This is a genomic window from Pseudomonas sp. DW-iso17, assembly GCF_058725345.1.
In genome coordinates this window covers 1-112,247 of the sequence record NZ_JBZXEA010000001.1, presented here as the reverse complement: position 1 = coordinate 112,247, position 112,247 = coordinate 1, and the positions used below count along the sequence as shown (strand labels likewise).

At 56.5% G+C, this 112,247-nt stretch carries 104 protein-coding genes, 4 tRNA genes and 1 pseudogene (1 of these 109 running past the window's edge); 38 read left to right on the top strand and 71 right to left on the bottom strand.

Features of this window, described 5'->3' with window-relative positions; all coding sequences use genetic code 11:
* Window positions 1-300: the 3' portion of a DUF305 domain-containing protein gene (locus tag AC4PS6_RS00545; RefSeq protein WP_003098996.1), read on the top strand. 201 nt of this gene lie to the left of the window's left edge; the window shows 300 of its 501 coding nt (coding positions 202-501); its start codon lies beyond the left edge, outside the window; its stop codon occupies window positions 298-300.
* 484 nt (window positions 301-784) lie between these two features.
* Here AC4PS6_RS00545 and AC4PS6_RS00540 read toward each other — a convergent pair whose 3' ends face one another.
* On the bottom strand, window positions 785-1,576 hold the full coding sequence (locus tag AC4PS6_RS00540; RefSeq protein ID WP_014717763.1) for a helix-turn-helix transcriptional regulator: 792 nt from the start codon (window positions 1,574-1,576) through the stop codon (window positions 785-787).
* 137 nt (window positions 1,577-1,713) lie between these two features.
* Between AC4PS6_RS00540 and AC4PS6_RS00535 the strand changes: the two genes are divergently transcribed.
* The 3 genes from AC4PS6_RS00535 to gltS all read left to right on the top strand — a co-directional run bounded on the left by AC4PS6_RS00535 (window position 1,714) and on the right by gltS (window position 4,509).
* Window positions 1,714-2,817: a polyamine ABC transporter substrate-binding protein gene (locus tag AC4PS6_RS00535; protein ID WP_014717764.1), complete on the top strand. Its 1,104-nt coding sequence runs from the start codon at window positions 1,714-1,716 to the stop codon at window positions 2,815-2,817.
* A gap of 28 nt (window positions 2,818-2,845) precedes the next feature.
* Window positions 2,846-3,133 carry a hypothetical protein gene (locus AC4PS6_RS00530; protein ID WP_014717765.1) on the top strand — a complete coding sequence of 96 codons (288 nt, stop codon included), beginning with the start codon at window positions 2,846-2,848 and terminating at the stop codon, window positions 3,131-3,133.
* 164 nt (window positions 3,134-3,297) lie between these two features.
* Entirely contained in the window at window positions 3,298-4,509 is a 1,212-nt protein-coding gene (gene gltS / locus AC4PS6_RS00525; protein WP_014717766.1) for a sodium/glutamate symporter, read from the top strand.
* Window positions 4,510-4,514: 5 nt separating this feature from the next.
* Here gltS and pdxR read toward each other — a convergent pair whose 3' ends face one another.
* On the bottom strand, window positions 4,515-6,005 hold the full coding sequence (gene pdxR / locus AC4PS6_RS00520) for a MocR-like pyridoxine biosynthesis transcription factor PdxR (RefSeq protein ID WP_336827083.1): 1,491 nt from the start codon (window positions 6,003-6,005) through the stop codon (window positions 4,515-4,517).
* A gap of 77 nt (window positions 6,006-6,082) precedes the next feature.
* Between pdxR and AC4PS6_RS00515 the strand changes: the two genes are divergently transcribed.
* Window positions 6,083-7,744, top strand: coding sequence for a M24 family metallopeptidase (locus AC4PS6_RS00515; protein WP_336827084.1), 1,662 nt, complete (start codon window positions 6,083-6,085; stop codon window positions 7,742-7,744).
* A 171-nt stretch (window positions 7,745-7,915) separates the two neighbouring features.
* On the opposite strand, the gene AC4PS6_RS00510 is transcribed toward AC4PS6_RS00515, so the two are convergent.
* From AC4PS6_RS00510 to AC4PS6_RS00485, 6 genes are all read right to left on the bottom strand, one after another.
* Window positions 7,916-9,655, bottom strand: coding sequence for a dipeptidase (locus AC4PS6_RS00510; protein ID WP_032901953.1), 1,740 nt, complete (start codon window positions 9,653-9,655; stop codon window positions 7,916-7,918).
* A 95-nt stretch (window positions 9,656-9,750) separates the two neighbouring features.
* Window positions 9,751-10,968, bottom strand: coding sequence for a phospholipase D-like domain-containing protein (locus AC4PS6_RS00505; protein WP_014717770.1), 1,218 nt, complete (start codon window positions 10,966-10,968; stop codon window positions 9,751-9,753).
* A 56-nt stretch (window positions 10,969-11,024) separates the two neighbouring features.
* Complete coding sequence (locus AC4PS6_RS00500) at window positions 11,025-11,672, bottom strand: MotA/TolQ/ExbB proton channel family protein (RefSeq protein WP_003190096.1); 648 nt, start codon at window positions 11,670-11,672, stop codon at window positions 11,025-11,027.
* Window positions 11,673-11,697: 25 nt separating this feature from the next.
* Complete coding sequence (locus tag AC4PS6_RS00495) at window positions 11,698-13,983, bottom strand: TonB-dependent receptor (RefSeq protein WP_014717772.1); 2,286 nt, start codon at window positions 13,981-13,983, stop codon at window positions 11,698-11,700.
* A gap of 24 nt (window positions 13,984-14,007) precedes the next feature.
* On the bottom strand, window positions 14,008-14,736 hold the full coding sequence (locus tag AC4PS6_RS00490) for an energy transducer TonB (RefSeq protein ID WP_198833734.1): 729 nt from the start codon (window positions 14,734-14,736) through the stop codon (window positions 14,008-14,010).
* A gap of 2 nt (window positions 14,737-14,738) precedes the next feature.
* Window positions 14,739-15,146 carry an ExbD/TolR family protein gene (locus AC4PS6_RS00485; protein WP_014717774.1) on the bottom strand — a complete coding sequence of 136 codons (408 nt, stop codon included), beginning with the start codon at window positions 15,144-15,146 and terminating at the stop codon, window positions 14,739-14,741.
* 190 nt (window positions 15,147-15,336) lie between these two features.
* Between AC4PS6_RS00485 and AC4PS6_RS00480 the strand changes: the two genes are divergently transcribed.
* The gene (locus AC4PS6_RS00480) at window positions 15,337-15,891 is read left to right on the top strand and encodes a GNAT family N-acetyltransferase (RefSeq protein WP_032901948.1); all 555 of its coding nucleotides are present in this window, start codon (window positions 15,337-15,339) and stop codon (window positions 15,889-15,891) included.
* Entirely contained in the window at window positions 15,888-17,462 is a 1,575-nt protein-coding gene (locus AC4PS6_RS00475) for an alkaline phosphatase D family protein (protein ID WP_198833735.1), read from the top strand. Before AC4PS6_RS00480 ends, AC4PS6_RS00475 begins: the two co-directional genes overlap by 4 nt.
* Before the next feature lie 138 nt (window positions 17,463-17,600).
* On the opposite strand, the gene AC4PS6_RS00470 is transcribed toward AC4PS6_RS00475, so the two are convergent.
* Window positions 17,601-18,245 (bottom strand): alanyl-tRNA editing protein, encoded by a 645-nt coding sequence (locus AC4PS6_RS00470; RefSeq protein ID WP_198833736.1) that lies wholly within the window; start codon window positions 18,243-18,245, stop codon window positions 17,601-17,603.
* Between the two features lie 89 nt (window positions 18,246-18,334).
* On the opposite strand from AC4PS6_RS00470, the gene AC4PS6_RS00465 reads away from it, so the two are divergent.
* A complete protein-coding gene (locus tag AC4PS6_RS00465; protein ID WP_122300755.1) occupies window positions 18,335-19,267 on the top strand; it encodes a LysR substrate-binding domain-containing protein in 933 nt (310 codons plus the stop codon).
* Window positions 19,268-19,406: 139 nt separating this feature from the next.
* Here the strand turns inward: AC4PS6_RS00465 and AC4PS6_RS00460 are convergent, their stop codons facing one another.
* Complete coding sequence (locus AC4PS6_RS00460; protein WP_003190109.1) at window positions 19,407-19,814, bottom strand: PA2817 family protein; 408 nt, start codon at window positions 19,812-19,814, stop codon at window positions 19,407-19,409.
* A 75-nt stretch (window positions 19,815-19,889) separates the two neighbouring features.
* Window positions 19,890-22,337 (bottom strand): acyl-CoA dehydrogenase, encoded by a 2,448-nt coding sequence (locus AC4PS6_RS00455; RefSeq protein ID WP_014717779.1) that lies wholly within the window; start codon window positions 22,335-22,337, stop codon window positions 19,890-19,892.
* Between the two features lie 190 nt (window positions 22,338-22,527).
* Between AC4PS6_RS00455 and AC4PS6_RS00450 the strand changes: the two genes are divergently transcribed.
* The 4 genes from AC4PS6_RS00450 (at window position 22,528) to AC4PS6_RS00435 (ending at window position 25,705) form a co-directional block, all read left to right on the top strand.
* A complete protein-coding gene (locus AC4PS6_RS00450) occupies window positions 22,528-23,187 on the top strand; it encodes a transglutaminase-like domain-containing protein (RefSeq protein ID WP_019817270.1) in 660 nt (219 codons plus the stop codon).
* A 56-nt stretch (window positions 23,188-23,243) separates the two neighbouring features.
* Window positions 23,244-23,861 (top strand): glutathione S-transferase family protein, encoded by a 618-nt coding sequence (locus AC4PS6_RS00445; protein WP_003190113.1) that lies wholly within the window; start codon window positions 23,244-23,246, stop codon window positions 23,859-23,861.
* Between the two features lie 135 nt (window positions 23,862-23,996).
* Window positions 23,997-24,929: an ABC transporter ATP-binding protein gene (locus AC4PS6_RS00440; protein ID WP_014717781.1), complete on the top strand. Its 933-nt coding sequence runs from the start codon at window positions 23,997-23,999 to the stop codon at window positions 24,927-24,929.
* Complete coding sequence (locus AC4PS6_RS00435) at window positions 24,926-25,705, top strand: ABC transporter permease (RefSeq protein WP_005786689.1); 780 nt, start codon at window positions 24,926-24,928, stop codon at window positions 25,703-25,705. Before AC4PS6_RS00440 ends, AC4PS6_RS00435 begins: the two co-directional genes overlap by 4 nt.
* Window positions 25,706-25,880: 175 nt before the next feature.
* Here the strand turns inward: AC4PS6_RS00435 and AC4PS6_RS00430 are convergent, their stop codons facing one another.
* Window positions 25,881-26,420, bottom strand: a complete 540-nt coding sequence (locus tag AC4PS6_RS00430) for a TetR/AcrR family transcriptional regulator (protein WP_014717782.1) — start codon at window positions 26,418-26,420, stop codon at window positions 25,881-25,883.
* Window positions 26,421-26,511: 91 nt separating this feature from the next.
* On the opposite strand from AC4PS6_RS00430, the gene AC4PS6_RS00425 reads away from it, so the two are divergent.
* From AC4PS6_RS00425 to AC4PS6_RS00405, 5 genes are all read left to right on the top strand, one after another.
* Window positions 26,512-27,699 carry an MFS transporter gene (locus AC4PS6_RS00425; RefSeq protein WP_336827085.1) on the top strand — a complete coding sequence of 396 codons (1,188 nt, stop codon included), beginning with the start codon at window positions 26,512-26,514 and terminating at the stop codon, window positions 27,697-27,699.
* Between the two features lie 111 nt (window positions 27,700-27,810).
* On the top strand, window positions 27,811-28,959 hold the full coding sequence (locus tag AC4PS6_RS00420) for a TDT family transporter (protein WP_014717784.1): 1,149 nt from the start codon (window positions 27,811-27,813) through the stop codon (window positions 28,957-28,959).
* A 59-nt stretch (window positions 28,960-29,018) separates the two neighbouring features.
* Window positions 29,019-30,893, top strand: coding sequence for an MFS transporter (locus AC4PS6_RS00415; protein WP_014717785.1), 1,875 nt, complete (start codon window positions 29,019-29,021; stop codon window positions 30,891-30,893).
* 171 nt (window positions 30,894-31,064) lie between these two features.
* Window positions 31,065-32,783, top strand: coding sequence for a M91 family zinc metallopeptidase (locus AC4PS6_RS00410; protein ID WP_336827086.1), 1,719 nt, complete (start codon window positions 31,065-31,067; stop codon window positions 32,781-32,783).
* Window positions 32,784-32,983: 200 nt separating this feature from the next.
* Window positions 32,984-34,483 carry a M91 family zinc metallopeptidase gene (locus AC4PS6_RS00405; protein ID WP_336827087.1) on the top strand — a complete coding sequence of 500 codons (1,500 nt, stop codon included), beginning with the start codon at window positions 32,984-32,986 and terminating at the stop codon, window positions 34,481-34,483.
* 40 nt (window positions 34,484-34,523) lie between these two features.
* Here AC4PS6_RS00405 and sugE read toward each other — a convergent pair whose 3' ends face one another.
* Window positions 34,524-34,838, bottom strand: coding sequence for a quaternary ammonium compound efflux SMR transporter SugE (sugE, locus tag AC4PS6_RS00400; protein ID WP_003190128.1), 315 nt, complete (start codon window positions 34,836-34,838; stop codon window positions 34,524-34,526).
* Window positions 34,839-35,173: 335 nt separating this feature from the next.
* On the opposite strand from sugE, the gene AC4PS6_RS00395 reads away from it, so the two are divergent.
* Complete coding sequence (locus AC4PS6_RS00395) at window positions 35,174-36,901, top strand: M91 family zinc metallopeptidase (protein ID WP_336827088.1); 1,728 nt, start codon at window positions 35,174-35,176, stop codon at window positions 36,899-36,901.
* Between the two features lie 141 nt (window positions 36,902-37,042).
* Here AC4PS6_RS00395 and AC4PS6_RS00390 read toward each other — a convergent pair whose 3' ends face one another.
* Both AC4PS6_RS00390 and rdgC read right to left on the bottom strand, forming a co-directional pair.
* Window positions 37,043-37,999 carry a bile acid:sodium symporter family protein gene (locus AC4PS6_RS00390; protein ID WP_020301079.1) on the bottom strand — a complete coding sequence of 319 codons (957 nt, stop codon included), beginning with the start codon at window positions 37,997-37,999 and terminating at the stop codon, window positions 37,043-37,045.
* A 166-nt stretch (window positions 38,000-38,165) separates the two neighbouring features.
* On the bottom strand, window positions 38,166-39,086 hold the full coding sequence (rdgC, locus tag AC4PS6_RS00385; RefSeq protein ID WP_020301078.1) for a recombination-associated protein RdgC: 921 nt from the start codon (window positions 39,084-39,086) through the stop codon (window positions 38,166-38,168).
* 159 nt (window positions 39,087-39,245) lie between these two features.
* On the opposite strand from rdgC, the gene AC4PS6_RS00380 reads away from it, so the two are divergent.
* The 6 genes from AC4PS6_RS00380 (at window position 39,246) to AC4PS6_RS00355 (ending at window position 45,733) form a co-directional block, all read left to right on the top strand.
* Window positions 39,246-39,321: transfer RNA gene (locus AC4PS6_RS00380), tRNA-Val, on the top strand.
* A gap of 18 nt (window positions 39,322-39,339) precedes the next feature.
* Window positions 39,340-39,416: transfer RNA gene (locus tag AC4PS6_RS00375), tRNA-Asp, on the top strand.
* Window positions 39,417-39,649: 233 nt separating this feature from the next.
* On the top strand, window positions 39,650-40,978 hold the full coding sequence (locus tag AC4PS6_RS00370) for a tyrosine-type recombinase/integrase (RefSeq protein ID WP_042558340.1): 1,329 nt from the start codon (window positions 39,650-39,652) through the stop codon (window positions 40,976-40,978).
* Between the two features lie 509 nt (window positions 40,979-41,487).
* Window positions 41,488-41,943 carry a hypothetical protein gene (locus tag AC4PS6_RS00365; protein WP_042561996.1) on the top strand — a complete coding sequence of 152 codons (456 nt, stop codon included), beginning with the start codon at window positions 41,488-41,490 and terminating at the stop codon, window positions 41,941-41,943.
* A 47-nt stretch (window positions 41,944-41,990) separates the two neighbouring features.
* A complete protein-coding gene (locus AC4PS6_RS00360; RefSeq protein ID WP_042558341.1) occupies window positions 41,991-45,056 on the top strand; it encodes an HsdM family class I SAM-dependent methyltransferase in 3,066 nt (1,021 codons plus the stop codon).
* A gap of 2 nt (window positions 45,057-45,058) precedes the next feature.
* Window positions 45,059-45,733: a hypothetical protein gene (locus AC4PS6_RS00355; protein ID WP_131672193.1), complete on the top strand. Its 675-nt coding sequence runs from the start codon at window positions 45,059-45,061 to the stop codon at window positions 45,731-45,733.
* Between the two features lie 107 nt (window positions 45,734-45,840).
* Here AC4PS6_RS00355 and mobH read toward each other — a convergent pair whose 3' ends face one another.
* Window positions 45,841-47,580 (bottom strand): MobH family relaxase, encoded by a 1,740-nt coding sequence (gene mobH, locus AC4PS6_RS00350; protein ID WP_042558342.1) that lies wholly within the window; start codon window positions 47,578-47,580, stop codon window positions 45,841-45,843.
* A gap of 221 nt (window positions 47,581-47,801) precedes the next feature.
* Here mobH and AC4PS6_RS00345 point away from each other — a divergent pair, with 221 nt between their 5' ends.
* Window positions 47,802-47,999, top strand: coding sequence for a DUF7740 domain-containing protein (locus AC4PS6_RS00345; RefSeq protein ID WP_007901093.1), 198 nt, complete (start codon window positions 47,802-47,804; stop codon window positions 47,997-47,999).
* 129 nt (window positions 48,000-48,128) lie between these two features.
* Here AC4PS6_RS00345 and AC4PS6_RS00340 read toward each other — a convergent pair whose 3' ends face one another.
* Both AC4PS6_RS00340 and AC4PS6_RS00335 read right to left on the bottom strand, forming a co-directional pair.
* Complete coding sequence (locus AC4PS6_RS00340) at window positions 48,129-49,088, bottom strand: ArdC family protein (RefSeq protein WP_042558343.1); 960 nt, start codon at window positions 49,086-49,088, stop codon at window positions 48,129-48,131.
* A gap of 130 nt (window positions 49,089-49,218) precedes the next feature.
* Window positions 49,219-49,548 carry a hypothetical protein gene (locus AC4PS6_RS00335; protein ID WP_042558344.1) on the bottom strand — a complete coding sequence of 110 codons (330 nt, stop codon included), beginning with the start codon at window positions 49,546-49,548 and terminating at the stop codon, window positions 49,219-49,221.
* Between the two features lie 455 nt (window positions 49,549-50,003).
* On the opposite strand from AC4PS6_RS00335, the gene AC4PS6_RS00330 reads away from it, so the two are divergent.
* A complete protein-coding gene (locus AC4PS6_RS00330) occupies window positions 50,004-50,369 on the top strand; it encodes a DUF3742 family protein (protein ID WP_080896003.1) in 366 nt (121 codons plus the stop codon).
* Window positions 50,370-50,377: 8 nt separating this feature from the next.
* Here the strand turns inward: AC4PS6_RS00330 and AC4PS6_RS00325 are convergent, their stop codons facing one another.
* From AC4PS6_RS00325 to AC4PS6_RS00305, 5 genes are all read right to left on the bottom strand, one after another.
* Complete coding sequence (locus tag AC4PS6_RS00325; RefSeq protein ID WP_042558345.1) at window positions 50,378-51,934, bottom strand: conjugal transfer protein TraG N-terminal domain-containing protein; 1,557 nt, start codon at window positions 51,932-51,934, stop codon at window positions 50,378-50,380.
* Between the two features lie 10 nt (window positions 51,935-51,944).
* Window positions 51,945-52,253 (bottom strand): hypothetical protein, encoded by a 309-nt coding sequence (locus AC4PS6_RS00320; RefSeq protein ID WP_042558346.1) that lies wholly within the window; start codon window positions 52,251-52,253, stop codon window positions 51,945-51,947.
* 3 nt (window positions 52,254-52,256) lie between these two features.
* Window positions 52,257-53,639, bottom strand: a complete 1,383-nt coding sequence (locus AC4PS6_RS00315; RefSeq protein ID WP_492180627.1) for an integrating conjugative element protein — start codon at window positions 53,637-53,639, stop codon at window positions 52,257-52,259.
* Window positions 53,636-54,592: a TIGR03756 family integrating conjugative element protein gene (locus tag AC4PS6_RS00310; protein WP_042558348.1), complete on the bottom strand. Its 957-nt coding sequence runs from the start codon at window positions 54,590-54,592 to the stop codon at window positions 53,636-53,638. Before AC4PS6_RS00310 ends, AC4PS6_RS00315 begins: the two co-directional genes overlap by 4 nt.
* Window positions 54,593-54,697: 105 nt before the next feature.
* Window positions 54,698-54,952 carry a helix-turn-helix domain-containing protein gene (locus AC4PS6_RS00305; protein ID WP_042558349.1) on the bottom strand — a complete coding sequence of 85 codons (255 nt, stop codon included), beginning with the start codon at window positions 54,950-54,952 and terminating at the stop codon, window positions 54,698-54,700.
* Between the two features lie 158 nt (window positions 54,953-55,110).
* Here AC4PS6_RS00305 and AC4PS6_RS00300 point away from each other — a divergent pair, with 158 nt between their 5' ends.
* Complete coding sequence (locus tag AC4PS6_RS00300; protein ID WP_042558350.1) at window positions 55,111-55,368, top strand: LasR-specific antiactivator QslA; 258 nt, start codon at window positions 55,111-55,113, stop codon at window positions 55,366-55,368.
* A gap of 35 nt (window positions 55,369-55,403) precedes the next feature.
* On the opposite strand, the gene AC4PS6_RS00295 is transcribed toward AC4PS6_RS00300, so the two are convergent.
* The 9 genes from AC4PS6_RS00295 to AC4PS6_RS00255 are packed head-to-tail and all read right to left on the bottom strand — an operon-like array spanning window position 55,404 to window position 62,838.
* A complete protein-coding gene (locus AC4PS6_RS00295; protein WP_042558351.1) occupies window positions 55,404-58,157 on the bottom strand; it encodes a conjugative transfer ATPase in 2,754 nt (917 codons plus the stop codon).
* Window positions 58,157-58,573, bottom strand: coding sequence for a TIGR03751 family conjugal transfer lipoprotein (locus AC4PS6_RS00290; protein ID WP_042558352.1), 417 nt, complete (start codon window positions 58,571-58,573; stop codon window positions 58,157-58,159). Before AC4PS6_RS00290 ends, AC4PS6_RS00295 begins: the two co-directional genes overlap by 1 nt.
* Window positions 58,536-60,053, bottom strand: a complete 1,518-nt coding sequence (locus tag AC4PS6_RS00285; protein ID WP_042558353.1) for a TIGR03752 family integrating conjugative element protein — start codon at window positions 60,051-60,053, stop codon at window positions 58,536-58,538. The genes AC4PS6_RS00290 and AC4PS6_RS00285 overlap by 38 nt, the downstream gene beginning before the upstream one ends.
* On the bottom strand, window positions 60,043-60,855 hold the full coding sequence (locus AC4PS6_RS00280; protein WP_042558354.1) for a TIGR03749 family integrating conjugative element protein: 813 nt from the start codon (window positions 60,853-60,855) through the stop codon (window positions 60,043-60,045). Before AC4PS6_RS00280 ends, AC4PS6_RS00285 begins: the two co-directional genes overlap by 11 nt.
* Window positions 60,852-61,493 carry a PFL_4703 family integrating conjugative element protein gene (locus AC4PS6_RS00275; RefSeq protein WP_042558355.1) on the bottom strand — a complete coding sequence of 214 codons (642 nt, stop codon included), beginning with the start codon at window positions 61,491-61,493 and terminating at the stop codon, window positions 60,852-60,854. The genes AC4PS6_RS00280 and AC4PS6_RS00275 overlap by 4 nt, the downstream gene beginning before the upstream one ends.
* Window positions 61,490-61,903, bottom strand: coding sequence for a TIGR03750 family conjugal transfer protein (locus AC4PS6_RS00270; RefSeq protein WP_492180626.1), 414 nt, complete (start codon window positions 61,901-61,903; stop codon window positions 61,490-61,492). Before AC4PS6_RS00270 ends, AC4PS6_RS00275 begins: the two co-directional genes overlap by 4 nt.
* A 7-nt stretch (window positions 61,904-61,910) precedes the next feature.
* A complete protein-coding gene (locus tag AC4PS6_RS00265; protein WP_042558357.1) occupies window positions 61,911-62,282 on the bottom strand; it encodes a TIGR03745 family integrating conjugative element membrane protein in 372 nt (123 codons plus the stop codon).
* Window positions 62,283-62,299: 17 nt separating this feature from the next.
* Complete coding sequence (locus AC4PS6_RS00260; RefSeq protein ID WP_042558358.1) at window positions 62,300-62,539, bottom strand: TIGR03758 family integrating conjugative element protein; 240 nt, start codon at window positions 62,537-62,539, stop codon at window positions 62,300-62,302.
* Window positions 62,536-62,838 (bottom strand): integrative conjugative element protein, RAQPRD family, encoded by a 303-nt coding sequence (locus AC4PS6_RS00255; RefSeq protein ID WP_373459353.1) that lies wholly within the window; start codon window positions 62,836-62,838, stop codon window positions 62,536-62,538. The genes AC4PS6_RS00260 and AC4PS6_RS00255 overlap by 4 nt, the downstream gene beginning before the upstream one ends.
* Window positions 62,839-62,982: 144 nt before the next feature.
* On the opposite strand from AC4PS6_RS00255, the gene AC4PS6_RS00250 reads away from it, so the two are divergent.
* Window positions 62,983-64,065: a hypothetical protein gene (locus AC4PS6_RS00250; RefSeq protein ID WP_169864285.1), complete on the top strand. Its 1,083-nt coding sequence runs from the start codon at window positions 62,983-62,985 to the stop codon at window positions 64,063-64,065.
* A gap of 27 nt (window positions 64,066-64,092) precedes the next feature.
* Here the strand turns inward: AC4PS6_RS00250 and AC4PS6_RS00245 are convergent, their stop codons facing one another.
* The 24 genes and pseudogenes from AC4PS6_RS00245 to AC4PS6_RS00130 all read right to left on the bottom strand — a co-directional run bounded on the left by AC4PS6_RS00245 (window position 64,093) and on the right by AC4PS6_RS00130 (window position 85,650).
* Window positions 64,093-64,824 carry a TIGR03747 family integrating conjugative element membrane protein gene (locus tag AC4PS6_RS00245; RefSeq protein WP_042558361.1) on the bottom strand — a complete coding sequence of 244 codons (732 nt, stop codon included), beginning with the start codon at window positions 64,822-64,824 and terminating at the stop codon, window positions 64,093-64,095.
* Between the two features lie 91 nt (window positions 64,825-64,915).
* The gene (gene traD, locus AC4PS6_RS00240) at window positions 64,916-67,021 is read right to left on the bottom strand and encodes a type IV conjugative transfer system coupling protein TraD (protein ID WP_042558362.1); all 2,106 of its coding nucleotides are present in this window, start codon (window positions 67,019-67,021) and stop codon (window positions 64,916-64,918) included.
* Window positions 67,022-67,029: 8 nt separating this feature from the next.
* The gene (locus AC4PS6_RS00235; protein ID WP_042558363.1) at window positions 67,030-67,545 is read right to left on the bottom strand and encodes an integrating conjugative element protein; all 516 of its coding nucleotides are present in this window, start codon (window positions 67,543-67,545) and stop codon (window positions 67,030-67,032) included.
* Window positions 67,542-68,090 carry a lysozyme family protein gene (locus AC4PS6_RS00230; protein WP_042558364.1) on the bottom strand — a complete coding sequence of 183 codons (549 nt, stop codon included), beginning with the start codon at window positions 68,088-68,090 and terminating at the stop codon, window positions 67,542-67,544. Before AC4PS6_RS00230 ends, AC4PS6_RS00235 begins: the two co-directional genes overlap by 4 nt.
* On the bottom strand, window positions 68,072-68,791 hold the full coding sequence (locus tag AC4PS6_RS00225; RefSeq protein WP_042558365.1) for a TIGR03759 family integrating conjugative element protein: 720 nt from the start codon (window positions 68,789-68,791) through the stop codon (window positions 68,072-68,074). Before AC4PS6_RS00225 ends, AC4PS6_RS00230 begins: the two co-directional genes overlap by 19 nt.
* 9 nt (window positions 68,792-68,800) lie before the next feature.
* Complete coding sequence (locus tag AC4PS6_RS00220; RefSeq protein WP_042558366.1) at window positions 68,801-69,472, bottom strand: tropomyosin; 672 nt, start codon at window positions 69,470-69,472, stop codon at window positions 68,801-68,803.
* Window positions 69,469-70,011, bottom strand: coding sequence for a PFGI-1 class ICE element type IV pilus protein PilL2 (pilL2, locus tag AC4PS6_RS00215; protein ID WP_042558367.1), 543 nt, complete (start codon window positions 70,009-70,011; stop codon window positions 69,469-69,471). The genes AC4PS6_RS00220 and pilL2 overlap by 4 nt, the downstream gene beginning before the upstream one ends.
* Before the next feature lie 93 nt (window positions 70,012-70,104).
* Window positions 70,105-70,864, bottom strand: a pseudogene (locus AC4PS6_RS00210) (DUF5983 family protein).
* 52 nt (window positions 70,865-70,916) lie between these two features.
* A complete protein-coding gene (gene radC, locus AC4PS6_RS00205) occupies window positions 70,917-71,411 on the bottom strand; it encodes a RadC family protein (RefSeq protein ID WP_042558368.1) in 495 nt (164 codons plus the stop codon).
* A 100-nt stretch (window positions 71,412-71,511) separates the two neighbouring features.
* On the bottom strand, window positions 71,512-71,769 hold the full coding sequence (locus AC4PS6_RS00200; RefSeq protein ID WP_080896004.1) for a hypothetical protein: 258 nt from the start codon (window positions 71,767-71,769) through the stop codon (window positions 71,512-71,514).
* A 71-nt stretch (window positions 71,770-71,840) separates the two neighbouring features.
* On the bottom strand, window positions 71,841-72,422 hold the full coding sequence (locus AC4PS6_RS00195) for an STY4534 family ICE replication protein (protein ID WP_042558369.1): 582 nt from the start codon (window positions 72,420-72,422) through the stop codon (window positions 71,841-71,843).
* An 897-nt stretch (window positions 72,423-73,319) separates the two neighbouring features.
* Window positions 73,320-75,287: a DNA topoisomerase III gene (locus AC4PS6_RS00190; protein WP_042558370.1), complete on the bottom strand. Its 1,968-nt coding sequence runs from the start codon at window positions 75,285-75,287 to the stop codon at window positions 73,320-73,322.
* Window positions 75,288-75,515: 228 nt separating this feature from the next.
* Complete coding sequence (locus tag AC4PS6_RS00185) at window positions 75,516-75,971, bottom strand: single-stranded DNA-binding protein (RefSeq protein WP_042558371.1); 456 nt, start codon at window positions 75,969-75,971, stop codon at window positions 75,516-75,518.
* Entirely contained in the window at window positions 75,968-76,486 is a 519-nt protein-coding gene (locus AC4PS6_RS00180) for a DUF3158 family protein (RefSeq protein ID WP_042558372.1), read from the bottom strand. The genes AC4PS6_RS00185 and AC4PS6_RS00180 overlap by 4 nt, the downstream gene beginning before the upstream one ends.
* Window positions 76,483-77,238, bottom strand: coding sequence for a PFL_4669 family integrating conjugative element protein (locus AC4PS6_RS00175; RefSeq protein WP_169864288.1), 756 nt, complete (start codon window positions 77,236-77,238; stop codon window positions 76,483-76,485). Before AC4PS6_RS00175 ends, AC4PS6_RS00180 begins: the two co-directional genes overlap by 4 nt.
* A 264-nt stretch (window positions 77,239-77,502) precedes the next feature.
* Entirely contained in the window at window positions 77,503-78,693 is a 1,191-nt protein-coding gene (locus AC4PS6_RS00170) for an STY4528 family pathogenicity island replication protein (RefSeq protein WP_131672194.1), read from the bottom strand.
* On the bottom strand, window positions 78,690-79,238 hold the full coding sequence (locus AC4PS6_RS00165) for a DUF2857 domain-containing protein (RefSeq protein ID WP_169864290.1): 549 nt from the start codon (window positions 79,236-79,238) through the stop codon (window positions 78,690-78,692). Before AC4PS6_RS00165 ends, AC4PS6_RS00170 begins: the two co-directional genes overlap by 4 nt.
* The gene (locus AC4PS6_RS00160) at window positions 79,235-80,824 is read right to left on the bottom strand and encodes a ParB family protein (RefSeq protein ID WP_042558374.1); all 1,590 of its coding nucleotides are present in this window, start codon (window positions 80,822-80,824) and stop codon (window positions 79,235-79,237) included. Before AC4PS6_RS00160 ends, AC4PS6_RS00165 begins: the two co-directional genes overlap by 4 nt.
* A 14-nt stretch (window positions 80,825-80,838) precedes the next feature.
* Window positions 80,839-81,048: a hypothetical protein gene (locus AC4PS6_RS00155; RefSeq protein ID WP_042558375.1), complete on the bottom strand. Its 210-nt coding sequence runs from the start codon at window positions 81,046-81,048 to the stop codon at window positions 80,839-80,841.
* 85 nt (window positions 81,049-81,133) lie between these two features.
* Window positions 81,134-81,979: a ParA family protein gene (locus AC4PS6_RS00150; protein ID WP_169864291.1), complete on the bottom strand. Its 846-nt coding sequence runs from the start codon at window positions 81,977-81,979 to the stop codon at window positions 81,134-81,136.
* A 5-nt stretch (window positions 81,980-81,984) separates the two neighbouring features.
* The gene (locus tag AC4PS6_RS00145; RefSeq protein WP_042558377.1) at window positions 81,985-82,209 is read right to left on the bottom strand and encodes an AlpA family transcriptional regulator; all 225 of its coding nucleotides are present in this window, start codon (window positions 82,207-82,209) and stop codon (window positions 81,985-81,987) included.
* Window positions 82,210-82,324: 115 nt separating this feature from the next.
* The gene (locus AC4PS6_RS00140) at window positions 82,325-83,074 is read right to left on the bottom strand and encodes a caspase family protein (protein ID WP_042558378.1); all 750 of its coding nucleotides are present in this window, start codon (window positions 83,072-83,074) and stop codon (window positions 82,325-82,327) included.
* 320 nt (window positions 83,075-83,394) lie between these two features.
* Complete coding sequence (locus tag AC4PS6_RS00135) at window positions 83,395-84,609, bottom strand: aminopeptidase P family protein (RefSeq protein WP_042558379.1); 1,215 nt, start codon at window positions 84,607-84,609, stop codon at window positions 83,395-83,397.
* Window positions 84,610-84,723: 114 nt separating this feature from the next.
* Window positions 84,724-85,650, bottom strand: coding sequence for a LysR substrate-binding domain-containing protein (locus AC4PS6_RS00130; protein ID WP_042558380.1), 927 nt, complete (start codon window positions 85,648-85,650; stop codon window positions 84,724-84,726).
* 178 nt (window positions 85,651-85,828) lie between these two features.
* Here AC4PS6_RS00130 and AC4PS6_RS00125 point away from each other — a divergent pair, with 178 nt between their 5' ends.
* From AC4PS6_RS00125 to AC4PS6_RS00095, 7 genes are all read left to right on the top strand, one after another.
* Window positions 85,829-86,680: a transporter substrate-binding domain-containing protein gene (locus AC4PS6_RS00125; protein WP_042558381.1), complete on the top strand. Its 852-nt coding sequence runs from the start codon at window positions 85,829-85,831 to the stop codon at window positions 86,678-86,680.
* Window positions 86,681-86,710: 30 nt separating this feature from the next.
* Entirely contained in the window at window positions 86,711-87,361 is a 651-nt protein-coding gene (locus tag AC4PS6_RS00120) for an amino acid ABC transporter permease (protein WP_042558382.1), read from the top strand.
* Between the two features lie 9 nt (window positions 87,362-87,370).
* Window positions 87,371-88,030, top strand: coding sequence for an amino acid ABC transporter permease (locus AC4PS6_RS00115; RefSeq protein WP_042558383.1), 660 nt, complete (start codon window positions 87,371-87,373; stop codon window positions 88,028-88,030).
* Between the two features lie 8 nt (window positions 88,031-88,038).
* The gene (locus AC4PS6_RS00110; RefSeq protein WP_042558384.1) at window positions 88,039-88,836 is read left to right on the top strand and encodes an amino acid ABC transporter ATP-binding protein; all 798 of its coding nucleotides are present in this window, start codon (window positions 88,039-88,041) and stop codon (window positions 88,834-88,836) included.
* 151 nt (window positions 88,837-88,987) lie between these two features.
* Window positions 88,988-89,596, top strand: a complete 609-nt coding sequence (locus tag AC4PS6_RS00105; RefSeq protein ID WP_052491505.1) for a type 1 glutamine amidotransferase family protein — start codon at window positions 88,988-88,990, stop codon at window positions 89,594-89,596.
* Window positions 89,597-90,595: 999 nt separating this feature from the next.
* Window positions 90,596-91,807 carry a creatinase gene (gene creA, locus AC4PS6_RS00100; RefSeq protein WP_042558385.1) on the top strand — a complete coding sequence of 404 codons (1,212 nt, stop codon included), beginning with the start codon at window positions 90,596-90,598 and terminating at the stop codon, window positions 91,805-91,807.
* Between the two features lie 297 nt (window positions 91,808-92,104).
* Window positions 92,105-93,445: an MFS transporter gene (locus tag AC4PS6_RS00095; RefSeq protein WP_042558386.1), complete on the top strand. Its 1,341-nt coding sequence runs from the start codon at window positions 92,105-92,107 to the stop codon at window positions 93,443-93,445.
* A gap of 89 nt (window positions 93,446-93,534) precedes the next feature.
* Here AC4PS6_RS00095 and cahR read toward each other — a convergent pair whose 3' ends face one another.
* The 13 genes from cahR to AC4PS6_RS00030 form a co-directional block, all read right to left on the bottom strand.
* Window positions 93,535-94,554: a transcriptional regulator CahA gene (gene cahR / locus AC4PS6_RS00090; protein WP_169864294.1), complete on the bottom strand. Its 1,020-nt coding sequence runs from the start codon at window positions 94,552-94,554 to the stop codon at window positions 93,535-93,537.
* Window positions 94,555-95,040: 486 nt separating this feature from the next.
* On the bottom strand, window positions 95,041-95,955 hold the full coding sequence (locus AC4PS6_RS00085; protein WP_223816864.1) for a polysaccharide deacetylase family protein: 915 nt from the start codon (window positions 95,953-95,955) through the stop codon (window positions 95,041-95,043).
* A gap of 38 nt (window positions 95,956-95,993) precedes the next feature.
* A complete protein-coding gene (locus AC4PS6_RS00080) occupies window positions 95,994-96,920 on the bottom strand; it encodes an ABC transporter permease (protein ID WP_042558387.1) in 927 nt (308 codons plus the stop codon).
* Window positions 96,910-97,974 carry an ABC transporter permease gene (locus tag AC4PS6_RS00075; protein ID WP_235378390.1) on the bottom strand — a complete coding sequence of 355 codons (1,065 nt, stop codon included), beginning with the start codon at window positions 97,972-97,974 and terminating at the stop codon, window positions 96,910-96,912. The genes AC4PS6_RS00080 and AC4PS6_RS00075 overlap by 11 nt, the downstream gene beginning before the upstream one ends.
* Before the next feature lie 32 nt (window positions 97,975-98,006).
* Window positions 98,007-99,524: an ABC transporter ATP-binding protein gene (locus tag AC4PS6_RS00070; protein ID WP_169864296.1), complete on the bottom strand. Its 1,518-nt coding sequence runs from the start codon at window positions 99,522-99,524 to the stop codon at window positions 98,007-98,009.
* Window positions 99,524-100,531, bottom strand: a complete 1,008-nt coding sequence (locus tag AC4PS6_RS00065) for a BMP family protein (protein ID WP_162184574.1) — start codon at window positions 100,529-100,531, stop codon at window positions 99,524-99,526. Before AC4PS6_RS00065 ends, AC4PS6_RS00070 begins: the two co-directional genes overlap by 1 nt.
* A gap of 496 nt (window positions 100,532-101,027) precedes the next feature.
* On the bottom strand, window positions 101,028-101,633 hold the full coding sequence (locus AC4PS6_RS00060; RefSeq protein WP_042558390.1) for a cupin domain-containing protein: 606 nt from the start codon (window positions 101,631-101,633) through the stop codon (window positions 101,028-101,030).
* 82 nt (window positions 101,634-101,715) lie between these two features.
* Window positions 101,716-102,426, bottom strand: coding sequence for a DUF1989 domain-containing protein (locus AC4PS6_RS00055; RefSeq protein WP_042558391.1), 711 nt, complete (start codon window positions 102,424-102,426; stop codon window positions 101,716-101,718).
* A 16-nt stretch (window positions 102,427-102,442) separates the two neighbouring features.
* Window positions 102,443-103,675 (bottom strand): M20 family metallo-hydrolase, encoded by a 1,233-nt coding sequence (locus tag AC4PS6_RS00050; RefSeq protein ID WP_042558392.1) that lies wholly within the window; start codon window positions 103,673-103,675, stop codon window positions 102,443-102,445.
* The gene (locus AC4PS6_RS00045) at window positions 103,672-104,478 is read right to left on the bottom strand and encodes an amino acid ABC transporter ATP-binding protein (protein ID WP_042558393.1); all 807 of its coding nucleotides are present in this window, start codon (window positions 104,476-104,478) and stop codon (window positions 103,672-103,674) included. The genes AC4PS6_RS00050 and AC4PS6_RS00045 overlap by 4 nt, the downstream gene beginning before the upstream one ends.
* Before the next feature lie 4 nt (window positions 104,479-104,482).
* Window positions 104,483-105,130: an amino acid ABC transporter permease gene (locus AC4PS6_RS00040; RefSeq protein ID WP_042558394.1), complete on the bottom strand. Its 648-nt coding sequence runs from the start codon at window positions 105,128-105,130 to the stop codon at window positions 104,483-104,485.
* Window positions 105,130-105,789, bottom strand: a complete 660-nt coding sequence (locus tag AC4PS6_RS00035; protein WP_131672230.1) for an amino acid ABC transporter permease — start codon at window positions 105,787-105,789, stop codon at window positions 105,130-105,132. The genes AC4PS6_RS00040 and AC4PS6_RS00035 overlap by 1 nt, the downstream gene beginning before the upstream one ends.
* Before the next feature lie 7 nt (window positions 105,790-105,796).
* Window positions 105,797-106,645, bottom strand: coding sequence for a transporter substrate-binding domain-containing protein (locus AC4PS6_RS00030; RefSeq protein ID WP_042558395.1), 849 nt, complete (start codon window positions 106,643-106,645; stop codon window positions 105,797-105,799).
* Window positions 106,646-107,624: 979 nt separating this feature from the next.
* On the opposite strand from AC4PS6_RS00030, the gene AC4PS6_RS00025 reads away from it, so the two are divergent.
* Window positions 107,625-107,700: transfer RNA gene (locus AC4PS6_RS00025), tRNA-Val, on the top strand.
* Between the two features lie 18 nt (window positions 107,701-107,718).
* Window positions 107,719-107,795, top strand: a tRNA-Asp gene (locus tag AC4PS6_RS00020).
* 89 nt (window positions 107,796-107,884) lie between these two features.
* Here the strand turns inward: AC4PS6_RS00020 and AC4PS6_RS00015 are convergent.
* Window positions 107,885-109,018: a catalase family protein gene (locus AC4PS6_RS00015; RefSeq protein ID WP_014717791.1), complete on the bottom strand. Its 1,134-nt coding sequence runs from the start codon at window positions 109,016-109,018 to the stop codon at window positions 107,885-107,887.
* Between the two features lie 29 nt (window positions 109,019-109,047).
* Window positions 109,048-110,856, bottom strand: coding sequence for a di-heme-cytochrome C peroxidase (locus AC4PS6_RS00010; RefSeq protein WP_020301076.1), 1,809 nt, complete (start codon window positions 110,854-110,856; stop codon window positions 109,048-109,050).
* Between the two features lie 247 nt (window positions 110,857-111,103).
* On the opposite strand from AC4PS6_RS00010, the gene bamJ reads away from it, so the two are divergent.
* On the top strand, window positions 111,104-111,844 hold the full coding sequence (bamJ, locus tag AC4PS6_RS00005) for a BamJ family beta-barrel-assembly machinery protein (RefSeq protein ID WP_003190133.1): 741 nt from the start codon (window positions 111,104-111,106) through the stop codon (window positions 111,842-111,844).
* The last annotated feature ends 403 nt before the right edge of the window (window positions 111,845-112,247 follow it).

Below are 112,247 nucleotides of genomic sequence, written 5' to 3'. Positions count from 1 at the left end.
ATGGGCATCTTCATGCTAGCGACAATGCCCGGCATGTTTCCAAACCGGCGGCTCAATCTCGTGCTGTACGGCTTGTTTGCCGTTCTCACACTCGGTTCTTTTGCCGCTACCCGTGCTCAAACCGGAATCGGCGATCGACAGTTCATCGCGTCTATGGTCCCGCACCATTCGGGAGCGATCCTCATGTGCCGCGAGGCGCAGCTCTCAGATCCGGAACTCGTCAACCTATGCCAAGCGATTTCCGATGGCCAGCGCGCGGAGATCGAGCAGATGAACCGGATTGCTGCACGCCTTCGTTGAGGCTGGCTGCCACTACACTGGCGCCGCGTTGCGCTCCGGCGAAGTTAGCCGCAGCGATGTAAAGATGAGTACTTGCGGTGTTCCGATGCCGGCGGTTGTGTCCTACAGCCGTCCAGGTGCCAGGTAGTCCACGCGACACCACCCCGCGCTGCCTGCGGAGCGAGCGCAAGTCATGATCGTCGCAAGTTGGAGTTCGATAGCGAACCCGCTCAGCAGCTGGACGCATCAGGCGTAACGACGGGTGGATGGATCATCCTTGGACGCTGGTGGAAGTGGTTGGATGAACTTTGTTGCCGAGGGCGAAAAACAAGGCTATAATTGAGTTCTTCGCTGATCACCACAGTGGAGAAAGTGATTGGGAAACAGAGACTTAGCGCTCTAGTGCATGACTCGTTTCCCGCTCCATATTTAACGAAAACGCCGATCAGTGATGATCGGCGTTTTTGTTTGTGCGCAATTTACTTCGCCAGCGCACCGCCCCCGTTCAAAGCGTCGAAGGAATCTCCTGCCGTGGCATAAAAAACCGCGCAAACAGTTCGGACTGCGATTTGATATTCAGCTTGCTGTAGATGTTGCGGCGGTGAACCTTGATGGTTTCCGTCGACAGCGACAGCTTGCCGGCGATCTCTTTGTTGGAGAACCCACTGAGCAGTAACTTGAGTACGTCCTTTTCACGTGCCGTTACTTGTGCTTCCAACTGAGTAAGTGCCTCAGCCCATGGGGCCGGCTCGGCAAGATTTTTTGCCGGGTCAGTTTCAAAGCCCATGCGTTGATGCATCATTGCCGTTACCCACGGCTTGATCATGTCCAATACCGTTATCTGCGCCTGGGTGAATCGCAGGTTGCTGCCAAACGACATGCACAGCGTTGTACCGGCATCGAGCCTTACATTGTATTGCGCCTCATCGACCGAGATGTATTGCGCGAAATATTGCTGGTAGTACTCGGTTTCCCGGAAGTGTTCCGGCGCAATGTCGAGCAGATGGAAGAACCCGCTCTGTGGGTTTTCTCGATCAGCGATATAAAACGGGTCCAGCAGATACAGGCCTTTCACATAGCGGTGAATAAAGGCGTCGATTTCTTCGCTGTCTGCTACTTCGGGCAGGCTGATCACACGCACTGCGTGGTCGCCAAAAACCAGCACCACCCAATTGTCTATCTGCACATATTCATTCAATACGCGAATCAACGAACTCCAGAACTCAGGGCGATTGAGCTGCATGATCAGTTTTCCAACCGATCGGTGCCAAGCCAGGCTATGAAGGTCAAGCGACATGTTCTACCCCTTTAGGGTTAGGGCTTTGCAGGCCAGAGCTAAGTACTTGTAGGTATTTACTATTCGTCGAGGCTCGGTATATTCACCCCGAGCTTACGATAGCCATGAGGGCGCGTCGTGTGGACAGGGATAGTCATATGAGTCGAGCACACTTGCGAGCTATTTTTTTAGCTTCGCTTATGGGCGCTGCAATCAGCACGCCCGCAGCCGCCGCTGAATCTTCGGTGTATCTGTATAACTGGTTCGGGTTTCTTGAACCGCAGACGCCCAAGCAATTCCAGCAGGAGACCGGCATCAAGCTGCATATGGATGCTTTCGACAGCGCCGAAATCATGCAGAGCAAGGTCATGGCTGGGCGCACCGGCTATGACCTGGTGGTGGCCACCTCCAATGTATTGCCGGGCTTGATCAAGGCCGGGGTGCTGCAGCCGCTGGATCGCGCGCAGTTGAGTAACCTTTCGCACATCGACCCTGACATCCTCTCCCTGCTGGCGGTCAATGACCCCGGTAACCGCTACGCCGTGCCCTATGTCTGGGGCACCACCGGCATTGGCTACGACGTGGATAAAGTCAAGGCGGCGCTGGGCGATGACGCCCCGGTGGACAGCTGGGACCTGATCTTCAAAGAAGAAAACATCAGCAAGCTCAAGTCTTGTGGCGTGGCCATGCTCGACTCCCCCAGCGAGATCATTTCCATTGCCTTGCACTACCTGGGGCTGCCCAGCAACAGCACTGATCCCGAGGATTACCAGAAGGCCCAGGCGCTGCTGTTGAAAATCCGCCCCTATGTGCTCTATTTCGATTCGTCCAGAATCGACACCGACCTGGCGGACGGCAATATCTGTGCAGTCGTCGGCTGGGCCAATGGTGCCCTGGCGGCGCAGGCGATTAATGAAAAGTCCAACAGTGGCCGCAAGATTGCCTACAGCCTGCCGCGCGAAGGCGCCTTGGTCTGGTCTGAAAACTGGGTGTTGCTCAAGGACGCTCGCCACCCAAAGGCCGCTCTGGCGTTCATCAACTACATGCTGCGGCCACAGGTGATAGCCAAGACATCCAACTACATGCTCTATCCCAACGCCAATAAAGACGCCACTGAGTTCGTCGAACAAAAGTTGCGGGATAACCCTTGGATCTATCCCGATAAAAAGACCATGGCCACACTGGTTCCGCTTGAGCCCTTGCCGCTGAAGGCGGAGCGCATTCGCACACGGGTCTGGACCAAGGTCAAAAGCGGTACGTGACGGGGACGAGGTCTGGGAGGGAGACAGCATGCGCCAGGGTGGTGATCAGCGCTATTTAGAGTCGGACGACTACAAGGCCTACAAAGAGATTGAAGAGCAGATCGGCCTGTGTACGCCAGAACAGGCCTGGGCCATGTACTACGTTTCGACGGGCATGGTGCGGGAAAATATTACCCTGGCGGTGATGGAGCACATTGGCCGGGGTAATCGTGCCCTGTTGCTTGAGTTTCCAGATCTGGTGCGAGTCGCAGGGCGTGACGCTGAGCCGGGTGAGATCGCCTCAAACTGGCCTCTGCTGCGAAGGCGTCGTCGATAAGTCTACTGTGCGTATCTCTGGATGGGCGAGGTGCAGGCGGTTGTAGGTTATTATTGTGAAGCTTGTAGGGAAAGTCTGTGTTTTTTGTAGGGTGGATGCCTTTTCGCCCTGTGCTCTCTACTCTGGCCACCCATTCTCCTTGTCCACTTCAGAGAACTGACCGGATGCTTCAACTCGATTTCTATTCAACCCTCGTTGCCGCTTCACTGGTGCTATTGCTGGGGCGCGGGCTTGTGGCTCGCATCGGCTTCTTACGTACCTACAACATTCCGGAACCCGTAGCCGGTGGCCTGTTGGTCGCCATGCTGCTCCTGGCGTTGCGCGGGTTTGCCGATATCGAAGTACGCTTCGATCCTTCATTGCAAACCCCCTTGATGCTGGCGTTCTTTGCCACCATCGGTTTGAACGCCGATTTTGCCAGCCTGAAGAAAGGCGGGCGGATCCTGGCGGTGTTTCTGCTGGTGGTAACGGGCTTGCTGGTGGTGCAAAACGCCATGGGTATCGCGCTGGCCTCGGCGCTCGGGCTTGACCCATTGATGGGCCTGCTTGCGGGTTCGGTGACTCTGTCCGGTGGGCATGGCACCGGTGCGGCCTGGGGCGCGGTGTTCAGTGAGCAGTATGGCGTGGCGTCTGCGTCTGAACTGGCGATTGCCTCGGCGACCTTTGGCCTGGTGCTCGGTGGCCTGATCGGCGGGCCCGTGGCGCGTTTTCTGATCAAGCGGGTCGAGGTGCCAGGTATTGGGCAACCGCAGTCGAGCCTGGCCAAGGGGTTCGAACAACCGAATGAAGAGCGCCTGATCACCGCGTTTTCGTTTATCGAGACCCTGGCGCTGGTGGCGATCAGTCTGCAGGGCGGCAACTTGTTGAATGCCGCCATCCAAGGCACCGCGTTCGAATTGCCGACGTTCGTGTGCGTATTGTTCGTCGGTGTGGTGCTGCGCAATGGGCTGTCGATGCTCGGCTGGCATCAGGTGTTCGAGCGCGAAGTCTCGGTGCTGGGCAATGTCAGTTTGTCGTTGTTCCTGGCGATGGCGCTGATGTCACTCAAGCTCTGGGACTTGGCGGCACTGGCTTTGCCGATTGTCATTCTGCTGGCCGCACAGGCATTGCTGATGGCGCTGTTCGCGATTTTCGTGACGTTCCGGGTGATGGGCCGCAACTACGATGCGGCGGTGCTGGCGGCAGGCCATTGCGGCTTCGGGCTTGGCGCAACGCCCACGGCGATTGCCAATATGCAGGCGGTAACGCAGCGCTTCGGGCCCTCGCAGATCGCGTTTCTGGTGGTGCCGATGGTGGGCGCGTTCTTCATCGATATCGCCAATGCGGTGGTGATCAAATTGTATCTGGCGCTGCCGTTCCTGGGGGCCGCTGGGTAAGTTTTTCAACGCCTGCCTACGGCGTTCATCGCCTGGGCCAGGCGCCGCGTGGCTTGCTGGATTTCATCCCGGTCGAGGGAGGCAAAGCCCAGGCGCAGCGCGTTTACCGGCTGGTCGTTGGGTGAAAACTGACGACCGCTGCGCACCACGACGCCGTGGTCCAATGCGGCGCTTGCCAACTTATCGACGTCTATTTCTTCCTCGAAACGTACCCATAGCGCCAAGCCCCCCTCGGGTTCGCGCACCTGTATGCGAGCGCCAAACGCCTGGTCCAGGCAGTCCTGCAGCACGGATCGGCGCGCCCGATATTCTTTCGACACGCGGCGCACATGCTTCTTCAACTCCCCGTCATTGATCAGGTCTGCCAGCATGGCTTGAGCGACCGCGTCGGCATCGCCCAACATCAGCGCGGCATTGCGCTGCAGGGCTTCAATCACAGAGGTGGGCGCGACGATATAGCTGCAGCGGAACGTCGAGCCCAGCACTTTGGACAACGAGCCGATATACAGCACATGGCGTTGGGCGCGGTCACTGGCCAGCGGTAGGTAAGGGCGGCCACTGAAATGATATTCGTGGTCGTAGTCCTCTTCGATAATGCACAAGTCATGCAGCGCGGCCAACGCCAGCAAGTGTTGCCGGCGGGCGGCATGCAGGCTCACGGTGGTGGGGAACTGGTGATGGGGCGTGAGGTAAATCATGCGCACCTTGTGCTCACGGCATAAGCGCTCGACCTGGTCGGTGCGGCAACCTTCATCGTCGATGTCGACCGTGACCAACTGAGCCCCGAGCTGACGGAAAATTTCCCAGGCCGGTGGGTAGCTCAAGCGTTCCACCAGTACCACGTCGCCGGGCTTGAGCAGCAGGCTGGCGCTCAGGTACAGGGACATCTGGGTGCCCTGGGTCAGGCAGATATTTTCGGCAGTGACCGTCAGCCCACGGTTGTTACGCAGCATCTCGGCCAGGGCACAGCGCAAATGATAGCCGGTGCCCTCACTCCCGTAACGCACGGTATTGGAGGCGAAACTGTTGCGCAATGCATGGCGATAGTAACGGTGCAAAACGGCCTGGGGCAGCAGGCGGTGGTCGCTGGTGCCGTTGTCGAAAAACAGCGCGCCGTGTCGATGCTCAAGCGCGACCACTTGGGCGTTATGGGTGAAATAGGGTACCGCTGGTTGGTCCAGTAACTGCGGTGCGAAAGACGGTTGTGTAACGCTGGACAGTTGCGTGGGTGTCAACTGCGCATTGACGAAGGTGCCACGGCGCGGCTCGCTGATCAGCCAGCCCTTGGTCATGGCTTCTTCGTAGGCCAGGATCACCGTCTTGCGGTTGACGTCGAGCAAGTGTGCCATTTCCCGCGTGCCCGGCAGTAACGTCCCGGGCGGCAGGCGGCCTTCGAGGATGGCATTGACCAAGCCTTCGGCGATCTTGCGGTAAGTCGCCTGGCTTGCACCTTCTTCAAGCCGGAGCAGTGGACGCCATTTACGCATCTGGACCATCTGAAATATCCAAATCTGGAGGTTTTAATGGGCCTAGTCTAGCGCAACAATCAAGCCTTACTTATCCCGAGGTCTTTATGAATAAACGTCATGTCATCGAACTGTCGCCCTCGGGGAAAACCTTTGAAGCGGGCGATGAACTCTTGCTCGACGCCATGCTCGCCAGCGGCTTGGCCGTGCCGTTCTCCTGCCGCCGTGGCGCCTGCGGTTCGTGCAAGGTGGTGGTCGCCGAAGGTGCGTACCGGGCCAAGCGCCTTGCGCCGGGTGCGCCGGCGCCTTCTTATCCTCTGGCAGCCAATGAAATGTTGTTATGCCAGAGCCACGCCTGCGGCGACATGCGCCTGCGTATTCCCGGCTGGTCGCTGGATACGCCCGCGCTGGTAGTGGCGGCGCAAGTGCATAGCAAGCGTGCGCTGGGCCCCGATGTGATCGAGTTGGTATTGATACCCGAAAGCCCAGTGGCGGTGCGGCCTGGTCAATACCTCAAGTTCCGCCTGGCGGACGGTGACACGCGCTGCTTTTCGGTTGCCAACCTGCCCGCCGATGATGAAGGGCGGTTGATCTTCCAGATTCGAAGGGTGAGTGGCGGGTACTTTTCCGAGGGTATCCTGGGTGATCTCGGCGCGGGTGAGCGTCTTCACGTGGAAGGGCCGTTTGGTGCCTGTACCTGGCAGGACGATGAGGCGGCGCCCGTGGTCCTATTTGCCACGGGCACTGGTTACGCGGGCATCAAGCCTATCCTGCTGACCGCGCTCAAGCGCGATGTCGAAGTGACGTTGTATTGGGGTGGCGCGCAATCGGCGGACTTTTATGACAGCGCCTTCCTCGACCACGCGATGCTTGAGCATCCCCGTTTTCGCTGGCATCCCGTGCGGTCATCAGAGGGCAGGGTGCAGGAGGTTGCATCGGGTCACGGGCATCGCTGGGAGCAGGTCCAGGTGTATGCGTGCGGTAATGGTGCAATGCTCAGCCAGGTGCGCACCCATTGCCTTGAAGCGGGGTTGGCTAGCCACCGGTTTATCGCGGAGGCGTTTGTTGCCAGTGGTCGGTCAAGTGCGGAAACGGTTTCCCTGTCGTTCGACCCGGTCTGGGAGAAAGTCGGCCCGCGTTATTCCTTGGACGGCATGTTGGCTGCGCGGGAAAAATCCATGCGTGCCCTGGGGGCCATTGCCAGCCAGTTGAAGATCGGCATGACCACCGGCGAGGCCCTTGAGGTGGCCGCAAGGCAACTGCAGGCCATGGGCGCTTCGCACACCTGGCATCCGACCTACATTCGTTTTGGCGCCGACACTGTGCGCCCACCGCGCGAGGGTGTTGATCGTCAGCGCAGGCTGCGCGCTAATGACATTGCCGTGGTCGATCTTGGCCCGGTGTGGGATGGCTACGAAGGGGACTATGGCGATACGTTTGTGTTCGGCGATGCGCCGTTGCACCAGGCCTGCAAAACGGCCGTGCACGAAGTGTTTGATGAAACACGCCAGGCGTGGCTGCGTGGCCTGACTGGGCGTGAACTCTACGACTTCGCCGAGCAGAGCGCCCTGTCCAAAGGCTGGAGATTGGCACGCAACCTGGCAGGGCACCGCCTTGCAGATTTCCCCCATGCGTTGTTCGAGAGCAAAGTGTTGGCTGACCTGGAGATCCCACCGAGTGAAATGGCCTGGGTGCTGGAAATACAGCTGTGCCATCCCACTGAGTCGGTCGGTGGTTTCTTTGAAGACATGCTGATGTTGCAAGGCTGATGTTGCCAAGTTGTGCTTGGCGCGATAGCCCTGCAAAGCGAGATCTCACCCACACCGCCGATCTCCTGTGGGAGCTGTCGAGCTTTAGCGAGGCTGCGAAAGCGGTGGTTCAGGCGCTGAAGAGGGTGCCTGTGCCGCCGCCATCGCAGCCTCGCTGGGGCTTCAACTGGCTCAGAGCTTCGGCAATTGCCCGACGCGGCCCATCATTTCGGTGACGATCTGCAGGTCCAGCAAGAACTGTTCAACCGTCTTGAACTCACTGTCAGTGTGCCCGGTGTACTTCTCTTCCGGGCGGGCCAGGCCGAATTGCACGCCGTTGGGCAGGTCGTGCACCGAGGTTGCGCCGGCCGAGGTGCCGAACTTGTGCGCCATGCCCAGGTTTTCAGTGGCCACTGCCAGCAAGGCTTTTACCCATTCCCCTTCAGGGTTGCGGTACATCGGCGTGTCCAGCGAGTAAGTGAAGCTCACGTTGACCTTGGCGTTCTTGTCCCAGGTGTTCAGCTTCTGCTCGATTTGCGCCTTGAGCGCCTCCGGGGTTTTACCTTTCGGTGCGCGCAGGTTCACGGCCAGTTTGAAGGCTTTGTCATCCTGCCCCACAAACGTCAGCGAGGTGGTCAACGGCCCCATGAAATCATCCGCGTAGCCCACACCCAATTTGCCGCCCAGGTAATCCAGGCCCCAGTTGTCGGCGGCATACCGCGCGGCATCGGTGATGTGGTTGTGCTGGAGGGCGACCTTGCCGTCGAGGCTGTGGATCAGGTCCAGCATACGCGCCACCGGGTTGACCCCGGTTTCAGGCTCGGAGGAGTGAGCGGATACGCCGGTAACCGTGAGTTTGACGTCCTTGCCATCGACCTTGGCCGTCACCTGGAAATTGCCACCATTGCGCTTGGCATAGTCGTCACCGGCCTGTTGCAAGCTGGCGGCCAATTCGGCTGGCGTATCGCTGACCAGCGTGGCCACCGAGGCCGATGGAATCTGGTTGTTCGCCTTGCCGCCGGTCATCGCGATGATTTGCGCGCCTTTGCCTTCGCCCTTGCGCACCGGGAAGGTGGCCATGACCGTACCCGAGCCTTTCTCGGCGATCACCACCGGGTAACCGCCATCCAGCGCCAGGTTGTATTGCGGCACGGGATTGCGTTCGAAGTAGTAAGGAATGGCATCACCGGCGGTTTCTTCAGTGGTGTCCACCAGCAGCTTGAACGTGCGCGCCAATGGCAGTTTTTCTTCCTTGATGACTTTCATGGCGTACATCGTCACCACGATGCCGTTCTTGTCATCCTCGGTACCGCGGCCATACATGCGGTCGCCAATCAGCGTGACCTTGAACGGGTCGAGTTTGGTACCGTCTTGCAGCACCCAGTTTTCCGGGGTCACGGGCACCACATCGGCATGGGCATGCACACCCACGACGTCATCACCGCTGCCCTCCAGGGAAATTTCGTACACGCGGTTATCGACGTTACGGAAGTTCAGGTTGAAGGACTTGGCCAAGGCCTCGATCTTCGCCGCGATCTTGAGGAATTCCGGGTTTTTATACTGTGGCAGGCCGTCCACGTTGAACGTCGGGATTTCCACGAGTTCGCGCAGGGTTTCGAGCGCGGCTTTGCCGTACTTCACGCGGGTATAAATGCCCAGCAGGCGATTGATCTCGTTCTGCTGCTCGGCGCTCAGGGGTTTGTTGCCCAGAAACGCGCTGATAGCAGGGCCGGTGTCAGCCGATTTGCCCAGTTCGCTCTTGGCCAGGGTGCCGAGGAAACTGCGAAAATCGGTGGCCGAGTTCTCGCTGAAATGCTTCAGGATGGCTGCGCTTTGGTCTGCGGTGATGTTAGCGGATGCGGGAGTGGCAACTGCCGACAGGCTCGCGGCGAACAAGGTGGCAGCCACCAGTTTTTTCAGTGGAAAGTGCATGGTTAAAGGCATTCCTTTGCAGGTAGTGAGTAGGAGGTTTCTGACGGAAGAGTCAGAAACATTTCCACACACTACCATTACTCAGGTGCCCAAGGTCAATGCTGGCCAGGATGGGCCGCGGGATACTCCTCCGTCACGCTCAAGGCTCTAGCGTAAGGCCCATCCCACAGTTGTTCATGCAATTGGCCTACGCGCTTGGCCATCGCCTCACTGCGCATCACCACTTCCAGATTGCGCGAATTATCCAAGTAGCCGCCCAACCAATTGCTGGTGCCGACCCACGCCACTTGGCCGTCGATCTCCATGGTTTTGCTGTGGATCACCCGCGCATAAGGGATGAAGCCTTGCTTGGCTTCGGGCAGGGTGACGATCTTGATCTCGACATTGGGCAGTACCGCCAGGCTCTTGAGATAAGGCAGTTCCAGCGGGTCGGTGTTCCAGTTGGATACCATCAGCTTGATCAACACGCCACGGGCAGCAGCAGCGCGCACGGCGTTGTCGATCACCGCGTAGTACGGCCGGGTTCGATCCGGTCCGTAGGACAGCGGCGCGTAGTCGAGCAATTGCACGCGTACTTCTTTTTTGGCTTCGCCCAGCAGGCGCGGCAGTTCCAACTGTGAGTCGCCCACGCCGGGCGGGTTGTAGCGTTGCGGGCTGGCCACCAAGTAGTTGCCGGTACGTGCGGGTGCCGGGCCACTGGCGGGTAGCGGCACCGGTTGTTTACCCGCCAGCGCGGCCTGGGCTTGCCAGTCTTGCTCGAAGATCGCCTGCACCTGGCCCACCACCGTTTCGTCAGTGATGCGCAGCCCGGTTTCGTGGATATGCTCCAGGGCGCGCCAGTCGAAATTCTGACTGCCGACAAACGCCTGCTTGCCATCCACCAGCAGGTACTTGGCGTGGATGATGCCGCCGCTCAGTTGCCCGTAGGGCAGCACGCGCAAGGTCAGGTTGGGAATGGCGCGCAAGCGTTCCAGGGTGGCGGCATCCGACAGCTTGATGCCTTTTTCTTCGAGCAGGAAACGAATCTTCACGCCGCGTTTGCCGGCGGCTTCCAGGTGTTCAAGCACCGTGTTCATCACCGAACCAGGGTGGTCCGCGGCGTAGAACTGGCCGATATCAATGCGGCTTTTGGCGCCGTCGAACAGCTCGATCCATACCGGGCCGGGCTGGCGCAGATCGTCGGTGCCCAGGGCGGTGTCCACGGGTACGGTATGCACCAGTTCAAAGCCTGGAATGGAAAAGTCCGCCTGGGCCAGCGGACTGAGGAGCAAGCCGGTGAGGCCGGCGATACGCAACTTCATCGAAAGGGACATAAGCGTCTCATCGCACCAAAGGAAAAGGCGAGCGCCCAAGGCGCCCGCCCTGTAGGTCAAGCCGTGCGGCTGTGCAGCGGGGTGGGCACGCGATGGGGCACTTCATCCTGTGCGCGGGCACCGGTGGCGGCGCGGATCAACAGGATCTTCAACTGGTCGTTGATGCGCTCCAGGCTGTCTTGGAAGAAGTTGTGAAACACCACGCAAAACAGTGCGATGGCGATACCTAATCCCGTGGCGAACAACGCCGTCCCGATACCCCCGGAAATCTGCCCTGGGTCCGACACGCCCGCGGTGGCCAGTGCCTTGAAGGTGTCGATGATGCCGAGAATGGTGCCCAGCAGGCCCAGCAGCGGGGCGGCGGTGGTGATGGTCTCGATGATCCACAGGCTGCGGGCCAGTGGGGCGCGGGTCTTCAGGTACTGGGTATCGATTTCGTCGTCCAGGTCTTTGCGCGAACCGTGGGTTGCCTTCTGGGCCAGCACCGGCAAGATCATGTTCAGCGGCAGGCTGTCGCGACGGGTCAGGTTTTCCGGCAGGTCACGCTCGCTGTGCACATTGGCGCCCAGGGCGTCGATCAATGCGCGTGCCTGGCGGCGTACGTAGGCGAAGTAGATACCGCGTTCGATGGCGATGAAGATCGCAATGGCCATCGCCGCGTACATCACATAGAAGGTGACGTCGTGGAGCAGGTTCATATCCATGATGGTGTTCCTCTTGGGGTGAGTCTTAGAAATTCGCTTCCAGCGAAACCGTGACGGTACGGTCCAGGCCGACGATGTACGCCGGGTCGCCATCGCGGAAGCCGCTGTAGCTGGCCGCGTTGGTCTTGGTGGTGTACACGCCGTCCAGGTATTTCTTGTCGAACAGGTTGTCGACGTTCAGGCGCAGGGTCGCGTCCTTGACCACCTTCTTGTCCACCGGCAGGTAAATACCGGCGCCGAGGTTGAACACGGTGCGACCGGAAATCGCCTCGTCGTTGGTCAGGTCGCCGTAGAGCTTGCTGGTGTACTTGCCGCCGAAGGTGCCGTAGAAGCGCCCGTCGTCATAACCGATGTTGGCCGCCAGCATGTTCTTGGGCACGTTGGCGAACTGCTTGCCGCTGGTGGGCAGCACGATGGGTTTGCCGGCGTTGTAGACGGTCAGGTCATCCTGCTGCTCGGCCTTGGTGTAGGTGTAGGAGGTGTAGTAATTGAAGTGGTGGGGCAACTGGCCGCTCCACTCCAGCTCCAGGCCTTTGTTGACCACGGAGCCGGCGTTGATGTCGGCAAAGTCGCCGTTGATGTCCCGGGACGACACCTGGCGGTTCTTGAAGTCCATGTAGAACAGGGTGGCGGCCAGGCTCATGTCGTCGCCGCTGTAGCGCCAGCCCAGTTCATGGTTCCAGCTGGTTTCCGGCTCGGCGTCGATCGAGCCGGCGCCTTTGTCGTAGAGCACGTAGTTCTGCGGCACGCGCATGTTGCGCGACACGCTGTAGAACAACTGGTCACGCTCGTCCAGCTGGTATTTCAGGCCGGCGTTGGGCAGCAGTTTGTTGTAGGTCTGGTTACGTTTTTCCGGGCGTTCGTTGAGGCTGCCGTGGTTGGTGCCTTCACGCTCGACGTTCATGTAGGCCAGGCCTGCGATGAAGGTCCAGTCCGGGTTGATGTACCAGGTGTCCTGGGCCCAGACCTTTTGCGCTGGCGTCACGGTGAAACGGTCGCGGCCCTGCACGGTGTTGCCGTTGGCATCGACGATGGCGCTGTTGGAGTCCGGCCAGGTGTCCACTGGCTTGCCGTTGCTCTTGAGCGGAATGAACGGCTGGGTTTGACTCTGGCGTGCGCGCTCGTACCAGTAGCCGAATTGCAGGCTGTGGTCGCCAAGGTCCCAGGTCAGCTTGGTGGTGATACCCGGACGCCAGGTTTGCGTGCGTGAAGGGCGGTAGTACACGCCGCTGTTGGGTGTGCCGTCGGCGTTGTATTGGGCGGCCGTGGGCAGGTTGCCGAGGTCGAACACACCGCCCTGGTTGGAGCCACGGTTGAGGGCATAGCTGGATGAACCGACGCCGCTGCCATTGCCCCAGTAGTAATACGGGATCACGGACAGCGCGAGGTTATCGGCCAGTTTGAACTGGGTGTTGAGCACGGCGGTGAAGGTCTGGAACGGGTTCTGCGCCAGGGCGTAATAGCTGTTGTATTTGCCGTTGCTGCCCACGCTGGGGGTGGCAGGGTAAGGGTCGTACTTGCGGCCATATTGCTGGAACTGCGCCTTGGTCAACTGGCTGTAACTGTTGTTGTCCTGCTCGTGGTATTTGAGGATCAGGTTGGCGGTGTTGCCATTGCCGGCGTCGAAAAAACTGTTCCACTCCACCTTGTCCGCGCGTACCGCGCCCGAGCCGCGCCACATTTCACCTTCTGTGTGGGACACCGACAGCCAGTTGCTCAGGCCGTTGATTTCGCCGGTGTTGAGGCGGGCAAAAGTCTTGCGCGTGGCGTTGCTGCCGACGACCTGTTTGACGAAGGCACCGGTTTCCTTGGTCGGGCGAATCGTGACGATGCCAATGTTGCCGCCGCTGGAACCAATGTGCGGGCCGTCGGATTCCGCAGCGCCCTGGGTGACGAAGATCTGGTCGATGTTTTCCGGATCGCCCAGCAGGTTGGAATACAGCGCGTAGTTGCCCGAATCATTGATCGGCATGCCGTCCACCGACATGCCCACCTGGTCGGAGTTCATGCCGCGCATGGTGAAGCGAAAGCCCGACAGGCCAGTGTTGTCTTCACTGGAGATGTTCAAGCCGGGGGTGTACTTGAGCTTGTCGATGGCATTGCCGGTGGCCGCCTGTTTATCCAGTGCTTCCTTGGTTACCGTGGAGCGGCCCTTGATGCTTTCCTCCGGCACCATGTAACCGCCTCCTGCGGTCGCCTTGCCTTGTACCCCAATGGTGCCGACGTCACTGTCGCTGGTCTCTGCCATGACCATTCCCTGGGTCATGCTGGTCGCGGCCACTAGTGCCAGATGAATACGGGTGAACTTCATCACTGTCGTCCTGGTGTCGGGTGCTTATTGCACGCTGTAGTTGAAGGTGGCGGTGAAGCGCTGCTCATTGCGCCCCCCGAAGGCTTGCTCGGGGAACGGTTTGACTTGCTTGATGCGACGCAAGCTATTGGTGGCGGCCCGGTTGAGCAGCATGCTCGAGGCCTGGGTTTGTAAACCCGAGTCGAGGACACGGCCTTGACGGTCTACCAGCAACCACACCACCACCTCGCCGCTCGGGCGTTCGAGGGACGCCTGGCGCCCGGTGGGGTACTGCTTGTAGGTGTCCAGTTCGTTGCGCAAGCCTTTGAGGTAACCGCTTTCCAGGGCCTGGCCATCGACCTTCGGTGGCGCCGGTGGGGCAGGCGTCGGTGCCGCTTGGGTGACGACGGCCGGGGCTGGCTTGGCGGCCACCGGTGGCGGCGTCGGCACGGGCTTGGCGACCACGGGGGCAGGCTTGGGCACAGGTTTTGGCTTGGGTTCAGGTTTGGGTTTGGGCAGCGGCTTGGGCGGTGGCGGCGGGGGCGCCGGCTCGGCCTCTTCCTCTTCGATCACTGGCGGTGGCGGTTCTTGCTCCACCACCGGTTCCGGTATGACTTGCGGTTCCGGCTCGACCAAGGCCAATTCGACCGCCGACTCGTCATACACCGGCTCGACCTTCAACGTCTGGGACTGGATACCCAGTGCAATCAGCACCAAGGCGATCAGGGCCGGCACGCCGCCCAGCAGCTGACGCACGCGAAACAGAACGTACATGGTCAGGACTTACGCGTAGCAATGGACACGGAGGTGAAGCCACCCAGGCGCAGGGTGTCCATCACTTCCACCAGGCGCGAAACCTCCACGCCTTTATCGCTGTTGACGATGATCGTCGACTTGGTATCGGGCTTTTCGGCAGCCTTCAGCGCCGGCACCAGGGCCTCCACCGTCAGGTCCTTACCGTCCAGTTGCAACTGGCCTTCCAGGCCCAGGGTGAGGATGAATTTGTTTTGCGGCTTGAGCTGCTGCGAACTGCTGGCGCTGGGCAATTGGGTCTTCATGCCGAGCGCGGGAATCACGTTCAGGCTCACCAGTACGAAAAACACCAGCAGGAACATCATCACGTCGATCATCGGGATCAGCTCGATGTGCGCCTTGCGTTTCTTGGGTTCGTCCCAGGTTCTCATTCCGTTACCCCGTCATTGAATTAGGGGCAAAACGCTAACAGCCAAAAATGACCGATTGGTTAACTTTAATTGACCGTTTAGAGGCTCTAGGACGCGTCTTTCAGAAAACTTACCGGTCAGTTTTCGGGCGTAATGAAACTGACACTCGGGGCCTCCATGCTTGAGAAATTTATCTTGAGAGCCGGCTCCCATGCCCACTGCACTGCCTCAATTGACGACCCCGCGACTGCTGTTACGCGCCCTGCATATGCACCAGGCGCAGGTGCTTTTCACGCTTGCCAACGGGCCGAAAATTGCCGACAACACGGCGAACATTCCATCGCCCTACACCTTGGAAACCGCGCAGGATTTTATTGCGGGGATCGCTGACAAGTACCGCACCGGTGAGCTGCTGAACCTGGGGATGCATGTGCGCGGCACCGACGAATTGGTCGGCATGGTCAGCCTGCGCATTAATGCTCGCCATCACTATGGGCATTTGGGTGGCTGGGTGGCAGCGCACTGCCGTAACCAGGGGTATGCGGCTGAAGCGGCGAGTGCGGTGATGGACTTCGGCTTCGAGGCGCTAGGGTTGCAGCGCGTGGGCAGCCAGTGTTTCGCGCGCAACAAGGAATCGGCGCGGGTCATGGAGAAGATCGGCCTGCGCTATGAAGGCTGCATGCACCAGGCGTTCCTGAAGAACGGCGTGTATGAGGACTTGCTCGGGTTTGCCAGCGTGCGTGATGACTGGGAGCGCTGCTTGTGAGCGGCGACGTCGACCACGGCCGACGCCGGGTCCTCGGCGGGTTGGTGGTCGCTACCGCCTTTTCCATCCTCAGCCCGTTTGCGCGCAGTGCCGGGGTGGATTATCCGTTCACCCTCGGCGTGGCTTCCGGCGACCCGTTGCCAGATGGCTTTGTGATCTGGACGCGCCTGGCGCCGTTGTTCAACGCCGCGGATGGCCGTGTCGGCCTCAGTCGCTCGGTGCCGCTGCGTTGGCGGGTAGCCAGCGATGCGGCGATGACGCGCATTGTGAAGCAGGGCGAAGTATTGGCGACGCCGCGTTTCGCTCATGCGGTGCATGTCGAGGTGGCGGGGCTGGCGGCAGATCGGCCGTATTGGTACCAGTTTGAAGGGCTCGGTGCGCAGAGCCCGGTGGGCCAGTCGCGCACGATGCCGCCGTTGCAGGCCATGGCCTCGGCCCGGCTGGGGTTTGTGTCCTGCTCGCATTGGGAGCGCGGTTACTTCAGCGCCTACCGACACCTTGCCGCCGAGCAGCCGGACCTGGTGTTTTTCCTCGGTGATTACATCTACGACAGCTCCTATGCGGCGGAGTCGGGCAAGGTGTTTCGTTCTCACGGCAGCGGCAACGCGCAAAGCCTGAGTGATTACCGCAACCGCTACGCACTCTACAAGACTGATCCAGACCTGCAGGCCCTGCACGCCGCAGCCCCTAGCATCGTTACCTGGGACGACCACGAAGTACAGAATGACTACGCCAACCGCTGGTCCCAGGACCCGAAAGTGGCGGTGGCGCAGTTTCTCAAACAACGCGCGGCGGCTTATCAGGCGTTTTACGAACACATGCCCCTGCGTGCCAGCAGCGTGCCGAAGGGGCCGGACATGCGCATTTACCGGCGCCTGGATTACGGCCGGCTTGCGCGTTTCCATGTGCTCGACGGTCGCCAGTACCGTTCCGAGCAACCGTGCATCGCGGCCAATGGCAGCCACCAGGGGCATATTGTCACCGCCCCCTGCAGCGACCTGCGTGACCCTGGCCGCACGTTGCTCGGCTGGCAGCAGGAAGCCTGGCTGGACCAGGGCTTTGCCCAGTCTGGAGCGCAGTGGAATGTGATCGCACAAGACCTGCTGGTGGCGCCGCTGATGCAGCGTGACCTCACCAACCATAAGCTTGGCCGCTGGACCGATGGCTGGGATGGCTACATGGCGAACCGCTCACGGATGCTGGCGTCGATCGTGCGCAATCGCGTGAAGAACCCGGTGTTCTGGGGAGGGGATATTCATTCGTTCTGGGCCACCGACCTGCATGCCGACGCAGAAAGGCCGGACTCGGCGGTGGTCGCCACCGAGTTTGTTGGCTCGTCGGTGACCTCCGACGGCCCGCCCTATGACGCGTTCATGAAGATCATGCCGCTCAACCCCCATGTGAAGTTTTTCGACAGTCGCCAGCGTGGGTATGTGTCGGTGGAGTTGGTGGCCAATAGCATGTTGACGAATTTTCGTGCGATCAGTGATCCGCGTGACCCGGCGGCGACGGTGTCGACGTTGAAGTCGTTCGTGGTTGAGCCGAGCAGGGCGGGGGCGATTGCCGTGTAGCCTGTTTCTTTGGGGCGATCCAATGTGGGAGGGGGCTTGCCCCCGATAGCGGTGTGTCAGTCACTGCATCTGCTACTGCACTAACGCTTTCGCAGGCAAGCCAGCTCCCACAGGGGAACTGAGCTTAACTGAATGGCATTAAGGCAAGCCTCCCCCCACATTGATTTCATAGCGCACCGAGAGTGCGCCTTTTTTCTCCGACAACGCCAGGATCGTTACCTGGCCCAGTTCGCTCAACGCTTGAACATGCGTACCGCCACAGGCGTAAGCCGGTAATTCGCCGAAGCCGACTTCGCGGGTGCCATCTTCCAGCGTCATATAGCGGGGATAGTCGGCGGCGATCCATGTGTTGACCCACTGCTGGAGCGTCTGCGCATCCATGTCTTGCGCGGTCTGGCCACGGATAAAGGTGATCTTGCCTTCGCCGGGCCAGTGGTGAGCCTTGATCGGCATCCAGCCCAGGCGTTCGCCGGCATTGCCAATTAAGTGCCCCGCCGAATGCAGACGAGTGTGCAAGGCGCGCCGCTGTGCGTCGACTCGTGCAATGGCGGGTCCTGGTTCCAGGGGCTGGTCGACGTAGTGCACCACCTGTTCGGCTTCCTGCACGACCCGCAGTACCTGGCTATCGCCGAGCCAGCCGGTGTCGAACGGCTGGCCTCCGCCTTGGGGATGGAAAATGGTCGACTGCACAATCACGGCGAATTGCTCTTCGTACGGGGTGCAACTGAGCACTTCCAGCTCGGCCGTCAGGTGGTCGTGGGTAAAAAACAGGCGCTCGGTCATCATCTACATCCGCATCAGGGTTCTGTGGGCAGTATAAATAGTGCGCAGATGGGTGATAATCCGCTCAATTATCAATGGACCTGTGCGTCATGAGCATCAATCTTCCTTTACCGTTATTGGGTGAAATGGCGATTTTCGTCAAGGTCGTGGAAACCGGCAGCTTCTCCGAAGCGGCGCGGCAACTCAGCGTTTCACCTTCGGCGGTGAGCCGCAGCATCTCGCGCCTGGAACAAGCCCTGGCCACGCGCCTGCTGCAACGCACCACGCGCAAGCTGCGCCTGAGCGAGGGCGGCGAGGAGGTGTTCAAGCGTTGCCAGGAGATGGTCAATGCGGCGCGCTCGGTGATGGAAATCAGTGGGCAATTTACCCATGAAGCCGAGGGGCTGGTGCGGGTCAGTGTGCCCAAGGCGGTGGGGCGATTTGTGGTGCACCCGCATATGCCGGAATTTTTGCGGCGCTATCCCAAGGTGGATGTGCAATTGATCCTGGAAGATAGGCATGTGGATTTGATCGACGACAACGTCGACTTGAGCATCCGCATCACCGACAGCCCACCGCCAGGCTTGGTCGGGCGCCAGCTGTTGCCCATCGAACATTTGTTGTGCGCGACGCCGCAATATCTGGCCGAGCACGGTACACCGAGCCATCCCCATGATCTGCTTGGGCACAGTTGCATTTATCTGGGTGAAACACCGGGAGATTCACGCTGGAAGTTTCGCCAGGCTGGCAAGGCGGTAACGGTCGGCGTACGCGGCCGGTATGCGGCGAACCACACCGGGGTGCGGCTGGAGGCGGCGTTGCAGCATGTCGGGATTGCCAGCTTGCCGTATTTCACCGCGCGGCGTGCATTGGAAGCGGGGGAGTTGGTGCAGGTGTTGCCGGGGTGGGATTTTATTGCCTCGTACCATGGCGAGGCGTGGCTGCTGCATTCGCCCACACGGTACCTGCCGCCGAAGTTGCGGGTGTTTATCGATTATCTGGTGGAGTGCATGGCCAAGGAGCCCACGCTGCGGCGGCGGTAGGAGCGCGGTTGCTCGTTCCCACGCTCTGCGTGGGAATGCCACCTTGGACGCTCCGCGTCCTGCCTTTATGCCTGTGCACGGGTGACGCAGAGCGTCACAGGATAGGTTCCCACGCAGAGCGTAGGAACGAGCATAGTCGTCAGTGTTTGCTCTGGTCCTGAGGCATCGCCAGCAGCTGTTTTTCCTGGTTCCAGTCGAACGGTTCGTCGTTCTGTTCGGCTTCATAGCGACGTTCTTCCAGGGCCTGGTACAGGTCCAGTTCTTCGTCGGGCATGAAGTGCAGGCAGTCGCCGCCAAAGAACCACAGCAGGTCGCGGGGCACCAGGTGGGCGATTTGCGGGTAGCGCAGGATGACCTGGCTCATCAGGTCCTGGCCCAGGTACTGGCTTTCGATCGGGTCGATTGGCAACAGGGCGCGCAGTTCGTCGAAACGCTCCAGGAACAGCGAGTGGCTTTCCTCGGGTACCTGTTCGGCTTCGCCGACGGCAACCAGGATGCTGCGCAAGTGGTCGAGCAAGACGAGATGATCGGCAACGACGTTGGACACGAGATAAGGCCTCTAAAGCAAAAACGGGCGCGAGAGTATAAGCCTCTCGCGCCCGTTTTTATATGACCGCTCGACTCAGCGGACTTTACCTTCTGCCTGCATCAGCTCTTCCTTGCTGAAATCATCCACGTCGATCACCTTGCGTCGCGCCGCCTCGGCATCGCGCAGGGTTTGCGCCTCGGCCGGTTGCAGCACGCCGGCCTGCAGGGCCGCGTCGATGGCATGCTCGCCGGCAGCCGGCTTGACCTGGCCGCTTTTGAGCGCGCTGTGGAGTTTTTTCTGCAAGGGGTGGCTGGCACCGAGCAGGTCGTAGGCATGTTGCAGGGCGCCCACGGGATCTTCTGCTGATTGCGGGCGATAACAGCCGGCCAGCAATTCTTCCAGGGTCGGGTCGCCCTTGGCGCGGCCGATCACGGCTGCCACTTCGGCATCCAGCGCATCGGACGGGCCGGTATGACGACGCCCGAATGGGAACACGATCACCCGCAGCAGGCAGCCCAGCACCTTGTTCGGGAAGTTGCTCAGCAGCTCATCCAGTGCGCGTTCCGATTCGCCCAGGCTTTCTTCCATGGCCCACGCAAACAGCGGCTCCAGATGGTCCGGCGAGTCCAGGTCGTGATAACGCTTGAGCGCCGCCGAGGCCAGGTACATGTGGCTCAGCACATCACCCAGGCGGGCGGACAGGCGTTCGCGGCGCTTGAGTTCGCCACCCAGCAACATCATGCTCAGGTCGGCCAGCAGGGCAAACGCAGCCGCCTGGCGGTTCAGGGCACGGAAGTAGCCCTGGCTCAACCGGTTGCCCGGGGCTTTTTCGAAGTGCCCGAAGCCCAGGTTCAGCACCAGGGTGCTGGCGGCGTTGCTGACGGCAAAGCCGATGTGTTGCATCAGCAGGCCGTCGAATTCCTTCAACGCCTGGTCATGGTCTTCGCGGCCGGCCAGGGCCATTTCCTTGAGCACGAAGGGGTGGCAGCGAATGGCGCCCTGGCCGAAGATCATCAGGTTACGCGAGAGGATATTGGCGCCTTCCACGGTGATGAAAATCGGTGCGCCCTGCCAGTTGCGGCCCAGGTAGTTGTTGGGGCCCATGATGATGCCCTTGCCGCCGTGCACGTCCATGGCGTGGCTGATGCACTCACGGCCACGCTCGGTCAGGTGGTACTTGAGGATCGCCGACAACACTGACGGCTTCTCGCCCAGGTCCACGGCGTTGGCGGTGAGCATGCGCGCACTGTCCATCAGCCAGGCGTTGCCACCGATGCGTGCCAGGGCTTCCTGGATCCCTTCGAAGGCCGACAGCGGTACGTTGAACTGTTCGCGCACCTGGGCGTATTGGCCGGTCACCAGGCTGGTGAACTTGGCAGCGCCAGTGCCGACGGCGGGCAGCGAGATCGAACGGCCGACCGACAGGCAGTTCATCAGCATCATCCAGCCCTTGCCGAGCATCTCCTGGCCACCGATCAGGTATTCCAGAGGGATAAACACATCCTTGCCGGAGTTGGGGCCGTTCATGAAGGCGGCGCCAAGCGGCAGGTGACGACGGCCGATTTCCACGCCAGGGGTGTCGGTAGGAATCAACGCGAGGCTGATGCCCAGGTCCTCTTCCTCACCCAGCAGGTGGTCTGGGTCATAAGCCTTGAAGGCCAGACCGAGCAAGGTCGCGACCGGGCCGAGGGTGATGTAGCGCTTTTCCCAGTTCAGGCGCAGGCCGAGGGTTTCCTTGCCTTCCCATTCCCCTTTGCAGATCACCCCGGTGTCGGGCATGGCGCCCGCATCGGAGCCGGCCAGCGGGCCGGTGAGGGCGAAGCACGGAATGTCGTCGCCGCGGGCCAGGCGCGGCAGGTAGTGGTTACGTTGTTCGTCGGTGCCGTAGTGCAGCAGCAGTTCGGCGGGGCCGAGGGAGTTGGGGACCATCACGGTGGAGGCCAGGTCACCGCTGCGGGTCGCGAGCTTCATGGCAACCTGGGAGTGGGCATAGGCGGAGAAGCCCTTGCCACCGTACTCCTTGGGAATGATCAGGGCGAAGAAACCATGGGTCTTGATGTGTTCCCAGGCTTGCGGCGGCAGGTCCATGGCCTGGCCGATTTCCCAGTCGCTGACCATGGCGCAGAGTTCTTCGGTGGGACCGTCGATGAACGCCTGCTCTTCCTCGGTCAATTGCGCCTTGGGGTAGGCCAGCAATTTGTCCCAGTCGGGGCGGCCACTGAACAGTTCGCCATCCCACCATACGGTACCGGCATCGATCGCATCGCGCTCGGTCTCGGACATCGGCGGCAGCACTTTCTGGAACCAGCTGAACAGCGGCTTGGTGAAGTATTGGCGGCGCAGGTCGGGCAGCAACAAAGGCGCGGCCACCACGGCCAGGAGCACCCAGAAGATCAGCAGCAGCCAACCCGGTGCGTGGCTCCAGGCGCCCATCGCCAGTAGGTAGACGGCGACCACGCCCAGGGCGGGCAGGGGGGCAGTACGGCGGTGTGCCAGGTAGGCAATGCCGACCACCAGCACCAGTATCCACAACAACAGCATATTCAATCCTCCGTGAACCAGGGGCGAAACCACCAGGGAGCTTAGTCGGCATCCGAACAAGCCGGGTGATCAGGGTGTAACAAGGTGTACTGGGCAACCCATCAGCCGGCGCCGGCATTTGGCCGAATCGTCGTTATCTCTCTGGCAGGCCTGGTGGTTAAACTCCAGGCTCCCCTCGGAGATCAAGCTCATGAATACGTACTTGAGTCCCAGCCGCTTCATCGATAGTGACCACCCTGTGGTGGTGGAGTTCGCCGAGAAACATCGCGGAACCCGCCCGGATTTAAGTGACCAGGCAGTCAGTCTTTACTACGCGGTGCGTGAGGCCATTCGCTACAACCCCTATACCTTCAGCCGTGACCCCAACACCTTGAGCGCCAGCTTCGCCCTGGCGGCCGGCGAAAGCTACTGTGTGCCCAAAGCTACGTTGCTCGCCGCTTGCGCGCGCCACTGCGGCATTCCCGCACGCATTGGCCTGGCGGACGTGCGCAACCACTTGTCCACACCGCGGCTGCTCGCGCTGCTCAAGAGTGACGTGTTCGCCATGCACGGTTATACCGAGCTTTACCTGAACGGCCGCTGGGTCAAGGCCACTCCGGCGTTCAACCAGCAACTGTGCGAGGTGTTCGACGTGCCGCCGCTGGAATTCGATGGCCTGCACGACAGCGTGTTCCACGCGTTCAATCGCCAGGGTCAGCGTTCGATGGAGTACGTGGTGGACCACGGGCAATTTGCTGACGTGCCTGAAGCATTTTTCTTCGGGCATATCCGTCAGTGCTACCCGCACCTGTTTGCCGACGATGCGCCCACCCTGCTCGGCGATATGCAGAGCGATTTAAGCCGCGGCTGAACCGGCGTATGCTGCTGCCTTCATCCAGCCAAGTTCATCCACAATAAGGCGCGGTCATGCTGAAGATCTGGGGTCGTAAAAATTCATCAAACGTCAGGAAAGCACTGTGGTGCGCCGAGGAACTCGGCCTGGACTATGAAGCAATTGATGCGGGCGGGGCTTTTGGTGTGGTCGATACCCCCCAATACCGGGCCATGAACCCCAATGGCCGGGTGCCGGTGATCGAAGATGGCGACTTTGTGCTGTGGGAGTCCAACACCATCGTGCGTTACCTGTGCGCCAAGCAGGCATCGGACTTTTACCCCAGCGACTTGCAAGCCCGGGCCAACGCCGAAAAGTGGATGGACTGGACCACTTCCACGCTCGCCGACCCGTTCAAGGCGGTGTTCTGGGGCATCGTGCGCACCCCGGCTGACCAGCAAAACTGGGACAGCATCAATGCCGGGCGCCAAGCCTGTATCGACGCGCTCAAAACCGTCGAACAAGCCCTCGCCGAGCAACCCTACCTGTCCGGCCAGGCGTTCGGCATGGGCGATATTCCCTTGGGCTGCTTCATCTACGCCTGGTTCGAGATGCCCATCGAACGCCCGGCAATGCCGAATCTGGAGGCCTGGTACCAGCGCTTGCAACAGCGCCCGGCCTACCGCAAGGCGGTGATGACCGCGTTGACTTAATACACACTATTAATACGGGTGACTGTACTTGTGCGGCATGGGCAAGCACCATGCCCGCATTGCATCGCCGGTTGAACTACCTGCGGTGTGCCCTCATCTATTCTTTCTATTCCCTTCTTTGGTGCGTATTCCGATATGAGTTCCGCTCTGTCCATCCGGCAGCTAACCAAAACCTACGGCAACGGTTTCCAGGCCCTGAGTGGTATCGATCTGGACGTTGCCGAAGGTGACTTCTTCGCCTTGCTGGGCCCCAACGGTGCCGGCAAATCCACCACCATCGGTATTCTCTCCACCCTGGTCAACAAGACCAGCGGCACGGTGAATATCTTCGGGCATGACCTGGACAAATCCCCGGCGGCGCTCAAGCGCTCCATTGGCGTGGTGCCCCAGGAATTCAATTTCAACCAGTTCGAAAAGACCTTCGACATTGTCGTGACCCAGGCTGGCTACTACGGCATTCCGGCGAAAGTCGCCAAGGAACGCGCCGAGCAGTACCTCACCCAACTGGGCCTGTGGGACAAGCGTGACGTGCCTTCGCGCTCGCTGTCCGGTGGCATGAAGCGACGCCTGATGATCGCCCGTGCCCTGGTGCATGAGCCGCGCCTGTTGATCCTCGACGAACCTACCGCCGGCGTGGACATCGAACTGCGCCGCTCGATGTGGACCTTCCTCACCGAACTGAACGAGAAGGGCATCACCATCATCCTCACCACCCACTACCTGGAGGAGGCTGAGCAGTTGTGCCGCAACATCGGCATCATCGACCACGGCACCATTGTCGAGAACACCAGCATGCGCAACCTGCTGGGCCAGTTGCATGTGGAAACCTTCCTGCTCGACTTGAAAAACAATCTCTCGGTGGCGCCGCAGTTGCTCGGCTACCCAAGCCGGCTGGTGGACAGCCACACCCTGGAGGTGCAGGTGGATAAGGCCATGGGCATCACCGCGCTGTTCACCCAGCTGGCGACTCAGAACATCGAAGTGTTGAGCCTGCGTAACAAAACCAATCGCCTTGAGGAGTTGTTCGTGTCCCTGGTGGAGAAAAATCTGGCGAAGGTGGCGGTATGAGTTCCGAACTGCAACCCAACCTTGTCGCGCTGCAAACCATTGTCTATCGCGAAGTGAAGCGCTTTACCCGGATCTGGCCGCAGACCCTGCTGCCGCCGGCGATCACCATGGTCCTGTACTTTGTGATCTTCGGTAACCTGATCGGCCGGCAAATCGGCGACATGGGTGGTTTCACCTACATGGAGTACATCGTGCCGGGCCTGATCATGATGTCGGTGATCACCAACTCCTACGGCAACGTGGTGTCGAGTTTCTTTGGCAGCAAGTTCCAGCGCTCCATCGAAGAGCTGATGGTCTCGCCGGTGTCACCGCACACCATCCTCATCGGCTACACCCTGGGCGGCGTGTTGCGTGGCCTGATGGTGGGGGTGATCGTGACGCTGCTGTCGCTGTTCTTTACCCACCTGCAGGTGCATCACCTGGGGGTCACCATTCTGGTGGTCGTGCTGACGGCGACGATCTTCTCGCTGCTGGGCTTTATCAACGCCGTGTTCGCACGCAACTTCGATGATATTTCCATTATCCCGACCTTCGTGCTGACGCCGCTGACCTACCTGGGCGGGGTGTTTTACTCCATCACCTTGCTGCCGCCGTTCTGGCAGACGGTATCCCTGGCCAACCCGGTGCTGCACATGGTCAACGCCTTCCGCTACGGCATTCTGGGCGTGTCGGATATCAAGATCAGTGTGGCGATCACCTTTATGATCGTTGCGACCGTGGTGCTGTATATCGGTTGTGCGCGGTTGCTGGTGAGTGGGCGTGGGATGCGTACATGATGTGGGATTGGAAATAACAAAACGGCCTCATCAGAGGCCGTTTTTTATTGGATGCACACCGAACAAATGTGGGAGCTGGCTTGCCTGCGATGGTATCGACTTCGCTTGACGGGTGTACCGAGGTGTCTGCATCGCAGGCAAGCCAGCTCCCACATTTTGTGTCGGCGCACGCGCTTCAGTTTTTTAGTGCCAGCTCGATCAGGGCATGCAGTTCTTCTACCGCCAAAGGCTCTGCCGAAAACAGAATACGAAACACCGTCGGTGCGGCGAGCAGGTTGATCAGATGGTCAACGCTCGGTGGCTGTTCCTGCGGGTAGCGGTCAACAATCACCTGCAACTGCCCACTCAGGATGCTCACGCAATACCCTGGCGTCGGGCTGCTTTGCACGTCGCGCATCATGTTGCGGCCTACGTCCGAACTCATCTCATCCAGGTATTGCTCGGCCCAGGCTTGCAGGTCGCCACGCAGGCTGCCGGTGTTGGCCGGTTCGGTATCGGGACGCATTCGGGCCAGGGCGACGTCGGCGAGCAGTACTGACAGATCGCCCCAGCGCCGGTAAATGGTCGACGGCGTGACGCCTGCACATGCCGCAATCATCGGCACGGTGACACTGGAACGCTCATGGGCTTCCAGCAATTCGCGCACCGCTCTGTGGACGGATTCTTGTACCCGGGCACTGCGGCCCCCCGGGCGGAGGCCTTCTTTGATCGCCATGGGCAAGACCTTAACACAAAGAATTTGCTTTAAGCGCCAGCGAATAGCACACTGCACAAAAGCAAAATATTAGCTTTAGCGGAGCGTGCCCATGTCCAGTGTCATCTCTCAGCGGTCCAGCCTGGCGTTTCTAGTGATCATGGTGCTGACCTTTCTCGCCGCCTCCAGCGCGCCGACGCCCTTGTACCAGGTGTATCAAGACCACCTGCATTTTTCGGCGGCCATGCTCACGGCCATCTTTGGTGTCTATGCCGTGAGCCTGCTGGCGGCCCTGCTGACGGTGGGGTCGCTCTCGGATTACCTGGGACGCAAGCCGGTGATCTTCGCCGCGCTGCTGCTCAATAGTGTGGCGATGCTGCTGTTTATCCACGCTGACAGCACCGCCTGCCTGCTGGCCGCCCGCGCGTTACAGGGCTTCGCGACTGGCACTGCCACAGCGGTATTGAGTGCGATGCTGCTCGATACCGACCGCGTCCGCGGCCCGATGCTCAACAGCCTTGCACCGATGCTCGGCATGGCCAGTGGTGGCCTGGGCAGCGGGTTACTGGTGGAGTACGCGCCATGGCCAACCCAATTGATCTATTACACCCTGCTGGGCTTGATGGTGTTGCAGGCTCTCTATGTATGGCGCCTGCCTGAAACGGTCAGTCGTATACCCGGCGCCTTGCAGTCCCTGGCGCCAACCCTGCATGTGCCGCCGCAGGCGCGCCGCGCCTTGTGGCTGGCGATGCCATTGAATGTGGCCGTGTGGGCGCTGGGTGGGTTCTTTTCCTCGTTGGCGCCGTCGTTGGTGCGCGTCGCCACCGGGTCGACCTCGCACTTGATCGGCGGCGGGCTGGTGGCGGTGGTGACCTTGAGCGGCGCGGTGATGATCTACAGCCTGCGCAATCACGCGGCTGACAAGGTGATGCGCTTGTCGGCTGCACTGCTGGCCGTGGGCGTGGGGTTGCTGCTGGTTGCCGTAAACACCGCCAGCCTGTGGCTGTTCTTTGTCGCCAGTGTGATCGCAGGCCTGGGCTTCGGCGGCGGTTTCATGGGCAGTGTGCGCAGTATCGTGGGCCTGGCGTTGCCCCATGAGCGGGCGGGCCTGATGTCGGCGTTCTATGTATTGAGCTACCTGGCGTTCTGCGTGCCGGCGCTGTTGGCGGGTAACCTGAGCCGCGTCTTTGGCCTGATCGCGACCACGGACGGCTACGGTGCGGTGCTTATCTTGCTGTCTCTCGGCGCGCTTGTTGGGTTGTTGTGGCGGGACACGGCGCAGGCAAGGGCCAGCGCATGATTACGATTAATATAGGTGAAATAGATAACAGTTAGAGATATTACCCGTTATATAGATATTCGATCAGGTTCTATCATGGCCCCAACCTCAAATGAGGAAGAGGATTAACCCATGAGCTGCTCGACCACTCACCGCTACAAACCCTTCAGTCACTTGGCCCGTCCCCGGGAAGTGATTCGCCAGTTCACCCCGAACTGGTTTGCCGCGACCATGGGCACCGGTGTGCTGGCGCTGGCCTTGGCCCAGCTGCCAGTCAGCCTGCCAGGCCTGCATGCCGTCGCCGAGGGCCTGTGGCTGTTCACCATTGGCCTGTTTGTGCTGTTCAGCGTGCTGTATGCCGCCCGCTGGGTGATGTTTTTCCACGAGGCGCGGCGCATCTTCGGGCACTCAACGGTCTCGATGTTTTTCGGCACCATCCCCATGGGGCTGGCGACTATTCTCAACGGCTTGCTGCTGTTCGGCCTGCCGCGCTGGGGCGGTGATGTGATCCCGTTGGCCGAAGCCTTGTGGTGGCTGGACGTGGCCATGTCCCTGGCCTGCGGCGTGCTGATCCCGTTCATGATGTTCACCCGCCAGGAGCACAGCATCGACCAGATGACCGCCGTCTGGCTGTTGCCCGTGGTGGCGGCCGAAGTGGCAGCGGCCAGCGGTGGCTTGCTCGCGCCGCACTTGGCCGGTGCCCATTCGCAACTGGTGATGTTGGTGACCAGCTACGTGCTGTGGGCGTTTTCCCTGCCGGTAGCGTTCAGCATTCTGACCATCCTGATGCTGCGCATGGCCTTGCATAAGTTGCCTCACGCCAATATGGCAGCGTCGAGCTGGTTGGCCCTGGGCCCGATCGGTACCGGTGCCTTGGGCATGTTGCTGCTCGGTACGGATGCCCCTGGGATCTTCGCCGCCAATGGCCTGGCCAGTGTCGGTGAAATGGCCCACGGCCTGGGCCTGATTGCGGGCATTACCCTGTGGGGCTTCGGTTTGTGGTGGATGTTGATTGCGGTGTTGATCACCCTGCGTTACCTGCGCGCCGGTATCCCGTTCAACCTGGGCTGGTGGGGTTTTACCTTCCCATTGGGGGTTTACGCCTTGGCCACGCTTAAATTGGCGAGCCTGTTACAGCTGGCGTTTTTCAGCGTGTTTGGCAGTGTGCTGGTGGTTGCGCTGGCGCTGATGTGGCTGATCGTGGCCAAGCGCACCGTGCAGGGCGCTTATAAAGGCGAGCTTTTTGTTTCGCCTTGTATTGCCGGGCTAGCGAATAAGTAAGCAGGATTAGGTAAAGTCGTGGCCTGATAAATAAAGGCCACGCAGGAACACGGACGACGATGAGCCATCCTTCCCAATTTACCTTGCTGCGCACGCGGCGCTTCTTGCCGTTTTTCATTACCCAGTTGCTGGGCGCGTTCAACGACAACATCTTCAAGCAGTCGCTGATTCTGGCCATCCTTTACAAGCTCACCATCGAGGGTGACCGCTCCATCTGGGTCAACCTGTGTGCTTTGTTGTTTATCCTGCCGTTCTTCCTGTTCTCGGCGTTGGCCGGGCAGTTTGGCGAGAAATTCAACAAGGACGCGTTGATCCGCGCGATCAAGATCGGCGAGATCGTGATCATGGCGGTGGGCGCGACGGGTTTTCTGACCAATCATCTTGAACTGATGCTGCTGGCGCTGTTTGCCATGGGCACTCACTCGGCGCTGTTCGGCCCGGTGAAGTACTCGATCATGCCCCAGGCCTTGCACGACGATGAGTTGGTGGGCGGCAACGGCCTGGTGGAGATGGGCACGTTCCTGGCAATTTTGGCGGGCACCATCGGTGCCGGGATCATGATGTCTTCCACCCATTACGCGCCGGTGGTGGCGGTGGCGATTGTGGCCGTGGCGGTGCTGGGCTACCTGGCCAGCCGCAGCATCCCGCGCGCAGCGGCGTCGACACCGCAGCTGCGCCTGGACTGGAATATCTTCACTCAGTCGTGGGCGACGTTGCGCATGGGCCTGGGGCAGACGCCGGCGGTGTCGCGCTCGATTGTCGGCAACTCATGGTTCTGGTTTGTCGGCGCGATCTACCTCACGCAAATCCCGGCCTATGCCAAGGAATGGCTGTACGGCGACGAAACCGTGGTGACCTTGATCCTCACGGTGTTCTCGGTGGGCATCGCCCTGGGCTCGATGCTGTGCGAAAAACTCTCCGGGCGTAAGGTGGAAATCGGCCTGGTGCCGTTTGGTTCGTTTGGCCTGACCGTGTTCGGCCTGCTGCTGTGGTGGCACTCCGGCGGCTTCCCGCAGAACGTGCAAGCCAACGATTGGCTCGCGGTGCTCAGCTACGGCCAAGCCTGGTGGGTGCTGTTCGATATCCTCGGCCTGGGTGTGTTCGGCGGCTTTTACATCGTGCCGCTGTATGCGCTGATCCAGTCGCGTACCGCCGAGAACGAACGGGCTCGGGTGATCGCGGCCAACAACATTCTCAATGCACTGTTCATGGTGGTCTCGGCCATCGTGTCCATCCTGCTGTTGAGCGTGGCCAAGCTGTCGATCCCCGAGTTGTTCCTGGTGGTGTCGCTGCTCAACATCGCGGTTAACACTTACATCTTCAAAATCGTCCCCGAGTTCACCATGCGCTTCATGATCTGGCTGCTCAGCCATTCCATGTACCGCGTGGAGCATCGCAACCTGCAAGCCATCCCGGATGAAGGCGCGGCGTTGCTGGTGTGTAACCATGTGTCGTTTGTCGATGCGCTGTTGATTGGCGGTGCAGTACGTCGGCCGATTCGCTTTGTCATGTACTACAAGATCTACCGCTTGCCGGTGCTCAACTTTATCTTCCGCACCGCTGGTGCGATTCCGATTGCGGGGCGCCATGAAGACATTCAGATCTACGAACAGGCGTTCGCGCGCATTGCCCAGTACCTCAAGGATGGCGAGTTGGTGTGCATCTTCCCGGAAGGCAAGCTGACAGCCGATGGCGAGATGAATGAGTTTCGTGGCGGGGTGACACGCATCCTGGAGGAGACGCCGGTGCCGGTGATCCCCATGGCGTTGCAGGGGTTGTGGGGGAGTTTCTTCAGCCGCGATCCGAACAAGGGCTTTTTCCATCGGATCTGGTCGCGGGTGGTGTTGGTGGCGGGTGAGCCGGTGGAAAGTGAGACGGTGACACCGAATGCTTTGCACGCATTGGTTGGAAAATTACGCGGAAGTTTAAGGTAGTTTTTCGTCGGTAATGGAGGCTCATCAACGATCCGGATTGTGCGCTGGTCTGGTGCTTGATGAGTATCTTCTGCACAGGCGTCGGTAAATTTCCACTCGGTTTCAGGAACGTTTTCGGTCCGTAGCACCACCTAACCGTCGTAATCCCAAATGCATGTTCGGAGGTTAGTGATGGAAACGTCGCCTGTTGCACCATCGACTGCTTCACGCTCCAGCGAAGATGAAAAAAACGACGCAGGCTATCGACAGGCGGCTGACCCTGCAGCGCAGGGTGCTCAGGCTGCTCCGAACACGGCCAATGTGCCCTTTATGTACAGCAATGAGCATGATGCTTCCCGGGTAGAGACCAGCTCTGCCCGGGTGGGGTCGGTGACCTATGGTGGCGATAACGAGCTTCAGAGGCAGCCAAGGCAATCCGATGCGTCGCAGGATGAGCCATACAACCGGAATGCTCCCAGTCGAGACCAGGTTAGAGCCGCTGCCCGCGGCCAGCAAGGTCCCATAAACTTTGATGGGCAGCCGCCGACTCCCATCACCACCCCTCACTATCAGGACGGCAATGTTCGTATTGATTTCTCCTCGGTCTCAGCCAATGACCCGAACGCCCGTCTCAAGCGTAATGAAATTCTGCAAATATCTACCGGTCAGGGTGACGACAACGTCAGTGTTGAAAGAAGCAGCGATGGCGGGATTCTTGCGCACGTCAATGGACAGTCATACCAGATACCGTTCATTGAGAACTCCGTTAATCAACAACGCGTTCTCATCAGTACCGGCGATGGGAAGGATGCCGTCAATATCGATTATGGCGGCGACCAGGAAACGATTGTCGATCTCGGGCGGGGTAACGATTCTTTTTATGGCGGGTCAGGCCGAACGAGTGTGTTTGGGAGCGATGGCTCTGACATCATTAATTTGGGAAGCGGTGACAGCTACGCAGAGGGTAATGACGGGAATGACTTTATTACGGGCGGTACCGGCAATACGGTTATTTTTGGTGGCAATGGTAGTGATGAATTGCGTGCGGGCGGTGGCTCGGACACAAAAGTGAGCTACGTGGATGGCGGAAACGGGAGAGATTCAATATTCGGCGGGAGAGGGCGCAATATTTTGCATGGCGGGCGCGATGACGATTTCATCTTTGGTGGTGACAGCAATACTATCTACACGGGCAGAGGAGAAGATACTGTCGAGACTAATAGCCAGTCCGACACCGTATACGGGCAAGTCGGAACTGATGATTTGAGCCGTGTGCGCTCACCTGCGAGCGTTCGTCATCTGCCCATTTCAAATGACGGTGGCCGTATCAGAATCGAGGGGAGCGAAGCGTTCAAGCAAAACATTGAAGACACCTTGGAGTTTTACCGCAGCTCACCGGTAGGGCAGTATACGCTAGCAAAGATTGATTCGCTTCCCGCACCTCTCGTTATCCGGGAGGGGTTCAATGGCAGTTTCTATCATTACAGTGATCCCGGCAGTGGGAATGCGCGCGATGATGAGAATCGCCGTATAGGACTTGCAAACGGCTATATATCAGGCGGTGTTGCGGGTACGCCGGCGACAAACCCATTGGTGACTCATCAGCGTAATTTCATTACGCCTGGAACCGGGCGGCCTCCAGCCGTTGTGCTTCATCATGAATTGGCTCATGCGATCAATGGTGGCGAAGGCACCTTTCTGTCAGGGAACACTTATATCGGCCACTCTAATCCAAGATTTGCCTACGAGGCCAATAACGAGCGCCAGGCGGTCGGACTCCCGTCCAACCATTCACCTTATCACTTCAACGGGCCTGGGCTGCCAGCCACCACTTACAACCCATGGCCCTATAATGAAAATGCGCTGCTGGCGGAATTCGGTTTGCCGATACGGCCTAGGTATTTCGAATAGTCATCAGTACCATTGCGCATGATCTGCAAGCTCAGGGCCTGTTGTAATGCTTCAAGTAAGGCCCTGAGAAATGTGAGTGTTGCTGTCGGAAAATTCTCGAAACTTACTGCATAGGGTAAAAAGTCATTCAGCTGACGGAACGGTTTCGTCAGGCCCGCCACATAGTCATCGCAGCTAATTAATGCTAAGGATGACTTTCTATGAATATGCCTGTTGGTTCTCCGTCTCTTCACCACTCTCCAGCCCAAGGGACCGTTACGGGCCAGCTAAATTATTTGACGGGTATTGATAAATCTCAAAGTAAATCTGGCGTGACGTCGGCACCCGTGAAGATCATTCCAAATATGCCTTTCAGTGAGGATGGAATACAGATAGAGCTGAATGTTAGAGGTGGCAAAGGATTTTTCGGGCCACCAAAAGAAGAGAATTTGGTCATCACGACGGGAAATGCAGCCGATAAAGTCCATATAAAAAAATCTAACGATGGAGGGCTGATTGCTGACATTAACGGCAAGTCCTATGAGATTCCACTTTATCAGGATGAAAGAAGTCGTCAAAAGATTGAAATCCACACCAATGGCGGAGACGATGACGTGTCTGTTGCCGATGATCTTGAGCTGCCGGTGAGCGTCAAGCTGGGCGATGGTAATGACAGATTCAAAGCCGGCGGGGGCAGGACCAATGTATATGGCGGCGCAGGTAACGATACGCTGACGCTGGGCGCAGGGGTTGCTTATGCCGAAGGTGATGACGGTGATGACTCCATTACTGCAGGCCTAGGTTACAGCGTCATGTATGGGGGTAACGGCAACGACAAACTACGTGGCGGGAGCGGCGGCAGTTACATGGATGGGGGGCGCGGAAATGATCTATTAGAGGGCGGCTCCGGACATAACGTCATGCACGGTGGCAGGGATGATGATGTTCTCATTGGTGGGAAGGGGCGTAACATCTTTTACAGCGGTAGAGGGCTTGACACGATCAACTCAGTATCGGATGTCGATTCTATCTATGCGAAAGACGGCGACGGTATCAAGCGAACGTTCGGTTCGCAGTTGAAGATAGTGTCTCCAACAGAAGTCGGGAGTAAGGCCTTTAATGTCGAGGGGACTGAGGAATTCAAGCAGCGTTTTAACGACGACCTTGAATTTTTGCAAAGTTCTCCAACGGGACAGAAAATGTTGGGTGCATTGGATAAAACGCCTGAGCGAATCAAGGTTGTGCAACAGCCCGAAGGGGAGGGCGCTTTTTATAACTATGGGCGTAAAGGGGTCGACGCGGGTGACCCTGGTCAAGAACCACCGAATGATTGGGCTCATGGTTATATCAATGACGGTATCCCGGGCGCTCCGGCAGATGACGCAACGATTCTATTCGACCCTTCATTTGTGGTGGAAGAGCATAAGCGGCCGCCCATTATTCCGCTGTTTCACGAGATGGGGCATGCCTATAACGGTGTCAATGGCACCGCATTGGCTGGTGAAACTTTTGTAGGGGCTGATCAAGCTGATCCTGACCGGCCGCAATTTGAGTCAAACAGGGAGCGGCAGGCAGTAGGCCAGCCGACTAATGCGCCACCTTTCGACTTCGACAACGATCCTTCAACGCCACCTACGAATACAAACCCGGCATGGGCCACTGAGAATGGCCTTGCTGACGAGCTGGGAACTTCCTTGCGTGAGCGGTACTTTGCTCGCTGATTAAAGGAAGTCGCCCCCAATGCCGGGAGCGACCAATGACTCAGGCGCTGATCTTGAGGCCTATCAACCCACAAATAATCAACGCCACACTTGCCAACCGAAACAACGCCATGGACTCCCCAAACAGGATAATCCCGGCAATTACGGTGCCCACGGCGCCCACGCCGGTCCAGATGGCATAGGCGGTGCCCAGCGGCAACTCCTTCATGGCCAGCCCCAGCAACCCCAGGCTGACAGCCATGGCGGCAATCGTCAGGGCGGTGGGCAGTGGCTTGCTGAAACCGTCGGTGTACTTCAGGCCGACGGCCCAGCCCACTTCAAACAACCCGGCAAAAAACAGAATGATCCAGGACATGATGACCTCGCTTCTATCAAAGTGGGGTCGTCCCCGGGTAAGCGCTTGATAGCGTCGCGAGGTCGTCCTCGCGTAGCTCGCTAGAGTGCCGAAATTAAATCAGGTGATCAAGTTTACGGCGCGGCTTCCAGCGCACGGCTGTTTTGTGCTCGCTCATGCGACGTCAATGGCTGCCCATTTTTAAATCGAGGGGGTTGGGAGAAATCGCCGGTGTGCAGGTTGAGTTCTATGTTTTAGCGCAGGAGTCAGGAAGTTTTCGCCCAATGGCAAGGAACGGCCTCCACCCGTAACACCACATAAGGTTCGTAAGCCCGAGTGTTAATTGGAGGTACACAATGGAAACTTCTTCTGTTGCAGCATCACCCGGTTCACGATCTTACGAAAATGAAAATAACAACGAAAGTCATCGCCAGGCGGCTGATCCTGCCAGGCAGGAAGCACGCGCTGCTCCAAACACGGCGAATGTGCAGCTGATGTTTAACAACGCAAATGATGCTCCCCCGGTAGAGTTCAATTCTTCCCGGGCGGGACCGATTACCTATGGTGAAAACACCAGCGGCGATAATGAGTCTCAGCGGCAGGCGAGGCAAGCTGCTGCGCCGCAGGGCGAACCGTACTACCGGTCTGGTCCTAGTCGAGAGGAAGTCAAGGCTGCTGCCCGTGGTCAGCAAGGACAAATAAATTTTGCCGGGCAAGAGCCTGCTCGCATCAGTACTAACCGTTATAAAGATGACAATGTCACCATTGAGCGCGGCTCCGCCAATGACGCTGATGACCCTTCAAAGCAAAGTGAGCATGTTCTGTTATCTACCGGTGATGGCGACGACAGAGTCCATGTTGAAAGAGGCAGAGATGGAGGGCTTGTTGCACACGTTAATGGACAGTCGTACCACCTGCCTTTCCAAAATAACTCTGCTGATCAACAGCGTCTTTACATTGATACCGGGGGTGGGCGCGATGGCGTCAGTCTCGACTATGGAGGGCGTGAGCAAACCTTTGTCAATCTCGGCGCGGGTAACGATATCTTTTATGGCGGGGCAGGCCGGACGAATGTATTTGGTGGAGACGGTTCTGACATCATCAACCTGGGCAGCGGTGATAGCTATGCAGAGGGAAATGATGGCAATGACTTCATCACCGGCGGTACTGGCAATACGGTGATATATGGTGGCAAGGGGAGTGATGAGCTGCGTGCGGGCGGTGGTCCGGATGCAAAAATCAGCTACTTGGACGGAGGACAGGGTAACGATTTAATTTATGGCGGCAGAGGGCGCAATATATTGCATGGCGGGGGCGGTGACGACATCATTAATGGTGGTGACCGCAATGTTATATACACGGGACGAGGGCAGGACACCGTCACGACTTATAACCTATCCGATATCGTATATGGGCAACGCGGGGTGGATAATTTTAATGGTGTGCGTTCACCTGCAAGCGTTCGTCATTTAGGCGCTTCGAGTAACGGTAGCAGCATCAAGATCAAGGGGAGCGAAGACTTCATCCAAAACATGGAAGACAACCTGGAGTTTCTGCGCAGCTCACCCACAGGGCAGGGGATGCTGGCAGAAATCGATTCCCTTGCCGCGCCGATAACCCTTCGAGAGGGATTGGATGGAAGCTCATACCATCACCGCGATCCAGATAGCCCTCCCTCGCCTCAAGACGCCAATCGTCTCGAAAATGACCCCGCGTACGGCTTTATATCAAACGGTGTCCGAGGGGCGCCTGCGACTAATCCCGTGCTGATTCATGAGCGAAGTTTCATCACTCCCGGACACGGGCGCCCCCCTGCCGTGATTCTCTACCATGAGCTTAGTCATGCGGTCAACGGCGGTCAGGGTACCTTTCTACCGGGCTATACGTTTGTAGGCCATCCTGATCCGAATTTTGCCTGGGAGAGAAACCTGGAACGCCAGGCCGTTGGACTTCCTACCAGTCATCAGCCTTTTCAGTTCCTCGGTCGTAACTTTTCGGCCTCCACCTACAACCCGTGGCCGTATAACGAAAACGCTCTGCTGGCGGAGTTGAATTTGCCTCTACGTCAAAGATACTTCGACTAAGGCATTAATACATCGCTCAGCGGTGTTGAAGCATAGGTGCAAGCAAGGCCCTGCACTTGCTTGCGCCACGTTCGTTATAGGTAGGGCAATCGCTTGGTGCGTCGCGAGGTCATCCCCGCGAAGTTCTCTGGAGAGCTGAAATTACGCGGCGTCTGATGCGCGGCGGTCTTCCTTCTCGCTCATGCGACGGAAGTAGGTAGAAAGCAATGCGCCGGAAATATTGTGCCAGACGCTGAACAACGCGCTGGGTACTGCCGCCAGCGGCGAAAAGTGTGCACTGGCCAGCGCGGCACCCAGCCCGGAGTTCTGCATACCGACTTCCAGCGCCAACGACTTGCGTTGCGCCAAGGGCAACTTGAACAGGCGCCCGGTGAAGTAGCCCAGCAGGTAACCGAAGCTGTTGTGCAGCATCACCACGGCCATGATCAGCAGGCCCGACTCGGCAATCTTGCCTTGGCTTGCGGCAACCACGGCCGCGACGATGATCACAATGCTGACCACCGACACCAGTGGCAGCACGTCCACCGCATGCCTTACCCGATCACCGAGCAAGCGCTGCGCGACCACGCCCAGTACGATGGGTAGCAGCACCACTTGCAGGATCGACCAGAACAGCTCCATGAACGACACCGGTAGCCAGGCCGAGGCCAGCAGCCAGATCAATGCCGGTGTGAGCAGCGGAGCGAGGAGGGTGGTGACCGCGGCAATCGCCACCGATAACGCCAGGTCACCCCGGGCCAGCCAGGTCATCACGTTGGACGACGTGCCACTTGGGCAACAGCCGACCAGGATCACGCCAACGGCAATTTCCGCCGGCAAATGGAACGCCTGGCACAGCAACCATGCCACGCCCGGCATGATCACGAAATGCGCGACCACGCCCAACGCTACGCGCCAGGGGTGGCGAGCGACTTCGGCGAAGTCTTCCAGTTTCAAGGTCAACCCCATGCCGAACATCACCAGGCCCAGCAGTGGGACGATGGCGCTTTTCAGGCCGATGAACCAGCTGGGTTGGAGAAAGGCGACAACGGCAAAGATCAACACCCAGTAGGCAAAGGTGTTGCCGACGAAGCGGCTCAAGGCGGCGAGTGCGCGCATGGGGATGTCCTTTTTTATTCGATTTCTGAGTTGTCGATGCAATCAAATGTGGGAGCTGGCTTGCCTGCGATAGCGGTGTATGAGTCGGCACTACTCTGGCTGACACTCCGCTATCGCAGGCAAGCCAGCTCCCACACTGACCGTGCCCACATTGGATCGGTGTTGCTTAGATGCCCTGTGGCGTCTCTTCGCCGCCCAGTGCCTCAACCAACGCTGGCAGGAAATCGCCGAAAGTCAGCATCATCAAGGTAAAGCTGGCATCCAGTTGGCCCAGGGCTTCATCGCCGCCGTCCTGTTCCGCCTGGTCTTGCAGCAGGTCTTCGAACTTCAGACGCTTGACGGTCATCTTGTCGTCGAGCATGAAAGACAACTTGTCCTGCCACGCCAGGGACAGTTGGGTCACGACCTTGCCGGTGGTCAGGTGCAGTTGGATCTCTTCGCTGGTCAGGTCTTGGCGCTTGCAGCGCACGATGCCGCCGTCTTCGTGGGTGTCGCGCAGTTCGCATTCGTCGAGGACGAAGAAGTCATCGGCCGGTTTCTGGGTGGTGACCCAGTCGGTCATGATGGCAGTTGGTGCAGTCTTCACCGTCAGCGGACGGACGGGCAGGGTGCCGATCACCTCGCGCAAGGTCGACAGCAGGTCTTCGGCGCGCTTTGGGCTGGCCGAATTGACAAGGATCAGGCCCTGTTTCGGCGCGATCGCAGCAAAGGTCGACGAGCGACGAATAAAGGCACGCGGCAGGAAGGCCTGGATGATTTCATCCTTTATCTGGTCGCGCTCCTTCTTGTAGACCTTGCGCATCTGCTCGGCTTCGATCTCTTCGACTTTCTCTTTAAGTGCATCACGCACCACGCTGCCCGGCAGGATGCGTTCTTCCTTGCGGGCGGCGATCAGCAGGAAATCTCCACTGACGTGAACCAGGGGAGCATCTTCACCTTTACCGAAAGGTGCGACGAAACCGTAAGTGGTCAACTCCTGGCTTGCACAAGGGCGCGCCAGCTTGGTGGCCATGGCCGCTTCCAACGCCTCGGCATCAACAGGCAGATCTTGGGTCAGGCGATAGATAAGCAGGTTCTTGAACCACATGGGGTGAGTCTCTCCTCTATACAAAGGGGGGCATTATTCTCTTGATCACGCCGCAGGCCAACCCTGCCTAAGCCATTGGAAGGGCTGAAAAAAAAGATTTAAGAAAGTGCTTGCCAGACTTAGGGTCGCTCCGTAGAATGCGCGCCACACCGAAACGAAGGGTGATTAGCTCAGCTGGGAGAGCATCTGCCTTACAAGCAGAGGGTCGGCGGTTCGATCCCGTCATCACCCACCATTCGCTTCAGTGTTACGCGCAGCGGTAGTTCAGTCGGTTAGAATACCGGCCTGTCACGCCGGGGGTCGCGGGTTCGAGTCCCGTCCGCTGCGCCATATTTGCTTCCACTAAGGCCCACTGAACGCCTGGAAGCTACGGAAATAGCGGCCTTGAGCCGCTTTTTTCGTTTTCTGAATTCCACTGGAATCCATCTCCAGCCACGGTTTTTAAGTACACATTTAAGTACACCGCTGGCACAGCCTTTTACGATTCCTTACGCATCAATTTTCGTATTGGTCCGTCTACCGCTGGGTTGTATTCCCCTCCTTGATGCAAAAGGAGGTGTCTGATGGCTCTGACAGATACAGCGATCAAGCAAGCCAAGCCCGCCAGCAAGCCTTATACGTTAACTGATGGGGATGGCTTATCTCTGCAAGTGCCCACGACGGGTTCGAAGCGCTGGCATTTCCGTTTCTATTGGCATGACAAGCAATTGCGTATTTCCCTTGGCATCTATCCCGACGTCAGTCTCAAGGAGGCTCGCCAGCGGAGAGAGGCTGCACGTGCGCTGGTGGCCAACAATATCGATCCCCGCTCACATCGTCGCGCCGAGCGCCAAAAAGCCTCTCACGCCGCCAACAACACGTTTGAAGCGGTTGCTGGTCGCTGGCATGAGTTCCGAAGTAAAAAGCTGACGAAAAGTAAGAAGGGCAGTGCAGGGCAAGCGAGCAAATACCTGAAGAAGGACATGCTGCCGTGTTTGGGCGATCTTCCGATCTCAGATATTTCTCGTGGTGACGTGCTGGAGCTCATTAGGCGAATTGAGCGCAGAGGGGCGCTGGTCTCTGCTCGGAAGGTGCGCACCTGGCTCAACCAGATCTTCCGTTTTGCCATGGCGGAAGGGCTCGTTGATGTGAACCCAGCAGCAGATCTTGATATCGTTGCCGAGACGCCGCGGCCAGTTCGCCATAATCCCTTCCTCCAGGTAAATGAACTTCCAGGACTGCTCAGGACCGTAACCCACTATGGGTGTGCAGAAGCGACACGGCTTGGTATTCGTCTATTGCTGTTGACAGGGGTACGTACAGGAGAGCTACGGGCGGCGACGCCAGACCAATTCGACCTCGACAAGGGGATCTGGCTGGTGCCGCCGGAGGGTGTCAAGCAACTCCGGAGTCGTGTTCGAACCCAGGGGAATGAGATCCCACCTTATGTGGTTCCGCTGTCTACCCAAGCAATTGCAATTGTGCAGCGGCTGATGCAGTTAAGGGCGCGCGGTGCGCGGTATCTGCTGGTTCACCGATACGAACCGCAGGAAATGATCAGTGAAAATACCCTTAACACCGCGATTAGCCGTATGGGTTACAAAGGAAGGCTCACCGGTCATGGCATCAGGGCTACCATCTCCACGGCGCTTAACGAGGTTGGCTTTGTAGAAGAGTGGATTGAGGCGCAGCTTTCACACGCTGATACCAACCAAATTCGGGCTGCATACAATCATGCAGAATACGTCGAGCCGAGACGTAGGATGATGCAATATTGGGCGGATTTATTAGATGCCCTAGAGGTCGGCTTTGCTCCACCTAGGCCAGAAGCATACATGGCGCAGAGCGGTCGACGTTCAATGGATTTTCTGAACGCGCAGCAGGAGTCTGCCGGTGATGGTATGGGGTGCTAGGGATAGAGTGTTCGAATCACTCCGTCCCGACCATATTTTTCAATGACTTAGCCCAATCTGCGAAGGTTGGGCTTTTTCATGTCTGAAAAATTACTCCCGCATTTACTCCCACAAATTTTTTTGGTCATTTTTTGTGATGCATATTGTACGTGGACTCAGGTAGGCAGCGTCAACGAGGTGTGTGTGGAGGGAAGTTGCGCGCGTGCTGGGAGACACCAACATCGATCCTTTATCCCGCCCCTGGGAGTTGAAACCTGGCTTTTGGTATGCGGGTGCACTCCGGATGATGACTGGCCTTCAATTGGAGGTTGCGTCTGGGATAGCCCATCGGGTTGCCGAGTACACAGCGCAGGATTGCAGGTGGGGGGCTGGAGTGGCTGTTGAATAGTGCTTAGCGTATCTAGGTCAGCAGACTGTTTCTTGCCTTGTCTACGAGGTAAGCATAGATAACAGTAATTTAAGTGGGTATGATGCCCGCTTGGATGTATGGCGGAGCGAAGGGGCAACTGATGCGACTCATCAAGGCGGCTGCAGTTCAAGCGCTCACAGGGCTGACATCAGACCAGCTGAGGGAGTGGACATCTCGTCGACACCTTATCGTGCCCGATGAGAAGCCGTCTGGACCAGGTTCTCGCGCATTGTATTCATGGCAGACAGTGCTTTTGCTTCGACTGGCAGTTGTGTTGAGAGAAAAGTTCCATGTTGAGCTGACATCTCAGAAAAATTTGTTTCTGGGACTGGCGCAAAAGCTCAAAAATCATTCCTTCCCCGCTTTATATGACTCGGTGCTTGTGATTAAGCCTGGCGGTGAATTTACACTGTATCAGTATCGAGAATATTCAAGTTTTAACGGTGATGCATTAGTAATTAATATGAATCCACATTTAGAAATCCTTTCATCTGAGTTTGAGCCTTCAGATGAGTCGCACCAATTTCATCTTTTTCCAGCCATTGCAGTTAAGTAGATACGACATGAGTGGGATATTGCTATTTTGGTCTATGGACAACAATCATGCTGCTTGAGCAATGGCTTAGCGATCTAGCCTATATAAAGTTCCCGCACGAGCTGTACCGGGCCGGCGACAGTATTGGAACTAGGCCCTACGCATCTGAAATTGAGGAAATGCTGGAGATTGGCGGAGGAATTTCCGCGTCTGCAGTCTTCTGTGTAGGGGAAGTACCTACAGTTTGCTTTATAGACTCCCAAACATTACAGCTGCCGCGTCAGAAAAGAGTCGAGCAAATATGTCAGCGGGTCTGGAATCAGAACTTAGCATCGGTGGTTCTTGTTCTTGATCCTGATGGGTTGGTGGCGTATTCGGTAAACGATAGAGAAGCTGAGCCCGAGGTTCTATCACGTGAGGCTGTTGTTGCCCAAGGGTATTGGTCGGCCTACGAAGTGCAGTCTGGATTTATTAAGGATCGCCTCTCGCATTGGTTTTTGCCGGAGGAAAGGGTAGATCAACGTTTGCTTGCTAATTTAAGACAAGTTGTCAAGCAGTTGGCAAAAGAAGGACTTGGTAGTAGTCAAGCAGAAGCATTAATGGCTCAAGTCATTTTCTTATGTTACCTCGAACAAAGAGGTATTGTTGGTGAGGGATATCGTGCAACTCATAATCTTGAAAGGTTAGAAGATTATGTGGCTAAGTCAGATGGTGAGGGTGTTGACAGTCTGTTACGCCAACTAAAATTTGATTTCAATGGTGACTTTCTCAGCTCTAGAGATGGTGGCGCCCCAGATTGGGTTGTGCTCAATGAGCAATGTTTCAGATGTATAAAGCGCTTCTTAGAGGCTGTAGATTTTGAAACTGGGCAGGGGGCGTTCTGGCAGTATGATTTTAGTCATATTCCAGTTGAGCTTATTTCAGGTATATATGAGACGCTGTTGAAAGATCGACAGGGAGCGCTAGGAGCTTATTATACTCCTCGGCACTTGGCTAGCCTAGTTACTGAGCAAGCATTTGAGAGCTTTGATAATCCGGCTGGTTGCACCGTATATGACGGAGCATGTGGTTCTGGTATTCTTCTAACAAGTGCATTTAGGAAGATGCTCAGGCATGCGGAAGTAAGTGGAGGGAGACGACTTACATTTTCAGAACGCGTAGCTCTGATGGAATCAAATCTTTTCGGAAACGACATAGATGAAACGGCTTGCTGGATAACTGCGTTCAGTTTATACCTTTCTCTACTTGAAGGCTTAGATTCTGAAGAGGTAATGCGCCTTCAGACAGATAATAGCTTAAAACTTCCTCGTCTAGTTGGCTCTGGTCTAAATATTCAAAAAGGAGAGCTGTACGGAGATTTTTTCTCGGAAGATAATCCATTTTCAGGTAAGCGTAAGTTTGATATTCTTTTATCTAATCCGCCTTGGCGTGAGTCTGATAATAGTGAAAAGCCAGTCTGGGAGGAGTGGTGTCGTAAACATGTACCTCCTTACCCAGTTGGGCGTCGTCAAATTGCAGCTGGATACGCTTTTAAAGCCACGAGTTGTGTTAAAGTAAATAGTGTTATTGTTTTGATCATGCCTTTAAATCTTGTAATTGGTGCTAGTGATCAATCAGGTGATTTTAGACGGCGTTGGCTAGAAGATGTAAGAATCGAAAGGATAATAAACTTTGCTGATGTGAGGCGGCTACTTTTTCCGGCAGCTAAACATCCATGCGCTGTCGTCCGGGCTCGGCCGAGAAGCTTTGAAGACGAAATCATCTCACTTGGAAGTGAGTACGTCGAGTATTGGGCCCCTAAGACCGATGTAACACTGGCGTTGGGGCGGCTGGCATTACACGAGGCCGATAAAAAGATAATTTCAGCCAAAGAAATATATCAAGATAACTACTTGCTTATTTCAAGTTATTGGGGGGAAAAGCGCGATCAAAAATTACTTCGACGGCTTCAGCGTTTTGGGAGTGTCAAAGAAACTATGGAGTCACGTGAAAGTCCTTGGCTTTCTGGAAAAGGATTTCATGCTGCCAATCACAGTAATCGAGATCGCGAACTAGGTGTGCTAGCTGATCTCTCGTTGATGCCGGCAGATAGATTGCCTAGAGTCTATCCAATAGTTTCTGCTGATGCGCAACTTGCTCGGCTTGCAGATTTTTATCCTATAGTTGCAAGTCCTGGTGGAAAAAATGCGAAGCTTTACTCGGGGCCTAGAGTAATATTTCCAGATGGCTTGTCTGAATCTTATGTTATTAGGGCGATCTATTCAGAAGTCCCCTTTGCTTTTACCTCATCTATTGGGGCAATAGGCGGGGCATCAGTTGATGCTAATCTTCTTAAGTTTCTTATGATTTATCTTAGATCTCCGATAGCGACGTATATGTTGATAATGACAGGTTACTCGGTGATCGGTGAGCGTCCTCGTGTTGCGATTGATGATGTTGAGCGTTTTCCATTTTGCTCGCCGGAGGCGCACAAAAAACCAGAGCTTGCAAAGGAAATAATATTTAAGTCCTGTCAGCTGCTGGATAAGATTTCGGCGGAGTCTGAGTTGCATCGTGAATCAGCATATGATGCAGTAAAAGTTCAGCTTGATAATTTGGTTTTTGATTATTTCATGCTTGCTGAGGCTGAGCGTGTACTAATAACCGACACTGTCGACGTTATTGCTTCTTCAATTCAACCTTCAAACTATCAAGGTCTTACGACCCCTTTGCTTGATAGACCGTCGAACGATGAGATTGATCGTTATTTAACTGTTTTTAAAACAGAGCTTGCGCTTTGGCGCAGTCGTAGCAGAGGCGCGGGAGAGCTGACAGTGGAAGCTGTTATAGATGGAGCTAAGGGCTTTTTTGGGGCAGTTAGAGTTTCTGTTGGGGAGTCCAGCACCGGTGGGCTTAATGTTGCCGATTCTGCTTATCAACGACTGATCGGTGATCTCTATGCAGGGCTAGAAGCTAACCATTCGGTAGAGTCCGAGGGCAAATTATTCAATGTCCCCAATATTTTGGTTGCTGCAGGAGAAGCATTTTACTTTGTAAAGCCGTTAAGGCGTCGGTTTTGGCTTGCTAGAACCGCTCTTGCTGATGCTGACTTGATTGTTCAGACAGTTCAGGCCGCAGCTTGGGGGCGCAATTAGTTATGAGTTCCTCAATCTCAGCAGCTTGGTTTCGCCTATTTCCTGGGCCGAAGATACCTGATGTCCTCGTTTATATGAGTGATACTTGGTCTTCTCTATTGCAAACCTCGCCATCAGCAATTTCATTTGAGAAAGATGAGCCGACGTTAACTGATAATCTATGCGAGGCCCTAAGCGACGAAGACCGTCGTTTCGATTGGGGAATGGATTGTGACTTCCAGGCTGAAACTTGGGAGTTGCGCCGCGCCGCCAATGGTGATGTCTCTCGAATCGCCAGGGCAGATATTCGCGTAATTTTAGGCGCTCCAGGTACTCCGCACTTAGTTCTTGAATTCAAAAAACTAGATGGTTCAGCAAGTAGTAAATGGAAATATTGCTTTGACGGTTTGAATCGTTTTATTGACGGAAAATATGCTGTCGGTCATGAATATGGAATTATGTGCGCTTTTAGTCCATTGGATTTGATAAAGGAGGCAGGTGATTTGGCCCGATATATTGCTAGCGCCGATTATCCAAAAAGGCTGAATTGCATTCCAGCTCCCAACGGGGATGTAGCTGTTTCCCCTTCTATGATGGGAGGGCAGGTACATTTTGATACCAGTCATTTTAGAATAACGCAGAATCCGTCTCTTCCTATAGTTATTCTACATACGTTGCTCCCTTGCCCAGTTGTTTAGATTTTATGTGCTGAGCGAAAGTGTTGTTGCTGGTTGGTGGCGTTTCACTAATGCATAAATATATGTTTAAAGTTGTATATATTTGTTGGGCAGAAGGAGGATTGTTGTTAGTGACCCGTGGAGGCAATATCGTCGATTTTTAGAAAGGGGTTATCTGGGGGAGTCAGTTCAAAAAATAGCTTTGGTTCCTCAATCACATACCCCTTCAGAGTGGTTCTCTTCCTAGGGCCCTGCACTTGGCATGCCCAGATGTTCAGGCCGTTGTCTCGCTTCCTGTGGACCTTCAGATTCTCGAACTGCTTCTGTACCCAACGCCATTCTTCAATCTCTTGATCGACCCTCTTGGCTATGCCAGGAAACTCCTGGACATAACGTTGGAAGAGACCAGGAGTTACCAGAAATACAGTACCACTCACCGTGTGGATTTTGGCCTTGCTGTCATTGATGATCAGCTTATGGCTGAGGATCCCTTCCTTGACCCAATTCAGGAATGTCTGACCAGGGTTGTCCGATGAAGGATTTGAGATTTCGAGGGTGCCTGCTGACGATACATTGCTGACCTCAGACTCTTCCAGCTCGAACATATCCAACAACGTGCCGAGATAGTCGGCATTTTCCATCGTCATTGGATCGGGCTGCGATGGGCTTTGACGCGATCCTGCACTGACGGTCTCCGGCGCTGCTGGTGATGCCGGAGCGTCAGTCGGGTGGTCATCGACTGCCACGCTCACCGTTCCGCTAAAAGTTTCGGGGCGGTCTTCGCTCCCCCAAATCAACGCCGGTTGAAGGCGAAGAAATGTAAAGGTCTGCTCCCAGCTTCCCTGTGCGACAAGCGCGGTCCAGATGGCTTTGCCTTCTGGGGTGGACTCAACCAACCCATGTGACTGGAGTTCGTCGAACACCGCGAGGTTGGAGGAGGGAATGCCTTCTATCGCTTGCGACAGCAGATAAGCTCGCAGCTTGTCGGTGACCGTCTTGCTGACCAGCCACAGCGCGTCCTGAGTCAACCAACCCGCGGCCCCCGGCTGATTAAGTTTCAGCTCGTGCTGAACCAGATGACGTAGTCCGCTGATCAAGTGATGTTGCAGCGAATGAATCGGTGCTTGCAGCGCCTTGCTCGGGTTACCACCGATGTTCTGTGCGGTGGAAACACGGTCGGCCTGCATCACCAACTCACCGAGCACGCCGGCACGTTCGTACTGGCCCGCCAGGACATACAGCAGACTGGCCCACAGTGGCGGAAATCCACTGAGCCAATCGAGGATTGGGCGGTCGAGAATTTGGGTGTAGAGCAAGCCTGCGGCGGCGCCGTGCAGGTGGTAGTCACGACCCTTGATGTAACGAAAACGGTAGGGCTGATCCAGGGAGCCCTGCCAAGGATGCCAAACACGGCCATCCTGGCGTTCGACCAGCAGGTCCACGGCGATCTTGCCGATGTCATGCAGCAGGGCGCCATAGGCGATGCCAGCCGACCAGGCATCGGTCTGGGCGGCTTGGTCTTCGGGCGCGGCGCCGGTGGGAAGTAGATACGACTGACGCAGTTTCAAACTGCAAGCTACCAGCTCCAGGCCATGGTCAAGCATGCCACCGAGATACGCATGGTGGTGCGTCTCGCTGGCCGGGAGTTGCTGGACCTGCTCGGCGTAGCGATGAATCGGATTTAAATAAAGCTGGATGAACTGCGCGTGGGAGAGGGCGGTGTACTGCCAGATGCGATCGAGCAACTGGCGGCGGTGCTCCGCGGCTAACAAGCTGTGGGCCGACTCGATGGGCAGGTAACCTTCGGTGGCGCTCTGTGTCGGTGGCGGAGGGGGCTTCTGACTTTTGTGGCGAAACAGACTGAGCATCGTGACCTCCGGGAAGTGGCTGGGTCAGTGGCCTTTTAGCCTTTTCGGATAGCGCTCTTACCCTTGAGTGCCCATTCCCTTCCAACCCTTACCCGTCCTTTTTGGCTCGTGTCCCTTTGTGCGGCAATCGGAATATGGATTCTCCTAGGCATCATTTTTTGGGGCTAGTACGGAAAAGAAAAGAATCGATACACTGCGGTGCATATTTTTTAGGTCTTGCCATGAACCTCACTGACGCCACGCTTGTGCTGCTGCTCGCGGCACGTATCCATGGGACCGACGAAGCCGTCCGGGCCTCGGCGAAGAGCGTGGTCAAGAAGTTGCCGCGCAGTAAACGTGATCTGATCTACAAGGTAATCGATAGCCGAAGTCCGCTCGAGCTGGTGGATTTTCTGGCGCAGAACCTGGATGCGGAATGACAGGCTGCGAGTGTGTGCCCATCCCTGACTCTTTGCATTAGAGCACCGCGGCATGGGATTTTTCTGGGCGCATCACAGGGCCCAACTCGCGTTGGGCCCTGTGATGCGATTGCAACGGTGAGTTAACGCTCAAACTCCATCGTTCATGCATCGTGAGTCATCCATTACCATCTGCTTCAGTTGCTGCTCCAGGTTGAGTACATACTCCGAGGCGCTTCGGGCCTGACCACTGGCGCGAAAGATCGCGCGTTTGTCAGCCTTGAGCAGGCCGAGCCAGGAGTCGATGTAGCCCTCGTGCCGTAGCTCTCCCTGTATACCGGCGTAGGCACATAAAAAAGCTGCGCCCATCTCGGCGATCAACTCCTCAAACGCGTAGCCTGGCGAGCCGAACGGACAGGCTGACGTCACGCCTTCGCGCTGTAACCGAGAGTGATGCCCGGTCCAGTGCGTCAGCTCATGAAGTGCCGTGGCGTAGTACCCGCTTTCATCGTGAAATTGTGCCTTTGTCGGCAGTTGGATGAGATCCCTGATCGGATGGTAAAAGGCTTCGTCGGCAGGCCGATGAACGATGCGTGCACCTGAACTTAAAAGCAGATTTTCCGCGGCGCTGTTGGGCTGGAAGGGATCACTCTGTTCCGTCTCGAGCAGGGTGCCATTGAGCATTTCGAGCCCTTCCGTTTGCTCGATGTTGAACAGAAAATGTGTCCTGAGAATGCCGAAGTGAGCGACCTTAGGCTGACCGTTTTCATCGAGTACGGGTTGGCCTGACTCAGTCTGTTCCTCGCGCTCCCTAGGCTTGTAGAGCACAGCCAGAGTGCTGTGTTCACCCTTACGGATGTGCCCACCGGCCTTTTTAGCTTGGTTGAAGGTCAGCCAACGATCTTGAGTGAACCCCTGCAATCTGGCCTCGGCCCAGAGCAGCGGTAAATTGATGCCCGAATACGGACGTCGCGTGATGGCATTGATGGGGTAGGGTTGATGGCCGATGTAAGCGGAGCCACTTGAGGACCAGGGTTTGATCCAGGGAGCAACGCCTTGGTCTAACGCGGTAACGATCTTGTCTGTCACGTCTTGGTAGATATCGCGCATGGCAATTTCCTCGAGAGAAAAATGGAGGAACGCCTTGCCCGCCGGGGGAGGGTTCCCCGGTGGGTGATGGGCTGGATTGATGCAGGCCTGCATACCATCCGAATGTGGAGGTGGGCGCCGCCCATTGCGCTTAGCGCTGGTGTTCTCCTGCAAGCGCTATCAGTAAGGCGCCAGGCTGACCCGGTTCTTGGAGTAGGCTGAGACTCAACTGCAGCAACGGGTCGTGGTCGAATTGATCGGTTGGTTCAATGTGGACTACCTCGAACAGCACATAGGGCTTTTGTGGATAGGCCAGGTGGGCTTCGAAGGCTGCGCGCAATACGTGGCTCAACCGATCGACCTGCAGCTTCTCAGCGTGATCGGATTGCTCGAGCATTACTGCGTGCTGCCACGCGCCAGGGGTGAACACGATGGGCAACCGGAGGGTGTTCAGTGTTTCCGGTGTAAGTGAGTCGGGCATGGTATGTCTCCGTTGAGAACGCGAAGAAACCTTTCCCGTGCGGAGAAAGATTTCCCCGCAGTGGGTTGAAGAAAATCAAGAGGGCTTACCTCACGGGCAGAGCTCGAAAGGCGCTCATAAGAGCAGTAGGCGTTCATTACCGTAGAAACGGTCATCGTGCGAGCCACCGAACGCTAATCGCACTTGGGGGGAACCACCATCGAAGTGACGTAGCCTTGAAGGTTCTGGCTACCTGGGAAAGTGCTGTCGATAACAGCGATCCGCACCTTGTATTTAGCCGGACGATTTATCTGGGTCAATCGCTGTAGAGACGATGTTTCGCAGAGCTTGTCTTCTGGCTTCCAATGAGGATTTTTCGGCCGGGGAAACTGATAAACGGTCAGGTATGGGCCGTTTTCAGTAGTAGCCTATTCCTCCAGGCTCAACCATGAAAACGCTCAGAAGAGGACGAGACCATGCCGACTCAGCAACCTGTTCAGAATTCACGTGCCCACCGCTGGGCGTATGCCTGTGGTCTGTCGGTGAAGCGTAGCTACCGTAGGTTGAAAACTTTTGAATCCCGCGTGGTTGAGCGTGCCGAGACCGCAGGTGTGCCCGCAGGTAAATTTCTTGTTCGCGGGAGTTTTCTGACTGCTAAGTTCGCTCTGTTCGGAGCATTTCTTTTTGTCAGCTTCTGGTTGTTTGTGCTGATGTGCACAATTGTCGTATTTGCAGCTGTCCCATTTCAGGGGTCAGACACTCCAGATAGTGACGATCTCGATGATCCAATGCATAGAACTTCTTGGCCTGAGCGTTACGATAAATGGGGTTCTCTGAAGTAGGCTCTTGGTTACTTTGAGCTCGATTTACCCGAAACAATTCTTGCACCGCTCATCAACTGAGAGGTCCCGTTAGAGCTCGCTGTCTGTGCTGCGTGGGTTCCCCTGCTGAGCATTCCTTCTACGCCTGAACCTACGCTATATCCGGCCCAACTCATTGCCCCGAGAAAAAGCATCGGTAGCACGATGAACATCGCCCCCATTACATACTCGATCACCTGCGCCGTGACGGTTCCATCCATGAGGCCTGATGTGGGCAGCGACAACAGCACCTGATTTGACGCTGACACTTGGTTGTACAACGTATCGAGCATGCTGGAGTCGACCCAGCGCGCCAGTTCCCACCAGAAGCTCAGCATGTGTAAGGTGAACATGGCAAACGTCACCGTCATGACGGTCTTCAGCTGGTAGGTACTGACCAGCAGGATCAGCGGCAAGCTGATGATGACGCCCATGATCAGGAATGCCTGCACCATCGGCAAGGCTGCGCGTAGTGCATTCATTGCCGGGAAGTTGCTGAAGGAACCGAGGGCCAACCCGGTATTGGTGGCCAGGTTATTGAGCCCCTGATTGATCGAACCGCCACGAGCGCTGGAGCCGTAGTCCTGATACACCTGTCCGGGCGACATGGACATCGATTGCTGGCGCGGACTAACCAGCTCGCGAAGGGTGGCATCTTCGATCTCGTTGCTCGAACGCCCAGTCAACCAACCTTTCAACTGAGTCAGCAACGAGGGATTAACCTGCTCGATCAAGCGTTCGCGTAGACCGACACCGCTGTCGCTCCACCACTGTTTACAGGTGGGGTAGCCCGCGCCATTCTCCAGCCGCGGTAAGGAAACATCGCGGTTGTCGTCATACGGCCAGCTGACTCTCGGTGTACGTGAGCGATCCGTATCGTAGTAGCCGGGTGTGTCGAGAAAAAAGCTTGACCCGATCCACGCTGCGTCGTGACTTTGTGCTTTGTCCAACTGCGGACGGTTGGTGAACAGCCGAGAACGGGAATAGCCGTAGCAGTCGCGGGTGAAGTCGGCGACTTCCTGCAGTAGGACCTGATTATCGATGCGCGAGCTGTCGATCTCCATGCGCATTTGTCGGATATCCGGTGCGCAAGGGATGGAGGCGGTGGCTGCCGCAGTCACGCCTTTGCTCAAAGCATGCACCAGAAACCACCAGATCGGCACATTGGCGGAGCGCCCGCCGATGGTATTGAAGGTCGTCCCCCAGGCGGTTTCTGCTGGTTTGGCCACACTTACGCCGCAGCGCTGACTCGCCGCATCATCGAACGCCATAGAGGCGAGACTCAACGGAAAGACAGGCGCGCAACCGAACAAGACGACGATGTAGGCCAGCCACAACCGGTTCTCGATCCGTGGCACCGAGAGCAGCCCCTTGTTGCCTTCGTCCGCGCCTTGCTGACGGGCAGATAACCATTCCTGCAAGATGATTGCACCAAAGGGCGCGGCGAACAGTCCTGTGTCGGACAGGACACTCCAGAGGCCGTTGTTGATGATCCAGGCCAGGAGAGAGAGGTAAAACTCCAAGTAACTGTTGGTGCTCATGAGCATGGTAATGACCTCACAGTCGGGTGAGCTCGACGCAGATAAAGAGCAGGAGTCCTAATGTCCCGATGCGTTTTATGCGCCGTCGATCCTGTGGTCGATGTTGGTAGCGCCGAAGCAGGTCCCACCAGAGTGCAAAGAGAGCGCCGTAAAGCAGCGCACGCCACCACCGCAGATAAGGCTGTGCGGATTCGAATGCCTGCTGCCAGGCGTCGAAACTACCCAGCGCGGTACGACCGATCCAGGCGGCCAGTGAGGCGGTCAAGATCATCACCGCAACAATCCCCAGACTTGAAAGCAAAGTGAATAGCGGTGAGCGTTTCATGGCTCACTTGCGCCTGGCGTCAGCATCATTGAGTCGACCCGGCTCAGGGTCACCTTGCTCGACGGTGCGCGAAGCCTCGGCACCACCCGCATGTCGATCGAGCACGAGGCTGGCGGTGTTGGTAGCCAGCATTTGTCGAACCTGCAGTTCGGTCTGCAGCAGGCGTATTTCACGCTCCAAAGCGTCGATGTTTTTCGTCATGGCGGTCTGGGCCGGCTCGGCGGAGGCGATGTTGGGTTCGTGACTGCCTGCCAGTAGTGTGCGCAGTAGCAGCAGTGCCTTGTCCAGGACGCTGGACAGGGCCGTCTCACTAGCCAGGCGTCGTGCCAGCAGATCCTGATCGGGATCGTCGCGCAGGGCTTCGATCACACCACGGCTCACCGGCAGCATCGGGCTGGAGGCTTTCGCCAGGTTGTCAGGGATAGGGGGCAGAGAGCCAGACAACAGCCCTTGCAAGGCCTTAAGGCGCTCGTTATAGGCCTCCTGGATCAGCGGCGTCAGTCCACTGCCTGCGGTCGCACGCAGGGTTTCGCAGCTATCGCAGGTCGCGACTTCGCTCTCACCCAACACTCGAACGGCCCATTCGGATTCCTCTTGGGGCGAGGTCCATGTCTGGCAAATAGCGCCACCCAGGCAATCGCTGCTACTGATCGAGGCACTGTCGTCCACCGTCCGGTTATGCAGCAAGTTGTAGCCCGCACGCACCACGTCGGAGGTCACCCGAATGGGCGTCTGCCCATCACCACCAGCCTTCGAACCGCCGACCCAGGTCACTCCATTGTTGCCGTTATGGGCCTCGGTATTTTTCACCGCGGCCACTGCATCGCCGCCGGTTTGCTCCAGGTTGCCTTGCATTTCTTGGTTCTTGGCCAGTGCACCCCAGCCGGCTTGACCTACTTTGTCCGCCATCTTTTCGGCCATGGCCTGACAGGTCAGCTTGGAACGGTCGAAGTCGATACGACCTTGCATCACTCCGTTGCTGAGCAACTCATAGAGTCCTGGATTGGCGCGCTGGATGATCAACGCCGGCAGCGACATCACCGCTTGGGTCGCGTTCTGCACGACGCTACCCATGATCTGCTGAAAACCTTCGGTGACGCCGTTCAGCTGGTTTTGCAGGGTGTTGGTGAGGCTCATGTTTCCGCACATCATGTTCGCTCGCCAAGAACCACCGACACCGAGACCACTGGGTCGATAGAGCGAACTCGGTGAACCGACTGCCGAGCCGCCACCAATGGTGTACATCACGCGGTCATCGAGCACTTCGCCTTGAGTGCCCAGGCGGTAATCGTCTTCGGCGGAGTGGGCATGCGTGGCCATGGCAAGCAGTCCACAGAACAACAGACTCATCGCGCCCAACCATGGTCGTGCGAGAAGCCGGCTCATGAAGCACCTCCTTCGAAGTCGATACTGAACAGAAAGGTCTGCCCCTCACGTTTGCAGCAGCTATAGGGACGCCAAAGCGACCAGGCGTATCCGCCATCCGCGCTCTGGACTGGATTGCTGGGGAAGATGGCGCACGTGGGCTGAATTTGGGGGGAGAGCAATTGCCATTTGTGGGTCGAAGCGTCGTTTTCGACGATCGGGCCAGGTGGCCAGTAGCCGTCGTGTCTGGCTGGTGTGAGTGGTAAGTACACATGCGGCTGCCAGTTTCGGGTAACTACATCACCGGCCCGTTGTGCCATGACTGCGGCTGCCTTGAAATCGTCGGGCTGTACCAGAAAACCCTGCCGGGGATAAACGTTGCCCCACATGTTTCCTAAAACTTGACTACCGACTTCGCGGACCCCTGGCACAAGTGACTCGGGGTAGAAATTTTCCGGGATGCCATGGCGCCAGGCCAGTGAGTCCAAGGTACTCAAATAGTAGGGCATGAATGCAGTTGCGCCGCTGGCGCAGGCGTAGCCGGATTGTGAAGCCAGTTGCGTGGCTGCCCATCCGCCAGGGTGGCCTATACCATCGACGTTTTTGAACCGGGGCAGGTTGTTGCGGTGGGGGTTCGGGGTGATAAGGTTGCCGCCACCTTCCGCACCGCTGACGGGAGAGGAAAGGGTGGCCATCTCGATCCAGGGGTTATTGCCCGTGGCGGTGTAGCTTGAGACCACCAGTTCAGGAATGAAATGACGAACCTTGGTCGAGGTTTTGACTGTGCAGCCGAACGGTGTGCAGAGCAGCCAGAAGCAAATGCCGACGACCCTGTATTCGAGGCAGTCTGGCGAAAGCACGGAGGACGTGATGCTTCCGGTGTCCAGCGCCATGCTTGGACCGCATGCCAGCAGGATGCTCAGTGCCAAGGGTCTTAGCTTTGCGGGAGATATTGACGAGCAGACGGCAGTCATAATCCAGGCTCAATATGTATGGCCTGGGCAGATTCGGTGAGGGGCTGGAGATTGTCAGCGGAAATTATGGAAGCGGGTGTATCGGGTTTGCGAGACGTGAGACTATTATTTGACGTGAAGGAAGCTGCGCAGGATGTCGGGTTCCACAAGTAACTGATCTGCCGTAATTTCCAAAATATTGGCGAGCTTGCACAGAACCAACAGCGACGGATTGCCCGTGCATCGTTCGATTTGACTGACGTAGGTGCGATCCACCTCGGCCATGAGCGCGAGCTGCTCCTGGCTAAGGTTTTTCACGCGTCGCATCAAGCGGATATTTTCCGCCAGCCGCAGACGAAGCTGTTCGTAGTCTTGAGTCATGCGCGCAAATTGCGCCTTGAGGGACTCTCAATCCACGGGATATAGTCTGCATTAGCATTGCTCTATGCGATTTGAATGCTTATGGCTGGTACCTAGAGCCTATATGTTTTCGAAGCTGGCCTTTGCGTCTGAAAATAAATCAGAAATTTAGGGTGTATATGGACGAAAACTACATTTCAATTCCGCCGGCGGATGGTTGTCCAAGTCTTTTGACGCCGTGGGGTAGCGAATTTTCCTCAATGATTGAGCGTGGCGTGCAATGCGCCCAGGCTTGGCTTGATGCGCCTGGCGAAATTCCGCTGTGGTGGGAGCTGGCGCAAACCCGCAAGTCCTTCCCTGTCGGTGACTGTCAGGATGCCTTTGAAGCCGGATTTTTGTTGAGGGTTCAGCAGCGTCTCCGGGGAGTACGGCAATAACCGTTATCTCGTTTTAGAGCGCTGAATAGATTTACCTATACAGGGTCTATTCCTCGCGCTCTATCGATTCGTTCCGCTACCCGAAATGCCGCTTCCAGCTCGGAGCAGACGTTCTCCTGCATCAATGTCCAGCGCTCGGCTTTTTCCTCGGGCTCAGTCATGGCCAGGGCGAGATAAAGACTGGGTGGTACGGCCCGAAACAGCGTCTCAATTTTTTTCGATAGCACGACCCCTTCGGTGTACTTCCCCGGCTCCTTGCCAGCGGACAGCAGCAAGGCTTTTTGCGCAGACGTGAGCTTTTTGAACCGTGCGATTTCCTCAATCTCCGCGGGCGGCATATTCAAGCAAATCCACCATTCGATCATGTTGAGCATGGTCTGCGCAGCCGTTGGAAAGTCGGCAAGGTTTTGCGTCGCCAGCCAGAACCAGGCGCCGAGCTTGCGCCACATCTTCGTGCCCTTGACCACGAAGGGCGCCAGCAGCGGGTTCTTGGTAATGATGTGCCCCTCGTCGGTGACCATGATGATTGGTCGGCCCAAGTACTGGTCGCGCTCGGCGAGGTTGTTTACGGTGTTCATCAGGCTGATGTAGCTAATGGACATCTGAGCCTCATAGCCTTCGCGAGCGTAAGTGGCGAGGTCGACGATGGTCACATCGCTTTCCGGCCACGGGGTGCCTTCACGGTCGAAGAGCTCACCCTCGAAGCCCTGGCAAAAGAGATCGATGGACTCGCCCATTTCCTGTGCACGTTCGCGACGTTTTTCCGGTAAGCGCGAGTCTGTGGCGACGCGCAGTAAAGCGTTGCGCACATCGCGGGTCAGTACCTGACGGTTCGTTGCGACACAGATTTGCGCCGCATCGAGAATACACTCGCGGATCAAGCTGCGATCAGCTCGACTCAGTCGCGCCTCTTCCTTAGCCTCGCCACCGGTGATCATCAGGCGAGCGGTGATTTCCAACTCGCCGAGCACATCGCGCTGGTCCTCGCGACTGGCTACTGCTTCATCGTCCCACTCATCAATGGAAAGGCTCGCCACCTGATCTGGTTGTTCGACCAAGCGCCAGGCATCGCCGAATGGGGCAAGACTGACCGGGGCGCCAGGTTTTAATTGGACCTTGTTGATCGACAAGCCCTGTGTGGCGAAGTAGTCACCCTGCAGGCCGAACGAGTTGCCAGCCTCTACGATAAATAGGCGAGGGCGGTATATAGCCATGATCTGCATCAACAAGGTGACTAGGGTCGCTGACTTGCCGGCGCCGGTGGGGCCGAATAACAGCAGATGGCCGTTCATTGCCCGGTCTAAACGTGACAACGGATCAAAGCTCAGAGGCGACCCACCACGATTAAACAGCGTGATACCCGGGTGGCCGGTGCCAATGCTGCGGCCCCAGACTGGAACGAGGTTTGCCAGGTGTTGGGCGAACATCAGGCGTGTGTACCAGTTACGTGTGTCGCGGGCTGGGCTGTAAGCCATCGGTAACCAACGCAGGTAGCTGTTGCAGGCGGCGACTTCATCGCCCTCACGCACCGGTTGTAGCCCCGCACCCAGCAGCGCGTTCGTTAGGCCGACTGAGCGTTGGTGCAACTGCTGTTCATCGTGACCGCGCACGTAAAACGCCATCGTGCCACGGTAAAGCTTGTGCTGACGGCCGATGATCGCACGAGCCTCTTCAACATCCTGACGGGCCTGGGTCGAGGCAAGGTTCTCACCGATCGCTTTGCGGGCTAGACGGTTCAACTGATCCTCGAGTACATCCTGCGGTTTGACCACCAAGGTCAGACTCATCACCGTGCCCTCGGGTAACTGGTCGAACAGGGCATTCACCGCGTCTCCCTTGCGGATTTCGCCAGTGAGTTGACCAATCAATGGCGCCCGGCGCAGTTTATCTACCACCATGACCCGGTGGGGCTGATCATCAAAAAACCAGAGTCCATGCTGCACGTCCGAACGCGGTTCGTTGAAGAACAACCGTTCGGCAAAGTCGTGATCGAAGGGCAGTTCCAGCGACTCGCTCTCGCCAGACTCCGGATAGGCCACGCGGCGGTAGAAATGTTCGGGCGATTCATCTGTGAGCTTGGGGGCTGGATTGAACCAGGGCAGCAACCATGCATACAAACCTCGGCCATCGACTCGCGTCGATTGCACCCCGCACGCCTGCAACGAAACAGCGACACGTTCGCAAGTTTGTTGTAGCGATTGCACTGGGTTGAGTCCCGCCTCCTCACCCTCAGACTCAAGCCAGCGATAGATCACTAATCGCACCCGACGGCTGTTTCCTCGCCAGGGCAGGCGCGTGACTGCCTTATCCTCGAACAGGCCGCCGGGCTTGGAGATGGCTTTCAGATGTCTGTGAATTAGTTCTAGGTACGCTTCGGTGAAAACCGTGCCCCGGGCGTTGTCCTGAATATAGTCGGTGAGCCTGGTCAGGTAGGGGGTGAAGTCGTTGTCGTCCTGGCAGAAAAACTGCGCCACCCATGGCGCTTGATCCAGCTCGTCAAAGCTATCCTGCAGGGCATCTTCTATGGCATCGCGGGTTGCCATTAGCCAATCGGGTTCGCGCCCTTCTGTGCCGATGGGCAGTAACTCGAACACCGCCCCCACAGATTGATTGTCATCTAGTAGAAAACACTGCTCGGTGTCGAGGTATTCGACCCACGGCAGATGATCGGTGAAGCTGGGGTTGTGCGCATATAACGCAGCTTCATCGGCAAATGTGGCGCGTGGGCGCAATGGGTTGCGCCAGGCTTTCCATGCAGAAGAGCGGTTTCCCGCATCGTCGCTACACATTACAGATCTTCCTGGCGTTCACCCGGCATTGCGTACTGCACCCGTTGATAGAATGGAAAGACGGTCGAGTACCCCGGCACTGGTGCTTGCTCGGTACCACTCAGATGCGGATACACGTACATCACCAAATCAGGATTGGGTAGACGAGGGAACAGGTTGCGAATTTCATTCACTGCTGTACGCGTATACGGTTCCTGGAGCGCAGCGGAGAGATCTGTTTGAGCCAACGGGCGGCGCAACTGTTGCCGAGCATCCAACAGTAGCTGTTGAGTACCCTGTGAGCCGGCACCGTTCCAGATGTCCAGCATGGTTTGCTCGCCATGCGGCAAAAGTGTGTCCTTGTCTGTGGAACACCCCGTCAGGACCCAGCAGAGCAAGCTAATCCAGGTCAGATAGAGAGGTAGGATCTTTTTCATGGCGAACGCTCCGGCCCTTAGGCTCGTAGTCGATGGTGATCTCATGGTCGAGGTGCAGTGCTACTTCTGCTGCCGGTGGCACGTACACGGCCGCAAAGGCTTCGCCATACAGTTTGTTGACCCACTCTCGGATGTCGCTGACCCCACCACTGAGAATTGAATTCAGTGCGCTATTGCCACTGCTGCTGGTGACCCCGAAGGCACTGCCGCCCGAGCTGATCACGCTGCTGTTGTTTTGCTCATTCCCGAGCAATGCAGCGACGCCCGCGCCGGCAGCAGTGATCAGGCTCTGGCTACCGAGGTACTGCTGGGCGTTCGAGCGGCGCTCGCCGACGATGCAGGGAATGCCATACGGATCGGACAGGTAACCGAGTCCGCCGCGGATCTTGTCGGTGTTTGAGCTCTGGGTGGTGGAGGCATTGCGGCTGGCTACCGCTTTCGGCTGAGGCACCGTGCGGATGGTGCCATCGGTAAATACAAAAGTGATCGACTCGACCTGTCCGCGTACGCAAGACAGGGTCCAGTCACCGGACGCCGTGCCGCTCATCACAGCACCCGCGACGTCTGGCAGGTCGATGCCGTTGGCCGTCAGGTTCTCCGGACCGACCAGCACCTTGAAGGGATAGGGATCATTCACGGTGCCATCCACCGGGACTCGGCCAATCAGCGCGGTCATGGCGACCGAGCCCATTAATGTCGCATTTTCGGGAATGGTGTAGACCGGCTTCGCACCTTCGGTACGATCACCGGATCGCGTCAGGTCACGCTCACCCTTGGTGACCTCGCGTAACTGCTTCTGGCTGCGGTCGATGGCATTGTCCTTCAAACCCTCCAGTGAGTTGAAGGCAGTAGGCAGACTCGGTGCGGAGGAGGTCTTGGTTTTGCCTCGGGCTTCGGTGGAGGGAGCATCCGAAGGTTCAATCCACTGCAGCGCATCGTTGGCAGAATGCAGCCCTTCGAACTGGTCCCCATCGCCCGGCTCAAGCCCCAATCCGATCGGCATGTCCTTGCCTTTGCCGGCCAGCCCCGACAACTGCTCCTGCAATTGCGTTAGTAGACCGCGAGCCTGACGACTGTCTAGTTCTGCTTTAAGTCGGGCCTCGTTGGCTTGTCGACGGCCTTCGTCGACCTGCTGTGTCACGCTGCCAAGCGCCGTCTGGATACGCGAATCGACACTGTTTTCCCGTTCGCGCAGGCGGTTGTTCTCTGTTTGTAGTGAATCGTTATGCTTCTTCAAACCGAGCATGTCGCTGCGCATGGCCTTCACCTGGCCGACCAGGGTGGCGACGGTATCGCGTGGGGTATCGCCCGCAATGCCGAGCGACTTGGCTTGCTCGGCAGATAATTGAATATCGCCCTGATCAACTGGGTGCTCTGGAGAAGGCGTGCTGCCTCCCGCGACCCAGCTTTTCATGATGATCAGCACCACGCCCAGCAGCGCAGCCGGTACCAGCCATTTGAGCAAGGCGTTAGCCTTCATCGTAAGCACCTCGCGCAACGGGCGGAAGCATCACGGCGTGTTCGAGGCCGGCACCGCGAGTGATGAGGTACGCAATCGTGGTGTCTTCCGCACTGCCGACCGGCCCGAGGAAAGCATGCTGGAAGGTCGCGGCGAACAGCTTTGCCTGAAGCTGACGCGGATCTAGTTGCACCGTCGCTGTACCTCGATTGCGCAACTTCACGGCCGTCACCCAATAGTCACCGAGCCGCCAGGCGGCGATGGGTGTGCTGGAAACGTTTTCGCTCGGCAGCAGGGTCGGCAGTTCGGTGCGCAGCTTGAGCGGGACGCGGCGTACGCCGGGCAGGGACTCCACGGTGCGCAGCGGGCCGTACAGGCTTTGCGCGGCGTAGCGCGTCAAAGCGGCCGGGATCGGCGTACGTTCTGGAACAGGGACGGTGCTCGATTCAGACTCGATAGCTTGCATCGGAGCATTCTTGAGAATACGCACGGGCTCCAGGGGTTGATCGCCAGGCGTGGCCGCGATATCCAAGAGGATGATCTCGCCCGTCTTGACCGATTGCAGTTGCAGTCGTGTCGGTGCAATGGCTTCCGACGCGCGCAGGTACAGCGTGCCTCCGGTTGATTGCACGCGCAGTTTATCCTTCAGAGTGGGAGGCACGCCGACACGAACAGCTTCATCGACAAAGACCACTCGTTCCTGATTGATCACCAGTGGGACCGCGAGCGGTAGGCGTTCCCAGTGCATCAGTTCGACGGCCTGCGCTGCAGCGCCCGATAGCATCAGTGTGAGGGTGAGTCCCAGGGTAGAAATCCGCTTCATGGATCACCTTCAGGCAGTGAGATTTTTTGCGGCGTACCCTGATAGCAATCCAGTGCAAGGCCCCACTTATTGCGTTCGGGGTCCAGATCGAAACGCACCACCCGTAACGGATAACGCACGACCACCCGTTTCACCGGTTCGGCGGCGTAATACTCATCAGCGTTAAGGTCGAGTGTGACCAACCAACTGTCGCGATCGAGTTGCTTGACCCGCAGTTCCGGATCTTCACTGTAGCCTCGGCCTAGAATTTCGTAGACGCCACGCACCCGTTGACGCAGTTCGCCGGCGGCCTTGCGATACTCGTAGTCGCCGTCGAGGAAGGCCTTGCAGGCGGGTGTCAGGTAGGACTGCAAGCCATAGATGGCGCGGCGATAATCCTGCTCGCCATCCGAGGGCCAGCGGTTGAGTTGGCCAAAGATGTAAAGGGCAAAGGCATACACATTCTCTGGGGGAACATCCCACCACTTGCGCGTGCTGCCCGAGCGCAGATCAGGGGGGACGTGCACGGTCAGATCGGTTGGTGCTGAGCGCCAGCCATACCATAGTCCGGCGCTGAGCAGGGCGAGCATCACTATCGCCAGACGCAGGCTGAAGATATGGGCCTGTTGGGCATCGACCTTGTTTCGAAATCGACTCATGGCTGCCACCGGGACAGGGCAGGGCGCAGTCGACGTGAACGGCGAACCGCCCAGGCACCGGAGTGGAGAATCAAACTTCCACGCCCCAGGCGCCAACGGCTGGCGAGTATCCATTCGAGCTTGCGGTACAACCAGGTCTCCGGACGAGCCCGTTTGGCCCGACGCAGTAGCGTGCCCCCGATCAATAAGACCACTGTCATGCCTGCGATCATGCTGGTCGGCGCCACGGCAATCGAGGCGGTGACGATCGCCAGAGGAATGCCCACCAGCAGGCCAATGACGGCGCCGGAGCCTAGGGCTACCCACATTTCATCATTGGTTAAACCGCGCAATACGGCTGGATCACGATTGAGTCGCTCTGGCAGAAAGACCAAAGTGCCGTCGGCAAGGCGTTCGATAGTGTCGTTCATGCCAACCTCACAGAATCGCGGCAGCTTTGGTGAGGAACCAGATGATGATCACTACCAACAGGGCGCCGATACCAACTACCGCGCCAAGGTCTTTCCAGGTCTTGCGCTGGTTTTGGACATCGGCGAATACGGTCAGGGAGTGCCAGGCCACGCCGAGAAACGCGAGCAGGGCAATCAGTAGACCGAGCAAAATGCCGCCGTCGTAGGCGTAGTTTTTGATCGTCTCGATCAGCCCGGAACCTTCGCCTCGGGAAGGCGCCTCCATGGTCGGTAGTTCGGCAAAAGCTAGGCCTGGACCAAGGACCAGCAGCAGACCGATCAAGCGTTGGCTTGTACGATCACGCAGGTTGTTTTTGATAGGGACAAGGCACTTGAGCATGATCGCGATCTCCGATATTAGGACAGGGTGAAGAACATCAAAATCAGCAAGGCGAGCAGTACGCGCGCAGCACTGCCGCCAAAGGCACCAAAGCGCATGCTTCCTGTCGCCCAGCCCCGGTAAGCCGTCCACATCACCCAGGCACACCACAGCAAAGCCAGGACGAGAACCAAGGACAGCCACAGTTTCGAGCTGCTCTGTGCCGAGAAGCCGGAAGCGTTTTGAAAGGCGGCGGTCTGGGCGTCAGTCATGCTCACGGCGAGGACTCTGCGGATGGGGTGTCGAGACGGTATTCTCCGACCAACTCAGTGGAGTCGCGGGGTTGAGCGCGAGAGGGGGAGAGATAGTCCTGCACACCCTGGCGGATGCGCTGGATGTCTTGAGTTAGGCGGGGATAGTCAAAGCGGTAACGTGTATTTGACTCTGGTGCTTCGTCACGCGAGACCCGTAGTACCAACGTGTCGAGAGTATCTAGCTGTCGGATGAGTAGACTGAGTTGCTGCTCATGCTCGCCCGCAGCAAAGCAGTCGCTGTGAAATGCGATCACAGTGAGCATGAGAACACGAATAGGAAAAACGGACATTGTGGTGGTCCCGACGTTGGTCTGGAATTAAGATCTCCGAGGGAAGAGTGAACGTCAGCAAATTAATCGAGCTGGCTACGATCGGTTTTTATTCAGTTGTCGTTAAGGATGATAGTGGTGGAAGGAGTTAAAGAAAAATTGATAGTTGAGGTCGCAGAGTGTCTGCGTGGCCGCACTGACCACGAAATTCTTGAGTTTTATATATCGACTGAGAAATTCGCAAGAAAATACGCTGTCAGTTACGAGCTAGAAGGACCAATGCATTTGGTTCTTGATAACAGCATAATTCAGTCTTTTAAACATAGAGCAACTAAGCCGAATCGTGATTTGCAGGCGTTATCATATACTGCGTTCACCAGATTTGTAACAGGCTGGAGCGACCGAGAAACCTACTTGGCTGTGACTCCTGTAGCCTTATATGAGCATATGGGGCGTCGTGGAAATATTAAATCTGCTGACGCATTAAGTGCCCTCGAAGAGCTTCGGTTGTTTTTCGCTGATACAGGTCTGCGTATGACTTGGATCGGCTTTAAGTCGATTGAGCATTTGGTGAGCGTTCTGGAGGCGGTGCATGATGACGATGTATACCTCACTCAATATTTTAAAAGAATAGAAGAGCTGAGTTGGAAAAAAGATCTCGAGGCTCCTTTTGGTGGGCTAATTCCTCTAGGTATTGCATATCGGGAAATACCTGATGACTTGCCATTGAAATATTTTGATCCCTGGTATGTTAAGTTTGTGCTCACTAGTCGAGTTGAGCGCGCGATAATTAAGCAGTCACAGCATAACCCTGATGCCCTTCCGATTGGGAGTGGTCCAATGGCGGATGCTCTAGCGGATCTTAATAACTTCAATAAGAAGGGGACTTTGTTAGGCCTAGGGGATGTCGATATGTTGCAGGTATGTGACGGTTCCCGGCAATATAAGCAGAAAGCCGGTTATGTTTTAGTAGGGCAAACGCTGGACGATACGCTCTCTGATGTCCTGCGGCATCGACATTCATATGTCGAGAGTGCGGGGGTGGAGTTTGGGACAGCTGATACGGAGCATCAAATCAAAGGCATGGTTAATTTCATGTTTTCGAAACCCTTCTCTGAACATCAGAAGCGAGGTGACTGGATTCAGCCTAAGTACCAGGATTTTATGAGTGCAATCGTCACGGCCTGCAAAAAAGCGAGTACGAACTCCAGTCATATCTAATGCTTTGAAAAAAAGGGGCGTCAAATTTTAAAGATATTTCTTGAATGTTGCGGCGGTGATCGCCGTTGTTATCCCCAACATTGCGGCGCACGGTAAAAAAATAGCGAGTGGATTGAGCGAAAAGGGGAGAGACAGATAAATGATCCAGGGCACGAGCAGCACTGTTGTCACGGCTCGTTTAGCACGATGGTAGACAAAACTGCTTTCGCGACCTGCCCCAAACTTGCGCAGGTCGCGTCGCATCAACCCATCGACAAAACCAGTAAACGTGGTCATTAGAAACAGTGGGGCGGCCAGGACCAGAATGGTCAGGCGTACCACGAAGGTAAAGGTCACGTAAACTGCGGCCAGCACGAAATCCTCAATGCTCACGTAAAGCTGGTTGATCCAGCCCCAAGGGCCGTTGCCTTGGCTTGACACTCGCGCCTGCTGGGTAAAATCCGCAAAGCCAGCTTTGACCAGAAGCCACTGATTGAGGAAATCCAGCCACCGGCCAATCGTCTGTCCAGGTTGTTGGAGGATGAGTGAATCTTTGAAGTGCTCGCTGAGCCATCCCAATTCACTATTCAACATTGCCTGGCTGTGATGCCAACCCTGATCGCCCCAGACCAGCAGCAGGCCGGCGAACTCGATGAGGATCGAAAACACCAACGACGCCATTAGCGCACCGATGATGCGCAGGACTAGGCTGATTGCCGAGATAATCAACCCCGGGCGGTGGATCGGTTGTGGTGGCTGTTTGTGGGCGAAAGTCGCCATCGTTCACTCCATTACGCTCTGCAGATTTTGATTTAGGCATGACTCCTGCCGAGTGCGTATTCGGTTGATCGAAACCTGTGGTGGGGCCGGGCTATCCCACCTGATCTAAATCGAAGTTGGTAGTTGGGCCGCCACCACTGGCGCTCCACCATTGTCCCGCCTGCGCGTTGTAGGCCGCTCGCATCCGTTGAGTTAGTTCCTGCAGGTCTTTGGGCATGGCATCGTCGTTGGAGGGTTTTGGCAACGGCATGCGGACTTTCCAGAGCTGACCACCGGCCTGGAAGGAGAACATTTGCCCCTTGGGCAAACTGACGATGTGAGCAGGCTCGATCAGCGGAACGCTGGTGCTGCTGACACGGTCCTGTGAGGACGAGGTGAAGTCCGTATTGGCCTCCGGATCGGAGGTGTCGGTCGCACCCGAGACCAATGTTTTGGTCAGCACATTAACCTTGGGCAACTGCTGGGTGAGTAGTTCCGCGGTTGCGGTTTCGCGCACCCGCAGCATCTGTAGGGTGTTGAAATTGCCCACCACCTGGCCGGCCTTGGCGCGGTTGCCTATACGTGCTTCGATATCGCTGAGGGTTTGGGTATAGGCGGTTACCTGGATACCGGCACCGCCCCCCTTGTTGATCAGCGGAATGAACTCATCGCCCATCAACTCGTTGAACTCATCGGCATGTAGGTTGATTGGCAGTTTGTCACCAGCGTTGCCAGATTGAGGCAGCCCATGGTCAATGCCATGTTTGTAGATATGTCCCGCTACCGAGACCAAGTCGGCGAACATTGAATTGCCCACGGCGGCGGCCACTTCGGCATCAGTCAGCGCATCCAGGCCAACGTAGACGATGCCGCGTTTTCGGATGATCTGCATCCAGTCGAATATCGGCCGCGGGTCATCCAGGTCGGTGTAGTTGGGAGCCAGTAACTGAGCGGTCTTGCCGGTAGTGAGTTTCTCCAGCAGCGGCAGTAGCGAGGCCACGATTTTGTCGAAGTAAGTGCGGTCGTAGCGCACCGCTGAACGCAGTCCGTCCATTACGGGATCAAATACACGCTTCACCGCCAGGTATTGCTCGATGGCCACCACCCGCTTTTCGCGTCCTATCATATGCCGGGGAATGTTCTTCTCTGTGAGCTTACCTTCGAGCTGGACGATCACTTCCCACGCCTTCGGGTCGGTCTTGGCGAAAAACTGCTGGGCGTATTCGATGAACAGCGCATCGATGTTGACCACATGCCGCTGGATCTGCAGGTAGTCCGGACGCCGGCCCAATTCGATCAAAGCCCGGGCAATGATGTTGACGAAACGCCATGCGAACTCACGGAAGGCCGCAGAGTTACCTTCACCACTGAGCTGCCCAGCGATGCGAGATGCCACTTCAGAAATACGTCCGAAACGTCCCACCGCGTTGTAGCGGGCGGAGATTTCTGGCCAGCCCAGATGGAAGACATAAAACTCTTTCTCCCGGCCGGCGCGTTTGGCTTCGACGTACATGCGCTTGAGCAAGTCGGCATCGCCCTTCGGGTCGAAGACAATCACTACCTCATGTTCAATGCGATGAATGTCCTGGGTGATGTACACCTCAGCGAGTCGCGTCTTGCCGACGCGGGTTGTGCCCAGCACCAGCGTGTGACCGACCCGTTCGCCCAGTGGCAGACTGACTTGCGTCTCATCGGGCTCGACCCCATGCAGCAATGGCGAGCCTCCTACCGGTGGTAAAGGGCGCAACGGATTGACGGCACTGTCCCAGGCGGTGACACGAGCCAATGTCGATAGCGGAAACGGTGCATGCTCAAGGGACCGTTCGAGTCCACGGGCCAGGCGATAGCAGGTCGGTTGGTCGACATAATGTGCGACCGCTGGATCCTGAGCCTCGACCAAGCGCTGGGTATGCAGGCGGGTCCAGCGAAACCCGCGGCCCATGAACAGACGCTTACAACTGACCGGAATCTGCCGACTGGTCAGCTCGTAGCGGGATAGCCGACGGATATTGCGCCGATAGCGCAACACCTCCCATGCTTGTCGCAGGCGGATCAGGCCGAATAGGGTATAGGCCAGCGCCGCAACCAGCCCGATCTCGGGTGACAGGGCCACAGCCCAGGGCGAGTACACGCACAGTACTGCGGCAGCGATGCAAATTGCTACCGTGTAAAGCTCCACCGCGGGACGGAGCTTGGACTCCATCGCATGCTCGGCCATGACCTTACTCACTGCTCCAATGATGTGGCAGTGATCAAGACAGGGTAATGCTCAATCTGCAGGCGGGTGGCGATGTCGTTACCGTTGACCGGTAGGATGGTGACACTAGGAGCGGCTGCTCGGATCCGAGCCAAGGCTCCGGTATCGGCCACTTCGACGGCAAGGCCAGCCGCGCCGATTTCCTGCAGCTCAGTCGCGCGTTGACGCAACCAAGCCAGTGATTGGGTATCCTCACCCACCAGGAAAAATGGCCGTAAGCCCGGCATGTTTAGGGCGCGAGACGTGATTTGGCCGGGGCTCAAGAGGGAGCTGCGAACGGGTAATATCCAGGTTTCATCGGCAAATGTGGACAAGTCCGTATGCATGGCGCGACCAGGCTGGAGATTGTTGTTTATGGGCGGCCTAGCAACTTGAAGATGGGGACGGGTGAAGCCGCCAAACTGGTCCTCTGCAACGGATTGTTTCGACTGGGCGAAAGCAGCCAAGAGCAGGGAGAAGTAATAGGCAGTAGGAATTCGTTTCATGGTGGTGTGCCTTGTTCAGCGGAAGCCTGTAGCCGTGCGAGTTGCCGGGAGAATCCATCGCGGTAGCGCGCGGCGGGTAAACCTCCCGCAGGGCGGTGATAACGCCCAGCGGCTGAAACCCAGTCACCGGTGACGGCGTGATGCTCTTGCAGCAGGGCGGCAGTCACAGCTAGATTGCGGTAGGGTTCGAGAGCTTCGCAGGGACTGGAAAAACGTTGTCCGTGATAACCCAGGTTGGTTTGCCCAAGTCCGGCGTCGACCCGTTTAGCGTCATATTGTGTGAGCGCCTGGAGCAAGGCGTGACATGCGGCCTGGCGAGTGGGGAAACGGTAGGGTGTTCCGGCGATATTTAGGGTCCAAGGCCACGGCAGCAGTCGACCACGGACGCGAATACCGCTCTCCTGTAAGGCAATCGCGAACAACACCGTAGAAGGGATGTTGGCGTCATGCGCCGCCAGTTGATAAGCCGGAGGCGGAAGTTCGTTAGCCCGAACCGTGTGCACCGTCAGCAGGAGCGCAATAGCAATCAATCGAGACGTTGCCATTGTCCATTCACCTGTTGAAATGTGGCGGGCAATGGCCCCGGAGCCCCCAGGCTGAACCATCGACCACGGTCATGGTTCAGGGTGATCTGCCCGCGTTGAACCTTAGCCGGATCGATGTCCGCTTGCCGAGCCCAACTGCGGACGCGTTCATCTTGGCCTTGGCTGCCCACTAGGTAGATATCGAACGCCGTGTCACTGTTCTGCAAACGTTGTGCTTCAGCGGTGCATGCAGGGCAGTGGTCCTCTACAAAAAGGGCTGGGCGCGGGGCGACTGATGAGCTGGTAGGGGAAGAAGATGCCATGCCCTGGATCGGTAGCTGACCAGGAAACAGCTTGGTCCAGGCCGCGGTGTAAGCGTTTTGGTAGGCCAATTCACGCTCGGCGCGTTTGGCTTCCAGTGCTACCTGTAATTCAGCATAGCGCTGGCGCTCTTGGTCGGTCTGGGCCTCAACCCCTAGGGCGGTCAAGGGATCGAGCTTCGGGCTCCAGAAACCACGTGGGCCGGTTTGGATCTGCTCGAAGCGCGTCCACTCCTGCTCCGTCAGACCCCAGCTTGCAGCCTGTTCAGCGTGCAAGCGTCCCAGCGGAATGGATTGTGTGTCCTGGATCCGCGACGGTGTCGTGACAGGCGTGCCCATCGCAGCGCCTATGGCCAGCAGCGACGCGAGACAGACGACGGGGAGTAGTGGCGCTCTGTTCATGATCGCTTCTCAAGGGAGTTGCACGGTCTGGTCTGGCTGAGCGACCACCGAGAAGATGGCTGAGTGCGGCTCCAGCACTTTCAGGTGCCAGGCTCCGAACTGCTCGCCGGCATGCAGCAGCCGAACATCTATGAGAGAGCTACTGTCATGAGGTGCGACTGCCAAAAAGCGCTCACCTCCGCGGGACTCGACACCCAACACCGAGAACGGTGGCGATAGCGGGACGGGTTTTGGGGGAGCCGTCTTTTTCGGCTTGTTCGCGGAAGAGGTTGGCGGTGGTAGGGAAGGCTGAGTCTTGAGCTCCAGTAGCTGCTGTTCGACGTGCTCAAAGCGTCCGCTTAGAGCTGTCAGATCTTTCACGGTGGCGCGCTCTGCCAGACCGTCGCGCATCTCCTGTATCTCTTGCGCCCACTGATCCAGCATCGGATCGAGGGTATTGGCCTGTTGCTCACCTGTATCGACCATCTGCTTCAGGTCTTTCAGCGAGTACTGCAGTTTCTCCTGTGCGTCCCTGAGCGCGCTTAAATCACGTTGCAAGGTGTCCAAAGTTTGGAAGCGCTGGGTGTTCGTACTCTGTAGCTCGGCCATGCGCTGATACTGGTTAAACAAACCGCCGCTCAGCCCGGCGACTGCCAGGCAAAGTAAGCCAACAATTATGGTTTGAAACGTCGAGGCTTTCATGGACGTGCCTCCGCCTGATGGGACGAGTCTGGTGTAGCCCGCACGATGCCGACATCAGCTTTCTGCTGTTCGAAGCAGACCGAACGGCTGACCTCATCGGTCGTGAGTTGCCAGGCGGAGCCAGCCAGTACCTGTAGTGCGCTGCGTAACGCAATCGGGCCGAGTCGGTAATGGGCTGCAGGCAGAGGCCGAGTGAAAAGTGTCTTTACTGGTTCGGTGGTAGGGCAGAGCGAATAACCCGAGCGCTGCAGCACGTAATGCATCGCCTCCTCTACCGAGGGATTAAGGTTGGACGGTATGCTCACATCAATTATTTGAGCGAGAAGATCACGTTGCTCCGTAGTGGGCTCTGTGCTCACCAGGGTATAGCGACCATAACGGATCTCCGCCGGATGGTTTGCTTCGGCCGGGCTCCTTGATAATTGGGTCCGATTGGAGCCACTGTCGATCTTTGGATTAGTCGGCAATGGGGTGGAAATTTGCGCGCTGCAGGCACTCAAAAAAAACAGCAGGCAGACAGGCGTAAAAAAACGCTCCATGAAAAAACCTCATGTCAGATTCAGTACAGAACCTGACATGAGGTGAAGGATCGATTCAGTGAGAAATCCGATTTATGGCAGGTCGTGTTAACGCTAAATACTTTGCTCTGCATCATAGATAGCTAGTCCATCCAAGACATCAGCGTCGGGGTCGAAGATCAACAATCGCACATCCGCCAATGCCGCCATATACAGTACGTTGACCAAGGCTGCCGGCGTACTAGCATCGAGTTGCTCTTGCCTCAGCGATGAGTAAGAACAGCCCTCGATTTTTATCAGGTTATCGTCTGTCCAGGGCGTGCCGATCAGCTTACACCCGACTGCCATTGCAGTCCTTCAGGACAAAGGGTTCGAACAGCAGCCCGGTTGGGCTAGAGTCGAAATAGTCCGCCCCGCGTTCCAAGTAGCGCAATGCTTCTTCAGTGAGGTGTGCGGTACTGATCTCCCAAGCTCGGCTGTAGCGTCCAGTCTCGAAACTCAAACGATGGACCACGGACTTGGCTTCTTCCAAGGAGTCAAAGTCCGCGACGTGGCACTGCTCGTTGAACACTTAGCCTATTACGGCATAGACCACCTGGTGCACCAGTCCGTTGGACGGGCAGCAACCATCCAATTCATTCAGAATGGATTGGCCTTCGCTGATCAAGGCGAAATCATCATTGAAGATGCAGGGGACCAGTTGCAACGTATCGTCGGACAGATGCTCCTGGGAGTCGTGCATAGGCCGAAAGCAGGGAGGACAGCCATCCTCGTAGAAGATCAGTAACAACCGTTCGATATAAAGTTTGTCGTAGCCCCGAGTAAATGGATTTGAGGCGATCAGCAGGGTGGGGGCTTGGTGTGTGGGGTTCATGAGCGTGCTCCAGAATGAAAATAAACGAGGCGCCCGTAGGCGCCTGTGAGGTTTAAAGCCATCCGTATTCGGCAAGGGAGAGCGGGCGACCTTCACCCACGATAAAGTGATCCAGTACGCACACGTCGATCAAGGCCAAGGCCTCTTTCAGCCGTACGGTCAAAACACGGTCCGCCTGGCTGGGCTCTGTACACCCTGAGGGGTGGTTGTGAACAAAAATGACGGCTGCAGCGTTATGCGCGAGGGAACGCTTAACGACTTGGCGGGGGTAAACGCTGGCGCTATCAATGCTGCCGTGAAAGAGGATTTCAAACGCCAGCACCCGGTGCTGGGCGTCAAAAAAAATCACACCAAAGACTTCATGTTCTTGTTGTGTAAGCTGCAGTTTTAGGTAAGAGGTCACGGTTTCAGGTGACGTCAGTTTAGGACCGCGGTTGAACAGTCGACGATCCAGAATATGCAGCGCTTCGTCGATCAGCTGGTTTTCTTGGATAATGCGATCAGCCTCGAAATCCGAGGTCTCAATCAGTGTGAGTGGGGTGTTCATGGCGCTACCTCCGAAGGGAATAATCAGGGGTACACGCCCGAGGGGAGTGGTTTCCCCAGGGTGGGTGTGGAGTTGCAGGCGTTTGCAGGTGATGTAGGGTTTACAGCCGAGTGTATCGGTGGCGTTGACCGTGCAGAGGTGAACCACAACCGTCGCAAGGCAATGGAGAAAAGGATCTTATTCCCCAGCCGGTTTCGGGATCGAAGTCGGCACTGATGGGCAATAAGCGAACCAGCCCCCGGTGTATCGCGGCGATACGTTGTTCGGTCTCATCTGGCGAGTAATACAGCGATAACGTGCTGTAGTCCTCGTAAGCCGCACCGAACAGGCAGTCGTCGCAAAGCCAGAAGGATTCCATATTGGTTCTCCTGTGCTGGTTGAAGAAAAGGCGCTCGATTGAGCGCCTTGATGTAAAACATCATGGATTGTTCAGACGGACTGAACAGCACGTGTGGCGACACGGCGGGCCGTGCGGGGAGTGGTTGGAGATTCCGGTTCAATCCTGGAGTCTGTAGGGTTGTCGGTATCCTCAACTTCGGCATCAGCCGAAGTTGGGGACGGCTCACGGTTTGGCGCTTGCTCAGCAGGTGCTGTTGCTTCCTGCCTGGCGGGCGCTTTGTATTCGAACTTGCCATTGACCTTGATCCAGTCGATGAACAGCAAACGACCTTTCAGGCTGGCGCCAGGTTGGCCTTGTTTATCGCCTTTCTCATAGAGAAATGGGTCGATCCACAGGTCACCAATACGGAACGACAGCAAGACCTTTTTCTCGGCCTTGACGGCGTCCATATAGAGACGAATCAAACGGTCAGCTTCGCCACCAGCGACTTTGCAATCAAAGCGGGTGTACTCCACTGCATCAGTGGCACCATGCAAGGCTGCGATATCGCAGGCCATGAATGGCTGACCGCGGCGGACCTGTACTTCACGAACACGGTTGAGGTAGCCGATACCGACGGTGTGCAGGTTGAAGTAAGAGGTCGCTTCTTGGGATTGGTTGGCGTAGGCCATGGTGGTTCTCCTGTTTCAAGGGAAAACGGCGACGCACAGCCCCTGACGGGAAAGTGAGCCCCCGTCAGGGTGGGTAAGATGAAGTCGAGCGATGAACGACTCGTCACCGGCAAACCGATGACCATCAGAATGATGCTTCTGAAGGAATAGCTGTGCAGTAGAGGAGCGTTTGCGGTGGTAATCCACAGGCATGGACTAGTCGGCATTCATCACCGCTGAAGCGGCAACCGCGCGAGCTTCCGAACGCTAATCGCACTTGGGTAAACCACCACGAACGTGGCGTAGCCTTGAAGGTTCTGGCCACCTGGGCTGGGCTGTCAACGACAGCGAACCACGCCCTTTGTATAAGCCTGTCAAAGGGGAGCGTCAAGACGCTGCAACCCGATTTTTTACGCCTGGATTAGAGTGGTATTCACTGGCATGAACAAAATGAAGAGTGGGCCTGACGGAGTGTCAGGCAAGGAACAGAAAAGCCACCTTTGACGGTCTTACGCAGTCGACAAGCTCCTCGCAAAACTTGGTTGAACTGCGCAATGATTCGTCAACCGATCCTTGTCGTGGCCTGGGTCGGAACATGCTGGCACGCATCCGCGCACAAAGGGTGCCCCTTGTTTCCCCGGTGGGCTCCGGGACTGAATACGATCGCCGAAGCGGATGACCGCTATTGCCGGGTAGAGGCAACAGTGGTCATCCGCCACCACAATCAGGTCGAGCACAAAACGGGAACGAGATCCCGCAGAAGAGGAGACTCCGAACTCGAAGAGTTTGACCGAACTGCCCGGAGCTAATCGGCCTTGGGTTGCCGTTGGCGATTACCCTGAGCCACTACAGCAGAGAGGATGGGACTAGGTCAAGGCGGAGAACGCACCATTTTCATGGTTATCGCCCCATGGAACATTATGAGCGACGCGTATCTTTACTGATTGACACAGTGCCTTTGCAATCCGGATATCGGGAGCATGACCAGAACGGTCCTGATTTGCCCTTTCGTTTGAGCATTGAGGCGTTGCACATGGGACAGCCTGGGTTCGTTTCGAGCGCTATTGCCAACGTGAGCGAGCGGCAGTGTGCGATCAACTGCGCAATCCAGTTCGCCTGCTTGGCAACGAACGCATCTAGGGTCAGGCGTCCCGCTTCGATTTCGTCCAACGCCTGTTCCCAGATTGCGGTCATACCCGGATCTGCGACTGCTGCTGGTACCGCCTCGATCAGGGTATGGGCCGCGGCGGTGGCCATCAAGGCGCGTTTTTTCTTCAGCAAATAACCGCGATCAATTAACCCTTTGATAATGCCGGCTCGTGTGGCTTCGGTTCCGATACCGGTGGTGTCCCGAAGTTTCTGTTTCAGGCGTGGGTCGTTGACAAGCTTGGCGACGTTTTTCATCGCCTTGATCAGATCACCCTCGGTGAGAGGTTTAGGAGCGGCCGTTTGCATGGATTTGAGTTCGGCATTGTCCACTGCGCACTGCGCTCCCTTTTGCAAGATGGGTAAGACTTGGGATTTGTGACTGGGCTCATCCTCCTCGGTGTTTTCGGAGAGTAAGCTTTTCCAGCCCTGGACCAAGATCAGTTTGCCCACAGCGGTCAATCGTTCTTCGCCACACGCCAGTTCGACCTGGGTCCGATCAAACTCATGATGCGGAAGAAACTGCACTAGGTAGTGGCTACGGATCAGTTCGTAGACATGGCGTTCTTGTTCGGACATCCGCACCAGGTTTGCCGGTTCGATGGTGGGGATGATGCCGTGGTGCGCAGTGACCTTGGCATTGTTCCATGCGCGGGAGCGCAATGATTGATCGAGGTCCTCGAATGCAGGTCTGAGTGCAGGATCCGTTTTGAGCAGGGCGTCTAGTACCGCGGGAGCCTCGTTGAACATATTCTCTGGCAAATAGCGGCAATCGCTGCGCGGGTAGGTGGTGGCTTTGTGGGTTTCATACAGGGCTTGGGCGATGTTCAGGGTTTCCTGGACGCCGAGCCCCAGCTTACGCGAGCAGACTTCCTGCAACGTGCTTAGGTCGAAGGGCAGGGGCGGCGGTTCTCGGAAGTGCTCAGTATGTAACGAGATTACCGTGGCGGACTTCTCGTCGGTGATTGTTTGGACCGCGTGATGGGCAAGCACTTGTTGTAGGCAACGCCCCGACTCGTCCCGTCCTGAGCATGGCGGTAACCACGCCGCGATGAATCGCTGGCCCATCGACGATAGGTGTACCTCAATGTTCCAGTAAGGTACCGGGACGAAGCCGGCAATCGCACGATCCCGATCGACCACCAGACGTAAGGTGGGTGTCTGGACGCGCCCCACTGACAAAACGCCGTCGTAGCCTGCCCGCCGACCAAGAAGGGTAAACAAACGACTGAGGTTCATGCCGATCAGCCAGTCGGCACGGCTGCGGGCGAGGGCCGAGTGATAGAGCGGGAAGGTCTCCTGACCAGACTTCAGCGAGGAGAGGGCTTTGCGAATCGACGCCTCGTTGAGGGCGGACAACCAGAGGCGCTGAACGGAGCCTGGATACTTGCAGAGCTCCAGCAACTCGCGGGCAATCATCTCACCTTCTCGGTCGGCGTCGGTTGCGATGACAACGGTGGTGGTTTCGCTGAGCAGGCGTTTGATGATTTTGAACTGCGCGGCAGTCTTGGGTTTGACCTCGACCTGCCACTGCACGGGAATGATAGGTAGATGATCCAACGACCAGTTTTTGTACTGAATGCCGTAGGTTTCAGGCGGGGCCGTCTCCAGTAGGTGGCCGATACACCAGGTGACAGTTGTCTCGGGGCCGATTAGGCAACCATCACCACGCCGAGTGGCTCCGAGAACCTTGGCGATGTCACGACCCTGGGAAGGTTTTTCGCAGAGGAAGAGGCGCATATAACTACTCCGGATTGAGTTCGGAGCAGCGTTGTTCGAAGTAGCAGGTGCGAGATATGAGAAACCCGAATGGCAGGTTCCTCATATTAGTCGGTGAGGGCGGCTTTGAATGGGCTGAAGCTGCTACCTTATTGGAGCGTTTGTAACTGGGTGGGGGGCTTCATGAGCCGCGAGCAATGACAGGCCAGGAACTTCGCGCAAAGGCGCAATTTTTATGCCTGAAGTCGTTCAGGCCTTAGGTGATTGCCCTCTGTGTTTCCTGGGTTTCGAGGTCGGCGAGCTGGCCTGCTCAGTATTTTGAGCGGTCGTCGGTTCACTGGAGCGTTCCCGCATGACCACGCTGTGCACCCGGTGAGGCAGGATGCCGACTCGACGGGCCTCGATCTTGAAGGTCACCCGCGCATTGTCTTCGCTGTCCTCCCACTCATCGCGCACCGTACGACCTTCGACCAGTACGCGCATGCCTTTCTGGTACAGGGTGCTCCAGTGTTCAGCCTCACGGTGCCAGAGCTCAACCGGCGCCCAATAGCCGCCCCGATCTTCATAGCTGCCCTCGCGTGGGATGGGGTTGTCAAAGTACACATTCAGCCGTAGCAAACGCCGCGGCTCGTCATTGCCAGAGGCGAACTCCTGGAATTCTGGCGCACTGCCGATATTGCCTTCGCCAACGAAAAAAGTACTCATCGTGATACCTCCACTGCGGGTGTGAACTGGCGCAGCAGCCGTTCGGCACTGGCCATGTTGATCGCGCAGGTCGTGGCCTGGCGGTAGAGCGAATGCACCACGCTCATCTGCAGGTTCAGTGCAATGCGATCGCATTCGAAGCGGTGCAATCTCTCGCGTACGGCCTGCGGCAGGGCGTTGTTGCAGATCTGGCGTTCCCAGACCGCAACCCCCATACGGGCGAAGTCACGGGTGCGCCAACGCAAAAAGGTGCTGCCTGCGCTGGTGTTCTGCAGCACTAAACGAATGTCCAGCAGCGAGTAAGGGGGCTGTCCGGCTTGCTGCACCACAGCCTCCATCAGGTGACATAACTGCGCCTCGATTTCCCTCGCCACCTGCGCCAGGTGCTCCAACTCCCCCTTACCCTTAAAAGGTTTTAAAAGGCCTTTTAGGGAGGCTGCGTGTTCGAGCTGTCGATAGGCATCCGGTGTTAACGCTTCGAAGGGCATTGGTTGAGCCGGGATCATCGGATTCATGCTTCGTCCTCCGACTCATCCACTGTCGCAGATGACTCTGCCGCTTCCTCTGCCAACGCGTCAGCGTCATCCACTGCCATAGCACCACGACGAATGATTGGCGGTGCGAACTGGGAGCGGCGATGCCCCTCAAGGATGTCCATTGGGGGCAAACCCATTTTCTCGATGGCCGCAATGGCACGGGCGTTGTTCGCCACCATGTCATCACGGGTGACGCCAGCATGGCGATAACGCTGTGCCTGTCCGAACAGGCTGCGCAGCAGGTGGGCACCGTCGTCGATCCAGGCTTCCATGTCGATACGGCCGATCAGGGCGGTGTGATGGGCCAACAGGGTACGACGCACCAGGGTGTCGTAGTCGGTCAGCAGGTAGACCGCGAGAAAACCCAGCTGGCTGCCGATGTACAACGGCAAGGTGACGGGGTGGATGTTGAGGTTGTCCCCCATGTCGATCTGTGTCGGCAGGTCCTGTCTGATCCGATCCAGCTGTTGGGTCAGTTCCCGCATCCCAGCCTTGGCCTGCATCAGTTTTTCTTCGAGTTGCACGATGGCCCAATCGGCATAGGGATCGTCCTGGGCCGCGGTTTGTTTGATCAGGTTGGTGACACTGATGTAGCCGGCCATACCCATGATCGAGTGGACGCCTTCGCGTGCGGCTCGACCTTGCCAGATACGGGCGGCATGGTGGGTGTGCAGGGTCAGGGTGATGCTGCTGCGCAATGAACCCAGATTGAGTTGATAGTGATCGGCCACGGTGGTGTCCTCGCATTCGCTTGGACAGGAACGTTGCGACAGATGAAGGTGAAGGACAGCCAAAAAGCTGAATGCGGTCTGTTCGGTTTGGTTTAAGAGGGTTAACTATGGAGACGTCAGTGGATTTGATGCCAGTGGCATCAAATCCATTGACGTCTACGTTCATGGGAGGAGATGCCCCGGCTTTTTCCTAAAAATTTCATGGTATGGTCCGATGTGTTCGTAGAGTGGAACTCCCTGGATTTGATGCCACTGGCATCAAATCTACTGACGTCCACCGCGTTTGCCACGCAGTTGGCGCAGCTCATTCAGGCACGCTTGGGCAAGGGCAGACGCGGGTTCGCCCTGTTGTCGAGATGGCCGCGAGGGGGCGGGTGGGGGCGGTTCTGCAATGGGTGACGGTTCGGCCTGACCTGCCCAAGGACGAAAGTCACCTTTCAGCGCACGCTGGATCAGACCCATCAGATACGCCGCTGGCTTGCGGATACCGCCGGCCGTACAGCGTGCTCCCGCTTCGTTGAGCACCGCCTGCCGATCCGCGGGCTTGAGCTTGTTCAGCGCCACGGCGATGGCCTGACGCTCGTTTGGGCTCAGGTGCAGCGCAGCAGGCCAGTGCAGGTTAACCACCGCTGGGGTCGCGCGCGGTACTGTACAAATACTTTCTTTTAATACAGTACAGGCGGCGTTCGGATTCCGAACGGTGCGGGAAACACTGGCGTTCAGACTCGGTTCGGAATCCGAACGAGGGCCTGCACGATTCCGAACGAGGGCATCTTCCCTCCGTTCGGAATCGTGCAGAGTGGCATCGGTTGCCGGATCCAATCCTTGCTGCGCCCAAAGTTCGCCCCAACTGTCGAGCCGCGTCGGTAACCGATCCTGATCGATATTCGTGTCTTGGCGGACTTCCTCCACAACGTGCTGGGCGACAATACGCACCGCCTTGGTGGCATGACCGAGGGCATGTCCGACCAGCGCCAGGTAATCCTGATCCAGTTCCAAGGCTTCGGCGGGGGTTAACGGCTCATCGTGCAGGACATACAGAGAACCTTGGAGACGTCCGCTGAGCTGATCGCGTCCGCGACTCACCAAACTGAGCCAGCGCGTCAACCTGAGCATCGTCAACACCCGAGCAATGGTTTCACGGGAGGCTAAGGCGCCGTAGGGCACACTCGATAAGTAAGGCTGCAGATCCTCATAGCGCGGCGTGACCACGCCCTGGCCTTGCAGCATGAGTCGAAACACTTGCCAGGCATTACGTTCCAGTGGCGTCAGCCGACTATCCAACAGCAGGCGACGCGGCACGACTTCGTGTGATTGGCCACTGAACAGAAAGCCAGCCTGTAGAGCCTGATTGGAGGGCTGTTCAGTGGCAGGGCGGGCTGGCCAGCGCTCATGCAGCTGCTGTGTGCATTGCTGCAGGACACGTTGCCAGCGACTGGCAGGAACAGCATTCATGTTTTGTTGCTGTACTGGTCGATTTGCTGCCAAACGATGGTCAAGCTGATCTGCTGTTCTTCGGCAAGCATCATCATAGCGTCGAGTTTATCCTCGGTGCCGTCCTCTGTTCGTATTTGGCACCAACGTTGCCACAACGCATACTCCTGCGCTTCGCTTAAATGTTGGGGGCGGCCTTTACGAGTTTCTATCTTGAGTAGACGCCGACGCATGGCTGTTTCCGAATGCGCCAAGCCAAAACACTGGTACATAATGGTGCTGCTGGCGCCGAGTTTGAGCGCTCGGTTGATCAACCGTTCGTTCTGTTCATCACGTTCAGCTTGTTCGATCAAACGATGCAGCACCGGCGAGTCAATCTTGACCTCAAGCCAAGGGACAGTGGCATGGGCCAGGCGCGATAACGTGGTCGGTGGTAAGGATTGCAGCATGAAGATGTCATCCTCACTCAGTCCAAGTGCCTTGCAGCGTTGCAGGTTGCCCAGGCGTAGTTCGTGCAGTACCTGGGTTAGCATGGCTTGATTGAGCATATTGAAGGACAAATTCATCTCAGCTCCTCCGGTGAGTTTTTGTCTTCAAAGATGAGTGTTAAGTCGATTAGGCGCCGGGCCAAGCGGATCAGGCGAAACAGTTTGATTAGCATACTGTCAGGCAGTCGCTCCAGGCCCACGTCCGTGACTGGTCTATCTGGTAGAGGGAGTTGATAGACCCCCAGCAACAACTGCCCGAACAGTGCGGAGGGGATTTGCTTGCGATCCTCCCAGTTCACCTCGTCTTGAGCCCGTAACAGGGCCAGGAGCATTAGGTGAACGCCCGTCGAGCGAGGCGCTGAAAGATCGAGTCGCTCAATGTTCAGGGCGAAGCCCAAGCCACGCTTTTGATCAATGATGCTCTCGGCATCTCCGGCATAGGCCGCCATTTCTCGAGCCAGTCCAGCAATGGCTAAACGCAGTTGTTCAGGTGTATCCAGCTGTGGTGTGATGATCCAAAGGTCGTCGATTGGGCAGGTTTCGACTGGAGACGTCGGCTCGGTGGAGATCTCGCGATCGATTTGCTCACGAATCTGTTGAACGCGTGATAGATGACTGACCGCAGGTGAAGTATTTTTTTCGGGGGCTGTGAGCCGTTCTTCTGAAATTGGTTCTATCTTGCTCTGGGCATCAGTTGATTCGGGATTAGCGTCGGAGGAGGGCGACTCTGCCGCAGTTTCATGCACGCTTGGCCGATGGCTGTTTTCTGGAGGCGTGGTGGTGACAGCCCCAGGCGTGGCGACGACCCGTTGGGTATCGCTCAGCTCCAGGGCCAGCATACGGTAGGACTGTCCAAGCAGGTGGCTCATGCGTTCGAGCAATTCGTCCTGGATCTGCTCAAGATCAAAAGATTCAGGATCGCCATCGAAGTAGCCCATGGTTTCTAGCCAGAACTCTGCAAATGAAACGGCAGCGGTTGGATAACGATTCCAGGTTCGCTCAGCCTGACTACGTAGACCGATCAGGCGCTCTATCTGAGGCTTACCCAATCCGGCATACAGAGTTTGTGGAATGGCGGGCAATAAGTGTTCGAGGGTGTCCAGCATACGGCTGATATGCGACTGCGAAATCGGATAGCCTCCAGCGGCAAGACGTCGAGCCAGCTCCCGTTGTGATAGATCTGCGCCATCGGACTCAAGCATGGTTTTGAGTTTGGCTACTGCCAGCGCCCGTTCGATGAACGTGAGTTGACCGTGCAGGTCGCTTTCCGCCAAATGGCCGAGTAGGGCGGTGATTTCATTGCCCCAAGGTCGGAACAGGCAGTGGATCCGAAAGAAACGCTCGTCGCGAGTTTCCTGCCACAGTTCGCCGAGAATGGCTAAGCGCGTATTACCGCCGTTGCGGATGATGAAAGAGGTTTCACCCGGGCGGCGGGTTATCGGTGGCGGTTGATCCAGCCCGCGTTCACGGATCGACGCCTTGATATCGTCATAAAGCGGGTTACGAATGAAGCGTGGGTTGTGTTCGTAGGGACGTAACTGTTCCAGAGTGACCAGCATGGGAGTGTCGATGACGGGATCGGACAGTCGCTCCAGTCCAGGACCTTGAGTGAAGTGGTCCTGGTGCAGCTTGTCGGTAATTTCCTCCTGACTGAGCTTCTTCATCTGAACCGCCTCGGTTAACGCCGGCTACGCAAATGGTCACCGACCTCGAATTTCACGATTTCGGCAGTCCCTGAACCTTCGAAATGTTGGGAGAGTTCTGCGAGGAACCACAACATGGCCGAGCGCCCCCCTTGCAAACGAAAAACTAAAGTGCAGCACTCCCCGCAAGCCGCGTCGTGTGGTCGAATGGAAGGCTGAACAACGATAGGAAACTGATCCAACATTAGAAAACTCCTTACCAAGCCCTGATGGCTTCAAGGTCGATCAAACAAAAATAATTCGGTGAAAAAGCTAATTGGGCGATTTGGTTTATCGAGACTCCGCACACCTCATTACCGATGAGATCGCTTCGCGCCATTCCGGGAATAATTCGATTGCCAGCGCTTGCATTACTTCTAGCGCAGACTGCGAGCGTCGGCGTTTACTCGACGGGCGAGCATCTATTCGGTGGGCCGGTAAGCCGAGGGAGGCGGCATTGAGGTACGCCACCCGGTCCGGGATTACGGTGTCTAGAACCGAGATATTGGTAGCCTCTGCGAAATTCTCGCGCAGGCTTCGGATGATCATCCGGGTGTCCACTCGATTGACGTTCACTTGGTTCAGTAAGAGCCGCAACGGCGGCGGGTCGATGCCTAGATGACGAAACGGTTCGAGCTCACTCAGTAGTTTTAAGGTGCCCCGACGCATTTCGCGGGCAGCGAGCATTTCCGGCGTGATGGGAGAGAGGGCGAGATCGGAGGCCAAGATGGCCATTTCCAACAGCACACCGCGGGCTCCCTGAGTATCAATCAAAAGCAGGTCATAATTGAGATGCAAATCGTTGAGCAAATTGTGTAGGCGTAGTCGTCCGTCAGGGGCATGTAGCAACAAAGTGCTCAGTCGACCTTGATCGTCATTAGAGAAAATCAGGTCGAGACCGACGACTGCAGTCCTAGAAATTATTCGTTCAGGTATTGTTAGATTGAGTGCAATGAGCTCGTACGCACCTGCCTGCGCTTTCTGGCTCAATGAATAATAACTGGAGAGGGTGGGTTGGCTATCCAGATCCAAGAGCAGAACACGGAGACCAGCATCGGCCAACAGGCCGCCGAGGTTCGCCGCTACTGTAGTTTTGCCTACACCACCCTTGGTGGAAACCACCGAGACCACGTGCATCACCCTCACTCCTGTTGTGAAAGGCGTTCTGCAATCCAGTGTTCGATTTCCAGAGAGTCCCAGCCGACTGCGCGCAGCCCGATACGCTTCGCCCGCGGGAACTTGCCTTCCTTCATCAGGTTGTAAATATGCGCACGTTTGAAGCCGGTTTTTAGTTCAACCTCGTCACGTCGCATGATGTGGCGTTGGGGTTGAGGTGCTTCGAGTGCGGGTACCGATGGGTTGGACATGCTAGTCACTCCTGGCGCCTGTTGGCGCGTGGTGGGAAGTGACTTGGATTGAATCGCACTAGCGCGGCTGAGTCATTGCACTGCAATCAAGCCCATTGCAACGCAATTGACTGGATCAGTTGTTTTTCTTGAGGCTACGATTGGCCACGGCAAACTTTTCATCCAGCGTCCGCTTGCTGAGGCCGGGCACATCTTTGTGACGGGCGACAATGGCGTCGACGATGGCTGCTTGATTCGTGAATACCGAAAGAGGTTTTCCGGCGGGCGAATGGTCCAAAAGAAGGCTGACCAATGCCCCGATCATATTGTGATAGGTCAGTTCACTACGCTCGCTGAGTTGACCATTCGTTTTGGCCAAGGCTTTGAGATCATCTCTTTCAAGTCCAATCGACTGGAGTTCTCCCAAGATTTCTTGAATGTGTTGCTGTTGCGCTTTCAACGCTCTCGATAACTCGTCTCGATCTGCTTTCACTGAAAGAAACGTTCCGAGACTGACCTTTGCAGATGTATCCTCACCGGACTCGAATAAAAAGCTGGGCTTATGGTCGGGATAATGAATTTCCATCCAGCGGCGTAAGTCTGAATGGCGTATGGTCAGCTGATAGGGCTCTACGTAGCTTCCCAAAGGAACAGAAACGCCGAGGCAGCCGTACGGCAGTTCTCCATTGCGTATGGCGTCTAAAATCCTTTCGACAGCGATGTGAAGATTGGGCCATTGGGGAAAGAGGGTTGCAAGGTTCTCAGGACGAGACCAATCCGCCTGCATAATTTGGGCTTCGTAGCGAGTGAGATTGCACCAGCGCAATGCTGCATCTATAGGGCGATAGAAGCTTTTGCTATGCGAATTAAAAACATTAATAGCCATAGCGTGACGGACCTCCATTCCTAATGGATAGGCCTCTCACCGACTATCAATATTCAAACTAGCGATTCATGCTAGCTGTTTCCTCCATCGACCAAATCGGTGAGGTCATTTAATTTCGAGTGCTACCAGAAAGCAATACCCGAGTAGCAATCGATGTTTTTACGCAATCCAGAGCCACAATCTCGGTCTCTTAACCAAAAATTCGGGTTCTGATTAGGTATCCTCCACATGACCCAGAGGTGCAGATATCATTAATCAATGATGCAGATTCTTGATGTTTGGAACTTCTTGATCAATTGAACCGCTCTGGACGTTAATTGCTAGGGAAGATTGATTATATTGTGCTCAGGCCCAGAGCCTAATTTCGTAATATTTTCCGCACCCCTGTCATTTACAATGAGCACGCTGCCCTCTCGATATCCCCCAGCACCTGGCGTACCTTCCGGTAGCATTACCATTGGTGTCATCGATACCACCATGCCCGGTTCTAGCACCGTCTCGATATCTTCGCGCAATTCGAGCCCAGCCTCCCGTCCGTAATAGTGGCAAAGGACTCCATTTGAGTGACCGTAACCAAATGTGCGATATTTGAGCAGATCCGCTTGTAGATAGATTTCATTTAGCTCTGCCGCAATATCGCAGCAACGAACCCCTGGTCTGATTATCTCCTGCCCGCGTTGGTGTACTTTGCAGTTGATTTCCCATATGCGACGCTGCTGGGCATTTGGCTCACCCAAAAAAGCCGTTCGTTCTAATGAAGAAAAATAGCCTGCGATCATCGGAAAACAGTTAACTGAAAGTATATCCCCGGATTTAACTCGACGACTGGTAACGGGATTATGTGCACCATCGGTGTTCAGACCGGATTGAAACCACGTCCACGTGTCGCGTAACTCGCAGTAAGGCATACGCCTAGCAATTTCCCTAGTCATTGCAGACGTCCCCGCAATGGCTACCTCGTACTCAGGCACACCTTCAGATATCGCGTCTAAACAAGCCGCACCTCCTACGTCCGCTACCGCTGCACCAATACGAATCAGCTGGATTTCTTCGATTGACTTGAACATACGAATACGGTTGGTGCCAGGCGCGATGTCAACCAGTTCCGCATTATCAAGAGCGGCTTCGATCTTGCGAAATTTATCGAGGGATAGATGATCGAACTCTACGCCTATACGGCGAGATTTTAATGGGATTGCTTTACGTAGAGCAACGAAATAGTTATCACGCTCCCAGTCTGTATAGACAAGATTATCTCCCCAGCTGCGGCGATAACCTTGGCCTCCATCAATATTGGTTGTGATAAGAATGGAGCTATCGTGCGTTACTACTAATGCGTAGCTACGCCCAAACTCGCAGAAGAGGAAGTCGCCAAAATAGTTTATGTTGTGTATTGAACTCAATACAATGGCGTCCAAACTGGTGCTGGTCATATGCTGACGTAACAGCTGAAGGCGTCGGGACATTTCCTTCACACTGAAAGTAGACCGTGTTTTAGGTCCATTTTGAAGTGTAATGTAATTAGGCATGCTCATGCCGAGGTTCCTGTCTAGTGAAGGCAGCGCGTAGCATCTCCTTCACGCCCAATAGGAACAAATGACGATTTTTAATTTCGTACTATTAGCAGAGCTTATGGCTGAGACAGATATCTAGCTGCCCAGGTTCAAGCGCCGCTGCGACAGATGCTGCTCCACCTCGCTCTTGATCCACTTCTTTAGCGCCTGAACCCGAGGGCGGTCTTCATGAATGCTGGGGTGCACTAGCCATACTTGGCCATCTTGCATTACCTCAGGGAACGGCCTGACCAAGGTACCGTTTGCTATCTCTTTTGCACACAGCGAATGCCGCATTAACGCGACCCCCTGACCATCACAAGCCGCCTGCAACACAAGGTCTGCCCGTGAAAATGAGCAGCCTCCACGGGTATTGATATCGTAGCGGCTGTGCCGGGAGAAAAAAGCGTCCCAGTTGGTGCTGTAGGCAGCGTGAGGCATAGAGTCATGTAACAAGATTGTCTGGCACAAATCACCATAATCTTTGATTTCTACTCGTGCCAACAAATCCGCGCTGGCTACTGGATAAACGAGGTCATCGAATAGGTGTAGCTGAGAGAGTTTGGCATTGTCAGTCCAAGCGCAGCTGATTGCCAAGTCGACGCCGTCGCTATTGAAATTAGGGGTACTCAGATCCGCTTCTACCTCCAACTGTATGCCAGGGTAGGCTTGATTGAAGGATGGCATCCGCGGCAGCAACCACTTGCTAGCGAAGGAGGGCATAACGCGCACTTTTAGCGTGCCACTTAGCTCTTCATCTCCAATTTGGTGCAAAGTCATTCCTAAAAGCCTCAACGCTTGGTCGACTCCGACGTGCAAGCGTTCACCGCGTTGCGTAAGCCTCAAACCCCGAGGCAGGCGATAAAAAAGCTCATAGCCCAGTTCCTGCTCAAGCGCTTGAATCTTCTGGCTTACAGCGCTTTGTGTAAGGAACAGGTCTTTTGATGCGCGAGTGAAGCTCAAGTGCCGTGCAGCAGCATCGAAGTAGCGCAATCCCTCAAGAGAAGGTAGGGCACGAGACATGACGAGGCTCCAGCTGTTGGGATTTTACCGGTACAAGCATGAGTCATGCCGACATTAGTAAACCTAATGAGTCGACGTTAAAAATAGCCGTTTGTTCATGATTTCGGTTGTGGACATGCTGTGTGAACGCCAACCGGTTCGCCCACTTCTACTCGTAACTCATCGAAAGGATCGCGTCATGAGACCACTGTACTCGCTGCTGACCCCATTGTTAGTTGGCACTTTAGTGTCCTTTGCAGCTGTTGAGGCTAAGGCTGATTTACTTTCTGACATCAAGGGGCGTGGCGAGATTGTCGTCGCAACCGAAGCACGTTATGCGCCTTTTGAGATGATCGAGGACGGTAAAATTGTCGGGTACGGGAAAGACTTACTCGACGCGATTATGCTTGATTTGCCCGGGGTTAAACTTAAACAATTAGATGTTCCATTTCAGGGCATACTTCCTGGATTATCCAGCAAAAGATTCGACTTCGTAGCCACGTCACTTACTATAACTAAGGCGCGCGCAGAAAGTTTTGCTTTTACCTTGCCTTTCTCCACTGCTAGTGTGGCAGTATTGAAGCGTAAAGGAGACGCCCGGATCAATAGTGCCGAAGATTTGATTGGCATGGTAGTAGGAAGTCAAGCCGGGGCACCACAAATCGACGTGCTCAAGGAGTATGAGCGGACTGTACTACAGCCGACGAAGAACTCGGGCGTGAAAGAAATCAAGGCATTTATGGACTATAATGAGGCTTATGCGGCTTTGGCCTCCCGTCGTGTCGATGCAGTCGTTCAATCCCTACCCAATCTCGCGCCTTTAATCAAGGAGCGTGGAGATGTATTTGAAATTGTACAGCCTCCCTTCGGACCGCCGACATACTATGCGTGGGCCGGTCGTAAAGATGCTGACAGCGCCTCTCTTGTTAAATTCTTTAGTGACGGTATTGCAAAGCTGAACGCAAGCGGTGAGTTAGCCAAACTTCAGCGCAAATGGTTCGGCTTCGAAATGCCTCTACCTACTGATGCTGTTCCAGCACCGATAAACTGAATGCAGTAATGCTAATCGGGAAAATTAGGTATGTTTGATTTAACAGCTACAGCCCACTATTTGCCACAGCTTTTGGCAGGCCTATTTACCACACTATGGGTATCTTTGACCGCTATTGCGTTAGGGCTGGTGATGGGCTGGGCTGTTTGTCTTGGTCTGATGAGTGAGCGTAGGTGGCTCCGGATGTTTTGCGCTGTTTATGTAAGCTTCTTTCGAGGCACGCCTTTGTTGGTACAGCTTGTTCTAGTGTTTTATGCACTACCTTCTATCGGAATAAGTTTACCTCCACTGGCGGCCGCGATTGTCGCATTAACTTTGAACAGTGGAGCCTTCCAAGGTGAAATATTGCGCTCCGGTTTCCAGCTTCTGCCATACGGTCAAACTGAGGCGGCCAGAGATCTTGGTCTGTCGCGCTGGCAAGCATTGATTTATATTAAAACACCTCAAGTGTTGAAGGCCATGTTGCCTGCTCTTGTAAACGAAACTATCGATATCATTAAAAATTCCTCATTGATTTCTGCTGTCGCTGTACATGAGCTTATGAGGACAGCTCAAACCCTTGCCTCAACTACCTACCGCCCCATCGAATTCTTTATCGTGACCGGGCTGCTTTACTTGGCTCTAACAATGGCGACTGGACGGGTGGGTAACTGGCTGGAAGCTAGGCTAAAAATTGCGTAGGAGGTGCCTTTGATCGGCATTGGTCTGTTTGACGAGTACGGTGGCTCAATCCTAGCTGGGATTTGCGTTACGCTGAAAATGAGTATCGGGGGAATTGCGCTGGGGATGGTTTTGGGCTTGGTGTTACAGAGTTTATACAAGCCTGATAACAAGCCATTTGCCTTTTTATACCAGCTGTATTTAAATGTTTTTCGGGGTACGCCGCTTCTTCTACAATTATTTTTGGTTTTCTATGGGGGACCATACATAGGTATTGAATGGACTGCAGAAACCGTAGGATTGATAGGTCTAGGGTTGTATGGTGCAGCCTATTTTGCAGAGATATTTCGTGCCGGACGTGAGTCAATTCCACAAGGTCAACTCGAAGCTGCAAGAGATCTGGGACTGACAGGTACCCAGGTATTTCGCGTTGTGCTGTGGCCGCAGATGATGGCTCGGTGCGTACCAGCAGTCGTCGGGCAGACGATAATTCTACTAAAGGAGTCGTCTGTTTTGTCGATTATAACAGTCGCTGAGTTAACTAACGTGGCGATGACAATTGCTGTTCAGAGCTACTCCATGCTGGAGCCATATACGATATTGGCGTTGACGTATTGGGCTATTGCCATTGTACTAGCTGGCATTGGTTCCAGAGCTGAGCGGCATTTTAAAAATTATCTGCAGCGCTGAGGTTATGCATGTCCAATTCATACGCTATAGAAATTCGTGATTTGCAAAAAAGCTATGGTCAACATGAAGTGCTCAAAGGCATTTCACTCACCGTCGCGAAAGGCGAGGTGGTTAGCATCATCGGAGGTTCTGGATCTGGTAAATCAACGTTGCTGAGATGTATAAATTTTCTTGAAGAATATGACGGTGGTGAGGTACTGGTAAATAACCGCCTTATTGGTTACGGAAGCTCTGTTACTGGAGGTTTGTACCAATTGCCCGAAAACATAATCCAGAGTTCGCTTCGCAAGGTGTGCATGGTTTTTCAACAGTTCAATCTATGGCCACATATGCGTGTTCTTGATAATATTGCCACCCCCTTGAGGCTTGTAAAAAAAATGCCGAAACTTGCGGCATATGCGATGGCGGAGGCCCAGCTTGAAAAGGTCGGTCTCGCTCATAAGGCTTCAAGCTACCCGAGTCAACTCTCCGGAGGTCAACAGCAACGGGTGGCAATAGCCAGAGCGTTGGCGATGGAACCCAGCATTATGCTCTTTGACGAGCCTACCTCAGCTTTAGACCCCGAATTAGTAGGAGAGGTGCTCAATGTCATTAAGGACGTGGCGAGTGAAGGTATGACATTAGTCATCGTGACGCATGAGATGGGATTCGCGGCAAAGGTATCGGATAAAGTCGTCTTTCTCGCTGATGGTCGCGTAGAGGAACAGGGACCTCCTAGCCAGATATTTGGGGCTCCTACCAGCCCTCGCTTACTTCAGTTCCTTACGTCATGGAATGAGCGGCAGAATGGTGGCAGTGTAAATTGAATTGCATTTACATCAATGGTCTTACTTTGTGATCAAGCTATCGTCTGATCTCTTTCCAGAAATATTAGTTGCTAAATGTTATATTGTGCGGTGTCGCGTTTGAGCATGGTTCCGAGGATGCAGAAAAGTGCCTAGATTTCCTGGAGGTGACTTGGATATTGTGAAAGTTGGGTTCTTGCTCACTGAGGGGTTTGACCTATATTCATTAGCGAATGCTATACAGCCACTACGATCCGCTAATCATGTAGCAGGCTTTCAGCTTTGTGAATGGCAAATTCTCAGTTTAGAAGGGGGCACGCTTAACGCAAGCAGCGGCATAGCTACTGAAACTACTCGGCTGGACCATGCGCAGTTATTTAATGTGTTGATCCTGTGTACCGCCGAGAATATACATTCCGATACGGATTACGATGATATCAGGCAGCGGCTGGACCATTGGAGCACCGAGCCTGTTGATCTGGGGGCCTTCGGCGGTGCGGGCTGGTTGTTGGCAATGAGTGGCGCGCTAAATGGTTTTCGTTGCAGCCTTCCTGAAATAGGATACTCCCAGCACCTCGGTATTTACAAAGACATCAAGTTTGTCACCGCGCCATTCTGTGTCGACCGTGGACGCCTAACATGTATTGGCCGCCAAGCTGTTCAAGGGCTCATGTGCGAATTTCTAGCACAAGAGTATGGGGGATACATGATGTTAGAAGTTGAAAAGAATCTGGCAGTTAAACTAGGCGCAAGTGGTACGATCCCTCAGGTCCGAACTTAATTCCAGATAACCGTTATGAAGTGGCTTATCGATGTAGATTTAAGAGACAGAGCCCTGGGTGTTTTGTGTGGCCGATTCGAAAGTGCTCAACCGTTCGCATATCAATGTTATTTACTTCTAGACCGAAATTATCCATCGCCAAGCTTGTTTCGGTAATCTCTCTACCACCGTGGCCATACCCTTATCCTGAGATTGATCGGGCTAGCATGAAGATCTGCCTCGGCAAGGATGTTATCGTTAATATCATGATATCCGCTAATGAATCGCATCCATCGCCCATTCTGGAAGCCGGTCTGCACATCTGAGATGTGTTGGGCTACTCGGAACTCAAGCGCTTTTTCGCTCTGATCACCGATAACAGCGCAAATACGCTGCACTTGGCAGACCCCTACAGGCTAGCGGTCAGGCGGCCTGCTAATGTTTGATCCTGTCCGCTCCAGGCGCCTACGTAATAATCTGTAGTCTGATGTTACTCCACAAGGCAAAGTCATGATGGTGGGCAGCTGGGCGCGCATAACTCCGATAGGCCTGTCTGCTGGAAGTAGTGCTATCTATATCTGGCGTCAGTGCGGCTGATGATGTTGCAATTCACTAATCAAGGCGCACGCGAAATCAGCCAAGCTGACGTCACAAATCGGCGACGTTCAATTACCGACCTCCAGACATTTTGCCTTTTCCAAGCTAGCTCGACGTATCGAGATGATGACGTAGTTGCCTGAGATTTGACTGGCGTCCCCTGGCGTCGAATAGCCCGCACAACCTGTCCGTCGCAGCCTCACGCGCGACGTGCTGAGTGTTGATGGACGTATGCCATCCAAAACGTCGCGCTGTGGAGCACTTTTTTTGATTAGGCCTGAGTTCGCCTTCGAAAATAGCGGGTCTGGCCAATTACAGGTCGGATTCGCACAAAAAATCCTAGTTCGCATCTGTTCGAATGATGTTCAGCGGCCAGCCAGAGTGGCGTCTTATGTCGCTCAATCAACGACAAGGATAAATGACATGCAAATGCCTAAAACGATCCAGATCAAGAACGGCGAAAAAGTAAAATCGACGTTTTCGGTTCAGGAGTACGCCAATCGACAGGCCAAATTGCGAGCGTATCTAGCGCAAAACAATATTGATGCGGCAGTATTCACGTCCTATCACAACATCAACTACTACAGCGATTTCCTGTTTTGCTCTTTCGGTCGCCCGTACGCGCTGGTCGTTACCCAAGACAGTGCCGTTACCATCAGCGCCAACATCGATGGCGGTCAGCCTTGGCGCCGCACCGTGGGCACTGAGAACATCATTTACACAGACTGGCAGCGCGATAATTATTTCGTCGCGATTCAGCAAGCTTTGCCGAAAGCTGGACGCATTGGCATCGAATTTGACCATCTGAACCTGCTCAATCGCGACAAACTTGCCAGTCGTTACCCGCAGGCCGAACTGGTGGATATCGGTGCACCTTGCATGCGTATGCGCATGATCAAATCCGCCGAAGAGCATGAAATCATCCGTCATGGTGCCCGCGTGGCAGACATCGGTGGCGCAGCAGTCGTGGAAGCCTTGCGTGATCAGGTGCCGGAGTATGAAGTCGCCTTGCACGCTACCCAGGCGATGGTGCGCGAAATTGCCCGCACCTTCCCGGACTCCGAACTGATGGACACTTGGACCTGGTTCCAGTCTGGCATCAACACCGACGGTGCTCATAACCCGGTGACCTCGCGCAAGGTTAACAAGGGCGACATCCTGAGCCTCAATTGCTTCCCGATGATCGCTGGTTATTACACTGCGCTGGAACGCACAATGTTCCTGGACCATTGCTCCGACGAGCATCTCCGTTTGTGGGAAGTGAACGTTAAAGTGCACGAGGCCGGCCTGAAACTAATCAAGCCGGGCATGCGCTGCTGCGATATCGCTCTGCAACTCAACGAGATTTTCCTTGAGCACGATCTGCTGCAATACCGCACCTTCGGCTACGGCCACTCCTTCGGTACACTGAGCCATTACTACGGCCGCGAAGCTGGGTTGGAACTGCGCGAAGACATTGACACGGTACTGGAGCCGGGGATGGTGGTTTCCATTGAACCGATGATCATGCTGCCTGAAGGCCTTCCGGGCGCGGGCGGTTACCGCGAACATGACATATTGATCGTCAACGAGCAGGGCGGGGAAAACATCACCAAATTCCCGTATGGCCCGGAACATAACATCATCAAGAAGTGAGATTACGCGCCGCACAGTGAACCTGTGCGGCGTTTTCTTTTGTTAATAGTAAAAGTATAGGAAATACCGTCCCGGCGGCTGAGTTAAACCGGAAAAACCAACGCGTGCACGATAATATCGCGCATCATTTACTGACCCTTAACCCTGCCAAGTAAAACAATAGAGGGTATTTGTCATGTACTACGTCACGATTCCGGCCACGGGCTCGAAGCAGTTCAATTTCCATACCGCTTCTGGTAGCGATACAGCGTTGCCTCTTCATTCCGATAACAGCACCTCTACCCCCGGAGGTGCGCAATGAGCACCCAAAACGCAAGTCTGACGCCGATCCTGGAACAGCAGCTTGAACGGATTTCCGAGCGCAAGGCACTGCGGCGCGCGGCCAGTGCCAGCTTCATGGGCAACTTCGTCGAATGGTTCGACTACGCGGCCTACGGCTATTTGGCAACCGTGATTGCACTGACGTTTTTTCCGCAGACCGACAAGGCGACCGGGCTGCTGGCAACCTTCGCGGTGTTTGCGCTGTCGTTTTTCGTTCGCCCGCTGGGAGGGCTAGTCTGGGGTCACTTCGGAGACAAGTACGGGCGGCGCAGCGCGTTGTCCTGGTCGATTCTGATCATGTCAATCTCGACCTTCTGCATCGGTATCCTGCCGACTTACAACCATATTGGTCTGTGGGCACCCGCTCTGTTGTTACTAATCCGCTTGTTTCAGGGCTTTTCCGCTTCCGGAGAGTACGCTGGGGCATCAGCCTTTCTGGCCGAGTATGCCCCTGAGGGTAAACGCGGTTTGTATACCAGCATCGTGCCGGCGAGTACTGCTGCCGGCTTGTTGTTCGGCGCAGTGTTCGTGGCCGGTTTGCATTCGTGGATGAGCGTTGAGGATCTGCACAGTTGGGGCTGGCGTTTGCCCTTCCTGCTGGCGGCGCCGTTCGGTCTAGTCGGGCGTTACATCCGTATGAGTTTGCAAGACACACCCAAATTTCTAGAGATGGAAAAACGCCTCGAGGCCAAGGAATGCGCGACCCACGCTCCGGTTCGCGAACTTTTGACCTTACACCGGCGTAGCGTGATTATCGGCATCGGTGTGACATGCTTGAATGCGGTAGCGTTCTACCTGTTGCTCAGTTATATGCCGACCTACCTGTCTACCGAGATGGGCATGAGCGAGAGCGATTCGTTCATGGCGTCGACTGTGTCGTTGGCGACCTACATCGGGCTGATTTTCCTGATGGGCAAGCTGTCGGATCTGTTCGGACGCAAGGCCATGTTGCTGACCGCATCGGTGCTGTTTCTGGCGCTTACATGGCCGCTGTTCGGCATGTTGAACAACCAGCCGCTGATCGTCATCCTGATGATCCAGATAGCCTTCGGCGCGATCCTGGCGATGAACGACGGCACCTTGCCGTGCTTCCTCGCCGAGATATTCCCGACCCGCGTGCGCTTCAGTGGTTTTGCCTTCAGCTTCAATATCGCCAATGCGGTGTTCGGCGGTACGGCGCCATTTATTGCGACTTGGCTGATTCAGCTGACCGGTAATAAAATGGCACCAGCCTGGTATCTGCTGGCGGCCGCCGCTGTAGCGTTAATTGCCATGCTGGCGAGCCGCGAGACTGCGCATAAAGCTTTGCAAGACTGACCCGAACGTCACAACCCAATATATAGGGGGCATAGCCTGTTCAGTGGAGTCCTCGCGGTCGCCATTGCGATGAGGATACGCCCTATAAATTAATGCATCGCAGCCACTTGCTTGCGTTCGCCGAGGGGTGATATCCCGAAGAAACGGCTGTAGCATTTGGAGAAGTGCGCAGGGGAGATAAAGCCGCAAGCGAGGGCGATATCACGAACTTGCGACTCGCTGCGCAGTAGCAATTGTCTCGCTCGCGACAGGCGCAGTTCCAGGTAATACTGACTCGGCGTGCGTTGTAGGTGCTTGTGAAACAACCGCTCTAGGTGCCGTACCGACACTTCGTTCAATCGCGCGAGCTCCTCAAGGCCCAACGGCTCCTCAAGATTGGCCTCCATGATTGCCACCATCTGGCTGAGCTTAGGTTGAGAGGTGCCCAGTTTCTGTCGTAATGGCACACGCTGCTGTTCCTGCGCGCCCCGGACCCGATCACACAGTAGCAACTCGGCTGCATGGGCTGCAATTTCGCGACCACCGGGTTCGCGCGCTATCAACTGCAGTGTCATGTCCATAGAGGCCACGCCGCCTGAGCACGTGTAGCGATCGCGATCAAGCTCAAACAACTGATTGGAAATAATGATGCCCGGGAAACGCTCCTTCAAAGCTTCGATGTCTTCCCAGTGAATAGTGCAGCGATAACCCTTAAGTAAGTTTGCGCGCGCCAATAAGTGGCTTCCAGTGCAAATCCCGCCTAGGGGCACTTGATCATGCGCCAGCTTACGGAGCCAGTTGAGTAGCGGTAGGCTGCTGTGATTAGAGACGATAGGGTTTGATCCGACAACGAACAGCATATCCAGCTTTGGTGCATCGGTGATGGTGTAGTCGGGCAGCAGGCGCATGCCGTTGCTGGCCATGACCGGCTCCATGTTGGCAGCGATGATAACCGTGCGGAACATCGTTTGACGCGCCGCCATATTGGCTATGCGCAAGGTTTCCACAGCGGAAGCGAAGCCGATAGTGGTGAAATTTGGTATGACCAAAAAACCAACGGTTTTCAATGGCCGATGTTCATCAACCGAACGCCCTGCGACAGGGTGGAGGGACGCGTGGAGTTTCGCCATCGATAGCGCTCCTCAAGGTATAAGTGACGCGTTCTGCAGCAATCTGCCGACATTCGGCATCATCTGGTTCTGGGATTGTTAGCAGGTTTTGGCTCTTGATCTTACCCTGCATGTCGGGCCTATGCGTAACGGCCTTTTTGCTTTTTTATTTTGGGCATGGAGCGTCCATTTTGTTACCCATCTGCCATGGCGTCCGTACCAGAAAATGTGATTGGGGTGGTGCTCCGTAATGGCCACTTGTTAAATCGCTGGGCGTAATAGCAGCTTTGTCTAGGTAACCCTCTAATACTCGACGTTGAAGTGCGCTGCTGTGAATTCGACGCGCGGGCATTTTAGTCAATTGCGAATTCTGTCAGTTGTAGTTAACGACTCGTCGCCGAAATGGACATGTGGGTAAGTGAGTTGACTGTGTATTTTTATAGGTTTAAGGAATTGCCTGTGGTGGTCAGGCAGTCGCCTGATGGCGACCGCTAATCAGCGTTTTGGCTAATATTTGTCAAACTTGACGGGGCCGTCGTACGGCGGCATACGCTCCACCCGCAGATTTGCCGACCCTTGGTCATGTACTTGACTTACATGCGCGGCGATTTCTTCCAGCGTGGCGAACCACACTCCACCTTTGGCCTGCATGTATTCAATGAAGCGCACCGCCTCATGCCAGCGGGCGAGGCGGCCGCTTACGAACGGATGCCAGACTGCAACCAGAAGCCCTCCGTGCTCCCACATCGCATCAAACTCGGCCTTGTAAACGGAGATGGCTTCCTGAGGCGAACGGATCGGCATGCTGTAGTCGATGTCGCTCATGTGCACGTACGGCGGCCAGTCATCCATCGCCCAATGGGTCGGTAGCTCTACCAGTTGGCCGGTTTTGCCTTGCAGGATGTACGGGATATCGTCGCCCATCAACGAGGCGTCGTACTTGAAGCCTTCGGCAATCAACAGGTCTGTGGTAGCGGGCGAGAAGTTGTATAGCGGGGCGCGGAAACCTCGGGGTTTCTGGCCTGTGTGGCGTTCGATGATATCGATAGATTTACGCAGCCAGAACAGCTCTTCCTCTTCGCTGATTTCGTTGACGTGCTCATGGATGTAGCCATGGTGTCCGATTTCATGACCGTCCTTGACCATCGCTTCGACCGCGGCCGGATATTGCTCAATGCACCAGGCAGGAACGAAGAATGTCTGTTTCAGACCCAGGTCCCGGTAGGATTGCAGGATTCGCGGTACGCCGACTTTCGGTCCGTATTGCAGGGTTGAAATGGTGCTGACCCGCTTATGGCTGTCTGCGGGGCGATGCAGGTGCAGGAAGCTGTCGGCGTCCATGTCGAAGGTGATCGCCACGGCGCATCGCGCGCCGCCAGGCCACGGAATAGGGTTGTTGATCATGCTTGCAGGTTTGCTCATGTCGGTACCTGTTAAAAACTGAAAGTCGAGGCGAAATGCTATTTGCCACCGCGCTTGAAGTATTCACCTGCGGCGGCCGGAGGCCTGATCTTTCCGGCGAAGATCACCAGTGCGGCAATGGATGCGACATAAGGCAGCACCACGAACAGCTGATAGGGCACATCCGGATGACCAAATTGCAAACGCAGTTGCAGTGCATCGGCCAGGCCGAACAACAGACAGGCAGCTAGTGCGCCCACTGGATTCCATCGACCTAGAATCAATGCCGCCAGGGCAATGAAGCCTTTGCCCGCGCTCATGTGCTCGGTAAACATGAAGACTTGTGACAGCACCAAATAGCAGCCACCCAGTCCGGCGATCACACAAGAGCCCACAACGCTTAAAAAACGAATCCGGAATACGTTCAATCCGGCGCTATCGGCGGCTCTTGGATACTCACCGGTGGCGCGCAGGTTCAGGCCCCACGAAGTGCGGAATAGAAGCCACCAGGCAAGTGGCACCAGGCCGTATAGCAGATAGACAAGTAAATTCTGCTGGAACAGAATATCGCCGATCACCGGGATCGACGCCAGCCCCGGAACAGGCAATGTCGTGAAGCCCGGCAACAATGCTGAAGCAGCTTGCTCGCTGAACGCCATGCGTGCGAAGAAAGAGGTCATGCCAATGACCAGCATGTTGATGGCGATACCCGCAACCATTTGGTTGATTGCCAGGCGCACCGTCATGGTTGCCAATAGCAGTCCGACCAGTCCCGCCGCAAGTAATCCACCCAGCAAACCTCCCCACACGCTTTGCAGGAAAAACGCACCTAGAGCCGCACCGAACGCGCCGCCCAGGACGCTGCCCTCCAGCGCCAGGTTGAACACCCCGGCACGTTCACACCAGATGCCGCCCAATGCCGCGAAAATTAGCGGGACGGCGAGGCGCAGTCCGGTGGCAAGAATATCCAGATAACTAGCGTCCATCGGTCAAACCCTCCGCTGTGTTTTGCTGGTTCGGGATGCTGGCCGTTTTCGCCAACGGGTTATTCCGCTTTTGCAGGTTTAATTTCCAGATCAGCCCGGCGGCGACAAAGATCACGATCAGCCCGCGCAATGCTTCTATCGCTGTCACATCTAGGCCGATGGCGCGTTGCATGTACTGCGCGCCAGTGCTCAGGCCTGCCAGGAAAAACGCCGAAAATGTCGCCAGCAAAGGATTCAGGCTGGCCATAAAGGCAACCACGATGCCGTCGTAGCCATAGCCGGGGCTGAACAGGTGATACAACCGGTATTTGACCCCGAGTACTTCTATCGCCCCCGCCAAGCCAGCGATGGCGCCACCTGCGATCATGCTGCCGATCAGGTTGCGGTTCACGGACATACCAGCGTAGCGCGCGGCTTGCGGGCTTTTGCCTACCGCCGTCATTGAAAAGCCGATGGTGGTGTATTTGAAGACGACAAAGGTCATCAAGCTCAAGAGCGCCGCAATCAGCACACCGATGTGAGTGTCAGTGTCCGACAGCAGCAGAGGCAGCCATAAGTCTTCGCTGATTTCTGCTGAGTAAGGGTAGGGCGCGCCTTCCTGCATCATTGGACCGCCTGCGAAATAGCTGACGATATTGATCGCCACGTAGTTCATCAGCAGCGTCACGATGACTTCATTGATGCCGCGTTTTGCCCTTAGATACCCTGGAATCGAGCCCCACAGGCCACCGCCCAGCATGCCTGCCAGCAGGCACAGCAGCACATGCAGCATCGCAGGCATCTGCGGCAGATACAGCGCGACGGCTGCCGCTGCCAGTCCACCGATATAGATCTGCCCCTCGGCACCGACATTGAGCAGCCCGCAACGCATGGGAATGATCACCGCAAGCCCGGCGAGCAGCATCGGGCACATTTTGACCAGGGTATCGGCCAGGCCGTGATAGTCGAAAAAGGCTCCTTTAAACAACGCTTGATAAGCAGCCATGGGATTTTTGCCAGCCGCTACGATGAGCAGCGAACCCAGGGCAAAGGCTGCAAGCACCGCCCAGACCATTCGCAGGCGATGCAGCCAGCGCCAGACTTCATTCATGACAAAACCTCTTGTGAAGCCGTGCTGGTCATCAGTGAACCAATCAGGTCCGCTGTGGCGTCGGCGCGATTCAGTACACCCGTCAGATGACCTGCGCACATCACGCCAATACGATCAGAAATCGCCATGACTTCTTCCAGCTCCGTCGATATGTAAAGCACCGCTTTGCCCGCTTGCCGCTGTTCGCGCACGACCCCTTGCACGGCTTCGATAGCACCGACATCCAAGCCTTTGCACGGCTGCATGACGATTAGCAGATCAGGGTCGCATTCGACTTCCCGGGCAAAAATCAGCTTTTGCTGGTTGCCTCCTGAGAGGAACCGTACTTGCTGGTCAACCGAGTGCATGCGCACGTCGTATCGGGAGCACCAGTCTTTGGTGATCTCCCGCGCGCGTTTTGTTTTGAGCAGGGCGAAACGCGAAAACGGTGAGCGTCGGTGATCGCGCAGCATGGCGTTTTCCCACAGCGTGAAATCCAGTACCAGCCCGGTGCTGTGGCGATCTTCGGGAACATAGCCGACCCTGAACCGTTTACGGCGGCTGGCGACATCGTGGCCAAGCATCGACTGGCCGCGCATGCAGACTTCCCCGGATTGCGCATGGCGCATTCCGGCGATCGTATCCGCAAGCTCCGCCTGGCCGTTGCCGTCAACGCCGACAATACCCAGCACTTCCCCCGCTCGAATCTCGAAGCTGACAGAATTCAACGCCTGAATGCCGCGATCATTATTGGCCGACAAAGCTCGTACCTTGAGCACAACCGGGCCCTGTACAACCATGGGAAGCTCAACGGGCTGGGCCAATTCACGGCCGACCATCAACCGGGAAATTTCCTGTGGCGTGCTTTCACTGACCTGAGCGTGTCCGACGACATTGCCCCGGCGCAGTACCGTCACCCGATCACAAACCCGAAACACCTCATCGAGCTTGTGCGTGATGAACAACATGGTTTTGCCCATCGAGCGCAGGTTATCCAGAATTTGTAGAAATGCGTCGATCTCGGTAGGGGCCAGAACGCTGGTGGGTTCATCCAGAATCAGCACTTCCACGTCCCGATACAGCGCCTTGAGGATTTCCACCCGCTGACGCATGCCTATCGGAAGTTGCCAGATCAGGCGATCAGGATCGACATTCAGGCCGACCTGAGCGCTCAGTTCTATCAGCTTGCGACGGTGATCAGTGAGTTTCAGCCGCAGGCCGCCCGGCAGGCCGAGGACGACGTTCTCCAGAACGCTCAGGTTATCCACCAGCATGAAATGCTGGTGGATCATGCCAATACCATCGGACAGGGCCTGACGGGGCGAGTCGATTGACAGCTCCCTACCATCAAGGCGAACCACACCGGAGTCCGGTTGGTAAAAGCCGTAGAGGATGTTCATCAGTGTGGTTTTACCCGCACCATTCTCACCCAACAGCGCATGGATACTGCCTTTGCTTACTCCCAGAGTGACGTCCTTCAGGGCCGTGAAGTCGCCGAATCGCTTGCCGATTCCCTCCAGTTGTAAATAGCTCATCAGGGTTTTACCGCCGCCGCGACTGCTGGCTGGCTGGCATTGCGCTGCTTGATGGTCTCGATCAATGCCGCGGCATCGGTCCTGGTCTGCTCGGATACTGCTTTGCCGTAGCTACCGAGGCGGAAGGCTTTGGGCGTTTCAAAGCCGTACACATAAGACTTGCCGCCCAGCGACGAGCTTTGCGCCTGAGTAAGCACCGTCAGCAGCGCACCGCGCATATCTAGCACGGCTGATTGCAGCAGGTTATCCGGCCAGTCACTCAACGCATCGTAGTAAATTCCGAACCCCTGTTTGTTCTCCTGACGGACTGCTTGCAGACTGCCAAGTACAGCGTTATCCATGGTTGGGAACACCACATCGGCTTTCTGCCCAATTAGATTCAAGGCCGCTTCTTTGCCTTTGGCCAGGTCATCCCAGTCGTTGGTCCATGCACTCAGGACCTGGCCCTGTGGTCGGGCGGCCTTGAAGCCTTCGACGAAACCGTCGTTGAGGTCGGAGTACGCTTTGATTTTTTGCGCACCGACAAAACCACCCACTCCGCTCAACGACGTTTTGCCGCCGATGTAGCCAATGACATAACCCATGTCCTTCATATCGAACGCCAGCGTCGAGACATTGCCGCCGCTTTTGGTGCCGTTTACCACCAGGAACTGGGTCTTGCTGTTGCGTTTGGCAACCCGGTCCACTGAATCCTGAAACTCGCCCCCATAACCAATCACCACGTCATAGCCGCGTCGGGCGTAGTCTGCCAAGGCTTGAGCCTGGTCTGGTTGCGGGACCTTTTCGCTGTAGGCCACATCTATCTTCAGTGCGTCGCGTGCCTGAATTACACCCTCATAACCGGACTGGTTGAAGGAACGGTCGGTGATGTTGCCGGCTAGCACAATGGCAACTTTCAACGGATCCGCAGCCACTGTCCCCGCGTAGGCACACGAGAAGGAGAGGGTGGTTATCGCTGCAATGCGAGCGAGCAAAGTGAAGCGAGTCGTGACGCTGGATTGGGTCATACGGTCCCCTGATTATAGTGGCTTACATTTAATTCAAGTTACTTGAATAATGTGAAAGCAATGTTCATGCCTGATTCGGAGGCACGATCTATTGCCCTGTAGCACCACAAAACCAAGGTCTTTCGCCAACCTGAATTGCGCCGGATTGAGGCGTCTGGGCGTAGGCTGCACTAATAGAAGACGGTGGCAGGATATTTATTCAAGGTGCTTGATGAATATTGTTGGTTCTGACGTTAAAGGCGCGTTGAGGGCGTTGTGGCCGGATGATTTGTCACCGATCCTGACATCGCCTACAGCACCGCAAATGCAACACCTGTATGAGCCAACGGCGTTGCGAGGCGGCGTGCTGACACTACTTTGCCAAAAAGGCTGCGCTCCCGATTTTCTCTGCAGATATGCATTTCAAATCAGAGCGGCGCATGTTGCGGGGTGGTGGGCGCTGCTGTCAGCGGCGGTGTCGACGAGGCGGACGTTGCCAAGTACCGAAAGCAGTTTGTTAGAAGGTAGCGGGCGTGTTGATCCAAAGTATGCGAACGACACTCTTGGTCGAGTTGCGATAGCCATGGGGTACGTTGCTGGGGAAGTGAAAGGAGTCGCCAGCATTCAGCGTGTAGGTGGTCTCGCCGAGAGTCAGGTCGAGGCTTCCCTCGATCACGTAACCCATCTCTTCACCAGCATGCTCGATCATGTCGCTGACCATGCCAGGGGAAACGATATGAATATCGCCTTGCAGCAGCCCGCCTTTTTGCAGATGGGTGATGCGTTCCAGATCGATATAGCCCTTGGCGGTGCCTTGTGCGAAACGACTCACTTGTCGACCGCCGGCGCGCAGCACGGGCTCTTCAGACTCCCAGTCTTCGGATGTCAGCTCGGACACGTTGCTGCCTAGCGCGAGTGCCAGGCGGTGCAGCATGGCCAGTGAAGGCGATGCGGCGTCGTTTTCCAGCTTGGAAATCAGGCTTTCGGAGCAGTTGGCAGCCTGGGCAACTTGCTTGAGAGTTAAGCCTGCCACCTTACGCGCATGGCGAAGGCGAACGCTCAAACTCGGCAGGGCATCGGAATGCTGGGATTTGGCTACTGGCGTTTTGCTGGGTGTGGACATGCATCCCTCGAAAAGTTTGTACGAAGTGAGCGACAGGCATCCTAGGGTTACGGGAGCCTGTCGTCTACTGGGGTACTGAAGATCAGCCGTGAACCGAGAAGGTAACTTCCACCGGGTTAAGGTCATTGATAGGCACAATGTCCTGAGGGCAGGCTGACATCACCACGATAACGTCCATGTCTGCACGGATTTCAACGTAGTCCCCGGCTGTGGATACCGGCGGCAGCCATTCAACAGTGTAATCAGGCTTGACCGGAATGTTCATCCACAGATTGAAAGGCTGCGGAACTTCATGGGAGCGCAGACCAATAGCCTGCAAGGCCAGACGCATGTTATCCGCGCAGCTGTCGTGATAACCCTCGACTCCCAGGTTGGTGTAGCGGTGCAGGTCACACGCAGCCATCAAGGTGTCGTGAATGCCGGGTGAGGTGTCGGTCAACAAGGTACCGATCGTGCGGCGGCGGTTACTGAACAGCGCGTCGCCAGTCTTGGGAATGATGCTGTTGCAATGCGCGCGAGCATGTTCCATCGATAGGAATTCGCTCATGTCTTCGCTGTTGAACAACCAGGTGTCACATACCTGGGTGCCGTGAGTGTTGACGATTTTGATGACCTGGCCAGCTTTCAGGCGGACGGCGCGGCCACAACGGGCAGGCACTGTGTAACTTTCGCCCAGGACTGGAGTGCCATCGGCCGAGATCGGTTCTTTCAACGTGGCGTTGATGCCCAGCGAGGAGCCATTGTCGGGCTGGCAGCAGGCCGGATAGTCGTGGCTATGGGTAATATTGGTCATATGAGTTCCTATGGGTTCAGGGTTGTTCTGCAAGTGCAACCAGGCTCCAGGCCAATGCCTGGGCGCCTGCTTTCAATTGCGCGGGATCTGTGAATTCCTTCGGGTTGTGGCTTATGCCGTCCCGGCTGGGTACAAAAAGCATTGCTGTCGGACAGTGCCCGGCCAGATACATGGCGTCGTGGAAGGCGCCAGAACGTATCGATTGCCAAGTCAGTCCTGTGGCGTCGCAGGCGTTCTCCAACACATTGATGACCTGATGATCGAACGCGGTCGGGCTGTGGCTGAACAGGCTGGTCAGTTCGGCGTCGGCAGGCAGGCAGGCACTGAGGGCATTATCGAAGGCTTCGAGTACAGCCGGATCGGCGTGGCGGAAGTCGATGCTGAAGGTTGCTTCACCGGCAATCGTGTTGATTGCATTGGGCGAGACGTTCCAGCGTCCGAATGTCAGGCGCTTGTCGTCACCGGCAAGTTGTTCGGCCAGCGCGTCGATGCGGCCGAGGGATTCCATGGCGAGCAACAACGCATCGCGCCGCATGTGCGTCGGCGTGGTTCCTGCGTGTGCCGAAGCACCCTTGCAGCGCACTTGATACCAGCGCACGCCCTGAATACCCGAAACCACTCCCAGCGGGACATTGGCTTGCTCCAATATCGGGCCTTGCTCAATGTGCAACTCGACAAAGGCGTGTGTGGCGATTTTTTCGCGCTGTGGCAGTTCGGCAAAGCGCAGGGCGTGAGCGTCCAGTGCCTCTCCTACCGAGATACCCGCAGCGTCAAGGTTGTTTCGATAAGTCTCCAGTCGCGCCGGGTCTACGTAGGCGCTGGAGCCCATCGCTCCTGGACTGAAGCGGCTGCCTTCTTCGTTAGTCCAGACCACCACTTCGATCGGGCGACGGGTGCTGACGTTGAGTTCTGCCAACGCATACAGACATTCAAGCCCGGCCATCACCCCGTAACAGCCGTCAAGCTTCCCGCCTGTGGGTTGGGTGTCGACGTGGCTCCCGGTCATCACTGGCGTTAAGTCCTCACGGCCTTCGCGGCGTATGAACAGGTTGGCGCTGGCGTCGGTCCACACTTTGCAGTCCAGTTTTCGGGCTTCTTCAATCAGCCAGGCGCGGGCCAGGAAGTCTTCTTCGGACAACGCCTGACGGTTCATTCCGCCATCGATGCCGGGCCCGAAGGTTGCCAGGGTCTCCAACAAACGCTGCAGTCGTTCCGATGAAACGGCCTGCATCACTTGATCGGCAATCATGGGGTCACCTGCACGCGTGGAGTGAGGCTGCGGTTAAACCAGGGGCTGAGAAACTGCTGTAAGCGTTCCGTCTTTGGTGCCTGAAACAGTGCCTGCGGAGTACCGGTTTCAATAATTTTTCCTGCTTCCATAAACACTACCTGACTGGATATCTGTGCAGCGAAGCTCATTTCATGGGTCACCATCACCATGGTCATGCCATCGTTCGCAAGGCTGCGAATGACCTGCAGTACTTCCTCGACCAATTCCGGGTCCAGCGCCGAGGTCGGTTCGTCGAGCAGCATCAACCGCGGTTTTACTGCCAGTGCCCGGGCAATGCCGACGCGTTGCTGCTGTCCGCCGGAGAGGCGAGCGGGGTACGCATCCGCCTTGGCGCTCAGGCCGACCCGTGCCAGTGCCTGATCAGCCAGGTTGCGCGCCTCGGCCTTGGCGATTTTCTTGCCGAGTACCAAAGGCGCCATGACGTTGTCGCGCACGGTCATGTGCGGCCACAGATTGAATTGCTGGAACACCATGGACAGCGGGTTGCGCACCTCATCGATCTTGGCTTCGCTGTCGCGGTCGGCTTCACGTCTGCCCGGTCCGCTATAGCCCAGCAGTTGACCATCGATCCATATCTCTCCCTCGTCATAGCGCTCAAGGAAATTCATACAGCGCAGGGCGGTGGTTTTTCCTGATCCTGAAGGCCCGATCAAAGACACGATTTCACCGGCTTGTACGCTCAGGTCAAACTCACTGAGCACACGGTGCGAGCCATAGGATTTGCCAACGCCACGCAAGTTGAGAAGCGGAAGGGTATTCATCTGTTCAGCCTCGTAGATGGCGTGTCATGCGCCGCCCCAGTGCGCTGGCTACAGCTGCGACCGACGAGGTCAGCAGCCAGTAGCTCAACACCAGCAGGGCATACGGCAATACGTAGGAAAAGGTGGTGGATACGATGCGTCCGGCAGTCATGGTCAGTTCTGGCACGGTAATAATCGAGGTGACGGCGCTTTCCTTGATGGTCAGGATCACCTGATTGCCCAATAGCGGGAGGGCGAATGCCAGCGCTTGCGGCGCTTGTATGTGCCAGAACACCCGGCTGCGCGAAATGCCATGCACCCGCGCTGCTTCTACTTGACCGTTGGGCACACTGGCCCAGGCAGAGCGGAACAGCTCAGCAAAATAAGCAGCGCTGTATAAGGCCAGCGAGAGGATGCTTGCCTCGACGGCTTCCAGCCGTAGACCGATGACTGGCAGCCCGAAATAAATAATCGCGAGTTGGGCGAGAAAAGGTGTTCCGCGAATAAGCCACACGTAAACGCGATAGATCGCTACAAATCCTGGGGCCGCCATGCGCAAGGCGTTGATCCCGAATCCCAGCAGTAAGCCCATGGCAGCGGCAGTCAGGCTAATACCCAGCGTGACAAGCAGTGCATTGGCGAAATCCGGGAGATAACTCAATAATTCTTGCATCACTTGAGCTCCTTCCAGCGACGTTCCAGCAGGCTGCCGAGCACGCTCAACAGGCTTGTCAGCACGAGATAAAACAAGCCCGCCACCAGATACACCTCAAGCGGGCGGTAAGTCTGCGAAACCAGCTGCTGGCTGACGCGCATCAAATCAGTGATGGAAATGACCGAAACCACGGCTGAAACCTTGATCACATCGATCAACTCGGAGATCAGCGCGGGTGAGGTGAGGCGCAACACTTGTGGCAGTTGGATATGAAAAAGCGTGTTGTATTTGCCGATGGCAAACACGGCCGCCGCTTCCATCTGGCCCTTGGGGATTGCGGCGAAACCGCTGCTCAGAATCTGCGACTGATAAGCCGCCGTGTTCAGCGCTAGGGCTACAGCAGCAGCCACCATGGGTGGCACATCCAGGCCCAGGGCTGATGGGAGATAGAACAGAAGCAGCAGCTGCGCCAGCATGGGCGTGCCACGAAAGAAACTGACATACACCCGGGTGAATGCTCTGCCGGCAGGGCTGCGACCATTGGCAATCAGATGAATTACTACGCCGAGAATGAAACCCAGCAGCATGCCGATGGCGCACAACCACAATGTGGTTGTTGCACCGTCGATCAAGGCAGGCCAATAGAGCGCGAGACGGCTGCTGAAATCATTCATCATCAGCGGCTCAGATGCTCGGTACTGGCATGGCATCAGCAGGCAAGTCCATGGTGAAACCAAACCACTTATCTTGCAGCGTCTTTAAGGTGCCATCTTTTCCTGCACGGGCAATGCCCTCGCTAAATAGCTTCACCAGGCTTGCGCTGTCAGCATCCTTGCGACCGACCCAGCCGAAATACGTCACTGGACCCACCATCTCCGGCAGCGTTGTGAAAAGCCCCGGACGAGCTTTCATCAATGGGCCTAGGTTGGAAAGCGACTGTGCCACGCCATCGAGACGACCATTGGCCAGATCCGCATAAGCTTCATCGAAGCTCACATACTCTTTGATCCGCTTGAGGCCCGGTTGGCCTTCAGCTTTGAGCTTGGTGTCCAGTGCTTGTAGCACTGCCAGCTGGCCGGAACCTGCCTGAGAGCCAATCACCCGACCGTTCAAGTCGGTCAATGCCTTGATATTGTTATCGTCGGCGCGCTTGAGCAATGCAACGGTGGACTCGGCAATGGGGACGGTAAAGGCGAATTGCTCAAAACGCGCTTTATTGACTGTCACTGATGTCACGACGAAGTCGAATTTACGGGTATCCAAGCCTGGCAAAATCCCCTGGAACGGTAGATCGAGCTGGCGCACCTTAACGCCGGGCAAGTCAGCATCCAGTACGTAATGCATCAGGTCTGCGCCATAGCCGACAATCTTGCCATTTTCTACCGACTCGAACGGCGCGAAACGCGCCTCGGTGGCAACGACTATCTCGTTTTTCTGCTTGATGCGCTGCAGCAAATCGTCTGCGTGCGCTAGAGAAATACTGCACAGCGTGACGAGCGACAGCGAGAGTGCTTTTAGAGTGAAACGCGTCATTGGTATTCCCCTTGAATTCCTCAAATTGTTATTCAAGTAACTTGAATATTAATACAAGAGCATGAAGCGTGCCAGGAGGTAGCTTGCGCGAATAGGGGCGTAGGAGAGGATGGGAAGTCGGGAGAGGTGCGCTAATTGCGTGCGATAGCAGGTGTTACGCATTGATGTGGTGCGCAGTGTGTGGGTGGTGTCTGTAGTGCTTGGATGTGCCGACGCTGCTCGGGTGCTTGTTCGTGGGGCGGGGGAAAAAACGCAGTGCTTACATATGTCCTAACGAGTAACTATTCAGAGCTCGAAAGCAGTCGGTCACTAATGGCAGCTTTGGTCAGCTTGAACGCCTTGGCACGCTTTGCAGGGTTGGCGAGAGCCGGAAGTTTGAACTCTGAGACGGCAGGCTACGATTGCGAGGCATTCGATTGAAACCGAACGCATGATCATTGACCTACAGTGATTAGCACGGAATGTCCGCAATTGGCCGATTTCTGGCTTTAGTCAACTGCTTTACGTAGAGCCGCAGCAACGGTAATGGGCAATGCTACATCTGGCTGGGATCAGTCGACCACTACATAGCGACTGGGTTCCGGCTCCGAGGTTTTGACGTTACCAAGACGTATCAGGTGCTCGCGAACGTCAAGCTGGTCCAAAGTAATCTATTCGGGCCATTCAGAGAGTCGCTGAGCATCGTAATTCCCAACTTAAAATAATGAGTACATAATCAAGTCCATCAGCGGTATGCTGAGCGACAGAAAGCTGAAGCTTTCAATGATTTAGAGGATGAGTTATGATCCCGTCCGCTGCGCCATATTCGGTCACCTGGAACGCTGAACGCCAGGTAGCCAAAGAAAGCCCGCTCATCGAGCGGGCTTTTTTCTGTCCGAAATATGGCAAAAAATCGTGCGCTAAACTTTTTTTAAATAAATTGCATTTAAATCAAGACATTACGATTTTTTGGTGTATGATGCGCCCACACCGAAACGAAGGGTGATTAGCTCAGCTGGGAGAGCATCTGCCTTACAAGCAGAGGGTCGGCGGTTCGATCCCGTCATCACCCACCATTCGCTTCAGTGTTACGCGCAGCGGTAGTTCAGTCGGTTAGAATACCGGCCTGTCACGCCGGGGGTCGCGGGTTCGAGTCCCGTCCGCTGCGCCATATTCGGTCACCTGGAACGCTGAACGCCAGGTAGCCATAAGAAACCCGCTCATTGAGCGGGTTTTTTTTCGCCTGCGATTTAACGCACCTTACGGCGCGTTGCGGCTGTGGCGGTAATCGCTCACGGCTTCGTACACCGCTTTGCGCAGCCGATTGATGCCGCCGATGGGGCGGTGCGCTTCCAAACCGAACCAGGGGTTGAACGACTGATTATCGCACGCCAGGTTCTGCGCCGGCGTGTCGAAGTCCTGGGCGGGAATCCTGACCTTGGCCACCGTTTCATACGGCGCGTCGCTTTCCTTCCACTCGATGCTGGTGTCTTCGATGGGCATGAAGGCCTGCGGGTTTTGCCGCTGGATCTGCAGCACAAAACACGCGTCTACGCGGTCGGTGGACAGTTGCTGGTTGAGCGCGCTGCGCAGGAAGTTGGGCAGGTCCTGGTTCTGTTTGGGCAACACATAATCCGGGCAGCTTTGCGGGTCGGGCGCCACGCGAAACTTGGCGTTGGCCGCGCCAAACTTATAAGGCGACACTGAAAAGTAAGTCGTCTGCGTCGGGCTGGCCGGGGCGGGCGCCAGGGTTGCCAGGGCGATAAACAAGTGACGCACTTGCCAGCTGCGCGGATCGAGCTTGGGAAAGAACGCCAGGACCTTCTTGCCATCCGCTTGCGCACCGATGTTCTGCGCGTATTCCGCGACATCGCTGACAAAGAAGTTCGGATGGCTGAACATCACGAAATCCTGCTCGGTGCGCGCTTGCTGGTCGGCCATCAGTTGCTTGCCCGGCACATCCAACAGCTTGATCGCCAAGCCGCGGGCATCGCGGATGCTATCGAATTGCGGGTAGGCGTTGCCGTTGGACAGGCGCATCGTCGCCTGCCAGGTCTTGCCCGGCTCGGCGAACACACCCTGGCGCAAGGCCGGGTCGAGATCCGCCAGAACGCTGACCTCGGCTTTCACGCACCCATGGGCCTTGGCATGGGCATCACGCAGGTAGCGAGTGCCTTCGCGATGCTGGTCAACGATGCGCACGGCGGTCTGGATGATGCCTTGGGTCATCGCCGCCTCACCCGGCGGGATCTGTTCCTTCACCGACACCGGGCCCCTGTGCTGCCAGGCGAACCAGGCCGTGGCCAACACCCAGCCCAGCAGGCCCAGGCCCAGCAGCCACAGCAGGGTTTTGCCCACAAAGGCGCCAAGGCGCAGCCAGAGACGAGCAAGCATGGAGCGGTCCTTGTTTTGCGATCGGATAATCATGGCAGTTGTTGCTCCAGCGGGCCGCCCAGCACTTTGAGGTATTCGAGCAGCGCCCAGCGTTCCTGCGGCAGCAGGCCACGGCCGATAACGCCATTGCCACGTTCGCCGGCACGGAATTCGTGGCCGCTGTTGTGGTTGCCGGTGACTCTGGTATCGAACAGGAAGGCGTTCTTGAAGGCGGTGGTCTCAAACCCCAGGTGACGCGGGTCGTAGTTGAAGGTGCCTTTATAGAAAGTGGTGCTGCGTTCGTCCTGGGGCGAGAGCAGTTGGTAGATCGTCGGCACCGAACCGTTGTGCAGGAACGGTGGGGTGGCCCATACGCCTGCCAGTGGCCGCGCCTTGTAGGCACGCAACTCGCGTACGCCGATGGGCAGGCCGAACCCGTCCAGGCCCGGGCGCTCGGCCGGGGTCACGCCCGCCGCACGGTAGGCATGCTCTTCGACGAAGGCGGTGACATAGGCCAGGCCTTGGGCCACCGACATTTTTTTCAGGTCCAGCGGCGCGGTGGGGGTGGGGTGCAGTTCGACATTGAGCCGGGCCAGTTCGGCCGGGTCCCATTGCAGCGCGCTGAGGTCATAGCGTTGGTCGGCAATGTTGTTGGCTGTGCCGGGGTCGGTGCCGATGTAGTCCACCGGCAGCATTTTCAACTGCTGCACCGGTCGGCCGTTTTCTTCGGTAACGGTGGGCAGGTGGCAGCCGGCGCAGTTCTCGGCAAAGAGTGCGCGGCCCTGGGCGGCGAGGGGTTTGTCGATGGCACCGAACAAGTCTTGCGGCCAGGTCGGCGGCTTGAGCCGTTGCAGGGTTTCTTCGATCAGGTGCAGGTCGCGCACCCGTACGCTGGACGGGTAGCGGGCATCGCCCTTGAGCGGTTGCCCGGCTGCGTCGAAGAACGCCAGAGTCGCGCCTACGCCAAGGGCTTCGCCGATGTTGCGCGCCATGGGCTGCTGTGCCGAGCCATTCCACTGCACCCAGTCGAAGGTCCAGATATCCCACAGCTGCGGGTAGTCAACCGGCGCATTGGCGACGCGATAATTGTCGGGGGAAATGGCGTCGCCAAAACTGGCGTTGGCGATGCGTCCAAAGGCGTCAGTACGGCCCGGACCTTCTTCGGTGGGGTAAAGGCCACGGTGGGTGTCATTCCAGGCGACTTTGAGGAACTGGTTCAGCGATTGCTTGAAGTCCTTGCGCAGTTGATCGCGCTGGGTATCGTACTGATCCCCCAGCACCTTGTGAGCAAAGCGCTCAAACTTCCATGGGTTGTAATAGGTAGCGGCCAGGCTCGCGACCAGGGCCTGGCCGAAACTGCCACCGCGCAACGTGGGAACGCTGGAGGGCAGTACGTGTTGCGCCGAGCCACCGTCGATGCGCAGGGCCTGGCCCTTGTAGTGCAATTCGCCGGTGTGGCAGGCCGCACAGGTGATATCCAGGTACTGAGCCCTGCTGTCGGCGTTCTGGTGCCGGGCGAACCCTACTGGCAGGTTGCCAGGGTTTTGCGCGGTGGGCGTCTGCTTGGGGTCGACCAGGAAGCCAAAGCGCGCCAGGTACTCCGGCGCGGCAAAGCGTTGCTCGGAAAACGGCAGTTCCAGGGCGGTGAACCAGTCGTAGTGCAGGCCTTTTACTTGGGTGCCCTGGGGCGTGAAGTAGTAGGTCTGGCGGTCGTCGGCACTCCATTGCTCCTGGTAGTGCACCTGCTTTACTGGCACGTAGTCCGGCAGCTTGGGGTTGAGGGTGTAGTAGAGCACCACGGCCAGAATCAGGCCCAGTGCGATCAGTATCAGGAGTAAAACACGGGAAAAAATGCGCAAGATAACTATCCTTGTCGAATTGTCGCGTTGTTATGCCACTGCGCCACAGGTGCGGCAAGTAGCAATTGGCCCGCTATCAGGCGGTCCCGCGATCCGTCGCGGGGCCCCATGATAAATGGAAATGCTTTTAAACACGTGAACTTATCAGAAGTTTCCTGCTCACATGCCGGTAGCCATTGGTCGTGGCCGCCTGATAAGCTCGCGACTTTATTCGAATGCCCTTATGGCGCATGAACAAGGAAATAGCATGAAACAGCATCGGTTGGCGGCGGCGGTGGCCCTGGTTAGCCTGGTACTTGCGGGTTGTGATTCGCAGACCAGCGTAGAGCTGAAAACCCCGGCGCAGAAAGCTTCCTACGGCATCGGCCTGAACATGGGCAAGAGCCTTGCCCAAGAAGGCATGGACGACCTGGACTCCAAAGCTGTTGCCCAGGGCATCGAAGATGCCGTCGGCAAGAAAGAGCAGAAGCTCAAGGACGATGAGCTGGTTGAAGCGTTTGCCGCACTGCAAAAGCGTGCTGAAGAGCGCATGACCAAAATGAGCGAAGAGTCGGCAGCCGCTGGCAAGAAATTCCTCGAAGACAACGCCAAGAAAGACGGTGTCGTCACCACCGCTTCCGGCCTGCAGTACAAGATCGTGAAGAAGGCCGACGGCGCCCAGCCTAAGCCGACCGACGTGGTGACTGTTCACTACACCGGCAAGCTCACCAACGGCACTACCTTTGACAGCTCCGTAGATCGCGGTAGCCCGATCGACCTGCCGGTCAGCGGCGTGATCCCGGGTTGGGTCGAAGGCCTGCAACTGATGCACGTTGGCGAGAAGGTCGAGCTGTACATCCCGTCCGACCTGGCCTACGGCGCCCAGAGCCCGAGCCCGGCGATCCCGGCCAACTCGGTGCTGGTATTCGACCTGGAACTGCTGGCCATCAAGGATCCAGCCAAGGCAGAAGCGGCTGACGCACCTGCTGCACCAGCCGCCAAGAAGTAATCGGCGCCTGAACACACAACGCCCCGTCTCGACGGGGCGTTGTTGTTTCGGGTGTGTATCAAAGGATGCAAAAATCTTCTGTGGGCGCTGGCTTGTCGGGTTGCCGCATCGCTGTGATGACCGCCAGACGCTCAGCACTCCAAATGTGGGAGCTGGCTTGCCTGCGATGACGGCCTGCCAGCCTACACCTACTAACTGACACACCACGATCAACCTGTGGGAGCGGGCTTGCTCGCGAAGGCGGCCTGGCAGTCAACATAGTTGGATTGTGTACATATCCATTGCTGCGGTAACGGCCACATAGGGTTCCGCCCTGACGGCGGCTCACTTTGCAAGAGCGGCAAAGTAAGCAAAACGCTCTTGCCCCACCACTCGGCACCTCGCCTAGGCTCGGTGTGCCCGT

What these genes read in the sequence shown, in the direction of transcription:
- AC4PS6_RS00395 (WP_336827088.1), top strand. Translation starts at nt 35,174, where the DNA reads ATGGAAACTTCTTCTGTTGCAGCATCACCCGGTTCACGATCTTACGAA.
- AC4PS6_RS00440 (WP_014717781.1), top strand. Translation starts at nt 23,997, where the DNA reads ATGAGTTCCGCTCTGTCCATCCGGCAGCTAACCAAAACCTACGGCAAC.
- AC4PS6_RS00110 (WP_042558384.1), top strand. Translation starts at nt 88,039, where the DNA reads ATGTCCAATTCATACGCTATAGAAATTCGTGATTTGCAAAAAAGCTAT.
- AC4PS6_RS00345 (WP_007901093.1), top strand. Translation starts at nt 47,802, where the DNA reads ATGAACCTCACTGACGCCACGCTTGTGCTGCTGCTCGCGGCACGTATC.
- AC4PS6_RS00500 (WP_003190096.1), bottom strand. Translation starts at nt 11,672, where the DNA reads ATGGATATGAACCTGCTCCACGACGTCACCTTCTATGTGATGTACGCG.
- cahR (WP_169864294.1), bottom strand. Translation starts at nt 94,554, where the DNA reads ATGGCGAAACTCCACGCGTCCCTCCACCCTGTCGCAGGGCGTTCGGTT.
- AC4PS6_RS00405 (WP_336827087.1), top strand. Translation starts at nt 32,984, where the DNA reads ATGAATATGCCTGTTGGTTCTCCGTCTCTTCACCACTCTCCAGCCCAA.
- AC4PS6_RS00505 (WP_014717770.1), bottom strand. Translation starts at nt 10,968, where the DNA reads ATGTCCCTTTCGATGAAGTTGCGTATCGCCGGCCTCACCGGCTTGCTC.
- AC4PS6_RS00515 (WP_336827084.1), top strand. Translation starts at nt 6,083, where the DNA reads ATGAATAAACGTCATGTCATCGAACTGTCGCCCTCGGGGAAAACCTTT.
- AC4PS6_RS00415 (WP_014717785.1), top strand. Translation starts at nt 29,019, where the DNA reads ATGAGCCATCCTTCCCAATTTACCTTGCTGCGCACGCGGCGCTTCTTG.
- AC4PS6_RS00290 (WP_042558352.1), bottom strand. Translation starts at nt 58,573, where the DNA reads ATGAAAAAGATCCTACCTCTCTATCTGACCTGGATTAGCTTGCTCTGC.
- AC4PS6_RS00310 (WP_042558348.1), bottom strand. Translation starts at nt 54,592, where the DNA reads ATGACTGCCGTCTGCTCGTCAATATCTCCCGCAAAGCTAAGACCCTTG.
- AC4PS6_RS00450 (WP_019817270.1), top strand. Translation starts at nt 22,528, where the DNA reads ATGAATACGTACTTGAGTCCCAGCCGCTTCATCGATAGTGACCACCCT.
- mobH (WP_042558342.1), bottom strand. Translation starts at nt 47,580, where the DNA reads ATGCTCAGTCTGTTTCGCCACAAAAGTCAGAAGCCCCCTCCGCCACCG.
- pdxR (WP_336827083.1), bottom strand. Translation starts at nt 6,005, where the DNA reads ATGGTCCAGATGCGTAAATGGCGTCCACTGCTCCGGCTTGAAGAAGGT.
- AC4PS6_RS00030 (WP_042558395.1), bottom strand. Translation starts at nt 106,645, where the DNA reads ATGACGCGTTTCACTCTAAAAGCACTCTCGCTGTCGCTCGTCACGCTG.
- AC4PS6_RS00335 (WP_042558344.1), bottom strand. Translation starts at nt 49,548, where the DNA reads ATGCCCGACTCACTTACACCGGAAACACTGAACACCCTCCGGTTGCCC.
- AC4PS6_RS00360 (WP_042558341.1), top strand. Translation starts at nt 41,991, where the DNA reads ATGCTGCTTGAGCAATGGCTTAGCGATCTAGCCTATATAAAGTTCCCG.
- AC4PS6_RS00530 (WP_014717765.1), top strand. Translation starts at nt 2,846, where the DNA reads ATGCGCCAGGGTGGTGATCAGCGCTATTTAGAGTCGGACGACTACAAG.
- AC4PS6_RS00045 (WP_042558393.1), bottom strand. Translation starts at nt 104,478, where the DNA reads ATGAATACCCTTCCGCTTCTCAACTTGCGTGGCGTTGGCAAATCCTAT.
- AC4PS6_RS00535 (WP_014717764.1), top strand. Translation starts at nt 1,714, where the DNA reads ATGAGTCGAGCACACTTGCGAGCTATTTTTTTAGCTTCGCTTATGGGC.
- AC4PS6_RS00255 (WP_373459353.1), bottom strand. Translation starts at nt 62,838, where the DNA reads ATGCTCACTGTGATCGCATTTCACAGCGACTGCTTTGCTGCGGGCGAG.
- AC4PS6_RS00480 (WP_032901948.1), top strand. Translation starts at nt 15,337, where the DNA reads ATGCCCACTGCACTGCCTCAATTGACGACCCCGCGACTGCTGTTACGC.
- AC4PS6_RS00225 (WP_042558365.1), bottom strand. Translation starts at nt 68,791, where the DNA reads ATGAACAGAGCGCCACTACTCCCCGTCGTCTGTCTCGCGTCGCTGCTG.
- AC4PS6_RS00510 (WP_032901953.1), bottom strand. Translation starts at nt 9,655, where the DNA reads ATGCACTTTCCACTGAAAAAACTGGTGGCTGCCACCTTGTTCGCCGCG.
- AC4PS6_RS00300 (WP_042558350.1), top strand. Translation starts at nt 55,111, where the DNA reads ATGGACGAAAACTACATTTCAATTCCGCCGGCGGATGGTTGTCCAAGT.
- AC4PS6_RS00195 (WP_042558369.1), bottom strand. Translation starts at nt 72,422, where the DNA reads ATGGCCTACGCCAACCAATCCCAAGAAGCGACCTCTTACTTCAACCTG.
- rdgC (WP_020301078.1), bottom strand. Translation starts at nt 39,086, where the DNA reads ATGTGGTTCAAGAACCTGCTTATCTATCGCCTGACCCAAGATCTGCCT.
- AC4PS6_RS00275 (WP_042558355.1), bottom strand. Translation starts at nt 61,493, where the DNA reads ATGAGTCGATTTCGAAACAAGGTCGATGCCCAACAGGCCCATATCTTC.
- AC4PS6_RS00140 (WP_042558378.1), bottom strand. Translation starts at nt 83,074, where the DNA reads ATGGCTATTAATGTTTTTAATTCGCATAGCAAAAGCTTCTATCGCCCT.
- AC4PS6_RS00230 (WP_042558364.1), bottom strand. Translation starts at nt 68,090, where the DNA reads ATGGCAACGTCTCGATTGATTGCTATTGCGCTCCTGCTGACGGTGCAC.
- AC4PS6_RS00015 (WP_014717791.1), bottom strand. Translation starts at nt 109,018, where the DNA reads ATGCTTGCTCGTCTCTGGCTGCGCCTTGGCGCCTTTGTGGGCAAAACC.
- AC4PS6_RS00095 (WP_042558386.1), top strand. Translation starts at nt 92,105, where the DNA reads ATGAGCACCCAAAACGCAAGTCTGACGCCGATCCTGGAACAGCAGCTT.
- AC4PS6_RS00280 (WP_042558354.1), bottom strand. Translation starts at nt 60,855, where the DNA reads ATGAAGCGGATTTCTACCCTGGGACTCACCCTCACACTGATGCTATCG.
- AC4PS6_RS00425 (WP_336827085.1), top strand. Translation starts at nt 26,512, where the DNA reads ATGTCCAGTGTCATCTCTCAGCGGTCCAGCCTGGCGTTTCTAGTGATC.
- AC4PS6_RS00185 (WP_042558371.1), bottom strand. Translation starts at nt 75,971, where the DNA reads ATGAGTACTTTTTTCGTTGGCGAAGGCAATATCGGCAGTGCGCCAGAA.
- AC4PS6_RS00295 (WP_042558351.1), bottom strand. Translation starts at nt 58,157, where the DNA reads ATGTGTAGCGACGATGCGGGAAACCGCTCTTCTGCATGGAAAGCCTGG.
- AC4PS6_RS00170 (WP_131672194.1), bottom strand. Translation starts at nt 78,693, where the DNA reads ATGAATGCTGTTCCTGCCAGTCGCTGGCAACGTGTCCTGCAGCAATGC.
- bamJ (WP_003190133.1), top strand. Translation starts at nt 111,104, where the DNA reads ATGAAACAGCATCGGTTGGCGGCGGCGGTGGCCCTGGTTAGCCTGGTA.
- AC4PS6_RS00420 (WP_014717784.1), top strand. Translation starts at nt 27,811, where the DNA reads ATGAGCTGCTCGACCACTCACCGCTACAAACCCTTCAGTCACTTGGCC.
- AC4PS6_RS00410 (WP_336827086.1), top strand. Translation starts at nt 31,065, where the DNA reads ATGGAAACGTCGCCTGTTGCACCATCGACTGCTTCACGCTCCAGCGAA.
- AC4PS6_RS00390 (WP_020301079.1), bottom strand. Translation starts at nt 37,999, where the DNA reads ATGCGCGCACTCGCCGCCTTGAGCCGCTTCGTCGGCAACACCTTTGCC.
- AC4PS6_RS00430 (WP_014717782.1), bottom strand. Translation starts at nt 26,420, where the DNA reads ATGGCGATCAAAGAAGGCCTCCGCCCGGGGGGCCGCAGTGCCCGGGTA.
- AC4PS6_RS00040 (WP_042558394.1), bottom strand. Translation starts at nt 105,130, where the DNA reads ATGCAAGAATTATTGAGTTATCTCCCGGATTTCGCCAATGCACTGCTT.
- AC4PS6_RS00540 (WP_014717763.1), bottom strand. Translation starts at nt 1,576, where the DNA reads ATGTCGCTTGACCTTCATAGCCTGGCTTGGCACCGATCGGTTGGAAAA.
- AC4PS6_RS00330 (WP_080896003.1), top strand. Translation starts at nt 50,004, where the DNA reads ATGCCGACTCAGCAACCTGTTCAGAATTCACGTGCCCACCGCTGGGCG.
- AC4PS6_RS00470 (WP_198833736.1), bottom strand. Translation starts at nt 18,245, where the DNA reads ATGACCGAGCGCCTGTTTTTTACCCACGACCACCTGACGGCCGAGCTG.
- AC4PS6_RS00145 (WP_042558377.1), bottom strand. Translation starts at nt 82,209, where the DNA reads ATGTCCAACCCATCGGTACCCGCACTCGAAGCACCTCAACCCCAACGC.
- AC4PS6_RS00455 (WP_014717779.1), bottom strand. Translation starts at nt 22,337, where the DNA reads ATGCTGTTGTTGTGGATACTGGTGCTGGTGGTCGGCATTGCCTACCTG.
- pilL2 (WP_042558367.1), bottom strand. Translation starts at nt 70,011, where the DNA reads ATGGAGCGTTTTTTTACGCCTGTCTGCCTGCTGTTTTTTTTGAGTGCC.
- AC4PS6_RS00035 (WP_131672230.1), bottom strand. Translation starts at nt 105,789, where the DNA reads ATGATGAATGATTTCAGCAGCCGTCTCGCGCTCTATTGGCCTGCCTTG.
- AC4PS6_RS00445 (WP_003190113.1), top strand. Translation starts at nt 23,244, where the DNA reads ATGCTGAAGATCTGGGGTCGTAAAAATTCATCAAACGTCAGGAAAGCA.
- AC4PS6_RS00365 (WP_042561996.1), top strand. Translation starts at nt 41,488, where the DNA reads ATGCGACTCATCAAGGCGGCTGCAGTTCAAGCGCTCACAGGGCTGACA.
- AC4PS6_RS00065 (WP_162184574.1), bottom strand. Translation starts at nt 100,531, where the DNA reads ATGACCCAATCCAGCGTCACGACTCGCTTCACTTTGCTCGCTCGCATT.
- AC4PS6_RS00155 (WP_042558375.1), bottom strand. Translation starts at nt 81,048, where the DNA reads ATGTTGGATCAGTTTCCTATCGTTGTTCAGCCTTCCATTCGACCACAC.
- AC4PS6_RS00340 (WP_042558343.1), bottom strand. Translation starts at nt 49,088, where the DNA reads ATGCGCGATATCTACCAAGACGTGACAGACAAGATCGTTACCGCGTTA.
- AC4PS6_RS00320 (WP_042558346.1), bottom strand. Translation starts at nt 52,253, where the DNA reads ATGAAACGCTCACCGCTATTCACTTTGCTTTCAAGTCTGGGGATTGTT.
- traD (WP_042558362.1), bottom strand. Translation starts at nt 67,021, where the DNA reads ATGGCCGAGCATGCGATGGAGTCCAAGCTCCGTCCCGCGGTGGAGCTT.
- AC4PS6_RS00050 (WP_042558392.1), bottom strand. Translation starts at nt 103,675, where the DNA reads ATGATTGCCGATCAAGTGATGCAGGCCGTTTCATCGGAACGACTGCAG.
- AC4PS6_RS00235 (WP_042558363.1), bottom strand. Translation starts at nt 67,545, where the DNA reads ATGAAACGAATTCCTACTGCCTATTACTTCTCCCTGCTCTTGGCTGCT.
- AC4PS6_RS00305 (WP_042558349.1), bottom strand. Translation starts at nt 54,952, where the DNA reads ATGACTCAAGACTACGAACAGCTTCGTCTGCGGCTGGCGGAAAATATC.
- creA (WP_042558385.1), top strand. Translation starts at nt 90,596, where the DNA reads ATGCAAATGCCTAAAACGATCCAGATCAAGAACGGCGAAAAAGTAAAA.
- AC4PS6_RS00135 (WP_042558379.1), bottom strand. Translation starts at nt 84,609, where the DNA reads ATGAGCATGCCTAATTACATTACACTTCAAAATGGACCTAAAACACGG.
- AC4PS6_RS00085 (WP_223816864.1), bottom strand. Translation starts at nt 95,955, where the DNA reads ATGAGCAAACCTGCAAGCATGATCAACAACCCTATTCCGTGGCCTGGC.
- AC4PS6_RS00285 (WP_042558353.1), bottom strand. Translation starts at nt 60,053, where the DNA reads ATGAAGGCTAACGCCTTGCTCAAATGGCTGGTACCGGCTGCGCTGCTG.
- AC4PS6_RS00490 (WP_198833734.1), bottom strand. Translation starts at nt 14,736, where the DNA reads ATGTACGTTCTGTTTCGCGTGCGTCAGCTGCTGGGCGGCGTGCCGGCC.
- AC4PS6_RS00485 (WP_014717774.1), bottom strand. Translation starts at nt 15,146, where the DNA reads ATGAGAACCTGGGACGAACCCAAGAAACGCAAGGCGCACATCGAGCTG.
- AC4PS6_RS00165 (WP_169864290.1), bottom strand. Translation starts at nt 79,238, where the DNA reads ATGAATTTGTCCTTCAATATGCTCAATCAAGCCATGCTAACCCAGGTA.
- AC4PS6_RS00435 (WP_005786689.1), top strand. Translation starts at nt 24,926, where the DNA reads ATGAGTTCCGAACTGCAACCCAACCTTGTCGCGCTGCAAACCATTGTC.
- gltS (WP_014717766.1), top strand. Translation starts at nt 3,298, where the DNA reads ATGCTTCAACTCGATTTCTATTCAACCCTCGTTGCCGCTTCACTGGTG.
- radC (WP_042558368.1), bottom strand. Translation starts at nt 71,411, where the DNA reads ATGAACACCCCACTCACACTGATTGAGACCTCGGATTTCGAGGCTGAT.
- AC4PS6_RS00190 (WP_042558370.1), bottom strand. Translation starts at nt 75,287, where the DNA reads ATGCGCCTCTTCCTCTGCGAAAAACCTTCCCAGGGTCGTGACATCGCC.
- AC4PS6_RS00315 (WP_492180627.1), bottom strand. Translation starts at nt 53,639, where the DNA reads ATGAGCCGGCTTCTCGCACGACCATGGTTGGGCGCGATGAGTCTGTTG.
- AC4PS6_RS00200 (WP_080896004.1), bottom strand. Translation starts at nt 71,769, where the DNA reads ATGGAATCCTTCTGGCTTTGCGACGACTGCCTGTTCGGTGCGGCTTAC.
- AC4PS6_RS00150 (WP_169864291.1), bottom strand. Translation starts at nt 81,979, where the DNA reads ATGCACGTGGTCTCGGTGGTTTCCACCAAGGGTGGTGTAGGCAAAACT.
- AC4PS6_RS00465 (WP_122300755.1), top strand. Translation starts at nt 18,335, where the DNA reads ATGAGCATCAATCTTCCTTTACCGTTATTGGGTGAAATGGCGATTTTC.
- AC4PS6_RS00130 (WP_042558380.1), bottom strand. Translation starts at nt 85,650, where the DNA reads ATGTCTCGTGCCCTACCTTCTCTTGAGGGATTGCGCTACTTCGATGCT.
- AC4PS6_RS00080 (WP_042558387.1), bottom strand. Translation starts at nt 96,920, where the DNA reads ATGGACGCTAGTTATCTGGATATTCTTGCCACCGGACTGCGCCTCGCC.
- AC4PS6_RS00355 (WP_131672193.1), top strand. Translation starts at nt 45,059, where the DNA reads ATGAGTTCCTCAATCTCAGCAGCTTGGTTTCGCCTATTTCCTGGGCCG.
- AC4PS6_RS00495 (WP_014717772.1), bottom strand. Translation starts at nt 13,983, where the DNA reads ATGAAGTTCACCCGTATTCATCTGGCACTAGTGGCCGCGACCAGCATG.
- AC4PS6_RS00265 (WP_042558357.1), bottom strand. Translation starts at nt 62,282, where the DNA reads ATGCTCAAGTGCCTTGTCCCTATCAAAAACAACCTGCGTGATCGTACA.
- AC4PS6_RS00070 (WP_169864296.1), bottom strand. Translation starts at nt 99,524, where the DNA reads ATGAGCTATTTACAACTGGAGGGAATCGGCAAGCGATTCGGCGACTTC.
- AC4PS6_RS00060 (WP_042558390.1), bottom strand. Translation starts at nt 101,633, where the DNA reads ATGTCCACACCCAGCAAAACGCCAGTAGCCAAATCCCAGCATTCCGAT.
- AC4PS6_RS00325 (WP_042558345.1), bottom strand. Translation starts at nt 51,934, where the DNA reads ATGCTCATGAGCACCAACAGTTACTTGGAGTTTTACCTCTCTCTCCTG.
- AC4PS6_RS00075 (WP_235378390.1), bottom strand. Translation starts at nt 97,974, where the DNA reads ATGGTCTGGGCGGTGCTTGCAGCCTTTGCCCTGGGTTCGCTGCTCATC.
- AC4PS6_RS00120 (WP_042558382.1), top strand. Translation starts at nt 86,711, where the DNA reads ATGTTTGATTTAACAGCTACAGCCCACTATTTGCCACAGCTTTTGGCA.
- AC4PS6_RS00125 (WP_042558381.1), top strand. Translation starts at nt 85,829, where the DNA reads ATGAGACCACTGTACTCGCTGCTGACCCCATTGTTAGTTGGCACTTTA.
- AC4PS6_RS00220 (WP_042558366.1), bottom strand. Translation starts at nt 69,472, where the DNA reads ATGAAAGCCTCGACGTTTCAAACCATAATTGTTGGCTTACTTTGCCTG.
- sugE (WP_003190128.1), bottom strand. Translation starts at nt 34,838, where the DNA reads ATGTCCTGGATCATTCTGTTTTTTGCCGGGTTGTTTGAAGTGGGCTGG.
- AC4PS6_RS00245 (WP_042558361.1), bottom strand. Translation starts at nt 64,824, where the DNA reads ATGGCGACTTTCGCCCACAAACAGCCACCACAACCGATCCACCGCCCG.
- AC4PS6_RS00180 (WP_042558372.1), bottom strand. Translation starts at nt 76,486, where the DNA reads ATGAATCCGATGATCCCGGCTCAACCAATGCCCTTCGAAGCGTTAACA.
- AC4PS6_RS00055 (WP_042558391.1), bottom strand. Translation starts at nt 102,426, where the DNA reads ATGACCAATATTACCCATAGCCACGACTATCCGGCCTGCTGCCAGCCC.
- AC4PS6_RS00270 (WP_492180626.1), bottom strand. Translation starts at nt 61,903, where the DNA reads ATGAACGACACTATCGAACGCCTTGCCGACGGCACTTTGGTCTTTCTG.
- AC4PS6_RS00160 (WP_042558374.1), bottom strand. Translation starts at nt 80,824, where the DNA reads ATGAAGAAGCTCAGTCAGGAGGAAATTACCGACAAGCTGCACCAGGAC.
- AC4PS6_RS00370 (WP_042558340.1), top strand. Translation starts at nt 39,650, where the DNA reads ATGGCTCTGACAGATACAGCGATCAAGCAAGCCAAGCCCGCCAGCAAG.